110 protein-coding genes, 1 pseudogene and 1 riboswitch (1 of these 112 cut by a window edge) are annotated in these 109,291 nt (G+C 68.2%); of the genes and pseudogenes, 56 read left to right on the top strand and 55 right to left on the bottom strand.

All coding sequences use genetic code 11. The annotated features are described in order from the left end of the window. The 3 genes from ACSQ9E_RS00555 to ACSQ9E_RS00545 form a co-directional block, all read left to right on the top strand. A protein-coding gene (locus ACSQ9E_RS00555) for a 3,4-dehydroadipyl-CoA semialdehyde dehydrogenase (protein ID WP_436216565.1) crosses the window boundary here: on the top strand, positions 1–1,191 show its 3' portion. Its footprint begins 360 nt before the window's first position; 1,191 of the gene's 1,551 nt are visible here — the last part of the coding sequence; the start codon falls outside the window, past its left edge; the stop codon is at positions 1,189–1,191. 67 nt (positions 1,192–1,258) lie between these two features. Continuing rightward, positions 1,259–2,806: a benzoate-CoA ligase family protein gene (locus tag ACSQ9E_RS00550; protein ID WP_436216564.1), complete on the top strand. Its 1,548-nt coding sequence runs from the start codon at positions 1,259–1,261 to the stop codon at positions 2,804–2,806. Next, complete coding sequence (locus ACSQ9E_RS00545; protein WP_436216563.1) at positions 2,803–3,609, top strand: alpha/beta fold hydrolase; 807 nt, start codon at positions 2,803–2,805, stop codon at positions 3,607–3,609. The genes ACSQ9E_RS00550 and ACSQ9E_RS00545 overlap by 4 nt, the downstream gene beginning before the upstream one ends. On the opposite strand, the gene ACSQ9E_RS00540 is transcribed toward ACSQ9E_RS00545, so the two are convergent. Next, positions 3,590–4,282 carry a Crp/Fnr family transcriptional regulator gene (locus ACSQ9E_RS00540; RefSeq protein WP_436216562.1) on the bottom strand — a complete coding sequence of 231 codons (693 nt, stop codon included), beginning with the start codon at positions 4,280–4,282 and terminating at the stop codon, positions 3,590–3,592. The genes ACSQ9E_RS00545 and ACSQ9E_RS00540 overlap by 20 nt on opposite strands. Before the next feature lie 130 nt (positions 4,283–4,412). Between ACSQ9E_RS00540 and ACSQ9E_RS00535 the strand changes: the two genes are divergently transcribed. The 4 genes from ACSQ9E_RS00535 (at position 4,413) to ACSQ9E_RS00520 (ending at position 9,204) form a co-directional block, all read left to right on the top strand. Next, entirely contained in the window at positions 4,413–5,336 is a 924-nt protein-coding gene (locus ACSQ9E_RS00535) for a 3-keto-5-aminohexanoate cleavage protein (RefSeq protein WP_436179771.1), read from the top strand. A gap of 76 nt (positions 5,337–5,412) precedes the next feature. Further along, the gene (locus ACSQ9E_RS00530; RefSeq protein ID WP_428003777.1) at positions 5,413–6,408 is read left to right on the top strand and encodes a Bug family tripartite tricarboxylate transporter substrate binding protein; all 996 of its coding nucleotides are present in this window, start codon (positions 5,413–5,415) and stop codon (positions 6,406–6,408) included. 14 nt (positions 6,409–6,422) lie between these two features. Continuing rightward, a complete protein-coding gene (locus tag ACSQ9E_RS00525; protein ID WP_428003481.1) occupies positions 6,423–7,364 on the top strand; it encodes a 3-hydroxyacyl-CoA dehydrogenase NAD-binding domain-containing protein in 942 nt (313 codons plus the stop codon). A 28-nt stretch (positions 7,365–7,392) separates the two neighbouring features. Further along, positions 7,393–9,204, top strand: coding sequence for a feruloyl-CoA synthase (locus ACSQ9E_RS00520; protein ID WP_436216561.1), 1,812 nt, complete (start codon positions 7,393–7,395; stop codon positions 9,202–9,204). On the opposite strand, the gene ACSQ9E_RS00515 is transcribed toward ACSQ9E_RS00520, so the two are convergent. Then, on the bottom strand, positions 9,194–10,024 hold the full coding sequence (locus ACSQ9E_RS00515) for a sulfite exporter TauE/SafE family protein (protein ID WP_428003479.1): 831 nt from the start codon (positions 10,022–10,024) through the stop codon (positions 9,194–9,196). The genes ACSQ9E_RS00520 and ACSQ9E_RS00515 overlap by 11 nt on opposite strands. Before the next feature lie 110 nt (positions 10,025–10,134). Here ACSQ9E_RS00515 and ACSQ9E_RS00510 point away from each other — a divergent pair, with 110 nt between their 5' ends. Both ACSQ9E_RS00510 and ACSQ9E_RS00505 read left to right on the top strand, forming a co-directional pair. Continuing rightward, entirely contained in the window at positions 10,135–10,899 is a 765-nt protein-coding gene (locus ACSQ9E_RS00510) for an AraC family transcriptional regulator (RefSeq protein ID WP_057269069.1), read from the top strand. Positions 10,900–11,068: 169 nt separating this feature from the next. Further along, the gene (locus ACSQ9E_RS00505; RefSeq protein ID WP_057269070.1) at positions 11,069–11,569 is read left to right on the top strand and encodes an HU family DNA-binding protein; all 501 of its coding nucleotides are present in this window, start codon (positions 11,069–11,071) and stop codon (positions 11,567–11,569) included. Positions 11,570–11,672: 103 nt separating this feature from the next. Here ACSQ9E_RS00505 and ACSQ9E_RS00500 read toward each other — a convergent pair whose 3' ends face one another. Further along, positions 11,673–12,560 (bottom strand): LysR family transcriptional regulator, encoded by an 888-nt coding sequence (locus ACSQ9E_RS00500; RefSeq protein WP_428003478.1) that lies wholly within the window; start codon positions 12,558–12,560, stop codon positions 11,673–11,675. 109 nt (positions 12,561–12,669) lie between these two features. On the opposite strand from ACSQ9E_RS00500, the gene argC reads away from it, so the two are divergent. Continuing rightward, positions 12,670–13,611, top strand: a complete 942-nt coding sequence (gene argC / locus ACSQ9E_RS00495) for an N-acetyl-gamma-glutamyl-phosphate reductase (RefSeq protein ID WP_436216560.1) — start codon at positions 12,670–12,672, stop codon at positions 13,609–13,611. Positions 13,612–13,715: 104 nt separating this feature from the next. Next, positions 13,716–14,699 carry a 2-dehydropantoate 2-reductase gene (locus tag ACSQ9E_RS00490; RefSeq protein ID WP_436216559.1) on the top strand — a complete coding sequence of 328 codons (984 nt, stop codon included), beginning with the start codon at positions 13,716–13,718 and terminating at the stop codon, positions 14,697–14,699. Here ACSQ9E_RS00490 and ACSQ9E_RS00485 read toward each other — a convergent pair. Continuing rightward, positions 14,684–15,604, bottom strand: coding sequence for a LysR substrate-binding domain-containing protein (locus ACSQ9E_RS00485; protein ID WP_057201659.1), 921 nt, complete (start codon positions 15,602–15,604; stop codon positions 14,684–14,686). The genes ACSQ9E_RS00490 and ACSQ9E_RS00485 overlap by 16 nt on opposite strands. A 132-nt stretch (positions 15,605–15,736) precedes the next feature. On the opposite strand from ACSQ9E_RS00485, the gene ACSQ9E_RS00480 reads away from it, so the two are divergent. From ACSQ9E_RS00480 to ACSQ9E_RS00455, 6 genes are all read left to right on the top strand, one after another. Then, complete coding sequence (locus ACSQ9E_RS00480) at positions 15,737–16,690, top strand: hydroxymethylglutaryl-CoA lyase (RefSeq protein WP_436216558.1); 954 nt, start codon at positions 15,737–15,739, stop codon at positions 16,688–16,690. Between the two features lie 25 nt (positions 16,691–16,715). After that, entirely contained in the window at positions 16,716–17,873 is a 1,158-nt protein-coding gene (locus tag ACSQ9E_RS00475; RefSeq protein WP_057201657.1) for a CaiB/BaiF CoA transferase family protein, read from the top strand. A gap of 44 nt (positions 17,874–17,917) precedes the next feature. Further along, positions 17,918–18,910: a tripartite tricarboxylate transporter substrate binding protein gene (locus ACSQ9E_RS00470; protein WP_057201656.1), complete on the top strand. Its 993-nt coding sequence runs from the start codon at positions 17,918–17,920 to the stop codon at positions 18,908–18,910. Positions 18,911–19,061: 151 nt separating this feature from the next. Next, positions 19,062–20,357, top strand: a complete 1,296-nt coding sequence (hmgA, locus tag ACSQ9E_RS00465; RefSeq protein ID WP_436179778.1) for a homogentisate 1,2-dioxygenase — start codon at positions 19,062–19,064, stop codon at positions 20,355–20,357. Beyond that, positions 20,341–20,826: an Ldh family oxidoreductase gene (locus ACSQ9E_RS00460; protein WP_436179779.1), complete on the top strand. Its 486-nt coding sequence runs from the start codon at positions 20,341–20,343 to the stop codon at positions 20,824–20,826. Before hmgA ends, ACSQ9E_RS00460 begins: the two co-directional genes overlap by 17 nt. Then, a complete protein-coding gene (locus ACSQ9E_RS00455; protein WP_436220167.1) occupies positions 20,730–21,395 on the top strand; it encodes an Ldh family oxidoreductase in 666 nt (221 codons plus the stop codon). Before ACSQ9E_RS00460 ends, ACSQ9E_RS00455 begins: the two co-directional genes overlap by 97 nt. Here the strand turns inward: ACSQ9E_RS00455 and ACSQ9E_RS00450 are convergent, their stop codons facing one another. After that, a complete protein-coding gene (locus ACSQ9E_RS00450) occupies positions 21,396–22,316 on the bottom strand; it encodes an AraC family transcriptional regulator (protein WP_436179780.1) in 921 nt (306 codons plus the stop codon). It abuts the gene before it with no gap. 129 nt (positions 22,317–22,445) lie between these two features. Here ACSQ9E_RS00450 and ACSQ9E_RS00445 point away from each other — a divergent pair, with 129 nt between their 5' ends. Both ACSQ9E_RS00445 and ACSQ9E_RS00440 read left to right on the top strand, forming a co-directional pair. Then, positions 22,446–23,237: a fumarylacetoacetate hydrolase family protein gene (locus tag ACSQ9E_RS00445; RefSeq protein ID WP_436216557.1), complete on the top strand. Its 792-nt coding sequence runs from the start codon at positions 22,446–22,448 to the stop codon at positions 23,235–23,237. A 30-nt stretch (positions 23,238–23,267) separates the two neighbouring features. Then, positions 23,268–23,693 carry a hypothetical protein gene (locus ACSQ9E_RS00440; protein WP_436216556.1) on the top strand — a complete coding sequence of 142 codons (426 nt, stop codon included), beginning with the start codon at positions 23,268–23,270 and terminating at the stop codon, positions 23,691–23,693. A gap of 18 nt (positions 23,694–23,711) precedes the next feature. On the opposite strand, the gene ACSQ9E_RS00435 is transcribed toward ACSQ9E_RS00440, so the two are convergent. Together ACSQ9E_RS00435 and ACSQ9E_RS00430 are read right to left on the bottom strand one after the other, a co-directional pair. Then, positions 23,712–24,395, bottom strand: a complete 684-nt coding sequence (locus ACSQ9E_RS00435; protein ID WP_436216555.1) for a hypothetical protein — start codon at positions 24,393–24,395, stop codon at positions 23,712–23,714. 9 nt (positions 24,396–24,404) lie between these two features. Next, positions 24,405–25,433, bottom strand: coding sequence for a TRAP transporter substrate-binding protein (locus ACSQ9E_RS00430; RefSeq protein WP_436216554.1), 1,029 nt, complete (start codon positions 25,431–25,433; stop codon positions 24,405–24,407). A 178-nt stretch (positions 25,434–25,611) separates the two neighbouring features. Between ACSQ9E_RS00430 and ACSQ9E_RS00425 the strand changes: the two genes are divergently transcribed. Next, positions 25,612–26,430, top strand: coding sequence for an IclR family transcriptional regulator (locus ACSQ9E_RS00425; protein ID WP_436216553.1), 819 nt, complete (start codon positions 25,612–25,614; stop codon positions 26,428–26,430). Between the two features lie 154 nt (positions 26,431–26,584). Here ACSQ9E_RS00425 and ACSQ9E_RS00420 read toward each other — a convergent pair whose 3' ends face one another. After that, positions 26,585–27,511, bottom strand: a complete 927-nt coding sequence (locus tag ACSQ9E_RS00420; RefSeq protein WP_436216552.1) for a LysR family transcriptional regulator — start codon at positions 27,509–27,511, stop codon at positions 26,585–26,587. 145 nt (positions 27,512–27,656) lie between these two features. Between ACSQ9E_RS00420 and ACSQ9E_RS00415 the strand changes: the two genes are divergently transcribed. Genes ACSQ9E_RS00415 through maiA form a run of 6 tightly spaced genes read left to right on the top strand, consistent with a single transcriptional unit; the run spans position 27,657 to position 32,539 of the window. Next, entirely contained in the window at positions 27,657–28,652 is a 996-nt protein-coding gene (locus tag ACSQ9E_RS00415; protein WP_436216551.1) for a 2Fe-2S iron-sulfur cluster-binding protein, read from the top strand. 17 nt (positions 28,653–28,669) lie between these two features. Further along, positions 28,670–29,722, top strand: coding sequence for a gentisate 1,2-dioxygenase (gene gtdA / locus ACSQ9E_RS00410; RefSeq protein ID WP_436216550.1), 1,053 nt, complete (start codon positions 28,670–28,672; stop codon positions 29,720–29,722). Positions 29,723–29,762: 40 nt separating this feature from the next. Next, positions 29,763–31,055, top strand: coding sequence for an aromatic ring-hydroxylating dioxygenase subunit alpha (locus ACSQ9E_RS00405; RefSeq protein WP_436216549.1), 1,293 nt, complete (start codon positions 29,763–29,765; stop codon positions 31,053–31,055). A 1-nt stretch (position 31,056) separates the two neighbouring features. Continuing rightward, positions 31,057–31,527 (top strand): aromatic-ring-hydroxylating dioxygenase subunit beta, encoded by a 471-nt coding sequence (locus tag ACSQ9E_RS00400; protein WP_436216548.1) that lies wholly within the window; start codon positions 31,057–31,059, stop codon positions 31,525–31,527. Positions 31,528–31,537: 10 nt separating this feature from the next. Then, positions 31,538–31,864 carry a non-heme iron oxygenase ferredoxin subunit gene (locus ACSQ9E_RS00395; protein WP_436216547.1) on the top strand — a complete coding sequence of 109 codons (327 nt, stop codon included), beginning with the start codon at positions 31,538–31,540 and terminating at the stop codon, positions 31,862–31,864. Between the two features lie 24 nt (positions 31,865–31,888). Beyond that, a complete protein-coding gene (gene maiA / locus ACSQ9E_RS00390; protein ID WP_436216546.1) occupies positions 31,889–32,539 on the top strand; it encodes a maleylacetoacetate isomerase in 651 nt (216 codons plus the stop codon). An 8-nt stretch (positions 32,540–32,547) separates the two neighbouring features. On the opposite strand, the gene ACSQ9E_RS00385 is transcribed toward maiA, so the two are convergent. Next, positions 32,548–33,711: a pyridoxal phosphate-dependent aminotransferase gene (locus ACSQ9E_RS00385; RefSeq protein ID WP_436216545.1), complete on the bottom strand. Its 1,164-nt coding sequence runs from the start codon at positions 33,709–33,711 to the stop codon at positions 32,548–32,550. A 72-nt stretch (positions 33,712–33,783) separates the two neighbouring features. Further along, a complete protein-coding gene (locus ACSQ9E_RS00380) occupies positions 33,784–34,707 on the bottom strand; it encodes a LysR substrate-binding domain-containing protein (protein WP_436216544.1) in 924 nt (307 codons plus the stop codon). 143 nt (positions 34,708–34,850) lie between these two features. On the opposite strand from ACSQ9E_RS00380, the gene gcl reads away from it, so the two are divergent. The 7 genes from gcl to ACSQ9E_RS00345 all read left to right on the top strand — a co-directional run bounded on the left by gcl (position 34,851) and on the right by ACSQ9E_RS00345 (position 42,096). Next, entirely contained in the window at positions 34,851–36,647 is a 1,797-nt protein-coding gene (gene gcl / locus ACSQ9E_RS00375) for a glyoxylate carboligase (protein WP_436216543.1), read from the top strand. 23 nt (positions 36,648–36,670) lie between these two features. Then, positions 36,671–37,453: a hydroxypyruvate isomerase gene (gene hyi, locus ACSQ9E_RS00370; RefSeq protein ID WP_436216542.1), complete on the top strand. Its 783-nt coding sequence runs from the start codon at positions 36,671–36,673 to the stop codon at positions 37,451–37,453. A 19-nt stretch (positions 37,454–37,472) separates the two neighbouring features. Then, positions 37,473–38,381, top strand: a complete 909-nt coding sequence (gene glxR / locus ACSQ9E_RS00365) for a 2-hydroxy-3-oxopropionate reductase (protein ID WP_436216541.1) — start codon at positions 37,473–37,475, stop codon at positions 38,379–38,381. Next, positions 38,381–39,661 carry a glycerate kinase type-2 family protein gene (locus tag ACSQ9E_RS00360; RefSeq protein ID WP_436216540.1) on the top strand — a complete coding sequence of 427 codons (1,281 nt, stop codon included), beginning with the start codon at positions 38,381–38,383 and terminating at the stop codon, positions 39,659–39,661. The genes glxR and ACSQ9E_RS00360 overlap by 1 nt, the downstream gene beginning before the upstream one ends. A 160-nt stretch (positions 39,662–39,821) precedes the next feature. Beyond that, a complete protein-coding gene (locus ACSQ9E_RS00355; RefSeq protein WP_322596321.1) occupies positions 39,822–40,736 on the top strand; it encodes an EamA family transporter in 915 nt (304 codons plus the stop codon). Positions 40,737–40,901: 165 nt separating this feature from the next. Beyond that, positions 40,902–41,573 (top strand): alternative oxidase, encoded by a 672-nt coding sequence (locus tag ACSQ9E_RS00350; protein ID WP_436216539.1) that lies wholly within the window; start codon positions 40,902–40,904, stop codon positions 41,571–41,573. Between the two features lie 34 nt (positions 41,574–41,607). Further along, on the top strand, positions 41,608–42,096 hold the full coding sequence (locus ACSQ9E_RS00345; RefSeq protein ID WP_436216538.1) for an RrF2 family transcriptional regulator: 489 nt from the start codon (positions 41,608–41,610) through the stop codon (positions 42,094–42,096). An 11-nt stretch (positions 42,097–42,107) separates the two neighbouring features. On the opposite strand, the gene ACSQ9E_RS00340 is transcribed toward ACSQ9E_RS00345, so the two are convergent. The 4 genes from ACSQ9E_RS00340 to ACSQ9E_RS00325 are packed head-to-tail and all read right to left on the bottom strand — an operon-like array spanning position 42,108 to position 45,402. Continuing rightward, on the bottom strand, positions 42,108–43,097 hold the full coding sequence (locus tag ACSQ9E_RS00340) for a Bug family tripartite tricarboxylate transporter substrate binding protein (protein WP_057201632.1): 990 nt from the start codon (positions 43,095–43,097) through the stop codon (positions 42,108–42,110). A gap of 27 nt (positions 43,098–43,124) precedes the next feature. Then, the gene (locus ACSQ9E_RS00335) at positions 43,125–44,207 is read right to left on the bottom strand and encodes a maleylacetate reductase (protein ID WP_436216537.1); all 1,083 of its coding nucleotides are present in this window, start codon (positions 44,205–44,207) and stop codon (positions 43,125–43,127) included. A 23-nt stretch (positions 44,208–44,230) separates the two neighbouring features. After that, positions 44,231–44,560 (bottom strand): Dabb family protein, encoded by a 330-nt coding sequence (locus ACSQ9E_RS00330; RefSeq protein WP_436179800.1) that lies wholly within the window; start codon positions 44,558–44,560, stop codon positions 44,231–44,233. Further along, a complete protein-coding gene (locus ACSQ9E_RS00325) occupies positions 44,557–45,402 on the bottom strand; it encodes an intradiol ring-cleavage dioxygenase (protein WP_436216536.1) in 846 nt (281 codons plus the stop codon). The genes ACSQ9E_RS00330 and ACSQ9E_RS00325 overlap by 4 nt, the downstream gene beginning before the upstream one ends. Before the next feature lie 109 nt (positions 45,403–45,511). Between ACSQ9E_RS00325 and ACSQ9E_RS00320 the strand changes: the two genes are divergently transcribed. Next, positions 45,512–46,441, top strand: a complete 930-nt coding sequence (locus ACSQ9E_RS00320) for a LysR family transcriptional regulator (RefSeq protein WP_436216535.1) — start codon at positions 45,512–45,514, stop codon at positions 46,439–46,441. Between the two features lie 7 nt (positions 46,442–46,448). On the opposite strand, the gene ACSQ9E_RS00315 is transcribed toward ACSQ9E_RS00320, so the two are convergent. Next, positions 46,449–47,318 (bottom strand): LysR substrate-binding domain-containing protein, encoded by an 870-nt coding sequence (locus ACSQ9E_RS00315; protein ID WP_436220166.1) that lies wholly within the window; start codon positions 47,316–47,318, stop codon positions 46,449–46,451. Between the two features lie 165 nt (positions 47,319–47,483). Between ACSQ9E_RS00315 and ACSQ9E_RS00310 the strand changes: the two genes are divergently transcribed. Continuing rightward, positions 47,484–47,882 carry a RidA family protein gene (locus tag ACSQ9E_RS00310; protein WP_436179804.1) on the top strand — a complete coding sequence of 133 codons (399 nt, stop codon included), beginning with the start codon at positions 47,484–47,486 and terminating at the stop codon, positions 47,880–47,882. Next, on the top strand, positions 47,879–48,235 hold the full coding sequence (locus tag ACSQ9E_RS00305) for a hypothetical protein (protein ID WP_436216534.1): 357 nt from the start codon (positions 47,879–47,881) through the stop codon (positions 48,233–48,235). The genes ACSQ9E_RS00310 and ACSQ9E_RS00305 overlap by 4 nt, the downstream gene beginning before the upstream one ends. 19 nt (positions 48,236–48,254) lie before the next feature. Here the strand turns inward: ACSQ9E_RS00305 and ACSQ9E_RS00300 are convergent, their stop codons facing one another. From ACSQ9E_RS00300 to ACSQ9E_RS00285, 4 genes are all read right to left on the bottom strand, one after another. After that, positions 48,255–49,250, bottom strand: a complete 996-nt coding sequence (locus tag ACSQ9E_RS00300; RefSeq protein ID WP_436216533.1) for a Bug family tripartite tricarboxylate transporter substrate binding protein — start codon at positions 49,248–49,250, stop codon at positions 48,255–48,257. Positions 49,251–49,258: 8 nt separating this feature from the next. Then, on the bottom strand, positions 49,259–50,242 hold the full coding sequence (locus ACSQ9E_RS00295; protein ID WP_436179805.1) for a Bug family tripartite tricarboxylate transporter substrate binding protein: 984 nt from the start codon (positions 50,240–50,242) through the stop codon (positions 49,259–49,261). 250 nt (positions 50,243–50,492) lie between these two features. Continuing rightward, positions 50,493–52,226, bottom strand: coding sequence for a diguanylate cyclase (locus ACSQ9E_RS00290; protein ID WP_436179806.1), 1,734 nt, complete (start codon positions 52,224–52,226; stop codon positions 50,493–50,495). Positions 52,227–52,834: 608 nt separating this feature from the next. Beyond that, entirely contained in the window at positions 52,835–53,824 is a 990-nt protein-coding gene (locus tag ACSQ9E_RS00285) for a LysR family transcriptional regulator (protein WP_057269108.1), read from the bottom strand. An 80-nt stretch (positions 53,825–53,904) separates the two neighbouring features. Here ACSQ9E_RS00285 and ACSQ9E_RS00280 point away from each other — a divergent pair, with 80 nt between their 5' ends. The 4 genes from ACSQ9E_RS00280 to ACSQ9E_RS00265 are packed head-to-tail and all read left to right on the top strand — an operon-like array spanning position 53,905 to position 59,232. Next, positions 53,905–55,143, top strand: coding sequence for a CaiB/BaiF CoA transferase family protein (locus ACSQ9E_RS00280; protein ID WP_436179807.1), 1,239 nt, complete (start codon positions 53,905–53,907; stop codon positions 55,141–55,143). Beyond that, positions 55,140–56,423 carry a DUF1254 domain-containing protein gene (locus ACSQ9E_RS00275; RefSeq protein ID WP_428003441.1) on the top strand — a complete coding sequence of 428 codons (1,284 nt, stop codon included), beginning with the start codon at positions 55,140–55,142 and terminating at the stop codon, positions 56,421–56,423. The genes ACSQ9E_RS00280 and ACSQ9E_RS00275 overlap by 4 nt, the downstream gene beginning before the upstream one ends. A gap of 39 nt (positions 56,424–56,462) precedes the next feature. Further along, positions 56,463–57,482 carry a Bug family tripartite tricarboxylate transporter substrate binding protein gene (locus ACSQ9E_RS00270; protein WP_057201621.1) on the top strand — a complete coding sequence of 340 codons (1,020 nt, stop codon included), beginning with the start codon at positions 56,463–56,465 and terminating at the stop codon, positions 57,480–57,482. 4 nt (positions 57,483–57,486) lie between these two features. Beyond that, positions 57,487–59,232, top strand: coding sequence for a carboxylesterase/lipase family protein (locus ACSQ9E_RS00265; protein WP_436216532.1), 1,746 nt, complete (start codon positions 57,487–57,489; stop codon positions 59,230–59,232). Positions 59,233–59,383: 151 nt separating this feature from the next. Here ACSQ9E_RS00265 and glmS read toward each other — a convergent pair whose 3' ends face one another. After that, positions 59,384–61,291: a glutamine--fructose-6-phosphate transaminase (isomerizing) gene (glmS, locus tag ACSQ9E_RS00260; RefSeq protein WP_057201620.1), complete on the bottom strand. Its 1,908-nt coding sequence runs from the start codon at positions 61,289–61,291 to the stop codon at positions 59,384–59,386. A 128-nt stretch (positions 61,292–61,419) separates the two neighbouring features. Between glmS and ACSQ9E_RS00255 the strand changes: the two genes are divergently transcribed. Together ACSQ9E_RS00255 and ACSQ9E_RS00250 are read left to right on the top strand one after the other, a co-directional pair. Further along, positions 61,420–61,917 carry an Lrp/AsnC family transcriptional regulator gene (locus tag ACSQ9E_RS00255; RefSeq protein ID WP_436216531.1) on the top strand — a complete coding sequence of 166 codons (498 nt, stop codon included), beginning with the start codon at positions 61,420–61,422 and terminating at the stop codon, positions 61,915–61,917. A 154-nt stretch (positions 61,918–62,071) separates the two neighbouring features. Further along, on the top strand, positions 62,072–63,148 hold the full coding sequence (locus ACSQ9E_RS00250) for a diguanylate cyclase (protein ID WP_436216530.1): 1,077 nt from the start codon (positions 62,072–62,074) through the stop codon (positions 63,146–63,148). On the opposite strand, the gene cobF is transcribed toward ACSQ9E_RS00250, so the two are convergent. From cobF to cbiE, 4 genes are read right to left on the bottom strand one after another with little or no spacing between them, the layout of a single operon-like run. Further along, positions 63,137–63,988 carry a precorrin-6A synthase (deacetylating) gene (cobF, locus tag ACSQ9E_RS00245; RefSeq protein WP_436216529.1) on the bottom strand — a complete coding sequence of 284 codons (852 nt, stop codon included), beginning with the start codon at positions 63,986–63,988 and terminating at the stop codon, positions 63,137–63,139. The two genes, ACSQ9E_RS00250 and cobF, sit on opposite strands and share 12 nt — an antisense overlap. Further along, positions 63,985–64,830, bottom strand: coding sequence for a precorrin-4 C(11)-methyltransferase (gene cobM / locus ACSQ9E_RS00240; RefSeq protein WP_057201616.1), 846 nt, complete (start codon positions 64,828–64,830; stop codon positions 63,985–63,987). The genes cobF and cobM overlap by 4 nt, the downstream gene beginning before the upstream one ends. Then, on the bottom strand, positions 64,827–65,327 hold the full coding sequence (locus ACSQ9E_RS00235) for a cobalamin biosynthesis protein (RefSeq protein WP_436216528.1): 501 nt from the start codon (positions 65,325–65,327) through the stop codon (positions 64,827–64,829). The genes cobM and ACSQ9E_RS00235 overlap by 4 nt, the downstream gene beginning before the upstream one ends. Further along, entirely contained in the window at positions 65,324–66,517 is a 1,194-nt protein-coding gene (cbiE, locus tag ACSQ9E_RS00230) for a precorrin-6y C5,15-methyltransferase (decarboxylating) subunit CbiE (RefSeq protein ID WP_436216527.1), read from the bottom strand. The genes ACSQ9E_RS00235 and cbiE overlap by 4 nt, the downstream gene beginning before the upstream one ends. On the opposite strand from cbiE, the gene ACSQ9E_RS00225 reads away from it, so the two are divergent. Then, entirely contained in the window at positions 66,516–67,292 is a 777-nt protein-coding gene (locus ACSQ9E_RS00225) for a cobalt-precorrin-6A reductase (protein WP_436216526.1), read from the top strand. The two genes, cbiE and ACSQ9E_RS00225, sit on opposite strands and share 2 nt — an antisense overlap. On the opposite strand, the gene cobJ is transcribed toward ACSQ9E_RS00225, so the two are convergent. The 7 genes from cobJ to ACSQ9E_RS00190 form a co-directional block, all read right to left on the bottom strand. Next, positions 67,244–68,068 carry a precorrin-3B C(17)-methyltransferase gene (gene cobJ / locus ACSQ9E_RS00220; RefSeq protein ID WP_436216525.1) on the bottom strand — a complete coding sequence of 275 codons (825 nt, stop codon included), beginning with the start codon at positions 68,066–68,068 and terminating at the stop codon, positions 67,244–67,246. The genes ACSQ9E_RS00225 and cobJ overlap by 49 nt on opposite strands. Next, a complete protein-coding gene (gene cobI / locus ACSQ9E_RS00215; RefSeq protein ID WP_436216524.1) occupies positions 68,065–68,835 on the bottom strand; it encodes a precorrin-2 C(20)-methyltransferase in 771 nt (256 codons plus the stop codon). The genes cobJ and cobI overlap by 4 nt, the downstream gene beginning before the upstream one ends. Then, positions 68,825–69,454, bottom strand: coding sequence for a precorrin-8X methylmutase (locus ACSQ9E_RS00210; RefSeq protein WP_436216523.1), 630 nt, complete (start codon positions 69,452–69,454; stop codon positions 68,825–68,827). The genes cobI and ACSQ9E_RS00210 overlap by 11 nt, the downstream gene beginning before the upstream one ends. Next, entirely contained in the window at positions 69,454–70,797 is a 1,344-nt protein-coding gene (gene cobG / locus ACSQ9E_RS00205; RefSeq protein ID WP_428003433.1) for a precorrin-3B synthase, read from the bottom strand. The genes ACSQ9E_RS00210 and cobG overlap by 1 nt, the downstream gene beginning before the upstream one ends. Before the next feature lie 11 nt (positions 70,798–70,808). Further along, entirely contained in the window at positions 70,809–71,591 is a 783-nt protein-coding gene (locus ACSQ9E_RS00200) for a sensor histidine kinase (RefSeq protein ID WP_436216522.1), read from the bottom strand. Between the two features lie 21 nt (positions 71,592–71,612). Then, the gene (gene glmU, locus ACSQ9E_RS00195; RefSeq protein ID WP_436216521.1) at positions 71,613–73,043 is read right to left on the bottom strand and encodes a bifunctional UDP-N-acetylglucosamine diphosphorylase/glucosamine-1-phosphate N-acetyltransferase GlmU; all 1,431 of its coding nucleotides are present in this window, start codon (positions 73,041–73,043) and stop codon (positions 71,613–71,615) included. Positions 73,044–73,298: 255 nt separating this feature from the next. Continuing rightward, positions 73,299–74,057, bottom strand: coding sequence for a Crp/Fnr family transcriptional regulator (locus ACSQ9E_RS00190; RefSeq protein WP_436179821.1), 759 nt, complete (start codon positions 74,055–74,057; stop codon positions 73,299–73,301). Between the two features lie 170 nt (positions 74,058–74,227). Between ACSQ9E_RS00190 and ACSQ9E_RS00185 the strand changes: the two genes are divergently transcribed. Next, complete coding sequence (locus tag ACSQ9E_RS00185) at positions 74,228–74,626, top strand: BLUF domain-containing protein (protein WP_436216520.1); 399 nt, start codon at positions 74,228–74,230, stop codon at positions 74,624–74,626. 29 nt (positions 74,627–74,655) lie between these two features. On the opposite strand, the gene ACSQ9E_RS00180 is transcribed toward ACSQ9E_RS00185, so the two are convergent. From ACSQ9E_RS00180 to ACSQ9E_RS00170, 3 genes are all read right to left on the bottom strand, one after another. Beyond that, positions 74,656–75,930, bottom strand: a complete 1,275-nt coding sequence (locus ACSQ9E_RS00180) for a glycosyltransferase (protein ID WP_436216519.1) — start codon at positions 75,928–75,930, stop codon at positions 74,656–74,658. A 231-nt stretch (positions 75,931–76,161) separates the two neighbouring features. Continuing rightward, complete coding sequence (locus tag ACSQ9E_RS00175; protein ID WP_436216518.1) at positions 76,162–76,551, bottom strand: DUF2917 domain-containing protein; 390 nt, start codon at positions 76,549–76,551, stop codon at positions 76,162–76,164. Positions 76,552–76,691: 140 nt separating this feature from the next. Further along, the gene (locus ACSQ9E_RS00170; protein WP_436216517.1) at positions 76,692–77,225 is read right to left on the bottom strand and encodes a DUF2917 domain-containing protein; all 534 of its coding nucleotides are present in this window, start codon (positions 77,223–77,225) and stop codon (positions 76,692–76,694) included. Between the two features lie 129 nt (positions 77,226–77,354). Between ACSQ9E_RS00170 and ACSQ9E_RS00165 the strand changes: the two genes are divergently transcribed. Continuing rightward, positions 77,355–78,350, top strand: a complete 996-nt coding sequence (locus ACSQ9E_RS00165) for a LysR substrate-binding domain-containing protein (RefSeq protein WP_436220165.1) — start codon at positions 77,355–77,357, stop codon at positions 78,348–78,350. A gap of 77 nt (positions 78,351–78,427) precedes the next feature. Here ACSQ9E_RS00165 and ACSQ9E_RS00160 read toward each other — a convergent pair whose 3' ends face one another. Genes ACSQ9E_RS00160 through ACSQ9E_RS00135 form a run of 6 tightly spaced genes read right to left on the bottom strand, consistent with a single transcriptional unit; the run spans position 78,428 to position 84,544 of the window. After that, entirely contained in the window at positions 78,428–79,567 is a 1,140-nt protein-coding gene (locus ACSQ9E_RS00160; RefSeq protein ID WP_057201602.1) for a DUF5624 domain-containing protein, read from the bottom strand. 39 nt (positions 79,568–79,606) lie between these two features. Then, on the bottom strand, positions 79,607–80,719 hold the full coding sequence (locus ACSQ9E_RS00155; protein WP_057201601.1) for a hypothetical protein: 1,113 nt from the start codon (positions 80,717–80,719) through the stop codon (positions 79,607–79,609). Beyond that, positions 80,719–81,603 (bottom strand): amidohydrolase family protein, encoded by an 885-nt coding sequence (locus ACSQ9E_RS00150; RefSeq protein WP_436216516.1) that lies wholly within the window; start codon positions 81,601–81,603, stop codon positions 80,719–80,721. Before ACSQ9E_RS00150 ends, ACSQ9E_RS00155 begins: the two co-directional genes overlap by 1 nt. A gap of 17 nt (positions 81,604–81,620) precedes the next feature. Further along, positions 81,621–82,439 (bottom strand): HpcH/HpaI aldolase family protein, encoded by an 819-nt coding sequence (locus ACSQ9E_RS00145; RefSeq protein ID WP_436216515.1) that lies wholly within the window; start codon positions 82,437–82,439, stop codon positions 81,621–81,623. A 22-nt stretch (positions 82,440–82,461) separates the two neighbouring features. Continuing rightward, positions 82,462–83,436, bottom strand: a complete 975-nt coding sequence (locus ACSQ9E_RS00140) for a Bug family tripartite tricarboxylate transporter substrate binding protein (RefSeq protein WP_057201598.1) — start codon at positions 83,434–83,436, stop codon at positions 82,462–82,464. A gap of 22 nt (positions 83,437–83,458) precedes the next feature. After that, the gene (locus ACSQ9E_RS00135; protein WP_436216514.1) at positions 83,459–84,544 is read right to left on the bottom strand and encodes a porin; all 1,086 of its coding nucleotides are present in this window, start codon (positions 84,542–84,544) and stop codon (positions 83,459–83,461) included. A gap of 161 nt (positions 84,545–84,705) precedes the next feature. Between ACSQ9E_RS00135 and ACSQ9E_RS00130 the strand changes: the two genes are divergently transcribed. Beyond that, positions 84,706–85,602: a LysR substrate-binding domain-containing protein gene (locus ACSQ9E_RS00130; protein WP_057201596.1), complete on the top strand. Its 897-nt coding sequence runs from the start codon at positions 84,706–84,708 to the stop codon at positions 85,600–85,602. A gap of 55 nt (positions 85,603–85,657) precedes the next feature. Here the strand turns inward: ACSQ9E_RS00130 and tyrS are convergent, their stop codons facing one another. Then, the gene (gene tyrS, locus ACSQ9E_RS00125) at positions 85,658–86,890 is read right to left on the bottom strand and encodes a tyrosine--tRNA ligase (RefSeq protein WP_436216513.1); all 1,233 of its coding nucleotides are present in this window, start codon (positions 86,888–86,890) and stop codon (positions 85,658–85,660) included. 201 nt (positions 86,891–87,091) lie between these two features. Here tyrS and ACSQ9E_RS00120 point away from each other — a divergent pair, with 201 nt between their 5' ends. Together ACSQ9E_RS00120 and ACSQ9E_RS00115 are read left to right on the top strand one after the other, a co-directional pair. Next, entirely contained in the window at positions 87,092–88,450 is a 1,359-nt protein-coding gene (locus tag ACSQ9E_RS00120; RefSeq protein WP_436216512.1) for a peptidoglycan DD-metalloendopeptidase family protein, read from the top strand. A gap of 27 nt (positions 88,451–88,477) precedes the next feature. Then, positions 88,478–89,587 carry an anhydro-N-acetylmuramic acid kinase gene (locus ACSQ9E_RS00115; RefSeq protein WP_436216511.1) on the top strand — a complete coding sequence of 370 codons (1,110 nt, stop codon included), beginning with the start codon at positions 88,478–88,480 and terminating at the stop codon, positions 89,585–89,587. A gap of 11 nt (positions 89,588–89,598) precedes the next feature. Here ACSQ9E_RS00115 and mdtD read toward each other — a convergent pair whose 3' ends face one another. The 7 genes from mdtD to ACSQ9E_RS00080 all read right to left on the bottom strand — a co-directional run bounded on the left by mdtD (position 89,599) and on the right by ACSQ9E_RS00080 (position 95,819). Next, entirely contained in the window at positions 89,599–91,020 is a 1,422-nt protein-coding gene (mdtD, locus tag ACSQ9E_RS00110; RefSeq protein ID WP_436216510.1) for a multidrug transporter subunit MdtD, read from the bottom strand. Positions 91,021–91,118: 98 nt separating this feature from the next. Next, positions 91,119–91,484 carry an iron-sulfur cluster insertion protein ErpA gene (gene erpA / locus ACSQ9E_RS00105; protein ID WP_007856958.1) on the bottom strand — a complete coding sequence of 122 codons (366 nt, stop codon included), beginning with the start codon at positions 91,482–91,484 and terminating at the stop codon, positions 91,119–91,121. Between the two features lie 34 nt (positions 91,485–91,518). Continuing rightward, on the bottom strand, positions 91,519–91,944 hold the full coding sequence (locus tag ACSQ9E_RS00100; RefSeq protein ID WP_057201591.1) for a bactofilin family protein: 426 nt from the start codon (positions 91,942–91,944) through the stop codon (positions 91,519–91,521). Between the two features lie 138 nt (positions 91,945–92,082). Then, positions 92,083–92,796, bottom strand: coding sequence for a DUF6776 family protein (locus ACSQ9E_RS00095; protein WP_428003419.1), 714 nt, complete (start codon positions 92,794–92,796; stop codon positions 92,083–92,085). A gap of 92 nt (positions 92,797–92,888) precedes the next feature. After that, positions 92,889–93,281: a 30S ribosomal protein S9 gene (gene rpsI, locus ACSQ9E_RS00090; protein WP_007856955.1), complete on the bottom strand. Its 393-nt coding sequence runs from the start codon at positions 93,279–93,281 to the stop codon at positions 92,889–92,891. 11 nt (positions 93,282–93,292) lie between these two features. Then, positions 93,293–93,724, bottom strand: a complete 432-nt coding sequence (rplM, locus tag ACSQ9E_RS00085; protein ID WP_056414298.1) for a 50S ribosomal protein L13 — start codon at positions 93,722–93,724, stop codon at positions 93,293–93,295. A 205-nt stretch (positions 93,725–93,929) separates the two neighbouring features. Beyond that, the gene (locus ACSQ9E_RS00080; RefSeq protein ID WP_057269131.1) at positions 93,930–95,819 is read right to left on the bottom strand and encodes a serine/threonine protein kinase; all 1,890 of its coding nucleotides are present in this window, start codon (positions 95,817–95,819) and stop codon (positions 93,930–93,932) included. Between the two features lie 275 nt (positions 95,820–96,094). On the opposite strand from ACSQ9E_RS00080, the gene ACSQ9E_RS00075 reads away from it, so the two are divergent. After that, positions 96,095–96,982 (top strand): 23S rRNA (adenine(2030)-N(6))-methyltransferase RlmJ, encoded by an 888-nt coding sequence (locus ACSQ9E_RS00075; RefSeq protein WP_057201588.1) that lies wholly within the window; start codon positions 96,095–96,097, stop codon positions 96,980–96,982. Between the two features lie 34 nt (positions 96,983–97,016). Here ACSQ9E_RS00075 and ACSQ9E_RS00070 read toward each other — a convergent pair whose 3' ends face one another. From ACSQ9E_RS00070 to ACSQ9E_RS00045, 6 genes are all read right to left on the bottom strand, one after another. Continuing rightward, on the bottom strand, positions 97,017–97,496 hold the full coding sequence (locus tag ACSQ9E_RS00070) for a septal ring lytic transglycosylase RlpA family protein (RefSeq protein WP_082604121.1): 480 nt from the start codon (positions 97,494–97,496) through the stop codon (positions 97,017–97,019). Between the two features lie 199 nt (positions 97,497–97,695). After that, on the bottom strand, positions 97,696–98,307 hold the full coding sequence (locus tag ACSQ9E_RS00065; RefSeq protein ID WP_436216509.1) for a hypothetical protein: 612 nt from the start codon (positions 98,305–98,307) through the stop codon (positions 97,696–97,698). Positions 98,308–98,359: 52 nt separating this feature from the next. Then, positions 98,360–99,211, bottom strand: a complete 852-nt coding sequence (gene metF, locus ACSQ9E_RS00060; RefSeq protein WP_057201586.1) for a methylenetetrahydrofolate reductase [NAD(P)H] — start codon at positions 99,209–99,211, stop codon at positions 98,360–98,362. Further along, complete coding sequence (locus ACSQ9E_RS00055; protein WP_428003416.1) at positions 99,208–100,200, bottom strand: TlyA family RNA methyltransferase; 993 nt, start codon at positions 100,198–100,200, stop codon at positions 99,208–99,210. Before ACSQ9E_RS00055 ends, metF begins: the two co-directional genes overlap by 4 nt. A gap of 109 nt (positions 100,201–100,309) precedes the next feature. After that, positions 100,310–101,743, bottom strand: a complete 1,434-nt coding sequence (ahcY, locus tag ACSQ9E_RS00050; protein WP_436216508.1) for an adenosylhomocysteinase — start codon at positions 101,741–101,743, stop codon at positions 100,310–100,312. Between the two features lie 73 nt (positions 101,744–101,816). Next, positions 101,817–101,894: riboswitch (S-adenosyl-L-homocysteine riboswitch) on the bottom strand. Positions 101,895–101,945: 51 nt separating this feature from the next. Further along, positions 101,946–103,037 carry a DUF2855 family protein gene (locus ACSQ9E_RS00045; RefSeq protein WP_436216507.1) on the bottom strand — a complete coding sequence of 364 codons (1,092 nt, stop codon included), beginning with the start codon at positions 103,035–103,037 and terminating at the stop codon, positions 101,946–101,948. Positions 103,038–103,115: 78 nt separating this feature from the next. Here ACSQ9E_RS00045 and ACSQ9E_RS00040 point away from each other — a divergent pair, with 78 nt between their 5' ends. The 7 genes from ACSQ9E_RS00040 (at position 103,116) to ACSQ9E_RS00010 (ending at position 109,198) form a co-directional block, all read left to right on the top strand. Next, on the top strand, positions 103,116–103,304 hold the full coding sequence (locus ACSQ9E_RS00040) for a hypothetical protein (protein WP_436216506.1): 189 nt from the start codon (positions 103,116–103,118) through the stop codon (positions 103,302–103,304). A gap of 39 nt (positions 103,305–103,343) precedes the next feature. Then, on the top strand, positions 103,344–103,766 hold the full coding sequence (locus ACSQ9E_RS00035; RefSeq protein WP_436216505.1) for a hypothetical protein: 423 nt from the start codon (positions 103,344–103,346) through the stop codon (positions 103,764–103,766). A gap of 74 nt (positions 103,767–103,840) precedes the next feature. Further along, positions 103,841–104,617, top strand: a complete 777-nt coding sequence (locus tag ACSQ9E_RS00030) for an SDR family oxidoreductase (protein WP_057202440.1) — start codon at positions 103,841–103,843, stop codon at positions 104,615–104,617. 121 nt (positions 104,618–104,738) lie between these two features. Further along, complete coding sequence (locus ACSQ9E_RS00025; protein ID WP_057269135.1) at positions 104,739–106,367, top strand: peptide chain release factor 3; 1,629 nt, start codon at positions 104,739–104,741, stop codon at positions 106,365–106,367. 113 nt (positions 106,368–106,480) lie between these two features. Continuing rightward, complete coding sequence (locus ACSQ9E_RS00020) at positions 106,481–107,848, top strand: hypothetical protein (RefSeq protein WP_436216504.1); 1,368 nt, start codon at positions 106,481–106,483, stop codon at positions 107,846–107,848. A gap of 37 nt (positions 107,849–107,885) precedes the next feature. Beyond that, complete coding sequence (locus tag ACSQ9E_RS00015) at positions 107,886–108,695, top strand: HAD-IIB family hydrolase (protein ID WP_436216503.1); 810 nt, start codon at positions 107,886–107,888, stop codon at positions 108,693–108,695. A 20-nt stretch (positions 108,696–108,715) separates the two neighbouring features. Further along, on the top strand, positions 108,716–109,198 hold the full coding sequence (locus ACSQ9E_RS00010) for a DUF1566 domain-containing protein (RefSeq protein ID WP_436216502.1): 483 nt from the start codon (positions 108,716–108,718) through the stop codon (positions 109,196–109,198). A gap of 5 nt (positions 109,199–109,203) precedes the next feature. Here ACSQ9E_RS00010 and ACSQ9E_RS00005 read toward each other — a convergent pair. Then, positions 109,204–109,291 (bottom strand): annotated as a pseudogene (locus tag ACSQ9E_RS00005) (TorF family putative porin); the annotation flags it as partial.

The following is a 109,291-nucleotide window of genomic DNA, read 5'->3' as shown; positions in this document are numbered from 1 at the left end:
GATGCGCGCGCCCTGCGCGACGGCGATGCGGCGCGGCTGGGCAAGGACCCGGCCTTCCAGTCGCAGCACCTGTCGGTGCCCACACAGGGCGTGGCGCTGTTCATCAACGCCTTCAACTTTCCGTCCTGGGGGCTGTGGGAAAAGGCCGCACCGGCCCTGCTCTCGGGCGTACCGGTCATCGTCAAGCCGGCCACGGCCACGGCCTGGCTCACCCAGCGCATGGTCAAGGATGTGGTGGATGCAGGGGTGCTGCCGGCAGGCGCGCTGTCGGTCATCGCCGGCAGTTCGGCCGGGCTGATGGACCAGTTGCAGCCCTTCGACGTGGTGTCGTTCACCGGCTCGGCCGAGACGGCGGGAGTGATCCGCTCCCACCCGGCGGTGGCCCAGCGCTCGGTGCGCGCCAACATCGAGGCCGACAGCCTCAACAGCGCCATGCTGCTGCCGGGCGAGGCACCGGGCAGCGAGGCCTTCAACCTGCTGGTGCGTGAGGTGGTGCGCGAGATGACGGTGAAGTCGGGCCAGAAGTGCACCGCCATCCGCCGCATCCTGGTGCCGGCCGAGGTGTACGAGGCCGCGGCCGAAGCCATAGGCGCCAGGCTCGCCGGCATCAGCGTGGGCAACCCGCGCAACGAGGGCGTGCGCATGGGCTCGCTGGTGAGCCGCGCGCAGTTGGCTGCGGTGCGCGAAGGCCTGGCCGCGCTGCAGGCGCAGACCACGGTGCTGCACGACGGGCGCGACCGACCTCTGGTGGATGCCGACCCGGCGGTGGCCGCCTGCATCGGCCCCGTGCTGCTGGGTGCGCGCGATGCAGACGCCGCGCAGCAGGTACACGACGTGGAAGTCTTCGGCCCGGTGGCCACGCTGCTGCCCTACCGCGACAACGCGCATGCCATCGCGCTGGCACACCGCGGCCAGGGTTCGCTGGTCACCTCGCTGTACGGCAGCGACGAGGCCGCGCTGGCGCAAACGGCCCTGGCCGTGGCCGCCAGCCATGGCCGCGTGCATGTGGTCACGCCCGACGTGGCACAGGCCCACAGCGGCCACGGCAACGTGATGCCCATGTCGCAGCATGGCGGCCCGGGCCGCGCGGGCGGTGGCGCCGAGCTGGGCGGCCTGCGCGCGCTCGACTTCTACCACCAGCGCACGGCGGTGCAGGCCAGCCCCGGCGTGCTGGCGGCGCTAGGGCTCTGACACCACAACCGACGCGACAAGAAAAACCACGCGCACCCGGCCCGAGAGGGCCAAAGGAGACAACACCATGGGCCTGCCCCCACGATTCAACTTTGCCGAGCACCTGTTCGGCCTCAACCGGGAGCGTGCCCAGCGCACGGCCTACATCGACGACCGGGGCAGCCTGGCCTACGGCGAACTCGAGGACCGCGCAAGGCGCCTGGCGTCGGCCCTCGCCAGCGCCGGCGTGCGGCGCGAGGAGCGCGTGCTGATGCTCATGCTCGACAGCAGCGACTGGCCCGTGGCCTTTCTTGGTTGCCTGTACGCGGGCGTGGTGCCGGTGGCGGTGAACACGCTGCTCACGGCGGACGACTACGCCTACATGCTGGACCACAGCCGCGCGCAGGCGGCCATCGTCTCGGGTGCACTGCTGGGGGTGCTGCAGGACGCCATGGGCCGCGCGCCGCACGAGGTGCGCACCCTGCTCGTCTCCCAGCCCACCGGGCCGCTGCCAGAAGGTGCCCGGGACTTCGAGGACACCCTGGCGCAGGCCAAGCCGCTCGCAGCCCCGGTGAACACCGCCGCGGACGACCCAGGCTTCTGGCTCTATTCCTCGGGCTCCACCGGCAAGCCCAAGGGCACGGTGCACACCCACGCCAACCTGTGGTGGACGGCCGAGCTCTACGGCAAGCCCGTGCTCGGCCTGACCGAGGACGACGTGTGCTTCTCTGCCGCCAAGATGTATTTTGCCTATGGCCTGGGCAATGCGCTGACCTTCCCGCTCTCGGTGGGCGCCACCGTGGTGCTGATGGCCGAGCGGCCCACGCCCGATGCCACCTTCCGCCGCTGGACGCAGCACCGGCCCACGGTGTTCTTCGGCGCGCCCACGGGCTTTGCCGGCATGCTGGCCTCACCCGCGCTGCCGGCGCGCGAGGCGGTGGCGCTGCGCATGTGCTCGTCGGCCGGCGAGGCGCTGCCGGGCGAGATCGCACAGCGCTTCAAGGCGCACTTCGGCTGCGAGATCATCGATGGCATCGGCTCCACCGAGATGCTGCACATCTTCATCTCCAACCGACCGGGCGACGTGCGCTACGGCACCACCGGCAAGCCGGTGGAGGGCTACGAGGTGGAGCTGCGCGGCGAGGACGGCCGCCCGGTGCCCGATGGCGAGGTGGGCGACCTGTACATCCGCGGCCCGAGCGCGGCGCTGATGTACTGGGCCAACCGCGAGAAGTCGCGCGAGACCTTTCAGGGCGGCTGGACCAAGAGCGGCGACAAGTACACGCGCGACGCCGACGGCTACTACACCTACGCCGGCCGCAGCGACGACATGCTCAAGGTCAGCGGCATCTATGTCTCGCCCTTCGAGGTCGAGGCCACGCTGATGCAGCACCCCGCCGTGCTCGAATCGGCCGTGATCGGCGTGCAGGACGGCGAGGGCTTGACCAAGACCAAGGCCTACGTGGTGCTCAAGCAAGGCCAACACGTCGACGCGCAGGCCCTGCAGGCTTTCGTCAAGGAACGGCTGGCGGCCTACAAGTACCCGCGCTTCATCGAGTTCATCGACGAGCTGCCCAAGACCGCCACCGGCAAGATCCAGCGCTTTCGCCTGCGCGAGAAGGAGGCCCGCGCGTGACGCAAGCGAGCACCACCCAGTTCGCCAGCATCACCTGGCGTGGCCGCACCGTGCAGATCGAGCACCAGTGGATTGGCGTGGAGCGCAGCGCTGCCCCGCTGATCGTCTTTCTGCACGAGGGCCTGGGCTCGGTGGCGATGTGGAAGGATTTCCCCGAGCGCCTGTGCGCCGCCGCCGGCGTGCGCGGCCTGGTGTTCTCGCGCCCGGCCTATGGCCGCTCGACCCCGCGCGAGGCCGATGAGACCTGGGACGTGGACTTCATGCACCGCCAGGCGCACGAGGTGCTGCCCGCATTCTTCGAAGCACTAGGGATCACCGAAGGGCCCTGGCTGCTGGGCCACAGCGATGGCGGCTCGATCGCCCTGCTCTACGCGGCGCGCTTCCCCGAAGCCGTGCGCGGCCTGGTGCTGATGGCGCCGCACATCTTCGTCGAGGATGTGACCATCACCAACATCGAGATCGCCCGGGATGCCTACCGCAGCACCGACCTGCCTGCCAAGCTTGGCCGCTACCACGACGACGCCGACTCTGCCTTCTGGGGCTGGAACCGCATCTGGCTGCACCCGCCGTTCCGGCAATGGAACATCGAGGCCGAGATCGGCGCGATTCGGGCACCGGTCCTGGCTATCCAGGGCGTGGATGACGAGTACGGTACGCTGGAGCAGATCCGCGGCATCGCGCGCCGGGTGCCGGGCACGCAGCTGCTGGAACTGCCGGCGTGCGGGCATTCACCGCACCGCGACCAGCCGGAGGCGGTGATCGCGGTGGCCACAGATTTCATATCTATTCCACGTAGCGCCTGAGCCCCGGCAGGTCGAGCACGGTGATGCCGCCGTACTCGATCTGCAAAATGCCCGACTCCTGCAGGCGCTTCAAGGCCGCATTGCAGCGCTGGCGTGAGACGCCCGTGAGGTTGGCGATCTCCTCCTGCGAGATCTGCAGGTGCCGGTCCATGCCGGGGTAGAGAAACGGGTGGAACAGGCCGGCCAGCGCGCGCGCCACCTGGCTGTCGGTGTCGAGCAGGTGGTGGGCCGTGAAGTTGCCCAGGAACCAGTGCATGCGCTCGTTGATCTGGCGCAGCAAAAAGTGGTCGAAGCTGCGCTCTGTGGCGTGCAGCCACGCAAAGGTCTCCACCGGCAGCAGCGCCACGCGGCTAGGGCGCAGGGCGATGATGTCGGCCGTGCGCGGCAGGGCGCGCAGCAGTGTGCCTTCGCCGAACCAGCTGCCGGCCGACAGGCCACCCAGGGTCACGGCGCGGCCATCGGGCGAGGTCACGGACCACTTGAGCAGCCCCTCGATGGCGCCGTACCAGTGCAGGGGCACATCGCCGCGGCGGCACAGTGCGCCGCCTGCCGGCACATTCACCTCGCGCGCATCGTCGAGCACGCGCTGCTGCGCCGGGGCATCGAGCAGAGGGAACCAGGCCGACGCGGCCAGCAGGCTGATGGTGGACGGCCGTGTCGCAGGGGGTGACAAAGTGGGGTTCTCCCGGAAGAAGATACTGGCCCCGCGTATACCCTGCCCTCAAATGTCATCGCGATGACTGAGTGGAAAGGTGCCCAAAAAAATAATGCGGAGCACCCCGCAATTCTCCACCAGGACCACGATGAGCAAGCGCAAAGTCATAGTCACCATCGCCCCCACGGGCGGCATGGCCCACAAGTCGCAAAACCCCCACCTGCCCACCCAGCCCGCCGAGATCGCCGATGACGTGGAGCGCTGCTGGAACGCCGGGGCCAGCGTGGTCGCCATCCATGCGCGCCGGCCCGACGACGGCGCCACCTGCAACCCCGACGTCTACCGCGACATCAACAGCCGCATCCGCGCCAAGGGCTGCGATATCGTCCTCAACAACTCCACCGGCGGCGGCGTGCACGGCGACATGGTCAAGCCCCTGCCCGGCGGCCGCTGGGAGATTGCGTGGGAGGAGCGCATCAAGGGCATGGACGCAGGCGCCGAGATGTGCACGCTGGATGCCACCACACTGAACCTGAGCTTCGATGGCCGCGAGATCCTGATGGACACGCCGCTGAGCCGGGGCCGCGAGCTGGCCGCAGGCATGAAGGCACGCGGCATCAAGCCCGAATGGGAGGTGTTCAGCCCCACGCACATCCTGCAGGACACCACCACGCTCATTGAGGAGGGGCACGACGACGAGGGCCCGCACTTCATCAACCTGGTGATGAACGTGCACCGCGCCTTCCAGAACGCCATGCCCTACTCGCCGCGCTTTCTGCAGATGATGGTGGACACGCTGCCGAAGAACAGCCTGTTCTGCGTGAGCGGCATCGGCCCCTCGCAGCTCGAAGCCAACGTCGCCGCCCTGCTGCTGGGCGGGCATGCGCGCGTGGGGCTGGAGGACAACCTGTACTTTCGCCACGGCGAGCTGGCCACCAACGTGCAGCTCACCGAACGCATCGTGCGCATCATCCGCGAGCTGGACATGGAGCCCGCCACGCCGGCCGAAGCGCGCGCGCTGATGGGCCTGCCGCGCGTGGGCGGCCCGCGCCCCGCGTTTGCCCCAGCTTGACCGCAGCGATTCCCGCTCCACCATACCCCGACTTTCCCACCCCATCGAGGAGACAGAGATGAGCAACATGATGACGATGACGAACACCCGCCGCCAGTTCCTGGGCCACATGGGCGCCGCAGCCGCGCTGGGCACGCTGTCGCCCCTGGCAGCGCTGGCGCAGACCATCGAACAGGTCAAAATCTTCTACGGCTTTCCGGCCGGCAGCTCGGGCGACAGCGTAGCCCGCCGCGTGGGCGAAAAGCTCGCAGGGTCGGCCTACACGCGCAATGCGGCGGTGGTGGAAAACAAGCCCGGCGCTGGCGGGCGCATCGCGCTGGAGTCGCTCAAGGGTGCCGCCGCCGACGGCAGCGTGCTCACGCTGTCGCCGTTCTCGTGCACCTCGATCTACCCGCACATCTACAGCAAGCTCAGCTACGACCCGGTCAAGGACTTCGTGCCGGTGTCCATCGCGGCCATCATGCACCATGGCCTGGCCGTGGGGCCGCTGGTGCCGGCGTCGGTGAAGAACGTGAAGGATTTCCTGGCCTGGGCCAAGGCCAACCCCGGCCAGGCCAACTACGGCTCGCCCGCCGCAGGCTCGACGCCGCACTTCATCGGCGCGCTGCTGGGCCTGAACAACGGCGTGGACTTGAAGCACGTGCCCTACCGCGGTTCCATCCCCGGGGTCACGGACGTGGTGGGCGGGCAGATCGCCTCGATGGTGACCCCGAGCGGCGACTTCATCCCCAACCACAAGGCGGGCAAGCTGCGGCTGATCGCCACCTCGGGCAAGGCGCGCTCGCCGTTCTCGCCCGAGGTCGCGACCTTTGCCGAACAGGGCTTTCCTGAACTGACCACGGAGGAATGGTTCGGCTTCTACGCGCCGGCCAGGACGCCGGCTGCTGCGGTGGCCGCCGCCAATGCCGCCATCAACGCAGCCATCAAGGAAAAGTCGGTCATCGACAGCCTGGCCGTGGTCGGGCTCATCGCCCAGGGCTCCACCGCAGCAGAAATGGCGGCCTCCCAGCATTCCGAGTTCGAACGCTGGGGACCGCTCGTGAAAAAGATCGGCTTCACGGCAGAGTCTTGAGAGGAACGCACCCCATGGATTCAAGCGTAAAGCGCGTTGCTGTGGTCGCCACGGGCGTGATCGGCGCCAGTTGGGCCGCCTATTTCCTGGCGCGCGGGCTGGACGTGGACGCCACCGACCCCTCGCCCGGTGCTGAAGATCGGCTGCGCGAGACCGTGGCCGCGCACTGGCCCACGCTGGAGCGCCAGGGGCTGGCGCCAGGCGCCAGCCTGGCACGCCTGGCCTTCCATGCACGGCTGGAGGACGCGGTGGCCACGGCCGACTTCGTGCAGGAAAGCGGGCCGGAGCGCATCGACTTCAAGGCCGAGCTGTTCCGTCAGATCGATGCCGCTGCACCGGCGCATGCCATCCTGGCGTCGAGTTCATCGGGCCTGTCGGTCACGGACATGCAGCAATCCTGCGCGCGGCCCGAGCGCGTGGTGCTGGGCCACCCGTTCAACCCGCCGCACATGATTCCGCTGGTGGAGGTCGGGGGTGGTGAAAAGACCTCGCCCGAGACCATCGAACGCGCCATGGCCTTCTACACCGCCATCGGCAAGCGCCCCATCCACGTGCGCCGCGAGATCAAGGGCCACATTGCCAACCGGCTGCAGGCCGCGCTGTGGCGCGAAGCCTTCCACCTGGTGAACGAAGGCGTGGCCACGGTCGCCGACATCGACACCGCCATCGCCCAGGGGCCCGGCCTGCGCTGGGCGCTGATGGGCCCGTTCATGAACCTGCACCTCTCGGGCGGCGCAGGCGGCGTGGCCCATGTACTGGACCACCTGGGCGGCCCCATCGAGAGCTGGTGGCAGGACCTGGGCACGCCTGCGATGACCGAGGCCTTGAAGCAGCAGGTGGCGCAGGGCGTGGCCGAGGAGCTGGGCGAGAGCAGCACCGAGGACCTGGCGCGCACGCGCGATGCCCTGCTGCTGGACCTGATCCGGGCCAAGCAGTCGTCTGGCCACCTGGACTGAACACAAGAACGACACCAGAGACAACACGATGCACCCCGATTTCGTCGATGACCCCGCCGAACTGGCACCACCCCGCACCGTGCTCACGCACCTGGCCGACGGCGCCTTCACCCTGCAATCGCCCGAGCCGCTGGGCCCTTACGCGCGCTGCGTGGGCGAGTGGCTGGAGCGCTGGGCACGCGAGACACCCGACGCCCTGGCGCTTGCCGAGCGCGACGACAGCGGCGACGACTGGCGCCGCCTGACCTATGCCCAGTTGCGCCAGGCCGTGGGTGCCGTGGCCCAGTCGCTGCTGGACATGGACCTGCCCGCGGGGAAGCCGGTCGCCCTCCTCTCGGACAACGCGGTGGACCATGCCGTGCTGATGCTGGCCACCATGCACATCGGCCGCACGCCGTGCTCGCTGTCGAGCGCCTACGCACGCTCCCGCGACCCGGAGCGCCTGCACAGCATGCTGGCGGCGCTGGGGCCGTGCGTGGTCTATGCGTCGGATGCCCGCGCCTATGCGCCGGCCCTGGCGGGCTACTCCGGCAACGCCGTGCGGGTCTTCAGCCGCCATGCACAGGAATGCCCCGGCGCCCTCGATTTTGCGCAGTTGCTCGCTGCACGGGAAACACCGGCCGTGGCGCAGGCCTTCGAGGTGATCGCGCCCGATGACCACGCCAAGTACCTGCTGACCTCGGGCTCCACCGGGCGGCCCAAGGTGGTGATCAACACCCACCGCATGCTCTGCGCCAACCAGCAGATGGTGGCGCAGACCTGGCGCTTTCTCGGCCACGAGAAACCCGTGCTGGTGGACTGGCTGCCCTGGAGCCACACCTTCGGCGGCAACCACAACCTGAACATGGTGCTGTGCCACGGCGGCGCGCTCTACATCGACGAAGGGCGGCCCGCACCCGGCCTGATCGAGAAGACCGTGCGCAACCTGCGCGAGGTGCGGCCCACGCTGCTGTTCAACGTGCCGCGCGGCTTCGACATGCTGCTGCCCTACCTGGAGGCCGACGAGGCCCTGGCTGCCGAGGTGCTCTCGCGCCTGCGCCTGGCCTTCTATGCGGCGGCGGCGCTCGCGCCCTCCACCTGGCAGCGGCTCGAAGCCGTGGCCGCGCGCGCCCGGCCCGCGCGGCCGCTGTGGCTCACCACCTCGTGGGGTGCGACCGAGACTTCCCCGGCCATCACCACGGCGCACTGGCGCCTGCAGGGCGCGGGCTGCATAGGCGCGCCGCTGCCCGGTCTCACGCTCAAGCTGGTGCCCAATGGCGGCAAGCTGGAGATGCGGGTCAAGGGCGTGTCGGTGTTCCCGGGCTACCGCAATGCGCCGCGCGAGACGGCGGCAGCCTTCGACGAAGACGGCTTCTACCGCATCGGCGATGCGGGCACCCTCGCCGACACCGAACGGCCCGAGCGTGGCGTGGTATTCAACGGCCGCGTGGCCGAGGACTTCAAGCTGTCCACCGGCAGCTGGGTCTCGGTGGGCACGCTGCGCGTGGAACTGGTCTCGCAGCTGGCGCCGCTGGTGCAGGACATCGTGCTCACCGGGCATGACCGCGACGAGGTCGGCATGCTGGTCTTCCCGTCGGCCGCCGGCGCAAGCGACTCCCCACGGCTGGAGCAGGCCCTGCGCGCCGTGATGCAGGCCCGGCGCGATGCGGGCGCGGGCTCGTCGCAGTGCCCCACGCGGGCGCTGGTGATGCGCACGCCGCCCGATGCGGACGCGGGCGAAATCACCGACAAGGGCTACATCAACCAGGGCGCGGTGCTCGCCCACCGCGAGGAGGACGTGCATGCCCTGCATGCCCTGCATGCCGCACCGCGACGCGCGGACGTGATCGTCAGCGCATGAGCATGGCCAGCAGCACCACCGCGAGCAGCGCCAGGTAGACCTTGGCGTGCAGCCCGTCGGGCAGGCGACCCACGAATCGCCCGCCCAGGCGGATGCCCAGCCAGGAGCCGGCCACCAGCACCGCGAAGGCCCGCAGGTCCACGAAGCCCGCATGCCAGGCACCCAGCGGGGCGGCCTGCTCCCAGGCCAGCAACACGTAGGTGGCGGTGCCCGCCAGTGCCACCGGCAGCGACAGCGGGTTGGCCGCCGCCGTGGCCTGCACCATCGGCGCGCCACGCCGGCGCATGAGCGGCACCGTCATCACGCTGCCGCCCACACCGAGGAACGACGCCACCGCACCGATGGCCAACCCCAGCAAGGCCGTGACCGGGCCCGAGGGCCGCGTCCCGTCCTGCGGCGTCGCCACCGCGGCACGCGGCCGGATGAAGCCCGGGCGCAGCAGCCCGTCGAGGATGGTGAGCGCCAGGTAGGCCACGAAGGTCCAGCGCACCCAGTCGCTGCGCAGCACCGTGGCGGCAGCCGCCCCCGCCATCGCGCCCACGGCGATGAAAGCCAGCAGCGGCCGCACCTGCGCCCAATCCACGTTGCCCGCCCGCTGGTGGCGCCGCGTGGCCAGGCCCGCACCGACGATCATCACGCAGGTGGAGGTGGCCACCGCCACCTGCATGGCCGATTGGCCCAGTGGGCTGTCGGCACCGTGCATGTGCAGCAGCGTGCGGTACAGCACGGGCACGACGACGAATCCGCCACCGAAGCCGAAGAGCACGGTGGTGACTCCGGCCAGGGTGCCGAACACGGCCAGGACAAGGTAGAACTCCATGCGCGCATTCCATTGCAAAAAAACACCATGCCAGCTTAGGCTGCGGTGGCCTGGCCGGCTTTCGCCGCCAGGTCAATAATGTTTGCATTTCAGCCAAAGCACCCTGGAGCATGCGCAATACGCCCCTGCACACCGTCGATGCCGTGGACCGCCCTGTCCTGGCCATTGCCACCGACTACCCCGCAGGAACCCTGCTCGACACGCACAGCCACCGGCGTGCGCAGTTCCTCTACGGCGCCACGGGCATCATGGAAGTCGGCACGGACGATGGCGCCTGGGTCGTGCCGACCAGCAGCGGCGTGTGGATACCGGCGGGCAAGCCGCACCGCGTGCGCATGGTGGGCGTGAGCACCTGCAGCCTCTACATCGAGCCGCAGGCCGTTCCCCGAACCACCTCGCAATGCGAGGTGCTGCAGGTCTCGCCGCTGCTGCGCCAGCTGCTGCTGGACTCGGCCGAGCTGCCGGCGCAGTATGAATTGAGCGGGCGCGATGGCGCCCTGGCGCAGCTGATGCTGCATGAGTTGCAGCGCGCACCGACCCTGCCCTTCTTCGCTCCCATGCCGCGAGAGGCTGCGCTGGCGGCACTGTGCGCAGCCTTTCTGCACAACCCGCAGGTCCACGCAGCGCCCGATGCCTGGGCGCGGCAGTTGCACAAGAGCGAGCGCAGCTTCACGCGCTTCTTTCGACTGCAGACCGGCATGTCGTTCGGCGCGTGGCGCCAGCAGGCCTGCCTGCTGGCAGCGCTGTCGCGCCTGTCGCGCGGCGATGCCGTGACCGCCGTCGCGCTGGACCTCGGTTATGAAAGCCCCGGTGCCTTTTCCACCATGTTCCGCAAGCGACTGGGGCGCCCGCCATCGGAGTTCCTGCCCGCTTGAAGGCGTGCAGCGGAGCGCTGCAGCCGTTGTAAAAATCACGCTATCCAAAGGCCGCTGAGGTTCTGCGGTCTTGTCCTATAGCGCTTGTGGGCGCAGTGCTTCTAAAATCGCGCACCTCCCCGCACATGCAGGGGGGCACCTTGCAACTTTGAAACGAAGAACAAACATCATGGCAACTGCAAAGAAAACCACCGCTGTCGCGAAGGCAGCACCCGCAGCGAAGAAGGCTGCAGCGCCCGTGGCCAAGAAGGTCGCAGCACCTGTCGCCAAGAAGGCAGCGCCCGCTGCCAAGAAGGCCGCAGCCCCCGCAGCGAAGAAGGCTGCACCCGCCGCCGCAGCAACGCCTGCAGCGCTCAAGCCCATCAAGACCGCCTTCAACAAGACGACCCTGGTGGCCCACCTGGCCGAGCAGTCGGGCGTGGAACCCAAGGCCACCAAGGCCGTGCTGGCAGCGCTCGAAGCCGCCATCCTGGGCTCCGTGCACAAGAAGGGCTCCGGCGAATTCACGCTGCCTGGCGTGCTGAAGATCGGCCTGCAGCAAGTGCCCGCCAAGAAGAAGCGCTTCGGCAAGGACCCTTTCACCGGTGCCGAGCGCTGGTTCCCCGCCAAGCCCGCTGCCGTGAAGATCAAGACCCGCGCGCTCAAGAAGCTCAAGGACGCAACGGCCTGATCGGCCCTTCCTGGAGCAGTCTTTCCAGGTTTCGGATCGGAAGCCCAGGCGATGCAGATGCAGCGCCTGGGCTTTTTTCATTTCACTTTCCCGCCTCTTTCGATCACGCCTGGCGCTGCTGCCAGAGCACGTCCAGCACATGCTGCGTGGCCTTCTCCATCGCGCCGGCGCGGTGCGCCAGGCCCAGGGGTCGCCACAGCGCCGGGCGCAGGGCCAGCATGCGGATGCGCGGGTCGGGCGGCGTGGCAACCGCAGCCTCGTGCGGCAGCAGCGTGGCGCCATAGCCGGCGGCCACCAGGCTCTTGATCGCATCGTTGTAGTTGAGCTCTATGCGTGCCCTGGGCTGCTCGCCGGCCAACGCGAACCACTCGCCGGTCAGGCGCGAGAGGCTGGTGCCCTCGTCGTTGAGGATCAGCGGCTGGCCCGCCAGCCAGTGCGGCGTGGCCCGCGTGGGCGCCGGCCATTGCGCCGGCACGAAGGCCATGACCGGGTCGCGCCGCCAGGGCTCCACCTGCACGCCGGGAACCGGCGGCTGGGGCAGCGCCACCAGGCCCACATCGAGCGTGCCGCCGGCCAGGCGGGCCATGGTGTCGTGCGATGTCAGCACCGCCACCTGCACGTCGATGTCCGGGTGCTGCTGGCCCAGCACCTCCAGCGCCTGCGGCAGCAGGTGGGCGATGGCGCCGGTGGAGGCCCCCAGCCGCACGCTGCCGGCCAGGCCCTGCACCTGGCGCTGCACCATGGCCAGGGTGTCATCGGCATCGGCCAGTAGACGCCGGGCACGCTCGACCAGGGCCTCGCCCACGCCGGTGGCGCGCACCTCGCCGCGCTTGCGCAGCAGCAGCGGCGCGCCCACCTGCGCCTCCAGGTCAGCCATGTGCAGGCTCACCGTGGGCGCCGCCAGGTGCAGCACGCGCGCGGCTTCGGCAAACGATCCCAGGTCGGCGATGGTGACGAGGGTACGCAATCGGTCGAGGTTCAGTTCACGCATGTCGTTCAGAAATCCTGATGCTGATGGTTGTGAAATTCAACTTTTCAAATTTTACGCAGCGGCTGAAGATCACGCATCCCCCATTTGGCACACACCAGGAGCACCCCGCATGAGCAACACCACACCGCTTGTCTTCATCGATGGCGACCAGGGCACCACCGGCCTGCAGATCCATGAGCGCCTGCAGGGCCGCACCGATCTGCTGTTGCTGACCCTGCCCGAGCAAGACCGCAAGGACCCGGCGCGCCGCGCCCAGGCCATCAACGCCTGCGACATCGCCGTGCTGTGCCTGCCCGACGGGCCCGCGCGCGAAGCCGCCGCCTCGGTCACCAACCCGGCCGTGCGCGTGATCGACGCGAGCTCGGCCCACCGCACAGATGCCGGCTGGGTCTACGGCTTTCCCGAGATGGATGCCGGCCAGGCCGAACGCATCGCCAGTGCAACACGCGTGACCAACCCCGGCTGCTACCCCACGGGCGCCATCGCGCTGCTGCGCCCGCTGGTGCAGGCCGGCCTGGTGCCTGCGGACCACCCCCTGTCGATACACGCCGTGTCGGGCTACTCCGGCGGTGGGCGAGCGCGCGTGCAGGAGCACGAGGCCCCGGGCGCGCAGGCGCCGGCTTTCCAGGTCTATGGCCTGCGCCTGGCGCACAAGCACACGCCAGAAATCGAACGGTATGCGGGCCTGTCGGCGCGGCCCTTCTTTCTGCCGGCCTATGGCGCCTTCCGCCAGGGCATCGTGCTGACCATCCCTCTGCATCTGCGCAGCTTGCCCGCAGGCACTACCGCCGAGAAGATCCACCACGCCCTGGCGCAGCACTATGCCGGCCAGCGCCATGTGGAGGTGACGGGGCTGGCCGAGGCCGAATCCACCGAGCACCTGGACCCCGAGGCGCTGAACGGCAGCAACCAGCTGCGCCTGTCCATGTTTGCCAACCCGCAGCACGGGCAGGTGCTGCTTGCTGCCGTGTTCGACAACCTGGGCAAGGGAGCCTCGGGCGCGGCCGTGCAGAACCTGGACCTGATGCTGGAACGCATGGCCCAGGGTTGACTACTGTTCAGCGGCGCTAATCAATCCCTCAGAAATCATTGATTGTGTGGTGCCCGATAGCCGGGCAGACTCGCGCGCCTCATCCACTACCAGAGGCAGCATCCATGAAGGTTTGCATCATCGGCGCAGGCGCCATCGGCGGATTCATCGGCACCCGGCTGGCAGCGGCCGGCGGTGCCCAGGTGAGTGCCGTGGCGCGCGGCGCCACGCTGGCCGCGCTCAAGGACCACGGCTGGCGCCTGCAGACCGCAGACGGGCTGGTGCAGGCGCCAGCGCACGCCACGGACCGGCCGACCGACCTGGGCGTGCAGGACCTGGTGGTCATCGCCGTCAAGGGCCCGGCGCTGGCCAGCGTGGCACAGGGCATTGCGCCGCTGCTGGGACCTGAGACGCTGGTGCTGCCGGCCATGAACGGCGTGCCCTGGTGGTTCTGCCAGGGCGTGGCGGGCTGGGGCGGCGAACCGCTGGCCAGCGTGGACCCCGGCGGCGGCATTGCCAGCGCCATTCCCCTGCACCATGTGGTGGGCTGCGTCGTGCACGCCGCCACCTCCACACCCGGGCCCGGGCTGGTGCAGCACAAGATGGGCCGGGGCCTGGTCATCGGCGAGCCCGCAGGCGGGCGCAGCGAGCGCGTGCAGCGCGTGGCCGACCTGCTGAACCACGCAGGCTTCGAGGCCACGCACTCGGCCGACGTGCGCTACGACATCTGGTACAAGCTGTGGGGCAACATGACCATGAACCCGGTCTCGGCCATCACCGGTGCCACGGTAGACCGCCTGCTCGACGACGACCTGGTGCGCGGCTTCTGCACGGCTGCCATGCAGGAGGCCGGCCGCATCGGCGCACGCATCGGCTGCCCGATTGCGCAAAGCCCCGAAGAGCGCCATGCGCTCACGCGCAAGCTCGGCGCCTTCAAGACCTCGATGCTGCAGGACGTGGAGGCCGGCCGTGCACTGGAGATCGACGCCATCATCGCGGTGGTGCAGGAGATCGGCCAGCGGGTGGCCGAACCCTCGCCGAATATCGATGCCCTGCTGGGCCTGGTGCGCCTCTTCGGCCGGGTGCGCGGCCTCTATCCTGCGGCCTGAGCCTCGTCATGGGCCACCTGGTGCAGGTGTTCCACCAGCATGCGCGCGGCCGGTGAGAGCCGCTTTTCATCGTTGAAGCAGATGGCGAAGCGCCGCTGCGCCCAGTCGTCCGTGAGCGGCAGCACGCGGATGCCCAGGGTCGCAGCCACCGGCTCGGCCACCTCGCGCGGCACCACGGCGATGCCCAGGCCGGCGCGCACGCAGCGCATCGACGCGTCAAAGGTGCTGACCACCGCCCGGTAGTTGATGGGCCGCCCGATGATGGCCGCGGCCCGCGCCAGCATGGTGTGCACAGCCGTCGATGCGGGCAGGCCCACCTGGTCGAAGCCCAGCGTGTCCTCGAACGCGCAGCGTCTGCGCCGGGCCAGTGGGTGCGACAGCGGGGCGACGATGGCCAGGTGGTCACGCCGGTAGCTGCGCGTCTGCAGGCCTGCCAGGTCCGCCGCATCCCAGCACACGCCCACGGGCACCGCCCCTTCGCGCAGGCCGCGCACCAGTTCGCTGCTGACCGCTTCCTCGATGTCGATGCGGATGTCGCGGTGCGCGGGCACCTGCAGGAAAGAGGCAATGTCGTCGGGCAAAAACTCCGCGATCGACGACACCGTGGCCAGGATGCGCACCTGCCCCGTGATGCCGTTGCCGTAGGCCGCCATGTCGCGCCCCACGCGGTCGGCCGCTGCCAGCATGGCCCGGGCATGCTCCAGCAGGATCTCGCCGGCCCCCGTGGGCACCACGCCGCGGCGGCGCCGCTCGATCAGCGTATTGCCCACGGTCTGCTCCAGCAGCGCCAGGCGCTTGCTGATGGCCGAGGGCACGATGTGGTGCAGCTGGGCAGCGCGGGCGATGTTGCGCGCCTCGCAGACGGCCACGAAAAGCCGCAGAGTGGTCAGATCCAGATCGCGCATGGGATGGGTTGCTCCTGCCGTTCCCAACGGGAACGCTATTGCTTCCAGAATACCGCTTTATCAATGCATCGGGAATGCCTACAGTTCCATCCGAGAGCCCACATTGCAGTGCGCCCCACCCTGGAGACACCCATGCCCCCCACGAGCGAGCGCCTGCCGCGCACTGCCGTCATCCGCGAAGTCGGCCTGCGCGATGGCTTGCAGAGCATTGCCACCATCCTGCCCACCGAGCACAAGCGCGCATGGATACGCGCTGCCCACGCAGCCGGCCAGCGCGAGATCGAGGTGGGCTCGTTCGTGCCCGCCCGGCTGCTGCCGCAGCTGGCCGACACGGCCGAGCTGCTGGCCTTCGCCAAGACCCTGCCGGGGCTGTTCGCCTCGGTGCTGGTGCCCAACCTGCGCGGTGCCGAAAGCGCCATCGCGGGCGGTGCCGACCTGATGATCGTGCCGCTGTCGGCCAGCCATGCCCACAGCCTGGCCAACCTGCGCAAGACGCCCGACGAGGTGGTGGCCGAGGTGGCGCGCATCCGCGCCGCGCGCGACGCCGCCGGCTCGCGCACGCTGATCGAAGGCGGCGTGGGCACGGCCTTCGGCTGCACGCTGCAAGGCCATGTCGCCAAGAGCGAGGTGCTGCGCCTGATGCAGGCCCTGCTCGACGCCGGTGCCGACCGCGTGAGCCTGGCCGACACCGTGGGCTATGCCGACCCGGCCATGGTGCGCGACCTGTTCGAGGACGCCGTGCGCCTGGCGGGCGACCGATTCTGGTGCGGGCACTTCCACGACACGCGCGGCCTGGGCCTGGCCAACGTGGCTGCGGCGCTGGAGGTGGGCGTGGCCCGCTTCGACGCCTGCCTGGCTGGCATCGGCGGCTGCCCGCACGCGCCGGGCGCCAGCGGCAACGTATCGACCGAAGACCTGGCCTACATGCTCGGCAGCATGGGCATTGCCACCGGCATCGATATTGCCGCGCTGTTGGCGCTGCGCGGCCAGGTGGCGCAATGGCTGGCCGGCGAGACGCTGCACGGCACCCTGTGGCGCGCGGGCTTGCCCAAGACCTTTCCCCACCAGGCGGCCATTGCCGCCTGAATTGCACCGCCCCAAGGAACCCGCCATGAGCCCCACCCCAGAACCGCGCCTGCCCCTCACGGGCATCCGCGTCCTCGAATTCACCCACATGGTCATGGGCCCCACCTGCGGCATGGTGCTGGCCGACCTGGGCGCCGAGGTCATCAAGGTCGAGCCGCCCGGTGGCGACAAGACGCGCGAGCTGCCGGGCCTGGGGATCGGCTTTTTCCGCTCGTTCAACCGCAACAAGAAGAGTGTGGTGATCGACATCGGCACCGAAGACGGCCGTGCCACTGCAGCCGAGCTGGCGGGCGAGTGCGACGTGGTGCTGGAGAATTTCCGCCCCGGGCTGATGGCCGGCTTCGGGCTGGACTACGAGACGCTGTCCCAGCGCTTTCCGCGCCTGATCTACGTGACGCACAAGGGCTTCATGCCCGGCCCCTACGAAAACCGGCTGGCGCTGGACGAGGTGGTGCAGATGATGGGCGGGCTGTCGTACATGACCGGCCCCGTGGGCCGGCCGCTGCGCGCGGGTACCTCGGTCAACGACATCATGGGCGGCATGTTCGGCGCCATCGGCGTGCTGGCCGCGCTGCGCGAGCGTGAGTTCACCGGCCGGGGCCAGGAGATCCAGAGCGCACTGTTCGAGAACTGCGTGTTCCTGTCGTCCCAGCACATGCAGCAGTTCGCCATGACCGGCGAGGCGCCGCCGCCCATGCCCTCGCGCGTGTCGGCCTGGAGCGTGTACGACGTGTTCACGCTGGCCGATGGCGAGCAGCTCTTCATCGGCGCTGTCAGCGACAAGCAGTTCCTCACGCTGTGCCGCGTGATCGAGGCGCCCGAACTCGCGGCCGACCCAGCCCTGGCCACCAACACCCTGCGCGTGGGCGTGCGCCCGGCCCTGCTGGAGAAGCTCGGCGCCATCCTGCAGCACCACCGCGTGCAGGACCTCGCACCCCGGCTGGAGGCGGCCGGCATACCCTATGCACCCATCGTGCGGCCCGACCAGTTGATGGACGACCCGCACCTCAAGGCCAGCGGCGGCCTGGTGCCCATGCAGACCGACGACGGCGGCACCACCGACGTGGTGCTGCTGCCCCTGCGCATGGACGGGCGCCGCCCTGGCGTGCGCCGCCCGCTGCCCAAGGTGGGCGAGCACACCGAGGAAATCCTCGCCGGCCTGCCCAGCCGCGTGCCGGCCTGACCCCCTTTTTCGCAAACCGACAAGAACCAAAGGAGACAAGCACCATGCAAGCCACCGCCATTTCCTTCCAGCCCCACCGCCGCGCCGCCCTCTGGCTGGCCGGCCTGGCCCTGTGCGGCGCCGCCGCCACCACCGTGCGCGCCAACGACAAGCCCATCCGCATGGTGCTGCCCGTGGGCGCCGGCTCTGGGGTGGACACCATCATGCGCGCGGCCGCCCCGCAGTTGATCAAGGCGCTGGGCGGCCAGAGCGTGGTGATCGAGAACCTGCCCGGCGCAGGCGGCATCACCGGCGCCTCGGTCATCGTGCGTGCGCCGGCCGACGGGCTCACGCTGGGCGTGGTGTCGAACAACCATGTGGTCAACCCCAGCGTGTTCAAGAAGATGCCGTTCGATGCCATCGGCGACATCACGCCGATCACGGTGGTGGGTGCCACGCCCTTCGTGCTGGTGGTCAACCCCAAGATTCCGGCGAAGAACGCCAAGGAGCTGCAGGCCCTGCTCAAGGCCAAGCCCGATGGCTACAACTACGCCTCCTCGGGCAACGGCACCATCATCCACCTGGCGGGCGCCATGTTCATGGAGGCAGCGGGCGTAGACGTGCGCCACATCCCCTACAAGGGCGTGGGCCCCATGGTCACGGACATGGTGAGCGGCCAGGTCGAGATCGGCGTGGTGGCGCTGCCCGCCGTGCAGGGCCAGCTCAAGAGCGGCGCCCTGCGCGCCATCGGCATCATGGGCACGCAGCGCGTGGCCTCGTTGCCCGACCTGCCGACCATTGCCGAGCAGGGCTTCCCGGACGTGGACGTGGCCGGCTGGTTCGCCGTGGTCGGCCCGGCCAAGCTGCCGCCTGCCGAGGTCAAGCGCCTGCATGCCGCCGTGGTGGCGGCCTTCGCCATGCCGGAAACCAAAGAAGCCATGGCCAAGCAGGAGAACATCATCAACCCCATGACACCCGAAGCCTCGCTGCAGTTCTTCAAGACCGAGCAGGAGCGCTATGCCCGGCTGGTGAAAAAGGCGGGCGTGACGGTCGAGTGAGTTCGCCGAGCGCCGGGCATTGACCCGCCCGCCAGGGCCGGTATGCCGGGCACGCAGGAAACCTGCGCGCGACCCGCTCCACAATGGCCTGCGAGGCGCCTCCATCGGGGATGGCGCAGCCCCACCTTGCCCACCCTGCACGCCACACACCATGAGCACCCCCTACCAGTCCGGCTTTGGAAATGAATTCGCCACCGAGGCGCTTGCAGGCGCCCTGCCCGTGGGCCGCAACTCGCCCCAGCGCTGCCCCTACGGCCTGTATGCCGAGCAGTTGAGCGGCACTGCCTTCACGGCGCTGCGTGCGGACAACCGCCGCTCCTGGCTCTACCGCATCCGCCCGTCGGCCATGCACACGCCGTTCGAGCGCATCGATGACGGCCGCATCGTGAGCGCGTTCGATGCAGTGCCCACGCCCCCCAACCAGCTGCGCTGGAGCCCGCTGCCCATGCCCACGGAGCCCACCGACTTCGTGCAGGGCATCGTCACCATGGCCGGCAACGGCGACCCGCACGCCCAGAACGGCGCGGCCATGCACCTGTACGCGGCCAACCGGTCGATGCAGCGGCGTGTGTTCTACAACGCCGATGGCGAAATGCTCATCGTGCCGCAGCAAGGCCGCCAGCGCTTCGTGACGGAGCTGGGCGTGATCGACGCCGAGCCGCAGGAGATCGTGGTGATACCGCGCGGCGTGCGCTTTCGCGTGGAACTGCCGGACGGCGATGCGCGCGGCTACATCTGCGAGAACTATGGCGCCAACTTTCGCCTGCCCGACCTGGGCCCCATCGGATCCAACGGCCTGGCCAACCCGCGCGACTTCCTCACGCCGCATGCGGCCTACGAGGACATCGACGCGCCGCACGAACTGGTGGCCAAGTTCATGGGCCACCTGTGGTCGGCGAAGATGGAGCATTCGCCCATCGACGTGGTGGCCTGGCATGGCAACTACGCGCCGTACAAGTACGACCTCCGGCGCTTCAACGCCATCGGATCGATCAGCTACGACCACCCGGACCCGTCGATCTTCCTGGTGCTGCACAGCGCCTCGGACACGCCTGGCGTGAGCAACATCGACTTCGTGGTCTTCCCGCCGCGCACGCTGGTGATGCAGGACACCTTCCGTCCGCCCTGGTTCCACCGCAACATCGCCAGCGAGTTCATGGGCCTGGTGCACGGCGTCTACGACGCCAAGGCCGAGGGCTTTCTGCCCGGCGGCGCCAGCCTGCACAACAGCATGACGGGCCACGGGCCGGATGCGGAGACCTTCGAGAAGGCCAGCAACGCCGATCTTTCGGTGCCGCACGCCATCAAGGACACCATGGCCTTCATGTTCGAGACCCGCTGCGTGCAGCGCCCGACCGCGCAGGCGCTGCAGTCGGCGCAGCTGCAGGACGACTACTACCGCTGCTGGCAGGGCCTGCGCAAGCATTTCGATGCCAGCAAGCCCTGACGCCGCCAACACCCTGGACAGCGGCACGCTGCAGGCCTGGTCCACGCGGGTGCTTATGGGCTTCGGGGTGGCCGAGGAGCCTGCCGCCCTCACCGCCGGTCTGCTGCTGCGCACCAGCCTGCGCGGCATCGATACCCATGGCATTGCGCGCCTGCCGGGCTATGTGGACAAGCTCGCAAGCGGCGAGGTGAATGCCCGCGCCGTGCCCCGCATCGATGCCGATGCCACCAGTTGGCTGCGCTGCGATGGCGACGGCGGCCTGGGCCAGGTGGTGGCCAGCTTCGCGCTGGAGCAGGCCATGGCCCTGGCGCGCCACCAGCCCCTGTGGTGGCCTGCCACATCCGGGCCACAGGCCACCTGGCAGCGCTGGCGGTGTATGTGGCGGCTGCGGCGGAGCAGGGGTTCTTCGCCTTTCTGTGCCAGCGCACGCCGCCGGTCATGGCCCTGCCGGGCGCCAGCGGCCCGGTGATCGGCAACAACCCCCTGGCCTTTGCCCTGCCGCTGGCGGGCTGCGCGCCCCTGGTGTTCGACATGGCCAACAGTGTGGTGGCGCGCGGCAACGTGGCCCAGGCCGTGCGCGAGGGCCAGGACACTATCCCGCCCGAATGGGCGCTCGGCCCCGACGGGCAGCCCACCACCGATCCGGTGCTGGCGCTGCAAGGCGCCATGCAGCCCATTGCCGGCCACAAGGGCCTGGGGCTGGCGATGCTGGTCGAGTGCCTGGCAGCGAGCATGGGCGGCATCGTATCGGCGCCGGACACTGCCGTCGGCACGGCCGGATCCGCCGCCAACGCCAGCGCCTTTGCGCTGGTGATCAACCCCGCGCTGACCACCGGGCGCGAGGCCTTCGATGCCAGCGTGTCCGCCTGGATGCAGACCTGCCTGCAGGCCGGCGGCCCCGGCGCCCGCTACCCGGGCCAGCGCCAGGCGGAATGCGAACAGCAGCGCCGCCGCCACGGGGTGCCATTGCCCGCCGGCCTGCTGGCCGAGTTGCGCGCGCTGGGTGAGCGCACAGGCTGCGCGTTTCCCGCCGGATGATTACCCCTGCAGGCGGGCCTGCTGGCGGAATTGGCGCGGCGTGAGCCCGGCCTCCTGCCGGAAGCGGCGGCTGAAATACGCTTCGTCGTGGAAGCCGCTCTGGTGCGCGATCTCGCGGATCAGCGTATCGGAGCCGGCCAGCAGCTCGCGCGCATGTTCCAGGCGCCGCTCGGTGAGCAGCTCGGTGAAGGTGCGCCCGGTCTGCTTCTTGAGCAGGTGCGCCAGGTAGTTGGGTGACAGCGCCACGGCCGTGGCCGTGTCGGTGAGCGCAATGTCCTCGTGCGAATGCGCGCGCAGGTGGCGCAGCGCGCGCTGCAGGGCGTCGTGCTGCACGCCGCCTTGGCGGTGGTGGCGCGCGGCCTGCGCATGCAGCTCGCTGGAAAAGCGCGCGCAGGCCAGGCCCAGCAACTGCAGCAGGATGCCGCGGATGCTGGCCGCCGAGCCCAGCGTACGCGGCTGGTTGTACGCCACCAGGGCATCGAGCCAATGGCGAATCTGCGCGAAATCCTCGGGCCCGAAGGCGAAGTCCAGGGACTCCTGGAACAGGAAGGGTGCCAGCTCCGGGTGCTGCGCCATGCCCACGTCCTCCAGGTCCAGGGCGGGCACGTCGAGCTCGGGCCAGAGGAAGCGCTGGTCGAAGTTGATGATGGCGTAGCGCGCGCCTGCAGGGTGAGGCACCACGTGCATGCGGTAGGGCAGCACAAAGCTCAGCGTGCCCGCGCCAAAGGGCCGCGTGGCCGTGCCCACCACCTGCCGATCGCCCCCTTCGAGGCTCACCTGGATCTGGAAATACTCGTGCCGGTGCGGGCGGCTGAGCACGTCGCGCGCCCCCTGGAAGCGGATGTCGAAATCCAGGTGCTCGGCGCGCTCCTGCATTCCGTACAGGCGTGCATGGGCGTTCGGTCGGGACGGGGCGGGCATGCGCAAATGGTATCCGCTCGCGCAGTGGTGGCCCTGTCCGGTTTGGGCGTAGATGCGTGCAAGTTGCCTGTGATGGCCGCACCAACAATCGCTGCGAGCCCCTACAAAAACCGACAGGAGACAACTTTCATGGACCAACCCCGCCGCAATATCTTGACCCACTCCGCCCTCATCGCCACCGGCGCCGTGGCCGGCTGCGCCCTGCCCGCAGGCGCCAGCAAAACGGCCCCCACCCCCTTCGACCTGCCGCAGACCACGATCCCCATTGTGGGCAGCGACCAGGTGTTCCCCGTGCGCCGCGTCTACTGCATCGGCCGCAATTACGCGGCACACGCGCGTGAGATGGGCTCAGACCCCACGCGCGAACCGCCCTTCTTCTTCCAGAAGCCGGCCGACGCGATCCAGTTCGTGAAGCCTGGCGTGGTGGCCGACCATGCCTACCCCAGCCTCACCAAGAACTACCACTATGAGGTGGAACTGGTGGTGGCCCTGGCCAAGGGCGGCAAGGACATTCCGGTGGAAAGCGCGCTGGACCACGTGTTCGGCTACTCGCTGGGCCTGGACATGACGCGCCGCGACCTGCAGCGTGAAATGGGCGACCAGAAGAAGCCGTGGGAGATCGGCAAGGCGTTCGACCAGTCCGCCCCCGTGGGGCCGCTGTACCCGGTGAGCCAGGTGGGCCACATCAAGGACGGCGACATCTGGCTCAAGGTCAACGGCACCGTCAAGCAGAGTGCCACGCTGCAGCACATGATCTGGTCGGTGGCCGAGCAGATCAGCCGCCTGTCGCGCGCCTTCGAGCTCAGGCCCGGCGACATCATCTACTCGGGCACGCCCGAAAACGTGGGCCCGGTGGTCAAGGGCGACGAGATCGAGATCCATATCGACCGCTTCCCCAACCTGAAGCTGCGCATCGTCTGAGCCCTCACCGGGAGGGGCTATGCTGGCGCGGTGAAGACCCTGACCTTCTACCGCATTGCCCTGGGCCTCCCCCTGGCCGTGCCCTTGCTGATCTTCCCGCTGGACCGCAGCGCGCTGGGCGGCGTGCTGCTCATGTCCGTGGTGTTCGGCGGCGGGCAGTACCTGCTGTTCGCGCTCACCCTTGGGGCATGGCTGGGCCGGCTGCAGGCGCCCGCAGCCATCGAGCGCGCGCTCTGGCGTACGCCCCTGCTGTTCCAGCCGGTGCAGGCCATTGGCTGGCTGTTGTTCTTCGCCGTGCAGGGCGAGCCAGGTGCCATCTGCGGCGCCCTGTGGATGCTGCTGCCTCTGGCCATCTGGTGTCTGGTGCTGGGCTATGCCTATGTGGGCCTGGCCCGGCTGGCATGCGGTGTTCTGCGGCGGCTGGGGCGGGTGCGCGACCCGCGCCACCAACCCTGAAGCCCTGGCCGACGGCGGCTAACCCACGTCAAGCGCCGTGTTGGAGTGCGACAGCCCGTAGAGGCCCCGCAAAGCACCGGCCTGCGCGCCGGCAACCACCAGCGCGGCATCCGACAGTTCGGTGCCTGCCAACACCTCCAGCGCCGAGCGGTCGTACCCGCAGGCGATGAAGACCCAGTCGGCCGCAGGATCGGGCCCACCGCGGATCTGCTGCTCGGTGGTGGTGGCGATCGTGGGGGTCTGGTTCTGCAACAGGTGGCCCGCCGTGGTACCAGGGCGCGATGACAGTGAACCCGCCAGTGCGCCCAGGTGGGCACGCAGTCGTTGCGCGGCGCCATCGGCTGGAGAGAAGCGCACCGTGAGCGCATGCCGGGACAGCGCCCCTCCCCGGCTTTCCAGCACGCGGCACTGGCTGCGCACCATGTGGCGGTGGTGCGGCATCATCTCTGTGGACCAGGGCGAGGGCGCGTTCAGGCGCGCCAGGTAGGCATCGGAAACCAGGGTTTCGTACGCCGCCAGCTCGTACAGCACGAAAAAGCCTTCGCCGCCATCCGCCGCAGACCAGCGCGAGCCCCGGTGGAAGCCGGGGATGCCCATGCGCTCAGGGAAGTGTTCGTGCGTATGCCAGTCCTCGAACTCGGCGCGGTGGGCGGGCGCGATGTCCCACCACATGGCAAGGGCAGCCTTTCCCAACAAGGCCATGGCCGCCCCTCACTTGCTGCCGCCGCGCAGGCGCGCGAGCTCGGCGTTGACCTGGGTCATCAGCGGCTCGCCGACTTCCTTGGCGAACTTGTCGACCACGGGCTGCACCTTCTGGCGCAGGCGGACAAGCTCTGCCGGGGCCACGTCGTTGACCTGCATCGTCTTGCGCAGGTTGGTGATCGACTCGGCCTCCTTGGCCTGGGCGATGCGGCGCTCTTCCTGCTTTGCTTCATTGGCGGCGTCGGTGATGAGCTTGCGCTCGGCTTCGGACATGCCGTCCCAGGTCTTCTTGCTCATGAGCACAGGCATGCCGGTGTAGACATGGCGCGTGAGCGAGAGGTATTTCTGCACCTCGGCGAACTTGGCCGATTCGATCACGCCCACCGGGTTGTCCTGGCCGTCGATGGCTCTGGACTCGAGCGCACCGTAGACCTCGCCGAAGGTCATGGGCACGGGGTTGGCGCCCAGGGTGTTGAACATGTCCAGGTAGATCGGCGAGGCGATCACGCGCAGCTTGAGGCCTTGCAGGTCCTCATGCCGGGCAATGGGCCGCTTGCTGTTGGTCATGTTGCGAAAGCCCAGGTCCCAGATGCCCAGGCCGACAATGCCGTGCGCTGCCAGGCCCGCCTGCAGCCTCGTGCCCACCGGGCCGTCGGCCAGGCCATAGGCCTCCTGAGGGCTGTCGAACAGGAAGGGGAAGTCGAACACCATGAACTGCTTGTCGATGCCGGCCAGCAGACCCGTGGCCATGGACGCGAAATCGAGCGTGCCGCCGCGCACGGCCGACAGGTTCTGCGTGTCGCTGCCGAGCACGGCATTGGCGAACAGCGTCACCTTGATCTTGCCGCCGCTCTTTTGCCCGACCAGGTCGGCGAACTTCTGCGCGCCCTGCCCGAGGGGATGGTCCTTGGCCAGGCTGAAGGCGAACTTGAGGTTGCGCTCCTTGATTTCCTGGGCCAGCACCGAGGGAATGGCCGAAGCGAAGGCAACGGCACCGATGGCCGCCAGTGCCGCGCGGCGCAGGGTGGATGTGGTCATGCTTGTCTCTTCCTTTCATTCTTGGGAGGTGATCGCTGCGGCACGCCTTCAGCGGTGCGTGCTTCGCGGTGCGACGGCGCATGTTATTCGCATTTTCTGAACACCATTCAACATTTACAACTCATTCAAATTCTGAAAGCCTGCGTATGATCGCGCCCATGAACCCGAAGGAGTCCCCATGAGCGGAGCGCTCGAGAAATCACTGGCCATCCTGGAGTACCTGGTCGCGCACCCCGATGGCGTGGCGCTGGCGCGCATCTCCACCGACCTCAACATGCTGCGCAGCGGCTGCCACCGCACGCTGCACGAGTTGATCGGCTATGGCTACGTGCGCCAGATGCCGCACAAGGGCGACTACGCGCTCACCACCAAGATGGCGTCGATGGGGCTGAGCTTTCTGAGCCGCTCGGGCGTGGTCGACATCGCCCAGCCGGTGATCGACCGGCTCGCGCGCACCACCGAGGAACTGGTGCGCCTGGCCATCGTCGACGGTGAGCGGCTAACGCTGGTGGCCAAGGCGCAGGGCGCCAAGTCGGGCCTGCTGTACGACCCTGATATGGGCATCGACCTGCGCCTGTCGTGCAGCGCTGCGGGCCATGCCTGGCTCATGACCCTGTCCGAGGACGAGGCCGCCGCGCGCGTCTCCAGGCAGGGCCTGGGCAGCCCGCGCCAGTTCGGCCCCAACGCGCCAACCTCGCTCAAGGCACTGCAGACCGCCCTGCGCACGCATGCCAAGCGCGGCTACAGCCTGATCCAGGACGGCTATGCGCCCGGCATGAGTTCCATGGCTGCCCCTGTGCGCCGCAAGGGCGAACCTACCACAGGCGTGGTGGTCATCGCCGGCCCCTCGGCCCGGCTCACGGCCAAGAGCATGACCCGCTTCGGCCCCGAGCTCATGGCGGCGGCGGACGAACTGGCCATGGCGGGCCAGGCATCGCCGCTTCTCAGGTCCGCCAACGTGGGCACCTGGGGCAACCGTATTGACCACACCCCCTGAGTCGCTTCGCGCCTTCCCCCTCTCTCTCCTCGCTACGCGAGTCGGGAGGGGGACGCCCCCAGCGCGGCGGGGCGGCCCTTGCGCGGGGGCACTGGCTTCGGCCGCGCCGGTTTCATGGGATGCGGGCGGCTCTTGGCGTTGCGAGTAACGGAGCTCAGGCAGGCGCCTGCCCCGCAAAATCCGAGTGCAGATCGAAGACCAGCGTGCGCAGCCACTGGCTGGCGGGGTCCTTGTGGTACTTGGCGTGCCAGAAGAGGTTGATGGCGATGCGCGGCAGCTTGACCGGGTGCGGACGCGCCACCAGACCGAAGGGCTCCACCATGCGCCCAGCCAGCCGCTCGGGCACGGTGGCGATCAGGTCGGTGGACTGCAGGATGTGGCCGATGGCCACGAAGTGCGGAACCTTGAGCTTCACGCGCCGCTCGGGTGAGTGCCTGTCCAGGATTTCGTCGACCTGGCCATGGCCGGTGCCGGCCGAGACCACGGCCACATGTTCGGCCGCGAAGAAGTCCGCTGCGCGCAACTGCCTGCGCTGCGCGAGCCGGTGGCCCTGGCGCAGCAGCACCACATAGTCCTGCTCGAACAGCCGGCGCTGGAAGAAACCCGCCTTGAGCTGCGGCAGCAGGCCGATGGCCAGGTCCACCTGGCCGGCCTCCATCGCGTCCTTGAGGTTGACCGCTGTGTTGCGCACCGTGCTGATCACCACGCCCGGCGCCACCTCGCCAATGCGCTGCATGAGCTGCGGCAGGAAATAGATCTCCCCGATGTCTGTCATGCCCACGGTGAAGCTGCGCTGGCTGCTGGCAGGGTCGAACGCGTTGCGCGCATTCACCGCGCCATGGATCATGCCCAGCGCATAGCCCACCGACTCGGCCAGTTGCTCGGCGAACGGCGTGGGCTGCATGCCGCTGGCCGTGCGCAGGAACAAGGGGTCGTCGAACTGCCGGCGCAGGCGCGCCAGGGCATTGCTCACGGCCGGCTGGCCCAGGCCCAAGTTCTCGGCCACCTTGGAAACCTTGCGCTCGGTGAGCAACTGGTTGAAGACCACCAGCAGGTTGAGGTCGATGTCCTTGAGTTCCATGGCCTGCTCCGATGAATATTGATTTCAATGATATTCAACATTGATCCCATCGCGTTGACTGATTTTCAGGTGGACCGGATCATCGCCGCCATGACTCCCCCAGGGAGCGCTGCGAGCCCGAAGAAAGACAAAGAGACAACGCACGATGGAAATCCATGTCCGCCCACTGCGGCGCACCCTGCACGTTGCTGCGGGCGTGAACCTGCTCGACGCGCTGCGCACCAACGACGTGCCCGTGTCCTACAGCTGCATGGCCGGGCGCTGCGGCACCTGCCGCTGCAGGGTGGTGCAGGGCGAGGTGCTGGAATCGGGCCGCGAGACCCAGCGCCCTCTGGGCGCTGCCACCGATGGCGACGGCGGCTATGTGCTGGCCTGCCAAACCTTCGTGACCGAGCCCTGCACGGTGGAGATCGCCGAACCCGACGAAGTGGTGGTGCACACCGCACGCAACGTCAAGGCCACCGTCGTCGCCATCGAGGATGCGACCCACGACATCAGGCGCCTGCGCCTGCAGCCGGCCAAGCCCCTCGACTTTTCTCCGGGCCAGTACGCGCAGCTGCAGTTCACGCCCGCGCATGCGCGCCCCTATTCCATGGCGGGCCTGGCCGGTGATGGCGAGCTGGAGTTCCATGTGCGGCTGGTGCCCGGGGGGCGCGTGACGGGGTACATCGCGCAGGAGCTGAAGGTGGGCGACGCGGTGCGCTTGAGCGGGCCGCTGGGCTCGGCCTACCTGCGGCGCCAGCACACCGGCCCCATGCTCTGCGTGGCCGGTGGCACGGGCCTCGCGCCCATCCTGTCCATCGTGCGCGGCGCGCTCGCGGCCGGCATGCGCAACCCGGTGCACCTGTACTTCGGCGTGCGCTCCGAGCGCGACGTCTATGGTCTGGAATGGTTGGCCGCGCTGCAATGCGAGCACCCCGCCCTCAGCGTGCACACGGTGCTGGCCTCGGGCCGGGCGGCGGGTTGCCGCACGGGCCTGGTCACCGATGCCATTGCGCAGGACTGGCCGAGCCTGGCCGGGTTTCGCGCCTACCTTTGCGGCGCACCGCCGATGGTGGAGGCCACCTCGCTGCTGGTGCGCCGCATGGGCGTGCTGCCCGAGCACGTGTATGCCGATGCCTTTTACGCGAGTGGCACTTGACCGCACAAGGAAGCCCCATGGAACAGCCCCGCAACCATTCCGAAGAGAGCCAGGCCGCGCGCAGGGCCTACTACGAGCGCATCGGCAGCGACAGCATGACCCCGCTGTGGGAGGTGCTAGGCGCGCTGGTGCCACCCCGGCCACGCTCGCCCGCCGTGCCGCACCGCTGGTCCTACGCGGCGGTGCGCGACCAGGTGATGCAGGCGGGCCGGCTGATCAGCGCAGAGGAAGCCGATCGCCGCGTGCTCATCCTCGAGAACCCAGGCCTGCGCGGGCAGTCGTGCATCACGCAGTCGCTGTATGCGGGGCTGCAGCTCATCCTGCCGGGCGAGGTGGCGCCCGCGCACCGCCACACGCAGTCCGCCCTGCGACTGGTGCTCGATGGCGAGGGGGCCTACACATCGGTGAACGGCGAGCGCGTGACCATGCGCCGGGGCGACTTCATCATCACTCCGGCCTGGACCTGGCACGACCATGGCAACCTGGGCAGCGAGCCCGTGGTCTGGCTCGATGGTCTCGACATTCCGTTGGTGCGCTTTCTGGACGCCGGTTTTGCCGAAAAGTCCCTGGAGCGGTCGCAGGGCGTGGAGCGACCGGAGGGCGACGCCCTGGCGCGCTACGGCGCCAACATGCTGCCCATGGACGAGCCACCACCGCAGCCAGGCGATCCCACCCGCTTGTTCGTCTACCCCTACGCGCAAACGCGGGCCGCGCTGCTCGCCCTGTCCCAGGGCGCGCCCGATCCGCACCTGGGCTTCAAGCAGCGCTTCGTGAACCCGGCCACCGGGGCGTCGCCCATGCCCACCCTGGGCACCTTCGCCCAGCGCCTGCCAGCCAGCTTTTCCACCCGCCCGCACCGCTGCACTGACGGCACGGTGTATGTCTGCCTGGAGGGCGGCGGCGAGGCGGAGATCGAAGGCCAGACCTGTGCCTTCGAGGAACGCGACGTGTTCGTCGTGCCGTCCTGGCACACGCTGGCCCTGCGCGCCCGGGCCGACACCATCCTCTTTTCGTACTCGGACCGCCCGATGCAGAAGGCCCTGGGCCTGTGGCGCGAGGAGCGGCTGTGATGCCGCGGCACCGCCCACCACAAGAAACAAGGAGACAGCCGTGAGCAGCGAACCCCACACCATCTTCCCGGCGCAGGCCCGGTGGGAGGGCCCGGGCACGAGCCGCATACCCTTCAAGGTCTACACCGACGAAGCGCTGCACCGCAAGGAGCTCGAACGCTTTTTCTACCAGAAGCACTGGTGCTATGTGGGCCTGGAGGCCGAGATCCCGAACGCGGGCGACTTCAAACGCACGGCGATCGGCGAACGCTCGGTGGTCATGGTGCGCGATGCCGGGGGCGGCATCAACGTGATCGAGAACGTCTGCGCGCACCGGGGCATGCAGTTCTGCCGCGAGCGCTCGGGCAACCGCAAGGAGCTGGTCTGCCCCTACCACCAGTGGAACTACAGCTTGAAGGGCGAGCTGCAGGGCGTGCCGTTCCGCCGCGGCGTGAAGCAGGACGGCAAGGTCCACGGCGGCATGCCGGCGGACTTCGACCCGGCCGAGCACAGCCTCAACAAGCTGAAAGTCGCCACGCGCGGCGGCGTAGTGTTCGCCTCGTTCGACCATGGCGTGGAACCGTTCGAGGACTTTCTCGGCCCCGAAATCCTGGCCTACTTCGACCGGCTGTTCGATGGCCGCAAGCTCACCCTGCTGGGCTACAACCGCCAGCGCATTCCGGGCAACTGGAAGCTGATGCAGGAGAACATCAAGGACCCCTACCACCCCGGCCTGCTGCACACCTGGTTCGTGACCTTCGGGCTCTGGCGCGCGGACAACAAGAGCGAGCTCACCATGGACGCCCGCCACCGCCACGCGGCCATGGTGTCCACGCGCGGCCAGGCGGGCAAGGCCGGCCAGGTCACGCAGGTGTCCAGCTTCAAGGAAAGCATGCAGCTCGAAGACCCGCGCTTTCTGGACATCGTGCCCGAGCCCTGGTGGGGCGGGCCCACGGCGGTGATGATGACCTTGTTCCCGAGCGTGATCCTGCAGCAGCAGGTCAACAGCGTTTCCACGCGCCACATCCAGCCCGCAGGCCATGGCGCCTTCGACTTCGTGTGGACGCACTTCGGTTTCGCGGACGACACAGAGGAGATGACGCAGCGCCGGCTGCGCCAGGCCAACCTGTTCGGCCCCGCGGGTTTCGTCTCGGCCGACGATGGAGAGGTGATCGAGTTCTCGCAGCAGGGCTTCGAGCAAAAGCCTTTTCACCGCGCGTTGGCCGAACTGGGCGGGCGCGAGGTGGGCAACACCGACCACATGGTGACCGAGACCTTGATCCGCGGCATGTACCAATACTGGCGTGAGGTCATGGAGCACGGCGACGCCCCCCAGGACAAGGCTGGGGGCTGAGATGGACTTCACGACCTACTACGCCCTCACCCAGCTTTACGCCGACTACGCCAGCGCCGTCGATTCGGGCGACTGGGACCTGTGGCCCGGCTTCTTCACCGACGACTGCAGCTACCGCCTGCAGCCGCGCGAAAACCACGAGCGCGGGTTTCCGCTGGCCACGCTGTCGTTCGAGAGCAAGGGCATGCTGCGGGACAGGGTCTACGGCATCAAGGAGACCCTGTTCCACGACCCCTACTACCAGCGCCACATCATCGGCGCGCCGGTGGTGCGCCAGCTCGATGGCGAGCGCATCCACTGCGAGGCCAACTACGCCGTGCTGCGCACCAAGCTGTCGCAGATGTCCACGGTGTTCAACGCGGGCCGCTACATCGACGAGGTGGTGCGCACGCCCGATGGCCTCAAGTTCGCCCGCAAGCTCGTCGTCTACGACAGCGAAATGATCCCCAACTCGATCATCTACCCCATCTAGGAACCATGCCATGAGCGAAACCACCACCCTGCAATGGACCGATGCGGCCGCGTTCGACGACGTGCCGCAGGACGACGTGATCGGCCTGGCCGTGGACGGCCGCGACATCGCGCTCTATGGCGTGGAGGGCGCGGTCTACGCCACCGACAACCTGTGCACCCACGGCCACGCGCGCCTGTGCGACGGGTTTCTGGAAGGGCACGAGATCGAGTGTCCGCTGCACCAGGGCCGGTTCGACGTGCGCAGCGGCGCGCCCACCTGCCAGCCCGTGACCGATGCGGTGCGCACCTACCCCGTGCGCATCGAGGGTGGCCGGGTGTATCTCGCACTGGGCTGAGCCGGCCCCCACTATCATTCCCCCATGGACCGCATTCTCTACACCTACTTCCGCAGCTCGGCCGCCTACCGGGTGCGCATCGCGCTCAACCTCAAGGGCCTCGAAGCCACCCACATCCCCGTGCACCTGGTGCGCGATGGCGGCGAGCACCTCAAACCCGAGTACAAGGCCATCAACCCGCAGGGCCTGGTGCCCGTGTTCGGAGAGGACGGCATGCGCGTGAGCCAGTCACTGGCCATCCTCGAATACCTGGAAGAAAAATACCCAGCCACGCCGCTGCTGCCCAGCGCCCTGGCCGACCGTGCCTACGTGCGGCAACTGGCGCTGGTGATCGCCTGCGAGATCCACCCGATCAACAACCTGCGCGTGCTCAAGTACCTAACGGGCACCCTGGGTGTGGCCGATGCGGCCAAGAGCGACTGGATCAAGCACTGGATCGCCCAGGGCTTCGAGGCGCTGGAGGCCGAGATCCAGGCCGCAGGCCACAGCGGCGGCTTCTGCTTTGGCGAAACGCCCACCCTGGCCGACTGCTGCCTGGTGCCGCAGATCTTCAACGCGCGGCGCTTTGAGGTGGACCTGTCGCCCTACCCGACGCTGGTGGCCATCGACGAGCGCTGCGCTGCGCTGCCGGCCTTCCAGCAGGCGCACCCCTCGACCCAGGCCGACGCCCAGTAAGAATTCTCTCAGCGCGGGTTGGCCTCCAGCCAGGCCCGCAGCCGCCGCACGCCTTCGACCAGGCGCGCCGGGTCCTTGGACGCAAAGCACCAGCGCAACCAGCCCTGGGCTTCGGCGCCAAAGGCATTGCCCGGTGCCAGGCCCAGGCCGGCCTCGGTCACCAGGCGCTTGGCCAGGGTGAGAGAGTCATTGAAGCCTTCGATCTGGAAGAAGGCGTACATGCCGCCGTGCGCTGCCGTCACCTTGACACCCGGCACCTGGGCCAGCAGCGGCACCAGCGTGTCGCGGCACGATTGCAGGTGGGCCACCACGCGCGGCGTAATCTCCTCGCTGTGCTCCAGCGCCGCCAGAGCCGCGCGTTGCGTGAACACGCTGGCGCACGAGGTGTTGAACTCGATGACCTTGGCGATGCCGTCCACCAGCGCGGGCGGCAGCACCAGCCAGCCCAGGCGCCAGCCGGTCATGAGAAAGCTCTTGGAGAAGCTGTGCGCCACCACCAGCCGGTCGTCGGTGCCGGCAATGTCCAGAAAGCTCGGTGCGCAGCGGTTCTCGGTGGGCTCGTAGTAGAGGCGCTCGTAGACCTCGTCGGCCAGGATCCAGGTGCCCGTGCTGCGACAGTGGTCCAGGATGCGCTGCTGCTCTGCGCGCGTGAGCGTCCAGCCCGTGGGGTTGTTGGGCGCGTTGACGATGAGCAGGCGGGTGTCCACGGTCACGGCGCGGCACAGGGCCTCGATGTCGAGGGTCCATTGCCCGTCCGCCGCCGTGAGCGGCAAGGTGCGCACGCGCGCGCCCAGGATCACCGGCTGCGCCACCAGGTTGGGCCACACGGGCGTGACCACCACCACCTCGTCGCCCGCATCCACCAGGGTCTGCACGGCCAGCATCAGCGCGCTGACCCCGCCGGACGTGATGGCGATGCGGCCCGCGTCCACCGCCGGATGCAGGGCGCTGGTGTAGCGCGCCACGGCCTCGCGCAGCGCGGGCAGGCCCAGGTGGTGGCTGTAGAAGGTCTCGCCGCGCTGCAGCGACTCGATGGCGGCGTTGCGCACCACCTCGGGCGTGACCTCATCGCTCTCGCCGAACCAGAAGGCCAGCACGTCGTCGCGCCCCAGGCCGGCGTTGGCGACCTCGCGGATCATGGAGGGTTCGAGGGTCTGGATGGTCTCGCGCATGGTCGGAAAACGGCGGTGGCCCGCAGCAAATCGGTGAAGGGACTGCAAGCGTAGCGCTTTTTCCAGGGCCCTTCAGGGCGATTGATCGCCGCCCTGCACAGCCCACCAGCGCTCGCCCATCTGCAGCTGCAGCCATTCGATGAAGCTCACCACCTTGGCAGGCACCATGCGCGGCGAAGGGTAGACGGCATGGATCTCCTGCGGCGGCAGTGTCCAGCCGGGCAGCAGCGACACGACGGCGCCGCTTTCCAGCGAGCCGTGCGCCACGTAGGTCGGCAGCGCCGCAATGCCCATTCCCCCGCGCGCGGCGGCCAGCAGGGCCGAGAGGTTGTTGGAGCGCAGCGGCCCGGCCACCGGCACCGTGAGCGCCGCACCCGAGCCGTTGCCCAGGTGCCAGCGCGCATCGCCCTGTGCAGTGCTGTAGACCAGCGCGTCGTGACGCGCCAGGTCGGCCGGCTCGGCGGGCGTGCCGCGCTGCGCCAGGTACCCGGGCGAGGCCACCAGCACCCAGGGGTTGAGCCCCAGGTAGCGCGCGCCCAGCGTGGAATCGGCAAGGCGCCCCATGCGAATGGCGACGTCGATGCCCTGCTCGACCAGGTTCACATAGCGGTCCTCGAAGACCAGCTCGATCTGCAGGCGCGGGTTCTCGCGCATGAAGCGCATCACCAGCGGCACCAGCACGCGCCGCCCGAAGGCCACCGAGGTGCTGATGCGCAGCCCGCCCTGCACCTGGGACTGCAGCAGCGCGGCCACGGTCTCGGCCTCTTCGACATGGTGGGTGATGAGCTTGCACTTCGCGTAGTACAGGCGGCCGATCTCGGTGGGCGACACGCCGCGCGTGCTGCGGTGCAGCAGGCGCGACCCCAGCTGCTTTTCGAGCTGGGCCACGAGCTTGGTGGCCGAGGGCTGGCCCACGCCCATTTCGGCGGCGGCCTTGCTGAACGAGCCCAGGTCGACCACGCGCACGAACAGTTTGACTCCGAGAAGGCGATCCATGGAAACGATTATCGGCAGCGCCTGGCGGCCGATTGCATTCCAAAAGGGAATAACGCTAATGCCCTGGATGCGGGTTCCGGGCTTTGGCCAATGCGGGGAGCATCCAGTCCATCAGTTTTCAAACCCCTTGACAGGAGACCCCGATGGCAACAATGAAGGCCGCCATGGCCGCCGTGTTGGTGATGGAGAAGGAGGGCATCACGCAGCTGTTCGGCGTGCCCGGCGCTGCGATCAACCCGTTCTATGCGGCGGTGCGCGAGCGCCAGTCGCTCACCCACATCCTGGCCCGCCACGTGGAGGCCGCCTCGCACATGGCCGAGGGTTACACCCGGGCCCGGGCCGGCAACATCGGCGTGTGCGTGGGCACCAGCGGGCCGGCCGGCACCGACATGATCACCGGGCTGTACTCGGCCATCGCCGACAGCATTCCCATCCTGTGCATCACCGGCCAGGCGCCGCGTGCCCGGCTGTACAAGGAGGACTTCCAGGCGGTGGACATCGAGTCCATCTCCAAGCCGGTGACCAAGTGGAGCGTGACGGTGCGCGAGCCGGCCCTGGTGCCGCGCGCCTTCCAGCAGGCCTTTCACCTGATGCGCTCGGGCCGGCCAGGGCCGGTGCTGATCGACCTGCCCTTCGACGTGCAGATGGCCGAGATCGAGTTCGACATCGATACCTACGAGCCGCTGCCGGTCTACAAGCCCGCCGCCACGCGCAGGCAGGTGGAAAAGGCGTTGGACATGCTCGAAGCCGCCGAGCGCCCGCTCATCGTGGCCGGTGGCGGCATCATCAACGCCGATGCCTCGAACCTGCTGGTGGAGTTTGCCGAGCTGACCGGCGTGCCCGTGATCCCCACGCTGATGGGCTGGGGCACCCTGCCCGACGACCACCCGCTGATGGCCGGCATGTGCGGCCTGCAGACCAGCCACCGCTACGGCAACGCCACCTTGCTGGCCAGCGACTTCGTGATGGGCATCGGCAACCGCTGGGCCAACCGGCACACCGGCTCGCCCGAGGTGTACTGCAAGGGGCGCACGTTCGTACACATCGATATCGAGCCCACGCAGATCGGCCGGGTCTTCAACCCCGACTTCGGCATCGTGAGCGATGCGCGCGCCGCGCTGCAGCTGCTGGTGCAGGTGGCGCGCGAGCGCAAGGAGGCCCGGGGCCTGCCCGACCGCAGCGACTGGGCCGGCCGCTGCGCCGAGCGCAAGTCGCTGATGCACCGCAAGTCGCACTTCACCGAGACCCCGATCAAGCCCATGCGCGTGTACGAGGAGATGAACGCCGTGCTGCCGCGCGACACCATCTACGTGAGCACCATCGGCCTGAGCCAGATCGCGGGCGCGCAGTTCCTGCACGTCTACGGCCCGCGCCAGTGGATCAACTGCGGCCAGGCCGGCCCGCTGGGCTGGACCATTCCGGCCGCGCTGGGTGTGGTGGCGTCTGACCCCACGCGCACGGTCGTCGGCCTCTCGGGCGACTACGACTTCCAGTTCCTGATGGAAGAACTGGCCGTGGGCGCGCAGTTCAACCTGCCCTATGTGCAGGTGCTGGTCAACAACAGCTACCTGGGCCTGATCCGCCAGGCCCAGCGCGGCTTCGCCATGGACTACTGCGTGCAGCTGGCCTTCGAGAACCAGAACGTGGCGCCGGGCGAGGGCGACCTGCGCAGCTACGGCGTGGACCACCAGGCCGTGGTGCAGGGCCTGGGCTGCCGCTCGCTGCGCGTGACCGACCCCGAGAAGATCGCCAGCGCCCTCACCGAGGCCCTGGCCCTGGCGCGCGAGCACCGGGTGCCGGTGGTGGTGGAGGTGATCCTGGAGAAGGTCACCAACATCGCCATGGGCACCGAGATCGACAAGGTCAACGAGTTCGAGGCCATCGACTGCCGCCACCCCGGCGGCCGCGCCGGCCTGGAACTCGCCGGATTGCTCGACTGAACAACATTCAAGGAGACACCCGCATGCCCCGCTTTGCCGCCAACCTGACCATGCTCTTCACCGAGCTGCCTTTCATCGACCGCTTTGGTGCCGCCGCGCGCGCCGGCTTCACGGCCGTCGAGTTCCTCTTCCCCTACGCCTGGCCGGCCGAGGAGATCCGGGCCCAGCTCGACGCCCATGGCCTGCAGCTGGTGCTGCACAACCTGCCCGCAGGCGACTGGGGCGCGGGCGAGCGCGGCATCGCCTGCCTGCCGGGGCGCGAGGCCGAGTTCCGTGCTGGCGTGGCGCAGGCCATTGCCTATGCCCAGGCCCTGGGGGTGGGCCAGCTCAACTGCCTGGCCGGCAAGGCGCCCGAGGGCGTGCTGCCAGAGCTGCTGCACCGCACGCTGGTGGAGAACCTGCGCTTTGCCGCGCAGGAACTGCGCCAGGCCGGGCTGCGCCTGCTGGTCGAGCCCATCAACACCCATGACATCCCGGGCTTCTTCGTGAACACCACGGCGCAGGCGCTCAGCCTGCTCGACGAGGTGGACGCGAGCAATGCCTTCGTGCAGTACGACATCTACCACGCGCAGCGCATGGAGGGCGAGCTGGCCGCCACGTTAGCCAAGCACCTGGCGCGCATAGGCCACATCCAGCTGGCCGACAACCCGGGCCGCAACGAGCCGGGCACCGGGGAGATCCACTACGCCTGGCTGTTCCGGCACATCGACGCCATCGGCTACGCCGGCTGGATCGGCTGCGAATACAAGCCCGCCACCACCACCGAGGCTGGCCTGGGCTGGCGCGAAGCCCTTACCCAACCATGATTTGCAAGGACATCTCCCAATGACCACCACTTCCCTCAAGATCGGCTTCATCGGCCTGGGCACCATGGGCGCGCCCATGGCGCAGCACCTGATCCAGGCCGGCCACCAGCTCTTCGTGCACACCCGCGGGCGCGTGCCGCCGGCCATTGCCGAAAGCCGAGCCACGCAGTGCGTCACCGCGCGTGGCGTGGCCGAACGTGCCGACATCATTTTCACCATGGTGCCCGACACCCCGCATGTCGAGGACGCGCTGTTCAGCGAGAGCGGCGTGGCCGCCGGCCTCAGCAAGGGCAAGACCGTGGTGGACATGAGCTCGATCTCACCCATCGCCACCAAGGACTTCGCGCAGCGCATCAACGCCCTGGGCTGCGACTACCTCGACGCACCGGTCTCGGGCGGCGAGGTGGGGGCGAAGAACGCCACGCTGTCCATCATGGTCGGCGGCCCGGATGCAGCGTTCGAGCGCGTGCGGCCGCTGTTCGAGCTGATGGGCAAGAACATCACCCTGGTGGGCGGCAATGGCGACGGGCAGACCGCCAAGGTGGCCAACCAGATCATCGTGGCGCTGAACATCGAGGCCGTGGCCGAGGCCCTGGTGTTCGCCGCCAAGGCCGGTGCCGACCCGGCGCGCGTGCGCCAGGCGCTGATGGGCGGCTTCGCCTCCTCGAAGATCCTCGAAGTGCATGGCGAGCGCATGCTGCGCCGCACCTTCGACCCCGGCTTTCGCATCGAGCTGCACCAGAAGGACCTGAACCTGGCCCTGGCCAGTGCGCGCGCCCTGGGCGTGGCCCTGCCCAACACCGCCACCGCGCAGGAGCTGTTCAACACCTGCGTGGCACATGGCGGGGCGGCCTGGGACCACTCGGCCCTGGTGCGTGCGCTCGAAGCCATGGCGAATTTCGAGATCGGCCAGGCGCCGGCCCGCTGATGGCGACCGCACCCCAGCAGCAGTTGCTGCGCCGCATGTTCGACGCGGCCATCGCCAGCGCCCAGCCGGCCCTGTGCGTGCCGCCGCACCTGCCCTCCCCTGCGTCGCTGGGCACGGGGCGCCTGGTCGTCATGGGCGCGGGCAAGGCCTCGGCCGCCATGGCGCGGGCGGTGGAGGACCACTGGGATGGACCGCTTTCGGGCTTGGTCGTCACGCGCTATGGGTACGCCGCTTCCTGCCGCCACATCGAGATCGTGGAGGCCGCCCACCCCGTGCCCGACGCGGCCGGCATGGCGGCCGCGCAGCGCATGCTCGACTGCGTGGCCGGCCTGCGCGCAGACGATTTGGTGGTGTGCCTCATCTCGGGCGGCGGCTCGGCGCTACTGCCCCTGCCGCTGCCGGGCATCACCCTGGCCATGAAGCAGGAGGTGAACCGCGCGCTGCTGCAGTCGGGAGCCACCATCAGCGAGATGAACTGCCTGCGCCGCCACCTCTCGGCCATCAAGGGCGGGCGGCTGGCGCTGGCCTGCCACCCGGCGCGTGTGCTGACCCTGCTGCTGTCGGACGTGCCGGGCGACTCGCCCGCCGACATCGCCTCCGGCCCCACCGTGGGCGACGTCACGACCTGTGCCGATGCGCTGGACATCGTGCGCCGCTACGGCATCGCGCTGCCACCGGCGGCGCGCGAGCTGCTGGAGTCGGGCCGGGGCGAATCGCCCAAGCCTGGGCACCCCCACCTGGCCCGCAGCGAGGTGCGCATGATGGCCACGCCCCAAATGGCCCTGGAGGCCGCGGCCGAGGTGGCGCGCCAGGCCGGCTACACCCCGTACATCCTGGGCGATGCGCTGGAGGGCGAGGCGCGTGATGTGGGCCGGGTGCTGGGCGGCATGGCACTGCAGGTGGCGCAGCGCCAGCAGCCGTTTGCCGCACCGTGCGTGCTGCTCTCTGGCGGCGAGACCACGGTCACCGTGCGCGGCAACGGGCGCGGTGGGCGCAATGTGGAATGCCTGCTGTCCATGGCGCTGGCGCTGCAGGGGCATCCGCGCATCCACGCCCTCGCGGGCGATACCGACGGCGTGGACGGCCAGGAGGAGATCGCGGGCGCGCAGCTCACGCCCACCACGCTGCAGCGCGCGCAGGCCCTGGGCATCCGGCCCGCCGATGCTCTGGCACGCAACGACGGCCATGGATTCTTCGGCGCGCTCGGCGACGCGGTGGTGACCGGGCCTACGCTGACCAATGTGAACGACTTCCGGGCCATCGTGATCGACGCGCCCTGAAAGCGCGGGCACCAAGCGGTGCTGGAATGTCCGATTCTGATACCCGGTTGTCCCCCGCGTGCATGGAGCCGAACACGCGCAAGGCCTAAGATTCGGGGATGCACTGCCGAATCCGCCCCCTGCCCCGTCTCCTCGTTTTTGCCAACCCAAGGTCCGCCCCATGAGCGCGCCCGCCGCCCTGCGCCCGCGCGACCTGGTGCTCGCGCTGCTCGTGATCCTCGTCTGGGGTGTCAACTTCGCCGTGATCAAGGTCGGGCTGGTCGGCGTGCCGCCGCTGCTGCTGGGGGCGCTGCGCTTCATGCTCGCCGCCTTCCCAGCGCTGCTGTTCTTCAAGGCGCCGAAGGTGCCCCTGCGCCTGTACCTGGCCTTCGGGCTGACCATGTCGGTGGGCCAGTTCGCTTTTCTGTTCAGCGCGATCCACGTGGGCATGCCCTCGGGCCTGGCCTCGCTGGTGCTGCAGTCGCAGTCGTTCTTCACGCTGGTGCTCACGGCCCTGTGGCTGCGCGAGCGCTGGCAGGGCAACCAGCTGGCGGGCCTGCTGCTGGCGGCCGGGGGGCTGGTGCTGATCGGCAGCGCGCATGGCGCCTCGATGCCGCTGCTGGGGTTTCTGCTCACGGTGGCCGCCGCCGCCATGTGGGCCTGCGGCAATATCGTGAGCCGGGCCGTGGGCCGGCACGGGCCCATGAACCAGTTGGCCTTCGTGGTCTGGGCCAGCCTGGTGCCACCGCTGCCGCTGCTGGCGCTCTCGCTCCTGATCGAGGGGCCTGCCGCCATCTCTGCGGCGCTGCAGGGCTTCGGCCTGGCGTCCTTCGCCTCGGTGGCCTACCTCGCCTGGGCGGCCACGCTGTTCGGCTATGGGGTGTGGACCTTCCTGCTATCGCGCTATCCCATCAACCGCGTGGCGCCCTTTACGCTGCTGGTGCCCCTGGTCGGCCTGACCACGGGCTGGCTGGCCTTTGGCGAGACCTTGCAGCCAGTGCACTTCATCGGCGGAGCCTTGCTGATGGTCGGCCTGTTCGTGAATCTCTTTGGGGCCCCGCTGCTGGCTCGCCTGCGGCTGCAGTGGAAAGCCTGATCCCGGCACGCCCGTAACGCGGGGCACTGTCACCGTGAGGGGGCGAGGCCCTTGACGCCTGGCGCTTAAAGATATACATTAAATCAATGTTTACGCGACGCGGTAGACAGCAAGCCATCCAGGACCCCGGCCATCCGATCCCAGCGCCTTTACTGGAATGCACCCATGACCACCGACACCTACGACACCCAAGCCCCCCACACCGACCACAGCCTCGATGCGCACCACCCCGCCGCCGGCTTCTCCGACCGCGTGGCCCTGTCCATCACCCTCGCGCTGCGCTTTTTCGCCGATACCTTCTTTGCCAAGCGCTACGGCAACCGCGCCATCGTCCTCGAGACGGTGGCAGCCGTCCCCGGCATGGTGGGCGGCATGCTCGTGCACCTGCGCTGCCTGCGCTGGATGGTGGACGACGAAGGCTGGATCCGCACACTGCTCGACGAGGCAGAAAACGAGCGCATGCACCTCATGACCTTCATCGAGATCGCCCGGCCCAACTGGTTCGAGCGTGCGGTGATCCTGTTCACCCAGGCCGTTTTCTTCGTGTGCTTCTTCGCGCTGTACCTGGTCACTTCGCGCACGGCACACCGCCTGGTGGGCTACTTCGAAGAGCAGGCCGTGGTCAGCTACACGCTGTACCTGGCAGAGATCGACGCAGGCCGGGTCGAGAACGGGCCGGCACCCGCCATCGCCATCGGCTACTGGAAGCTGCCCGCCGATGCCCGCCTGCGCGACGTGGTGCTGGCCGTGCGTGCCGACGAGGCGGGCCACCGCGACGTGAACCACGGCTTTGCCGATGCGTTGGCCGGCTTGGCCACCGCACAACACGCCAGCTGAGACAATCCAGCGCAACGCCCTCCTGCCCAGCTCCATGCGCCTGACCCTGTTCACCGACTACTCCCTGCGCGTTCTGCTGGTACTGGCCTCGCGCACCGAGGCCCTGGTCACCATTGCCGACATCACCGAGGCCTTCGACATCTCGCAGGCCCACCTGATGAAGGTCACCCATGCGCTGGGCAAGACAGGCTGGGTGGACACGGTGCGCGGCCGCAATGGCGGCATGCGCCTGGCGGTGGACCCGCGCAGGCTCTCGCTTGGCGAGGTGGTGCGCCGGCTGGAGGCCGACTTCGCACTGGTGGAATGCATGGGCGAGGACAACCACTGCGTGCTGACCGGCGGCTGCGGCCTGGAGGCGGCGCTGCGGCAGGCCACCGAGGTCTTCCTGCGCGAACTCGACCGCTATACGATCGCCGACCTGGTCAACACCAGCCCGGCGCTGGCGCAGTTGGCGCTGTGGCAGCCCGTCACCTGGAAGGGGCTGGCACAGCGTCCGGCCGCAGCGGACCGCAGCCACGCCTGAGCAAGCCCCCCTCAGTCCAGGGTGATGTTGTTGCCCTTGATGACGTTGACCCAGCGCTTGCTGTCCACCTGCAGCACACTGGCAAAGGCCTCGGGCGTGCCGCCGATGGGCACCAGGCCCATGCTGCCCAGGTACTTTTTGTACTCGTCGGAGGCCACGATCTTCTGCGACGCGGCGGCCACCATGTCGATGGCGGCCTGCGGCGTGCCCTTCAGGGCAAAGATGCCATGCCAGGAGTCGCCCTCGAAGCCCGGGAAGGTCTCGGCCACGGTGGGCACCTGGGGCAGGGATTCGAGGCGCTGGCGGCTCGACACGGCCAGCGCCCGCACCCGGCCCGTGCGGATGAACTGCAGCACGTCGGCGATGGGGCTGAACGCCGTGTCCACCGTGCCGCCCACGATGTCATTGAGCCCGCCATCCTTGTAGGGCACGTGGTTCATCGAGACGTTGGCGCTGTTGGCGAAATGCGCCATGGACACGTGCGGCGCCGTCGCCACGCCGTAGGACGCATAGCTCACCTTGCCCGGCTTGTCTTTGGCCTCATTGATGAGGTCGGGCAGGGTCTTGAAGGGCGAGCTGCTGGCCACGGTGATCACCAGCGGGATCGACAGGGTCTGGATCACCGGTACCAGGTCGCCGACCTGGTAGGGCAGCTTCTTGTAGACGTAGGGGTTGATCGAGATCGTGCCGCTGGCGGTGTACAGGAAGGTGTAGCCGTCGGCCGGCGCAGCCACGAACTGCTGCGTGCCGACGATGGTGCTGGCGCCCGGCCGGTTGTCGACGATGACGCCCTGGCCCACGGCCTTGGACAGACGCTCGGCCCAGAAGCGCGCCATCACGTCGGGCGCCGTGCCGGCCGGGAAGGGCACGATCACCTTGATGGGGCGGCTCGGGTACTTGTCCTGCGCCAGTGCCGGCACTGCCAGGCAGGGTGCCAGGGCGAGCAGCGCCAAGCCCATGAGGCGGCGGCGGGGGGATGGTTGGGTTGCTTTCGTTGTCATGCTTGTCTCCTTTGGAATGGTTGTTCGTTACGGCGATGGCGCAGCAGTGGGTCTTCGCCCCTCGTAGGCCATCTGCAGCAGATGGCGCACAGCGCTCTTCTCCAGCGGCCGGGGGTTGGGGTACTGCTGGGTCAGGGCCAGGTCGCATGCGGTGTCGAGGTCGGCCTCGCGCAGGCCCAGGTCACGCAAGGCCACGGGCGCGCCCGCGGCCTGCGCCAGGTCGAACAGCGCGCCAGCCACGTCGCCCGGGTCCACGCCCCCCAGGGCGCGCGCGATGCGCTGCGCGGCACCGGGCACATGGCCCAGGTTGAAGGCCAGCGCATGCGGCAGCACCACGGTGTGGGTCTCGGCATGGGGCAGGTTGAAGCTGCCGCCCAGGGTGTGGCACAGCTTGTGGTGCAGGGCCACGCTGACATTGCCCAGCACGCTGCCGCACAGCCAGGCGCCGTACAGGGCATCGCTGCGCGCCTGCACATTGCCCCCATCGCGGTGCAGGGCCGGCAGCGCCCGGGCCAGCGCGCGGATGCCCTCTTCGGCCATCAGCTCCATGACAGGGTTGCTGTCCTGCGCGTACAGGCCCTCCACCGCATGCGCGATGGCATTGATGCCGCTGGTGATGCTCAGCGGCACGGGCAGCGACAGCGTGAGCTCGGGATCGTAGATCACCGTGCGCGGCATCACCCGGGCATCGCGGCCGGTGGTCTTGAGGCCGGCTTCGGTGATGCCGTAGATCGGCGTCATCTCGCTGCCCGCGTAGGTGGTCGGTATGGCCAGGATGGGCAGGCCCGAGTCGAGCGCGATGGCCTTGCCCAGGCCGATGGTGGAGCCGCCGCCGATGGCGACGGCGCAGTCGGCGCCCAGCCGGCGCGCCTCGTCACGCGCCGCACGTGCGGCCTCTATGGGCACGTGCATCTCGGCCCGGGCAAAGACGCCGGCTGCGCGTGCCCCCAGGCGGTCTGCTACCTGCCGGGCCTGCGCCACCTGCCCGGGCGTGCACAGCACGAGGGCGCGCCGCGCGCCCAGCAGGTCGATCTCGCGTTCGAGGTGGGCCAGCGCCCCAGCGCCGAACACGGTGCGCGGCGACTGGTGGCGGTAGATGAAGTCGTGCATGGGGTGGTTCTCCGGCGGCGCACTCATGCCGCGGCGACCGGGTAGTCCACCTGGTAGCGCGCAGTGCGCATCGCCCCCAGCTCCGCGCGCACCCGCAGGTGCTCGGGGTGCTCGGCATAGGCGGCCAGGGCCTCGGGCGAATCGAACTCGCTGTAGAGCACCACGTCGCAGGCGTAGCCGGTGCGGCTCACGTCCACGCCGATCTCCAGGTGCCGCAGCCCAGGGATGCGCCCCTTGAGACTGCCGAAGCTGGCGCACAGGCGCTCGATGTTGTGCTGCCGCTCGGCGGGTGTGTCGCCCTGCACATTCCACATCACGATGTGGCGGATGGCGCTGGGGGTGGTGTGGCTCATGCAGGGCCTCCCGCCTTGGCAGGGTTGAGCACGAAGTCGTACGCGAGCAGGTAGCTGCCATCGGGCTGCACGGCCCAGTCGCAGACCAGGGACTGGCGCACACCGAACACCGCGTCGGAATCGAGGTAGTCGCTGTCCTGCCGGAAGACGTGGGTGATCAGCGTCTCGTAGCCCGGCGCCTTCACCATGAAGTGCAGGTGCGCCGGGCGCCAGGGGTGGCGGCCGGTGGCCTGCAGCATGGCGCCCACGGGCCCGTCGTGCGGAATGGCGTAGGGCACGGCGACGATGGAGCGAAAGTGGTAGCGGCCCTCGCCGTCGGCACGCAGCTGCCCGCGCGCCTGCGCCTGCTCCAGCGCCTCGTGCTGCACGTCGTACAGGCCGTCGTCGTCGGACTGCCAGACATCGAGCGTGGCGCCGGCAATGGCCTCGCCCTGCGTGCCACGCACCGTGCCGCGCACCTGGCAGGGCGTGCCCTTGGCACCGTTGGCAATGTCGGCGCCCAGTTCGTACTGCGGCGCGTCCTTCACGTAGAAGGGGCCGAACACCGTGGCCTCGGTGCAGCCCTCGGGCTTGTGGTTGTTCATGGCCACGGTGAGCATGGACAGGCCCAGCACGTCCGACAGCAGGATGAACTCCTGCCGCTTGTCGTCGGTGATGTGGCCGCAGCGGGTGAGGAATTCAACGCCCTTGAACCACTCGTCCTCGGTCAGTTCCACCTCGCGGGCGAAGGCATGCAGGTGCTGCACCAGGCTGATGAGGATTTGCTTCAGGCTCGGGTCGGCAGTGCCCGCAAAGCTGGCGATGACCGCCTGGGTGATGTTGTCCTGGTCGAGGTTGCGCATGGTTCCTGTCTCCGCCGTGGTGTTCGCTGGCTGTGAGACCGGACTTTATGATTTCCACAAAACAATATAAACAAGTCAAAATGGAATGAAGATTTCCAATTAATGAAATATGGACCGCCTTACCGAGCTGGAGTTGTTCATCAAGGTCGCCGAAGTGGGCAGCATGGGCGGTGCGGCCGAGGCACTGGGGCTGTCCAACCCCGCAGCCAGCCGCCACCTGGCATCGCTTGAAGGCCGGCTCAAGGCGCGGCTGGTGGAGCGCAACACCCGGCGGCTGTACCTGACGAGCGAGGGCCAGGAGTTCTACGAGCGCGCACGCGCCGTGCTCGCCGAACTGCAGGACGCGGAGACGGCCATCAACTCCAGCACGCTCAAGCCTTCGGGGGTGCTGCGCGTCAGCGCGTCGCTGTCGTTCTCGATGCAATTGATCGCCCCGCGCCTGGCGCATTACCACCGCCTGTACCCGCAGGTGCGCGTGCACATCGAGGCGGCCAACCGCTACCTGGACATGATCGAGAACGGCATCGACGTGGCGATCCGCAACCGCGAGTTCGAGCCCGACAGCAGCATCACCATCCGCAAGCTGGCCTCCACCCGCCGGGTGCTGTGCGCATCGCCGGCCTACCTGGCGTCGCGCGGCATGCCCCAGTCGCCGGACGAACTCACGGCGCATGATTTTTTGATCTACGTCTACGCCAACCATGCGCACGAACTGCGCCTGACCCGCGACGCGGACAGCTGCGTCGTGGCCATCCAGGGCCTGCTCGAATCGAACGATGGCCAGGTGCTGCGCGCCGCGGCGCTGAGCGGCCTGGGCATTCTGGTGCAGCCGAGCTACATCGTCTACGACGACATCGTGGCCGGGCGGCTGGTGCCGGTGCTCAACGACTGGGACCTGCCGCGCATTCAGATCAACATCGCCTACCCGAGCCGCAAGCACCTCTCGGCCAAGGTGCGCTCCTTCATCGACTTCATGGCCGACGAGTTCGAGAAGAACAACTACGAGCGCAAGTGGACCAGCTACATGGGGCTACGCTGAAAACCTGTCAAGACAGGTTGCCGAACTGGGAATGGACCCACTCGCGCAGCACCTGCGTGGCCCGCCGGTCGGCCGCGCGCGGGCTGTAGACCAGGTCGTAGCGGTAGCTGTCCGCCGCGAGATCGAAGGGCTGGACCAGCACGCCCGAGCGCAGTTCGTCTGCCACCAGCGTCAGGCTGAGCAGGCCCACGCCCTGGCCCGCCACAGTGGCCTGCACGGCATGCATCTCCTCGGTGAACGAGAGCCCGGCATCCGGGGGCACACCGGTCAGCCCTGCTCGCTGCAGCCAGGTGCGCCAGACCGGCGCGAGGGATTCGTCGCGCGGCGACTGGCCCCATTCGAAATGGACCAACGGCACGGCACCCAGGTCGCGCAGCGCCAGCGCCGCCAGGGTGGGTGTGCACACGGGGGCAAAGCGGTCCTGGAACAAGGGCTCCACCACCATGTCGGCATAGCGCCCGCTGCCGTAGCGGATGGCAGCGTCGGCCTCGGTGTCGAGGTCCACCACCCGGTGGCTGGCGTCAAGGCGCAAGGCCCAGCCCGGGTGCTGTGCGCTGAACGAGCCGACGCGCGGCGCCAACACCTTGGCCATGAAGGCCACGGTCGATGACAGCGTGGCCGTCTGTGCCTGGCCCTCGGTGCGGCGCACGCGCTCGACCGCGCGCTCGAAGTTGTCCAGCCCATCGCGCAGCACCGGAAACAGCTGGTGCCCTGCAGCCGTCAGCGACACCTGGCGCGTGCCGCGCTCGAACAGGCGCACGGCCAGGTGCTCCTCCAGCAGCTTGATCTGGTGGCTCACGGCCGTGGGGGTGACATGCAGCTCGTCGGCCGCGTCCTTGAAGCTCAGCCGCCGCGCCGCGGCCTCGAACACCCGCATGGCACCCAAGGGGGAAGTCTGCGCATAGTGACAGTTTAGTTCTACTCATCTGTCACCTGAAAAATCAACCTTTGTCGAGTGCCACTCCTTTGAAGAAACTGGCGGCATGTCATCGCCTTCGGGCGGCACATGACCCAACCCTGTTCATCCATCAAGGAAACCACCATGCCACTCACGCAAGTCCACACCCAGCCCGACCCCTATGCCCCTTTCCTGCTGTCCCAGGCCATTGCGCTGGGCAACCTGGTCTTCGTCTCGGGCCAGGCGGCCATCGGCGACGACGGCGCCATCGTCGGCAAGGGCGACTTCGATGCCCAGGCCGAACAGGCCTTCCAAAACCTCGACCGCGTTCTCAAGGCCGCCGGCACGGACCTGCGCCATGTGGCCAAGGTCACGATCTTCCTGACCTCCATGGCGCACTTTCCGAAGATCGTGGAGCTGCGCCGCCAATGGTTCAGCGCGCCCTACCCGGCCGACACCATCGTCGAGGTCTCGGGCCTGTACTCGCCCGAGGCGATGATCGAGATCGAGGCCATCGCCACCCTCCCTGGAGCGCAGGCATGACGCGGGTGCTGTCGCCCACCCGCATCGGGCCCCTCGCATTGCCCAACCGGCTGGCCGTCGCGCCCATGACGCGCGTCAGCGCCACGGCCGAAGGCCATGCCACCGAGCGCATGGCGCGCTACTACGCACGCTTTGCAGAGCGCGGCTTCGGCCTGGTGATCACCGAGGGCATCTACACCGACCAGGGCTATGCCCACCAGCCAAGGCTGAGCGACCGGGCCCAGGCCCTGGCCTGGCGCCCCGCAGCGCCTGCGCGCGATGGACTGGCGCCGCGCGCGTTCGATCCGGCCCTGCTGTCGCCGCTGGGCGACCTCAAGGCAGCGGAGTTCGAGACCGCGGACGCAAGCGGGTGATCCGGAGAGCTGCGCGACCCTACTCGACCTTCACCCCGGCGGCCTTGACCACGGATTCCCAGCGGGCCTTTTCCCTGGCGATCAGGGCGCCGAACGCCGGGGCCGTGGCCGGTGTCGGCTCGGCCCCTTCGCTGCCCAGGCGCTGGGCCACGGCCGACGCACCCAGAGCGTCATTGGTGCGTGCGTTGAGCCGCTGCACCACCTCGACCGGCGTGCGCGCAGGGGCGACCAGTCCGTACCACTGGTCGGCCTCGAAGCCCTGTGTGCCCGGCACACCGGACTGTCCGACCGTGGGAACCTCGGGCAACTGTGACAGGCGCTGGCGGCCCGACACGGCCACGGGCCGGATCTTGCCGGCCTTGATATGGGGCAGCAACGCCGGCACGCCGGTGAACAGCATCTGCACCTGGCCGGCGAGCAGATCGTTCACCGAGGGTGCCGTGCCCTTGTAGGGCACGTGCAAGGCCTTCAACCCGGTCTGCAGCTTGAGCAGCTCCATCGCCAGGTGGGCCGCACTGCCATTGCCACCCGACCCATAGGCCAGCCGGTCGGGGTGCGACTGCGAGTAAGCCACCAGCTCGGCCAGGCTGCCGGCCGGCACCGAAGGGTGGAGCACCAGCACGTTGGGCACCCGGGCCACCAGCGCCACGGGCGCGAACGCCTTGAGCGGATCGAAGCCGAGCTGCGGGTACAGCCAGGGGTTGACCGCCAGCGTGCCGGTGTGGCCCATGAAGAGGGTGTGGCCGTCGGGCGGCGAGCGCAGGGCACGCTCGGAGCCCAAGGTTCCACCCGCGCCCGGAACGTTCTCCACGATGACAGGCTGACCCAGCGACTGACCCAGTTCCAGCCCCACGGCCCGTGCCAGGATGTCGCTGGAGCCCCCGGGCGTGAAGGGCACGATGATGCGCACGGGCCGCGAGGGAAAGTCGGCCGCCGCATGCGCACGCCGCGCCATGGCGAGCAAGGGCAGACCCAGCAGGGGCAGGAATCGGCGCCGGGGCAGGAAGTCAGCCATGGGCTTGTTCAGTCCGGCTTGATGCCGGTTTCCTTGACCAGCTTTTCGTAGCGCTGGCGTTCGGAGCGCACCAGCGCGGCAAACTGCGCGCTGCTGCCGGGCGTGACCTCGCCGCCCACGCCGGTCATGCGCGCCTTGACCTCAGGCTGCCCGAGTGCCTTCTGCACTTCGGCATGCAGTCTGTCGGTGATGGCCTTGGGTGTGCCTGCAGGCGCGACCAGGCCGTACCAGACCGAGGCTTCGAAGCCGGGGTAGCCGGACTCGGCAATGGTCGGCACGTCCGGGAAGATGCTGGTGCGGTTGGCGCTCAGCGCGGCCAGCACCTTGAGTTTGCCGCTCTTCACATGCGGCAGGGCCTCCAGCGCATTGACTGCGACCAGCGGCACCTGGCCGCCGATTGTGTCGGTGATGGCCGGTCCGCCGCCGCGGTAGGGCACGTGCTGCAGTTCAATGCCGGCCGCCTTGGCGAACAGCTCCACCGCCATGTGCGGCGTGGCGCCGTTGCCCGGGCTGGCGAAGGCGATGCCATCGGGCTTGGCCTTGGCCGCCGCGATAAGCTGTGCCACGGTGTTGTACGGCACCGTTGGGTTCGCGGCAATGACCACAGGCACCCGGCCCACCTGCGAGATCAGCACCAGGTCCTTTTCGGCATCGAACGGCGCCGGCTGGTACAGCGCCATGTTGGCCGCCAGTGCGTTGGCCGCGAGCATCAGCGTGTAGCCGTCAGGCGCCGCGCTGACCACGGACTTCACCGCGATGTTGGTGCCGGCGCCGGGCTTGTTCTCGATGACGATGGGCTGGCCCATGCTGACGGACATGGCCTGGCCCACCGTGCGCGCGACGATGTCCACCGCGCCGCCGGCCGGGTAGCCCACCACCAGCTTGATGGGCCTGTCGGGATAGGCCGGCGCCTGGGCCCAGGCGCCGGGCAGTGCCAGCACGGTGAGCAGGGCCAGCGCCGATCGGCGTGCGAGGGGGAAGGCAAGGCGCATTTGGTCTCCTGGTGTTGTCGTTGTTCTGTCGTGTCGCGGGCGGCCCCAAGGGCTCCGTCTCCATTTTGAACGGCGGATGCCCCGCCCGCTACGCCAGATGCTGCCTAGCAGATAGGCCTGTCTTCAATACCGGCACGCCCCTGCGATTGCACGCGCGCAGGCCGTGTGGCAGGCCAGCTGTTGCAGCGTTCAACAGCGGGCTCCGCGGGCTGTCTTGCCTGGGCATGCGGATCGCGTGGATCCACCCACCTCATTCCCCCTGCAATCGGTTGCGCCCTTCGCGCTTGGCCGTGTACATCCATTGGTCGGCACGCCGCAGAAGTTGGGCCGCATCGTCCAGGGGCTGGGCACAGGTCAGCCCCATGCTGACAGTCACATCCCGCCCCGGCACGAACCGGGACCAGTCATGCGCCTGAACCTGCTGCCTAAGCCGTTCGCACACCAGGGAGGCATCCGCCAATGCCTGCCCCCACAGCAGAATGACGAACTCCTCGCCGCCAATGCGCGCCACGAAGTCGCCACCCCTCACACCGCTGGTCAGCAACTTGGCGATCTCGCGCAGCACAGCGTCTCCGACGTCGTGGCCCCAGCCATCGTTGATCTGCTTGAAGTGGTCAATGTCGATGATGGCCAGCGAAAAGCCCTCCGCCTGCCCATGCCGCATCGGCAGAACGGCCATCAGGCGGGCGTCCAGTGCCCGCCGGTTGGCCAGTCCGGTGAGCGGGTCGAGCAGGGATTTCTGCGTCGCCACATCGGCACGCTCGCGCAGTTCTTCGGCTTCGAGCCGCAATTGCGCGAGTTCCTGCTGGGCGATTTCCATCCTCACCTCGCCCAACAGCACGCGCGCCTGGGCGTTCAGGCTGAGTTCACGGTCGCGGCGCACCTGGACCACCATGGACTCCAGTGCCGCCAGTGCCTGCGCATCGGAGCCAGCGGCCTTGAAGGCACGGTACCTGGATCTCCACCACCACCGGCGGCATCCTTCGTTTCTCTGGGCCGCGGCCGCATCCACCCGGTGGTCCAGCGCTTCGCAGGCCTCGACCGCACGCCCGCTGGCCAACAGCCAGTCCGCGTTGAGGAGTTCGTTTTCTGCTCGGGCATCCGGGGCCTTCGCCTCTATGGCGAATGCCCGGTGCCGATCGACTGCGGCGCGCATCTCCTGCAGCCGCCCCAGGGCCTCAAGGGCAAGGCATTCGATCTCGGCGCAGACCATTTCCCAACGGACATGCCCCCGCGCGAGCGCCGTCGCCCGCTGCACCACGGCCAGGGCCTCGCGCAGATCCTCGGCCTGCGCCGGGGTCGGCGCCAGCGGGCCCGGCAGATGGGCGAGCTTGCGCCCGGACCGGCACAGTGCGCCCGCGAGATTCACGACGGCGGCGAATTGCGCCACCTTGTCACCGTCGCGCTGGGCCTCTTCATCCGCCTTGTGCAGCAGGGTGATCGCATGCGGATGGTCGCCCAGCAGCTCCACCACGCCAGCCAGGCTGGAGAGGCTGCGCGATACCTGCCCGGGCGCACCCAGCGTGCGCGCCCGCCCCAGCGCTTGCATTGCCTCGGGCAGCGCTTCATCAGCCCGACCGAGTTGGCACCAGGCTCGGGTCAAGGTGTTGCGCAGCTTGATCCCGACCCCATGCAGCCCGAGCGCGTCGGCATCCGCCAGGGCGGCAAAGGCGCTCTCGGCCGCCTTTTCGCTCTCGCCCCGGCGCAGTTGGTGCTCGGCCAGCCAGGCTGCCGCCAATGCGGCTTCGGGCTGCAGCCCGCACTCCCTGGCGGCTCGCAAGGCACGCACCGCCATCTCGACCCCCACGTCGTGGGCACCCACGAGACTTGCGGCTTCGCATTCCTTCAGGTCGGCCAGGAGTTGGTCTGTGCGTTCCATGGTCTGTGGCGCCAGGTGCTGCGGGGTTGGCTGTTTCCAGAACGGGGTCCCGTGAATATCGCACAGAGACCGGGCCCCGGCCATTCGCGTTGCAAAAAGCCGCATGGAAGGCTGCCACCGGCGGGGCCAGCTCGCCGCTGATGGGGGTACTGGGAATCCTATAAATAGAAGATGTCGGAATCTCTATAGACAGGCCGAACTTTTGACAATGTGTCAAAACGCCTTGTCGCAAGACTGGCCGGGTAACGCCGAAAAACAAAATGTGTCAACGGCGCATCTTGTGCATTCGGGCCCGTTGATAGTCGGCGGTCCGCTCAAGGTGATACCGCTCGCTGTCTGTGAGTCCAAGCGGCGACAGGCAGCACCAATCGTGGGCCTGCGACATCACCTATGTTTATATGTACCCGCGGCAGCTGGTGTACCTAAATGTTGTGCCGAATCTGTACTCGCGCAGTGTAGGAAATTGACAATCGCCCCAAGCTTGGAGCATGCGGACAGAAACAGGCTCTCGGTGAAGGTGTTGGCGCCGCGCATGGGGGTCAGGGTCAAGCTATCTAGGAGGGACCAGTGAGCTTACCGGGGTTGGGCTGCTGGGCTGGCTGGGAGGTATTTCTTCAGCCTGCCAGGACGGTGCGGCGGTGTAGATTGCCTTCACCCCGCCGTGAACGGTGTTACCAAAGTGCGACGGCTGACCGCGCAATACCTGCGATGGATCATCCAGACTTTCTTTTATTGGCCGTGCCTGGTGGTTTCTGTATGTTGACACGGGTGCTCACCGAGCGAATTGCATCTGCAAAAGCCTGCACGACCGCGGGAGGTCCTTCTGCAGCTTGCCGCGTGTAAAGACCTAGCGACGGAAGCAGCACCGGCGGTGTGATGGGCAGACGAACGATGCCACCGCGCGCCAGTTCATCTCGTGCCTGTTCAAAGCGCACTGCGCCGAGCATGTTCTCATCAAGGCGCAAAACGCTGCCGAGGGTGACAGACGAGAGCACTTCAATCGCGGGCTCTGGCGGCTTCAGGCCTGCGTTGAGAAACGCGGTCATCAATGCCTGTCGAACCAGCGTGTCCTTTGGGGGGGCGACCCACGGCTGGAAGTGAACATCGCGCCAGGTCAATCGGCGCTTGCGCGACAGAGAGTGTCCTTGCGCGCACAGCACGCACAGTTCGTCAGCCACCAGCAACTCCGGCTTGAGCAGCGAGAGTTGTGCGCTGGTGAGCAGCTCGGGGGTGACGGCGCCGAACACGCAGTCGAGCTCGCTGTTCAAGAGTCGCTGGATCAGCTCGCGGACCCTGCCTTCGTGCACTTGTACTTTGGCAAGCGGTAGTCGCCTGCGTAGTTCGATCACCGCTTGAGGCACGGTGGCGGTCACGGAGAGGGTGCCCAATCGCAGCAAACCCTCTGCGCCGTCTCGCACCGCATCCACTTCGTCCTTGCTGCGCGAAAGCTCGCCCAGGATGACCCGGGCACGGTAGATCGCTGCGTTTCCCGCAGCGTTGGCTACCAGTCCATGCGCTGTGCGCTCGAAAAGACGGGCATCGAATCCCGCTTCGATCTCGCCCAGCATCTTGCTTAGCGCTGGCTGGCTCAAGTTCAAATGGGTTGCGGCGGCGCGCATTGAGCCCGCATCGACAAGGGCCACCAGCAGTTCCAGATGGCGCATGCGCAGACGCCGCACCAGGTAGTCGGATGGTAAAGACATGAAGCGCCCCCGCGAATGGCTGCCAATGGATAGTGATCACCCAAAGTGATCACGCAATCAGGATTATGGATTTTTCAGGAATGTCGACCACGACTATGGTTGTGGCCATGACTTATTCCCGAGAAAACACTTCGACGTCACCCGCAGCGCCCTTGGCCGGGGTCTCCGTCATTGATCTGGGCCAATACATTGCAGGCCCCGGTGCCGCGATGGCGCTGGCGGATTTGGGGGCCACGGTGATCAAGGTCGAGCCGATGACGGGCGATCAGGCACGCCATGTGGGGAGATATGGCGAGGCCATGGTGAGGGCTTACAACCGGGGCAAACGGTCCATCGCGCTGGACCTCAAGAGCGAGTCGGGCCGGGAAGTTGCTTGGCGTCTCATCGCCCAATGCGACGTGGTCGTGCAAAACCTGCGCCCGGGCGCAGTCGAGAAGCTCGGCCTGGGCCCTACGCAGGTGCATGCTCGTTATCCTCGGGTTATCTACCTGTCGATCTCGGGTTTTGGCAGCGAGGGGCCGTCGAGCGAACGCCCCGGTTACGACATTGCGGCGCAGGCGGAGAGCGGCCTTATGTCCGTCACGGGTGAGGCCGATCGCCCGCCGCAAAAGGTGGGTGTGCCGATCATCGATGCTGCTGCAGCGGACCTGGGGGCCCAGGCCGTCCTGGCGGCCCTCTATGGACGCGAACGCAGCGGCGTGGGCGAGACGCTGGAGGTGTCGCTGCTGGAGACTGCCCTCCATCTTCAGGCGGCCACCTGGTGCGAATACCTGGGTGGCGGGCCAGAGCCCACCCGCATCGGACATGGTCAGCCCAACAACGCGCCCGCAGCCGAGGTCGTGGCCACGCGAGATGGCCACATCGTGCTTTCCGCCTACGTTGAGGATCATTGGAAGCGCTTTTGCCGGGCCTTGGACCGGGAAGAACTGGTCCAAGACCCGCGCTTCTCCAGCAACGAGCAACGCGTTGCCCACCGCGCCGAATTGCGTCACGTGCTCGATGAATGCCTCTCGGCCTACACCAGCGACGCGGCCGTCCAGATGCTCAGCCAGCACCAGATTGTTGCTGGGGCAGTGCGGCCTTACCGCGATGTACTGACCAACGCGGACGTGATGGCTACCGGTATCTTCGTGGACTCCGCGTCGAGCGACGGCGAAGGGTATCGGGCCTTGGGACGGCCGTATCGCATGGGCAGCGGTCCACGGCCCACACCCGCCGCGGCGCCAGATTGCGGGGCGGACAGTGCGGAACTGCTCGCCGAGTTAGGTTACTCGGCGCACGACATTGCCACATTCCGTGAATCCGGGGTGGTGGCATGAACATGACTCCTGCCTTCTCCACTACCGAGACGCCATCGCATGGCAACGCACGTGCTGCGGTGCAGCAGACTTTGCCGCTGTTCGAGATGATGCGCATGCGCGCTGCAACCACGGCGCGCCGCCATCCCGTTCAGGGTTTCGCGAGCGACAACCGTGCTTCGCACATGCGCTGGATGAACCATTTCACCCACACCCACCGCCGAATCGGGCCGGAAGACCGCGAAGTGGTCAGTCCCAACAACGACACCGTCTTCAGCAATGCGTGGCTGGATCTGTCCCGAGGGCCCGTGCTCATTGACACGCCAGACATGGGTGAGCGTTACTGGACATTGGGCTTGCTCGACGCATGGACCAACCCGTTTGCTTACGTAGGGCGCCGCACCACCGGGAACCGGCGCCAGCGCACGCTGGTGCATGGCCCTGCCTGGCATGGCCCGGTGCCCGACGGCGTGGACAACGTGATCGCCGCGCCGGGCGAGGATGTCTGGGTGATCGGACGCCTCCTGGTGGACGATCGTCCCGATGACCTGGAACAGGCTGCCGCGCTGCAACGCGGGATCTCCACGCACCGGCTGGACGGCGGGGAGGCCGCCTTTCGGGTGGACACGGGTCTCGATGGCCGCGCGGGGCACCCGCCGGATGCCGCGCTCTACCGCGCCACGATCGACGAGGCCCTGGCCCGCAACCCGGTGCCGATGGGGGAGAGCCTGTGTTGGCCAGTGGATGAGGGAGCTCTTGCGGACGCACTGCCACTGGTGTACGAGGAGCTTCGCCAGAAGGCCCAGCCGCACGCTCTTGGGGGTGGCTGGGCGCTGCCCGTCGCGGTGCGAACGCACTGGGGCGCAGACGTGGCGATGCGCGCGCGCGTCGCGCGCAACTTCATCGGTGCACTGGGCATCGAGGAGGCTATGTACCCAACGGCGGAGGTGGACGCCGATGGCGCGCTGCTCAACGGGTCGCACGCCTACGAGCTGCACTTCGAGCCACGCGCTGTGCCGGAGGTGGACGCCTTCTGGTCGCTGACGCTGTACCGGCGAAGCGACTGCCTGCTGGTGGCCAACCCAGCGCACCGCTATTCGGTTGGCGATCGCCTGCCTGGTCTGCTGAGGGGTGCGGACGGAAGCCTTTCCATCCGAATTCAGGCAGAGGACCCGGGCCCGGCGCACAACTGGCTGCCCGCCCCACCCGGAGAGGAGTTCTTCCTGGTCCTTCGTCTCTATCAGCCCAGACTTCGACACCGAGAGTTCCGGTTTCCATACCCGCCCTTGCGCCGTCTGTAGCACGGCAGCCCTTCGACACAACCACAACAGGAGACAGACATGACCTTGCACCATCGGGCTTTGAACACCCTTGCATCAACGCGGCTCCAGCGCCGCACCGTGCTCGCCACGATGGCCGCCGGCTTGGCGTCGGGCACCGGCCTGCTAGCGCATGCGCAGGCGGACTGGCCCACGCGGCCGGTCAAGTTGATCTCGCCTTACGCAGCGGGCGGGGCCAGTGACCTCTCGGCCCGAGTGCTGGGCGAGTACCTGGCCAAGGTCCTGGGCCAGCAGTTTGTCGTCGAAAACAAGCCTGGGGCGGGCACTCGGCTGGGGACCGAGTTCGTGGCGCGCGCGCCCGCCGATGGCTACACCGTTCTCTATGTGGCGGCGCCCTATGCAACGGCCGAGGCGCTTTACGGAAAGGGCCTGAGCTACCAGCGCGAGCAACTGCGCCCCATCGCGATGGCCATGCACGCGCCCTTGTTCCTGATCGTCAATGCGCAGACTCAGATAAAGGGCGTGCGCGATCTGGTCGCGTTCGCCAAGACCCGCCCGGGGGGCATCAACATTGGCACGCCTGGCGCGGGGTCGCAGCCCCACCTGGCTGGCGAACTGCTTTTGCGTGAAGCCGGCATTGAGGGCATCAACGTCCACATGAAAGGGGATTCCGTCGCCTACTCGGAGTTATTGGGGGGGCGCCTCGATGCCACCCTGACGGCGATCAGTACGGCGCTGCCCCACATCGCGGCCGGCAAGTTGCGGGTGCTGGGCGTGGCCTCCGAAAAACGCAGTGCGCTATATCCGGCAGCCCCTACGATTCGCGAACAGGGCTTTCAGGGGGTGGTCGCGTCCGGGTGGTACGGCTTCATGGTGCCAGCCGCCACGCCAGGGGATGTGGTGGCGAAGCTGCAAGCGGCCATCTTGCGGGCACTGGACGACTCCACCATTAAACAGAAGCTGCTCGACATGGGCCTGGAGGCCAGCGGCGCGCCCGGAGCCAAGTTCGCGACGTACATCGACGACCAGACACGCAAGTGGACCGGTGTGATCCGTGATGCCAACATCAAGATCGATTGAGCGCATGATGAAATCCTCCTCGACTTGCTGGGCTCTCGCCATTGGCGCACTGTTGACGCTCAACGCCTGCACCCACACGCCCGCCGTGAACACGGGCCTACAGCGACCCACGGCCTTTGGTCCGGTGGTCGGCGCCGAGGATGCATCGGTCGGTGGCGTCCACAGCTGGAAAGGTATTCCCTATGCGGCAGCGCCAGTGGGGCAGCGCCGCTGGCGAGCACCTGAGGATCCGCCCGCATGGACGCAACCACGTGCGGCGACGTCGTTTGCGAACGCATGCGTGCAGACAGGCCGACTGTATGGGCCGGGCTTGAACAATCGATACGACGCCACCATCGGCAGCACGCTGGGCCAGACATTGGGCTCGGAGGACTGCCTCTACCTCAACATCTGGGCGCCCACCGCTTCCGCGTCGACCCCGAGGCCCGTCATCGTTTGGGTCCACGGCGGCAGCAATATCACCGGCTACACCGCGGACCCGGTGTACGACGGTGCCGCGCTGGCACGTGCTACCGGCTCGGTCGTGGTGTCGGTCGCCTACCGGCTTGGCGTCTTCGGGTTCCTGGACCTTGCACCGTTGAAGACGGGTGAGGCCGCCACCGACTCAGGCAACTTCGCGCTGCTCGACATCGTGAAGTCGCTGGAATTCGTCCAGCACAATATCGGCGGCTTTGGCGGCGACCCTGGCCGGGTCGCGTTGATGGGTGAGTCCGCCGGGGCGGTCAACGTGTACGCGCTACTCACCTCGCCCATGGTGGTCTCCAGGCCCACGCCCTTGTTTCACCGGTTGGTGGCGCTCAGCGGGGGTATTTCATCGGCAGCCACGCTGCCGCCGGGCTCCTTTGCAACCATCCTTCCCCGCAGCGTGTGGGCGACGCGAGGAAACGCCTTACTGACTCATTCCCTGTTGGCCGACGGTGTAGCCGCTGATCGGCCTGCAGCAGAGGCACACATTGCTTCGCGCACGCCCCAGCAGCTGGCTGCCTACCTACGCGGGCTATCACCCGACGCCATCTTGACCACCGTGCTCAGGCGGCTTGCACCGCTGGGACTTTCGGCTGCCAACCCGATCCCCGACGGATACGTCGTGCCTGCGGATCCCATAGCTGCAATCCGCGCCGGCCGTTACGTCAAGGTGCCGGTATTGGCGGGGAATACGCGCGACGAAAGCAAACTATTTCCTGCCTTGCTGGCAACTCGGCCAGCCTTTGGCGGCACCAGCGGCCGCCTGCTCGATGACGCCGCGGTGTTCAAGCGGGTCCATGGCTACCAGCCTGACGCCCCACCCGCCAGCCGTATCGAGGATTGGGTGCCTGCGCAATACCTGCCGGTGGACGCGCCGACGACAGGGCTGAACGCACGCATCGCAGAGCTCGACCGCAACTGGTTCTTTGCATTTCGGGATGATGTGCTCAATGCGCTCAAATCTCCCCAACCCGATGTTTGGCACTACCGCTTTGACTGGGATGAACTGCCGCCGCCTTTTGACAAGGTCTATGGCGCGGCACACAGTTTTGACCTGCCGTTCATCTTCGGCAATTTCGGGACATCGCTCTATTCGAGCATCTCGTTCAATCGGGCGAACAAGGCGGGCCGGCTCGACTTGTCGGCAAAGATGATTCAGAGTATCGGCAGCTTTGCGCAGGACGGGGACCCCAACAGCCCAAGTCTGGGCTCCGCCTGGCCTGCGTGGCCCCGTTCACTGGTTTTTGATTCAAGCCTCGAAGCGGCCCGGTTGGGGGTGGAATGAGACTGGGTGTTCTCGAACGGACTTCATGGCCTCGCTCGGAGACAAGGAGCTCCGCTGATTTTCACAATGCAGGACATGCCCGACGGACCGTCCTTTCATCCGACGGACATTATTTGTTGTAGTCAGGGGGGCGGCCGCGACAGGCGCGCCGTTACTCCACTGTCACACTCTTGGCCAGGTTGCGTGGCTTGTCCACGTCGGTGCCGCGCGCACAGGCCGTGTGGTAGGCCAGGAGCTGCAGCGGCACCACGTGCAGTAGCGGGCTCAGCGGGCCGTAGTGCTCGGGCATGCGGATCACGTGGATGCCTTCGCTGCTCTCGATTCGGGTGTCGGCATCGGCCAGCACGTAGAGCACGCCGGCGCGGGCGCGCACTTCCTGCATGTTGCTTTTGAGCTTTTCCAGCAGCGCATCGTTGGGCGCCACGGTGACCACGGGCATGGCGCTGGTGACCAGGGCCAGGGGGCCGTGCTTGAGCTCCCCGGCGGGGTAGGCCTCAGCGTGGATGTAGCTGATCTCCTTGAGCTTGAGTGCACCTTCGAGGGCGATGGGGTAGTGCAGGCCCCGGCCCAGGAACAGCGCGTTCTCCATGCGCGCGAAGTCCTCGGACCAGCTGATGACCTGGGGTTCGAGCGCGAGCACGGCCTGCAGCGCCACGGGCAGGTGGCGCATGGCCTTGAGGTGGGCGGCCTCCTGCTCGGCCGTGAGGCGGCCCTTGGACTGCGCCAGCGCCAGCGTGAGCAAAAACAGCCCGGCCAGTTGGGTGGTGAAGGCCTTGGTGCTGGCCACGCCGATCTCCACCCCGGCGCGGGTGATGTAGGCCAGCTTGCACTCGCGCACCATGGCGCTGGTGGCCACGTTGCAGATGGTCAGCGTGTGCTGCATGCCCAGGCTCTGCGCATGGCGCAGCGCGGCCAGGGTGTCGGCCGTCTCGCCCGACTGGGTGATGGTGACCACCAGGCTGCGCGGGTTGGGCACGCTGGTGCGGTAGCGGTACTCGCTTGCCACTTCCACCTGGGTGGGGATGCCGGCGATCTCTTCGAGCCAGTACTTGGCGGCGCAGCCGCTGTAGTAGCTGGTGCCGCAGGCCAGGATGAGGACGCTGTCGATCTCCTTGAACACGCGCCAGGCGGCCGTGCCGTCGGCGCCGTCGAAGAGCTCGGGCACGATGCCTTCCAGGCCCTCGAGCGTGTCGGCAATGGCGCGCGGCTGCTCGAAGATTTCCTTTTGCATGTAGTGGCGGTAGGGGCCGAGCTCGGCCGCGCCGCTGTGCGCCTGCACGGTGCGCACGGGGCGCTGCGCAGGGGTGAGCGCCTCGCGGCCCTTGCCCATGATCCAGTAGCGGCCCAGTTGCAAGTCCACCAGGTCGCCTTCTTCCAGGTACACGATCTGGTCGGTCACGCCGGCCAGGGCCATGGCGTCGCTGGCTAGGAAGTGCTCGCCCGCCACCGAACTGCCGGTGCCCGAGCCCACACCCAGGATCAGCGGCGAGCCTGCCCGCGCGCCCACCACGCGGTGCGGCTCGTCCTTGTGCATGACGGCGATGGCATAGGCGCCATGCAGCTGGGCCACGGCGGCCTGCACGGCCTCGCACAGGTCGCCGCTGTAGTGGCTGTCCACCAGGTGGGCGATGACTTCGGTATCGGTCTGGCTGGCGAACACATAGCCGCGGGCCTGCAGGGCGGCGCGCAGTTCCTCGTGGTTCTCGATGATGCCGTTGTGCACCAGCGCCACGCGACCCGGCGTGCCGGCTGCATCGCCCGTGCCGTGGCTGAAATGGGGGTGGGCGTTGTGCACCGCAGGCGCGCCGTGCGTGGCCCAGCGGGTGTGGGCAATGCCGGTGGCACCATCGACATGGTCGGTCTGCACCTGCTCCAGCAGTTCGGCCACGCGGGCCGTGCTGCGGGCGCGCTGCAAACCGGCCGGGCGCGTGGCGTCCAGGCTGGAGGCATGCACGGCCACGCCACACGAGTCATAACCGCGGTATTCGAGCCGCTGCAGGCCCTGCACGAGGATGGGAACGATGTTGCGCGTGGAGACCGCGCCGACGATGCCGCACATGGATTGTTGCTCCTGTTGGATAAGTGGCGCAATGGTAGGCAGCGCCCATTGGAATTAGTGATTGATATTCATATAAAAATGAACTTAAATTTCACCAATTTCATTAAATGAAATAAAATTCCAAAACAATGGAAATTTCGGAATCAATCACACTGGACCACACTGATCTGCAGTTGCTGAACCTGCTGCAGGCCGACGCCAGCCAGAGCAACCAGGCCCTGGCCGAGCAGGTGCATGTGTCCCCGCCCACCTGCCTTCGCCGGGTCAAGCGGCTGCACGACGTGGGTCTGATCGAGCGGCAGGTGGCCCTGCTGCAGCCGGACCGCCTGGCCGCCGTGCAGGGCCATGGCCTGGCCTGCATCGTCGAAGTGTCGCTGGATCGGCAGGACGCGCAGGCGCTGGACGCCTTCGAGGCACGCGCGGTGGCGCACCCGGCCGTGCAGCAGTGCTGGCGCGTGTCGCCCGGCCCGGACTTCATCCTGGTAGCGCACACGCGCGACATGCCGGGCTACTTGGCGCTGTCGCAGCAGCTGTTCACGGGCGACGCCAATGTGCGCAACGTGAAGGCATTCTTCAGCACCAAACGCGCCAAGTTCAGCACGGCCATCCCGGTGCAGGCGCGGTAGCGGCCGCACCGGCCGAAGGGCAAGGGGCCAACCGGGCCACCAACCGGGCCATAAAAGCACGCCATTTCCCGCTGGCCTCTACCGCCGGGTAAAGGTAAGCTCTCCGTGCACTCCTCATATAGCGGCCCAACCGCCTGCGCCAGCATTTCCATCCATGGCCACCTACGAACAACAGATGCCCCGGCGCGTTTACCCCCTGCGCGTGCTCGGCATGGGCCTGGGCGGTGTGGTGGTGGCGGTGGTGCTGTGGCAGCGCCAGGCATCCCTCCTCGCCTGGCTGGGCATGGTGTTGCCGTGCTTCGTATGGCCCCACCTGGCCTACCAGCTGGCACGGCGCAGCGCCGACCCGTACCGCGCCGAGATCCGCAACCTGCTCGCCGACTCGGCCCTGGCGGCGGCCCTGGTGCCGCTGATGCATTTCAGCCTGCTGCCCAGCGTGCTGCTGTGCACGCTGACCCTGGTGGACAAGATCACCACCGGCATTCGGGGCCTGTGGGCGCGGTCGATTCCGGCCATGCTCGCAGGGGGAGCAGCCAGCGCGGTGCTCACGGGCGTGCACTGGGCACCCGAGAGCCCCCTGCCCATCATCCTGGCCTGCCTGCCCGTCATGGCATTGCACACCCTTTCGGTCAGCATGGTCAGCTACCGGCTGATCCGCAAGGTGTCGCAGCAGAACCTGCTGCTCGACGAGCTGCGCCGCGTGGACACGCTGACCGGCCTGTACGGCCGTGGCCACTGGCAGGAGCAGGCCGAGGCCGCGCTGCGCCGCCACCACACGGGCCGGGACGCGGCCTGCATGCTGATGATGGACATCGACAATTTCAAGCAGATCAACGACCAGCACGGCCACACCGTGGGCGACGAGGTGATCCGCGCGGTGGCCCATGTGGTGCGCGGCAATGTGCGCGCAACGGACTGCGCGGGCCGCTATGGTGGCGATGAGTTCGCCATTCTCCTGGCCGGCATGGAGACGGCAGAGGCGGTGGCCGTGGCCGAACGCATCCGCGCGCAGACCGAGGCCATTCGCTTGCGCGACATGCCGGCGCTGCGCATGACCGCCAGCATCGGCGTGGCAGCCGCGCATACCCGGCACGGTGCGCTGCGCGCCTGGATGGATGCGGCCGATGCCGCGCTCTACGTGGCCAAGAACGCCGGGCGCAACCGCGTCACGGACAGCTCGGCCGAGGCGGGCTCCGCTGCGGCGCCACAACCGGCCACCTCAGACCGCTGATACCGGTGGGCCTTCGGTGGCCGGCAGCCCAGATGCTCGCCGCAACAGGTAGATATCCATGAGCCAGCCATGCTGGGCGCGCGCTGCGGCGCGCGTGCGTTCGATGCGCGGGCCGGCCTCGTCCAGTGGCCCGCTGTCCAGCAGTTGCTGGGGCATGCCCAGGTAGGCGCCCCACCAGATGTGCAGGCCTTCGGGGGGCAATACCGTGAAGCTGCACTGCCCGTCGAGCATCACCACGGCCGTGTCCACGCCTGCAGGCCAGCCCTGCTCGCGCAGTTGCCGGCCGGTGGTCACCACGAAGGGCTGGCCAATGTCGTTGAGCGGCACCGTATGGGCGGCGGCCAGCGCCTGCACCGAGGTGATGCCGGCCACCACGTCCACACGCACCGGGGCGGGCTGCATGCGCGCCGCAATGCGCAGCGTGCTGTCGTACAAGGCCGGGTCTCCCCACACCAGCAGGGCGACGCGCAGGACCTTGGGCGCAGGCGCGTCGCCGGCAGCGGGCGCGCCCAGTGCCTGGCCAATGGCGGCATGCCAGCAGCGGGCGATGGCGGCATGCCATTCGTCGACCTGGGCCAGGTAGTCGTCGCCCTGGCTGCGGCGCAGCGGCATGTCGAAACCGGCGATGCGCGGTGCGGGCGCCACCAGCACCTCGTCGCACAGCGACTGGCGCAGTGCTGCGAGTTCGGCCTTGTCCTCGCCCTTGTGCGGCAGCAGGATCAGGTCGGCCGCGTTCATGGCCGTGGTGGCCTGGCGGGTGAGGTGGTCGGGGTTGCCCGTGCCGATGCCGATCAGCGTCAGCGCCACCGGCGGCAGACCTTGGAACGGACTGGTGCTCATGCCTTGGAGGCCTGGTCCAGCGGCTGGTCCCGGGCCGTGTCCAGCGCGGCGCCGGCAGGCATATCCACAGCCGGAAAACGCGGCGCCGTGCCCAGGGGCCGGTAGCGGCGGTCGTAGTCGGCGGCGTAGAGCCGGCTTTCGGCGAATGCCTCGGCTTGAAGACTGCGGCCCACCAGGATCAGCGCCGTGCGCTCCATGCTGGCGGCCACCGCCTGGGCCAGCCCGCCCACGGTGGTACGCACGACGGTTTCGTCGGGCCAGCTGGCGCGCCAGACGATGGCGGCCGGGCAGTCGGCGCCATAGTGCGGCAGCAGCTCGGCCTGCACCTTGTCGGCCAGGTGGATGGACAGATGGATGGCCAGCACCGCGCCCGTGGCGGCAAAGGCGGTCAGGTTCTCACCCTCTGGCATGGCAGTGGCCCGGCCCGAAGTGCGTGTCAGCACCACCGACTGGCACAGGCCGGGCAGCGTGAGCTCCGCGCCCAGCGCAGCGGCAGCGGCGGCAAAAGAGGGCACGCCCGGCGTCACGGTGTAGTCGATGCCTGCGGCGCGCAGGCGCCGCAGCTGCTCGCCCATGGCGGACCAGACCGACAGGTCGCCCGAGTGCAGGCGGGCCACGTCCTGGCCGCGCGCGTGGGCGGCGGATATCTCGGCCATGATGGCATCGAGGTCCATGGCCGCAGTGTTGACGATGTGCGCGCCTGGCGGGCAGTGCGCGAGCAGCTCGCGCGGGATCAGCGAGCCGGCGTACAGACAGACCGGGCAGCGGCCCATGAGGTCGCGCCCCCGCACGGTGATGAGGTCGGCGGCGCCAGGGCCGGCGCCGATGAAATGCACGGTCATGCCGTAGCTCCTTGGGTCAATGCAGCGGCACGGCCAGAGCCTGCCGCTGCCACACAACAATCGAGGGGGCCCGGGCGGCGCCGTGCCACAGCCAGTGTGGCGCTGCCATCCTCGGCCACCAGGCGGGGCACAAGCAACTGCGCCTGTGGCCCAGCGGCGGCCAGCGCAGCGGCTTCCGCCACGCTGCCCGTGCCATAGCGGGCCTGCAGGCGCGGCGACTGCGTGACCACGGGCTGGTGGCGCATGGGCTCCACCGGTACCGCAAGCACCGGGGCGGACGCAAGGCCCAGCCAGTCTGCCAGTGCCGGATGCGTGGCCTTGCCCTGCAGCACGGCCACGGCGCAAAAGCAGTCCGCTTGTCCGGGCAACAGGGCTTGCGCCCGCAGCCACAGCGCCTGCAAGGCGGCAGGCGTGGCCTGGGCCCGCAGGCCCACTCCGACCACCAGGCAGGCATGCACGGGGGCGGCAATACCCCCTTGGGGTTGCAGCGCCGTCACGGCTGCCAGCTCCATTGCACCAGCGGGCGCGCGGCCTTCCAGCTGCGCATGCGCCCCAGCGGTTCGGCGCTCGACAGCTCCAGCCGCAGCAACTGGCCACCATGGTCCGCCTGCAACTGCACCAGCAGGGCCTCGGTCTCCAGGGTCACGGCATTGACCACCAGCCGGCAGCCGGTGGGCATCAAGGCCCGCAAGGCGGCAAACAGGGCGGCATCAAAGCCGCCGCCGACGAACACCGCCTGGGGCGCCGCCAACCCCTGCAGCGCATCGGGTGCCAGGCCGTGCACCACCTGCAATGCTTGCTGCAGGCCGAACCGCGCCGCATTGCTGCGGATGTTGTCCACCCGCGCCGCATGCTGCTCCACGCTGGTGGCCAGGCCGCCAGCCAGGCACCACTCCACCGCCACGGAGCCCGAGCCCCCGCCGATGTCCCACAGCCGCTCGCCGCGCCGGGGCGCCAGGGCGGCCAGCGTCAGCGCCCGGGCCGGGGCCTTGGTGATCTGGCCGTCGTGCGCATACCAGTCGTCGGCACGCCCGGGCACCTGGGGCAAGGCGGGGCCGCCAGCGGCCCGCAGGGCGACAGCCACCGGGGCCTGGGCAGGGTCGGCTGCCAGCACGGCCTCGGCCTCGTGCGCCCGCAGTGTGCGGCAGCGCTCGCGCGGCCCCCCCACGGACTCCATCACCCACAGCGTGCTCGCGCCCCAGCCCTCTTGCGTGAGCCAGCCCGCCAGCTCGGCCACGGCGGAGCCATCGCGCAGCAGCACGATGCACTGCCCACCCGGCGCCAGGCGCGGCAGCAACTGCTGCAGCGGGCTGGCGTGCAGGCCCAGGCAGTCGGTAGCCTCCAGGCGCCAGCCCAGGCGGGCCGCCACCAGCGAGAATGTCGAGGGTTGCGCGTGGCAGCACCACTCGTGCGGTGCAAGGTGCGCCGCCAGACTGCCGCCCGCACCGAACCAGAACGGGTCGCCCGAGGCGAGCACCACCACGCGCTGCCCGCGCAGGGCAAGCACCGGTGCGGTGTCGAACGGCACAGGCCAGGGGCGACCGCGATCGCCGGCCTGCGCCAGGGCCAGGTGGCGCGGGCCGCCGACAATCACCTGGGCCTGGTCGATGGCCCGGCGCGCGACCGGTGCCAACCCGTCCAGACCCTCCTCGTTCAGGCCCACCAATGTCAACCACGGATCAGCCATGACGCATGTTCTCCTGCTGGGCGGTACCAGCGGCGCCAGCCAATTGGCGCAGGCCCTGCAACAGGCGCGGATACCCGCCGTGTTTTCCTATGCAGGTGCCACGCAGGCCCCCGTGGCGCAGCCCGTGCCCACGCGCTGCGGCGGGTTTGGCGGTGCAGAGGGGCTGGTGCAGTTCATTCGCGGCCAGGGCATCACCCACGTGGTGGATGCCACCCACCCCTTTGCCGCACAGATGAGCCGCAACGCCTGTGCGGCCTGCGAAGCCACCGGAACGCCGTTGCTGGCACTGGAGCGTGCGCCCTGGCAGGCCGAGGCCGCAGACCGCTGGGTGGAGGTGCCCGACATGGCGGTGGCCGCCCAGTCGCTGCCCGAGGCGCCTGCCCGGGTATTTCTCGCCATAGGGCGCAAGCAGCTGGATGCCTTTGCCGGCCAAGCCCGGCACCATTACCTGCTGCGCCTGGTGGACGCACCTGCTCCGGGCAGCCTGCCGCTGGCCGACACCACGGTGGTGCTGGGCCGTGGCCCCTTCAGCGCCGAGCACGACCAGGCGCTGCTGCAGGCCCATGGCATCACCTGGCTGGTGGCCAAGAACGCCGGGGGCGAGGCCACGCGCGGCAAGCTGCTGGCTGCGCGCGCGCTGGGGCTGCCGGTGGTGATGGTGCAGCGCCCGCCGCTGCCGCCGCGACCGCGCACCGAGGAGGTGGACGCCGTGCCGCACTGGATCGCTCATGGCATGCTGCCCGGGGCGCATGGCGCGGCGGCCTCCAGCCCATAGAAGCGCGGGGTGTAGACCCAGCGCCCCACCTGCCGCGTGGTGCTGTTGCCCACCAGCACCACGGTGCGCATGTCGGCCATGCCGGGCATGGCCTCGGCCAGCGTGCACACGTGCAGCGCCTCGTCGGGGGTGGACACGGCGCGCGCAAAGACCATCAACCGCGTGGACTCGCAGTGCGCGCGCAGCAAGGCCAGCAGGCGCACGAAGCCCTCGGGCCGGCTGCGCGAACGCGGGTTGTAGAACGCCATGGCGAAGTCGGCCTCGGCCGCCAGTTGCACGCGCCGGGCGATCACTGGCCAGGGCTTGAGGTTGTCCGACAGGTTGATGCAGCAAAAGTCATGGCCCAGCGGCGCACCGGCGCGCGCCGCTGCGGCCAGCATGGCGGTGATGCCGGGCAGCACCTGCACATCCAGCGCCTGCCAGGCGGCGGCCTGCGCGGGCGGCGCCTGCTCGATGGCCTCGAACACTGCGGCGGCCATGGCGAACACCCCCGGGTCGCCGGAGGACACGACCACCACCTGCCGCCCCTGCGCGGCCAGCGCCAGTGCCTGGCGGGCCCGGTCCAGCTCCACCCGGTTGTCCGATGCATGCCAGGCCACGGCATGGGTGGCACCTTGCTGCTGCAAGAGGGACTGCGCGCGCGTCACATAGGGCAGATAGCCCACCACGTCGGTCGCCGCCTGCAGGGCGGCGGCCACTTCAGGGGTGATCTGCTCCAAGGCCCCGGGCCCGAGGCCCGCCACGGTCAGCCGGCCCGCGTTCGGCGGCGGGCTCACCAGGCGGCCTCCGGCCGGCGGCCCTGGCCATGCACCAGCACGATGGCGAAGTAGGGGCAGGCCTCGTCGCTCACCTCGGTCAATTTGGCCACCTGCTGGCTGGCCGTGGTGCCGTTCTGCACCAGCCAGGCGGCACCGAGCCGGCCTGTGCGTTGCAGGGCCCGGCGGATGCGCGGCAGATTGCGCCCCACCTTCATCACCACCAGGGCGTCAGCGGTCTGCATGCGCCGCACCAGCTCGTCTTCCGGCAGGGTACCGGTCATCACGCTGAGCACATCGTCGCCCCAGGTGATGGGCTCGCCCGTGGCATGCCAGCAGCCCACCATGCCGGGAATGCCGGGCACCACCTCCAGGCGCACGGCGGCGCGCTCGCGCAGCCGGGTGTACAGGTGCATGAACGAGCCGTAAAGGAAGGGGTCGCCTTCGCAGAGCACCACCACCTGATCGGTGCGGGCCAGCGTTTCCAGGCGGGTGCACCAGTCGTCGTAGAACGCCGCGAGCCGGGCCACGTACTCCGGGCTGTCCACGGGCAGCTCGGTGGTCACGGGGTACTCCATGGGGTATTCGGTGGCCGCCGGTGCCAGCAGGCCGTCCACAACCTGGCGGGCCTTGCCGGGGCGCCCCTTCTTGCGGAAGAAGGCCACGTGGCGTGCGCCGCGCACCAGCCGGTCCGCCTTGACCGACATCAGCTCCGGATCACCGGGCCCCAGGCCCACGCAGACGACGCCGGGCGCGGCCTGCCCCGCCTCCATGGCCTCACTCGGCATGGCTGGCCAGGGCGTTGATGGCGGCCACGGTCATGGCCGAGCCCCCCAGGCGGCCGCGCACGACCATGCAGGGCACGGGCAGGTCCTGCATCAGCGCTTCCTTGGACTCCCGGGCGCCGACGAAACCCACCGGGCAACCGATGATGGCCGCCGGGCGCGGGCAGCCGGGTTGCTGCAGCATGTTGAGCAGGTGGAACAGTGCCGTGGGTGCATTGCCGATGGCCACGATGGCGCCCGCCAGGTCGGGCCGCCACAGCTCCACCGCGGCTGCGCTGCGGGTGGTGCCCATTTCCTGGGCCAGCGCCGCCACGCGTTCATCCTGCAGCGTGCAGAGCACCCGGTTGTGCGCGGGCAGGCGCTTGCGGGTGATGCCCTCGCTGACCATGCGCACATCGCACAGCACCGGGGCACCATCGCGCAGCGCCTGCTCGGCCGCCTCGGCCATGCCGGGCGAAAATTCCACATGCGGCGCCAGTTCGACCATGCCAGCGGCATGGACCATGCGCACCACGATGCGCTCTTCGGTGGGGGTAAAGCGGTCCAGGGACGCCTCGCGGCGGATGGTGGCAAAAGACTGCCGATAGATCTCGGCGCCATCGGTTTCGTAGCGGTGAACCATTAATTTTTTTCAAACAACAGGCCGGGATTGTCCTGCAGTGCGGACAGCCCCACGCGGTCGAGCGCCTCGCCGGCGGCATACCCTTGCCGCACCACGGCGAAAACCGGTTCGCCCAGAGTGGGCTCAGCGCGCAGCGTCACCGTGGCCGAGGCCTGGCGCGCGCAGCCCTTGGCGCAGCCCGACACGTGCAGATGGGCCTGCGGCGGCACCTGCGGCGCCAGCGCCAGGGCCAGCGCCTGGGTGGGTGCCTGGGCCTGGGGGCACCCAGGGGCGCCCGTGCACGCCGAAACGCGCAACCGCGCATCCTCGGGGTCGGTCACCCAATCGGCGACCGTGTCCAGGCCGGCGGCATGCCAGAAGCCCGGCAGCCCCTTGGCCTGTGCGCCGGATTCGATCAACAGCATGCGCCAGGGGGTCACCCGCAACCCGGACGCATGACCACGCAGGGCCCCCACCAGCCGGGCCAGTGCCGGTGCCGGCAACCGGCCCAAAGGGGCCCCCACCAAGGCGCCGATACCGGGCAGCAGGCAGGGCGCCGGGCCGGGCCGGTTTGGGTCTGCGTGGTGGCGGGCGGTGGCCGGGACCCAGCCCACGCCTGGGGGCAGGCCCGGTGGCCAGGGGGCTGTCGGTGTGGCGACAGCCAGCAGGCGCTCCAGTTCGCCGGCATGTGCCGCCAGGCGCCCCGGCCGCTCCCCGGCTGTGCGCTGCCCGAGGCAATGCGAGGCAAACCACCGCGCCAGCGCGAGCCCCGCAGCGGCGGCATCCACGGGGCCCGCTGCGGCCAGGGCCCAGGGCAGGCCATCAGGCTGAACCCGCCAGGCAGGGGGGTGGGCACCCGGCACCCTTTGCATGCGGATGTCGGCGGACACCGTCTGCAGCCAGGGGGAATGGCCACCATCGATGGCCCAGCCGAATTTGGCGGGCAGCGCACCCAGGTCGTCCGCCTCTTCCAGCCCTAGCAGCAGCGCCGTAGCCAGCGCCTGCACGCCATCTCCAGGCTGATGCAGCGGATCCACCACCACATTGCGCAAGCGCTCACGCTGCATGTCGGCGTCCAGCAAACCGCAGCCCGCCAAGGCCCGGAGCACGGCCACATGCCGCGCAGGGTCCACGCCACGCACCTGCACATTGGCGCGGCTGGAAAGCTCCAGGATGCCCGCCCCGTGCGTGCGGGCCAGCCGGGCCAGCCGCCACGCCTGGTGCAGGGTCAGCCGCCCCATGGGCGGGCGCACACGCACCACCAGCCCATCGCCCGAGACCATGGGTTGCCAGGCACCGGGGCACCAGCCCTGGACTTGCGGGGTGTGCAGGGCTTTGCGGGCGCCGGAGTCCTGGTTCGGCATGCCTGGGACGGTCAAGGCAGCGGCCATTCCAGGCGAACCTGGCAGCCCTCGCCCGGCGTACCGGCGGCCGTGATCTGCGCTCCGTGGCGCTGCGCGATCACGCGGCACAGGGCCAGGCCCGTGCCCACGCCCTCGAACTCCGTCTCGCGGTGCAGGCGCTGGAACACGCCAAACAGCGATCCCGCGCGCGCAGGGTCGAAACCCACGCCGTTGTCGCGCACGCTCACGGCCACGCGGCCACCCGCCAGCGGCTCGGCACCGATGTGGATGTGCGCCACCGCCCGGCCGCGCGTGAATTTGAGCGCATTGCCCAGCACCTGCACCAGCAGTTCCCGCAGCAGCCCGGCGTCGGCATCGAGGACGGGCAGATCGGGCGCAAGGTGCCACTGCACGTCGCGCCCGGCCTCAGCCACGGCCAAATCCGTGCGTGCCTGGGCCACGGCATCGGCCAGCGCAATGGTGGCGCAGTGCAGCGGCGCGCGCGTGGCCCGCGTGATGGCCAGCAGGCCGTCGATCATGAGCCCCATGCGCCGGGCCGACTGGTCCATGATGGCCAGAAAGCCCAGGGCCTCCTGCAACTCGGGCGCCTGCGCCACGTCGGCCGGCAGATCCCCCAGCACCTCGCGCACCAGGGTACCGTAGGAGGTCACGTGGCGCAGCGGCGCGCGCAGGTCGTGCGAGACGGCGCGCAGAAACTCCTCCTGCGCGGCGGACATGTCGGCCACCTGCTGCTGGCTGCGGGCCAGCTCGGCGCGCAGGGCCTCCACGGTCTGGCGGGTGTCGTCGTCGCTCATGGCCCGGGCCTCCTGCTCAGCTCATGTCTTGGGCTGCTTCGTGGGGCGATGCCAGTTGGCGATCGCCACCTGCTTGCCACGCGCCACGCCCAGCGAACCGGGCGGCACGTCCTTGGTGATGGTGGAGCCGCCACCCACCGTGGCACCTGCGCCGATGGTGACGGGCGCCACCAGCACGCAATTGCTGCCGATGTGCACGTCGGCTTCGATCACCGTGCGGTGCTTGTTGGCGCCATCGTAGTTGGCGGTGATGGCGCCAGCGCCGTAGTTCACGCGCGCTCCCACCGTGGCATCGCCCAGGTAGGCCAGGTGGTTGGCCTTGGCGCCATCGGCCAGGGTGGAGTTCTTCACCTCCACGAAGTTGCCGATGTGCACCTCGCGGCCCAGTTGCGCACCTGGGCGCAGGCGCGCGAAGGGGCCGATGAGTGCGCCCTCGCCCACGCTGGCGCCGAGTTTCTCGCCATCGATGTGGGTGTAGGGGTGGATCACCGCGCCTGCGGCAATGCGCGCATTGGCAATGCAGCAGTTGGCGCCGATCTGCACGCCCTCGCCCAGTTCCACACGGCCGGTGAAGAGGCAGTTGGCGTCAATCTCAACGTCCTGCCCGCACACCAGTTCGCCGCGCACGCCGGTGCGCACGTCGTCGCGCAGGTCGAAGCGGGCCGGGTCGGCCAAGCGCACGCCCTGCTCCAGCAGAGCCCGGGCCTGGCGTTGCTGGTGGGCGCGCTCGAGCTCGGCCAGTTGCAGCGGGCTGTTCACGCCGGCCACCTGCAGGGCATCGGTGATGCGGTGGGCCACCACGGGCACGCCATCGGCCACGGCCATGGCGACGATGTCGGTCAGGTAGTACTCGCCCTGGGCGTTGTCGTTGGTCAGGCGTGCCAGCCACGGGGCCAGCCGCCGCGCGGGAACGGCCATGATGCCGCTGTAGACCTCGGAGATGGCGCGCTGTGCCTCGCTCGCGTCCTTGTGCTCGACGATGCCCTGCACGGAGCCGGAGCCGGAGCCGTTGCGCACGATGCGGCCATAGCCCGTGGGGTCGGGCAAGGTGACGGTGAGCAGTGCCAGTTTTTCGCCGCCGCCGGCCGCCACCAGCGCGCGCAAGGTGTCGGCCTGGGTCAGCGGCACGTCGCCCGAGAGCACCACCACCGTGCCATCGTCGCGCAGATGCGGCACGGCCTGCTGCACGGCATGGCCGGTGCCCAGCTGCGGCTCCTGCCGCACGAATACCAGCTTTGCGCCACCTGCAGCGGCCTGGTGGGTAGCGGCCTCCACCTCGGCAGCGCCGTGGCCGGTGATCACGGTGGCGCTGCGCGCCTGCAGGTGGGCCGCCTGGTCCAGCACATGGTGCAGCAGCGGGCGCCCGCCCAGGCGCTGCAGCACCTTGGGGAGGCGGCTTTTCATGCGCGTGCCCTTGCCGGCCGCCATGATGAGAATGTCGAGTTGCGTCATGGAAATGCGAAATGGGGGTGCCCACACCGGGCGGCGCAGAACACGGAACAGCGATTATCGGCTGCGCAGTGGCTACGCCCCTTGCCGGGCCCAGGAGCCTGTCGGACTTGGAGCGTCGAAAGCGAAAATCGGCCTCAGCGAGGACAGTTTTTGCCGGATTTGCAGCCCCATAGCCAGGCTATGGGGCAAAAAGACGGTGAAAAATGGACCGCTGCGGCCGATTTGCAGCCGACGATTTCCAAGTGCGACAGGCTCCTACAGCAGAGGCAGCAGGCGCGGCGGCGTGTCGTAATACTCGGCGATGCGTTCAAGCGCACGGGTATTGAGCAGGCGCAACCGCCCATTCTTGAGCTCGTGCAGGCCGAGCAGCGCGAGCCGGCGCAGGGTCTTGTTGGTGTGCACCAGCGACAGGCCCAGTGCATCGGCAATGTGCTGCTGGTTGAGCGGGAAGGCCACCGTGCCTGCGGCATCGACCAGGCCCACACGGTCAAGCCGACGGTACAGGTGCATGAGCAGCATGGCCACGCGCTCGGTGGCATTGCGCCGGCCGTTGGTCAGAAGGTTGTCGTCCATATGGCTCTCCTCGTGGGCGGCCAGCCAGGTGACGTCGTAACCCAGGCGCGGGTGCTCGGCGAACACCGCCCACAGGCTGTCGTTCTGGAAAACGCACAGTGCGCAGTCCGTGAGCGCCTCGACGCCATGCGCCGACAGGTCGCCGAACTCCTGCTGCAGACCCACCAGATCTCCAGGCAGCAGAAAGTTCAGGATCTGGCGGCGCCCATCGCTCAGCGTCTTGTAGCGAAATGCCCAGCCCGAGTAGAGCGTGAACAGGCGGGCGTTGACCTGTCCCTCGTGCACCAGGGCACCGCCGGCCGGCACCGACAGCGTGGCAGAGCGAAAGCTTTCGATGAAATCCAGCACCTGCGGCTCCACGGGCGTGAAGGCGCCGGTCTTGCGCAGGCGGCATTCATGGCAACTGGGCGGGCATGCCTGGGGCGACAGGGTGGCATTCATCGTGGCGCCATTTTAGGTAGCCGGCCGCCACCTGGGGCGCCTGCCGGCATGCATTTTTTGAGGATGTTGGACCCGCACCATGGTCCCTGCAGCCCTTGCAGGGTGGCGGATTTTGCTATGTCTTTTGACATTGCGCGTCTGTCGGCGGCGCCCTACATTGCGCCGCACCTATGACACCAGCCCACAGCCTGTACGAAGCCCTGTACGTGAGTACCCTGGCACCCGATCAACCCCTGAGCGTGGTCGCAGAGATTGCCGGCCATGCCCGCGCTAAGAATGCCCGCCTGGGCATCACCGGCCTGCTGGTCTTCGACGGCATGCGTTTTTGCCAGCAACTGGAAGGCACACAGAAGGAAGTGCTCAAGCTCACCGAGCGCATCCGCAACGATCCGCGCCACACCGGGGTGGAGGTTCTGCACCATGGGCTGCTGTCCGAGCGGCGGTTTCACCAGTTCAGCCTGGCCTTCACGTCGGTGGACGATGCCGAGGCGCTGGCGCGGCTGGAACGAATGGATGGCGAAGCGGCCCTGGCCGCCTTCGAAGCCCTGCGCAGCGAACTGGAGCTGTAGCCAACCCGGCCGCTTCTTCTGGCCAGCGGTCAGCTGCGCAGCGGGCTGCCCGCGATGCCGTGAAGCCAGTGCAGTTGCCGGGGCAGGCACACCTTGCGCAGATCAAAGTTACCCTGAGCGAACAACCGGGCATTCCCGCCCAGACGCGCTCGCGCGCCCGCGTCGTCCAATAGCGCGCACACCTCCTGGGCCAATTGCCCAGGGTCAAAGAAATCGACGAGCCGCCCGGTCTCGTCGTGCACCACCGCCTCCCGGACCGGGGCGGTATCACTGGCAACGATGGCACAGCCCACACTCATCGCCTCCAGCAGACTCCAGCTGAGCACGTAGGGGTAGGTGAGGTAGACATGCACGCTGCTGATCTGGAGCACCGACACGAAATCCGCATGGGACAGGCGCCCCAGGAAATGGACGCGCGCCATGCCCTGCGGCCCCAGGGTGTCGCGGACCTCGTCCAGGAAAATCTGCTTCCAGCTGCGCCCCCCGTACCGGGCAGGATCGGGCTTGGGACCGTAGCTGACGCCATCACCGCCGACGACAAGAACACGCGCGTGCGGCCGGCGCTGCAGGATCTCCGGCAGGGCCCGCATGAACCGGTGGTAGCCGCGCAATGGCTCCAGATCGCGGCTGACGAATGTGATGACCTCATCGGTCTTTCGGATGGTCACCTTTTCAGAGGGCGTGGAGAACGCCAGGGCGACCGCCGGATTCGGCACCAGCAGGTCCGTGTCGATGCCATCGTGAATGACGGCAATGCGATCTCTCATGGGCGAGGGAAACCCGTCCGCTTGCCACCGGGTCGGCGAGATACCGGCGTCCGCCAGATCCACGTGCAGCAGGTTGTTGAAATTCTTTGCGCGCATGCGGGCACGGGGAAACGGCCCATCGGGAAACTCCGGGTCAAACCCGACATCTGCGCCATGCGCCTGGTAGAAAAATTCGCAATAGATCGCCAGCCTGGCATCGGGCCAGACCTCCTTGACGAACAGGCTCTCGCCCCAACCCGGATGGGCGATGACCACATCGGGGTGGAACCCCTGGCGCTGCAATTCCAGGCAGGCCCGGAAAGCGGCCTCGCCACGCACGAGTTTCGTTTCCGTGTCGACCAGCCAAGGATGGATGCCGGGTGTCGACTGGCGCGACGGCATGTAGGGAACCATCCTCACCCCATTCCACGACGCCCGCCCTCCCGTGGCAGCCGGCGTCATGGTCAGGGCCAGCACCTCGTGCCCCTGCGATGCCAGGGCAGGTGCCAGGTGCTGGAACTGTCCGGGAAAATTCTGGTGAATGAAGAGGATCTTCATCAGGGGGAGTGGGCGAGTGCCAAGTGTTTCATCTCAACTGCATACGGCAGCTTTTCATTCAGGCAATGTAGATCAGAAATAAAAAGCCCCCGCACTTCTCGCAAAGAGCGGGGGCCCAGGAACCCGGCAGGTTGCGCCAACAAAAAAAGAGCCGCAGCGCCTGTGAACCAGGCAGCAGCAGCTCTCTCTTCTGCGTCGCACCACCACCTGCGTGGTGGTCACCAACACCCATCAGGCGCAGCAGGGGGCTCCATCCGACGATGGCATGCTGGCCACGCCCAGTGCACGGCGCCACCAGGCAGGTACGGAGCGGGGGGCCAGGCCGGTCCAGCGGTACTGCAGGCGCTGGCGGCCCAGCGTCTCCACCACGGCGTGCTGGCCGGCGGCCACCCACAGCGTCTGGCCGGCCTGCAGGAAGACGTCTCCGGCCGCCTCGCGGCTGGCACCGTGCGGGCCGTCGTCCAGCGTCACCCAGGCCTGGCCTTCGGTGATGCGCAGGGCCCGGGGCGTGCCGGGCGTGAAGCTGATGGCGGCGCCAGGCTTGAGCGTGCAGACGTCCTTGGCCGCAACGCGGCCCGAGGCGCTGGAAGCTTGCAATTGCAGAACATTCGATGCGGTCATGGTTTTCTCCTGGTAAACCCTATAGGCCTCTATGGTGCACCTGTGCTGGGGGTGCGTCCAATGAATTGCAAGGCCCTGATTGATTCAACTTCGGCATCAATCGACAAAACGGCCAGATACCGGTGGCGGCCAAATCCTTCTCAAGCAGGCACGCGCACACGCTGGGGCACTACCCGATGCAGAGCAAACCGCACCAGGCCAGAGACCAGCCGGCCGCTGGCGCCCAGGGTGGCGGCCACTGCCGACCCCACGGCCCGCCCGCCCTGGCCAAGCGCGCAGACCAGGTCACGCAGCGGTTGCGCCACGCCAAGCTCCCAGTCCAATGCCGGATCAGCAGCTGGGCTGGTGGCAGGCACGCTGTCCCAGCAGAAGGCCACGGCACCGGGGGCGCCCCCACGCAGGTACCAGGACTCCATCACCACCTGCTGGCCAGATTCGATGACCAGGGACTGGCCCTGGACCAGAACCATGTCCTGTGTGCCCTGATCCGTGTGGCCGGGCCTTGCGCCCACCGCAAGCCACACCCGGCCCTGCGAAATTTCAAGCACACTGCGCTCACGCGGGTTCAATGTGATGGCGCGGCCCGCGTCCAGCTTCCAGCTTCCGGCCAACACGCGGCCGGCCGTGGGGGCGATGGCGGATTGTTGCGATTCCAGAACGGTGCGGGACGACATGGTGAGCTCCTTGGTGCTTGAAAAAACGTTGTAGAGCCTGGATGATCCGCCTGTAGCGGTCTTCGGTCCAATGAAAACGCGGTACGCTATTGATGCCACCAACGCATGAATGAACATTCACCCCCACGCATGCAGAACGCCGAGAACACCCCCGCCCTTTCGCGCACCCGCCCAGTGGCTGTCGGCCACTGGCGGGCTTTTCTGGCCGTGGCCCGGCACCTGAACTTCCGCGCCGCGGCCGATGAACTCGCCCTGACCCAATCGGCCGTGAGCCGCCAGATCCAGTCACTGGAGGACGAAGTGGGCGTGCCCCTGTTCCTGCGCCACACGCGCGCGGTGGAGCTGACCAGCGCCGGCGCCCAGTTGCAGCGCGCGGTGGCGCCTGCGCTTGAGCGCATGGATGCCTCGGTGCGCCTGGTGCGCCAGACGGCCGGGCGCAAGAGCGTGGCCATCAGCACCTGGGCCAGCTTCGCATCGATGTGGCTGATTCCGCGCATGGAAGAGTTCCAGCGCGACAACCCAGGCATCGACATCCGCATCGACGCCACCGATGTGCCTGTGGACCTGGAAACCTCCGACGTGGACCTGGCGCTGCGCTACAGCCTGCCCGGAACGCTGCCGCCCGGCGCGGTGCGCCTGTGCGGCGAGCAACTGGCCATCGTGGCCAGCCCCTGGCTCATCAAAAGCAACCCGCCGGTGCGTACACCCGCCGACGTGGCCCGCTTCACCCTGATCGAGGCGGGCGACGCTCACCGCAGCCAGCACCTCGAATGGCTCAGCTGGCAGCGCTGGTTCGAGAACCAGGGCCACCCCAAGCTGCAGCCCCAGCGCTGGCTGTACTTCAACTACGCCCACCAGATCGTGCAGGCGGCCCTGAGCGGTCAGGGCCTGGCGCTGGCGCGCATGCCGCTGATTGCCGATGCCCTGGCCACGGGCGACCTGGTGGAGCTGCTGCCCAACCACCGGCTGGACTCGCCCCTGGCCTACTGGCTGCTGGTCGGGCCGCGCAGCGCGCAGCGCCCGGAGATCAAGGCCTTTTGCGCCTGGCTGGAGATACAGGCGCAGGCCACCCGCGAGGCCGTGGGCGAAGTTCCCGACCCGGACACGCAGGACGACCTGGACTGATCCAGTTTCCGGCAGGCCCTGCCCCGCTGGCAACCATCACCAGGCAGGGTTGCCAACAGGGCAAGGCACACCGGAAATCAGGCCAGTGTGCTGAAGTCCACGTTGGTGAAGCCGGGGATGGCCACCTCGCCGGGCCGGTTGCCATTGCGCTGCAGCGCCTCGATCACATAGTCGGCCACGCAGTTCACCAGCAGTTGCTGCGGGTCTTCCATGATGCGGCGCAGGCGCGCCACGCAGGCGGCCTGGTCATCGAGGCCATGGATGGGCGGCATGTCCTGCGCCGTGGCTGGCGAGAACACATAGGCGGGGTGGTTGGCGAACATCTGGCGAGACACTTCCACGCTGGTGCGGGTGTGCATCCAGAGCTTGCGGTAGCTCACCTCCAGGCTGGCCAGCGCAGCCGTGTCGTTGAACTGGTCCACCGAGAACCCTGGCGCGTGCGGCGCCACGTAGAGGCGGTCGGCCGGCATCTGGCCGTCGCTCACCCGCCAGACCAGGTTGCACATGCTGTTGGACGACCAGGTCACTCCGGCCGTGGGCCGGCCCGACTGGCCGCTGACCAGCACCATCACCCGCGCCCAATCGATGCCGCTGCCGCGCAGCCAGGCGCCGATGCGGTAGGCGATGTCGACATAGGCCAGCCCGAAGGTGGCGAACATGATGGCGTTCATCGACACGGGCGACACCGCAGCCGGCGGGTCGAGGTACTGCACCACGAGCGCATCAAAGTCCATCAGCGAGGCATCGGCCAGCGCGCGCTGGATGTAGGCCTCGGTGGTGGAAAGCGTGTAATGCACCATGGCCACGATCTTCGCCTCCTGGCCCGCGAAGGCGTCCAGGTTCACATGCTGGCGCCACATGCCCTCGGTGTTGGCCGCCCGCACCCGGGCGATGTGCGGCAGCAGGCCTTGCAGCTGTGTGCGCCATGCCAGATCATCGGGCGCCAGCTCGCGGCGGCGCGCCACGTAGGCCAAGGCCAGCGGCAGGTGGGAGACCGCCGTGAGTTCGATGAAGCCGCGCGTGGACTTGCGAAAGCTCTCCAGGCGCGGCGCAGCGCCGCGCCCCGGAAACAGGGCGATGTCCGACGCGGCGGAGACGAGAAGCGGGCTGTCGGCGCGCTGCTCAAGCATCATCGCGGTGAGTTGTGGGCCAATGGCATCGGGCCCACCGGTGAAGGCATGGAACAGGCCCGCAAAGTCGGATTGGGGTTGGTACATGGTGGCTTGTCGTGGTGGTACGGACTGGTGAACCTGCTGTCACGTATGCAGAATTTGGTAGATGCGGCTGTCGGTGCGAAAGTGCAGCGAGCCGCTCAGGCTGTTGGCCACGGCCAGGTACGGAACACCGCCCACCGTGAAGGCCGCCGCATCGGTTCCGCCCGAGGTATCGAACGAATGCACGGGCGCCAGCCCATCGCCCTGCCAGCGGTAGATGACCGACTGCAACTCGGGGATCGGGGCCTCGCGGCTACCGTGGATGAAGTTGACCTGCACCAGGTGGCCGCCATCGGCACCGGCCCGGGCGGGCAACCACGCGAACTCGCGCCCGCCCGGCCCGCTCAGGTGCTGGTAGGCCGCAAACTGCGCGCCGTTCCAGCGCAGCAGCCAGGTTTCGCCCAGCAGGTTGGCAAACACCAGCCAGTCGGCACCCGACGCATGGAAGTGGCAGAAGGCCCGGCCACTGGTGCCTTCGAGCACCTGCAGCGTCTCGAACGCCGTGCCGCTCCAGGCCAGCAGGCGCGAGGGCGCGATGTGGTCGGCATACGCCAGCAGCGTGCGGCCCTGCACCTCGAACGCCAGCCAGTTGTAGCCCCAGGCCGATTCCACGGTCTGGAACGGTACGAAGCGCTCGCCATCCCATTCGAAGAGGATGGACTGCGCCGCCCCGTCCACGGGCGCTCCATGCCCGGCTGCCCCTTGCGCCAGCGCCAGGAAATGCCGCCCCTGCACGCCAAAGAAGTGCCACTGCTTGGCCGCCGTGCCCACGATCTGCTGGAAGGGCTCGAAACGGCCGTTCACGAATTCGTAGATCACCGAAGGCGGCGACATGTCGTAGGGCCCATGGCCGCTGCGCAGACTGGCCGTGGCCAGGAAGTGGCGACCGTCCAGCGTGAAGAATTCGGCGTCCTCGCCGCCTGGCACGGGCAGGCGCTGGAACTCGGTGAAGCCCGTGGCCTCCCAGCGGTAGACCCACAGATCAACGTCGCTGTCGCCCGCGCCCATTCCGGGGGCGGTGCCAGGTATGTCCTCGGACAGCTGGGCAACCGCCAGGTACTGCACGCCATGGATGGTGAAGGGCTCGACGGCGCGCGCGGCGCTGGTGGGCAGGCGCTGGATTTCGCGCAGGGCGATGGCGGAGGACGGGTTCATCATGGCTGGAAATCGTAAAGGCGGGCAGGGTTGTCGCTCAGGAGGCGGTTGCGGCGTGCTTCGTCGGGCACCCACTCGCCCAGCAGATTGAGCAGGGCGCCGGTGTCCATCTGCCCATTCGGTATGTGGGGCCAGTCGCTGCCCCAGATGGTGCGCTCGGGAAGCGCATCGACGATGGCCTGGGCGTAGGGCAAGAGGCGCGCATAGTTGCCGTCCTTGGCGATGCGGTAAGGACCCGAGAGCTTCATCCAGCCGCGGCCACCGGCCACGGCGGCGATCAGGCGATCAAAGTCGGTGCGGGTGAGGCCATCGCTCTCCAGCATGTAGCCCATGTGGTCGATCACGAAATTGCAGGCAATGTCCGGCATCGCCGGGATCAGGTCGCGCACCACATACCCGGGCGTGTAGAACTGCAGATGCCAGCCCCAGGGCCGCACGCGCTCTGCACTGCGCTGGATGTAGTCGACGATGCGCGCGATGGGCCACTGCGCGCGCAGGAACAGATCGAGCCGCAGTGCGCGCACACCGCGCTGGTGCATGGCGTCGAGCGCACCGTCGTCCACGCCGTCCTCCACCATGGCCACGCCGCGGGCGCGGCCACCCAGCTCATCAAGGGCATCGAGCATGCATGCGTTGTCGGTGCCGTAGAAGCTCGGCTGCACGATGGCGAAGCGATCCAGGCCCAGGCCGCGCGTCATGCGGTCGAGCAGGGGGGCCGGGCCGTCGGGCAGGGTGTAGTGGGGCTGCGCCACATGCAGGTAGCGGTCCACCGGGCCGAAGACGTGCACGTGGCTGTCGCAGGCACCGGCAGGCATGGCAAAGGCCGGGCGCGACAAGGTGTCCGCATCGCGGGTGGGGGTGGGAACGAGGATCTCGGAAGCCATGAATCGGAACCATTCAGTCAGGAGAGGGTTGCAAAAGCCTGTGCCGCACGGGCCTGCGCTGCGGCCAGAAGAAGGTCGGTGTCGATGCCGGTCATGAGCAGCGGCGCCGCCCCCATGCGCACCAGCTCTGCGCTGTAGGCCGCGTCGCTGATGCCGCCGATGGCCAGGGGCTTGCCGGCCGCGCGGCAGGCCTCCAGGGCCGACTCGTGCGCGGCGCGCACGGCCGGGTCGCGGAAGTCGCCGGGCACGCCCAGCTCGGCGCTCAGGTCGTTGGTGCCGATGGCCAGCAGGCCCACGCCAGGCACGGCCGCGATCTCGGCCATATTGCGGATGCCCAGCGGGCTCTCGACCAGCACCTTGACCAGCGTGGCCTGGTCGGCTGCGCGGTACAGGGTGTCGGCAGGCATGCGGCGGTACTGCACCAGGGGCAGCGTACCGATGGCCGAGCGGTGGCCGTGGGGCGCAAAGCGGCAGGCGGCCACAATGTCCGCCGCCTGCGCAGCCGTTTCCACGCGGGGCGCAATGATGCCCATGGCCCCCGCATCGAGCAGGCGCCCGATCACGCCGTACTCGCGCTCGGGCACGCGCACCAGCGGCATGATGCCGATGTCCAGCGCGCAGGCGCAGATCTGCCCGGCCACGTCGATGGGCATGGTGCTGTGCTCCAGGTCCACCCAGATCACTTCATGGCCACTGGCCTTGGCCAGTCGGGCGATCTCGGGCGTGCGCGCGCCACGCACACCAAAGGCGGCCACAGGGTGGCCGTTGGTGAGCCGGTCGATCAGCCAGGGAGCGCCCGCAACAGGGGTCAGGGGGGGAAGGGGGTGGGCGGACATGGGCGCGGGTTCTCTCTGGCGTTCAGTTGATGACGATCTTCTTGGCCTTGATCAGGCGCTCCATCGACTGCGACTCGCGCGCGATGTTGGCCTGCATCTGCGCGGGGGTGAGGGTCAGCACCTCGTTGCCGGTCTCGTGCAGGGCATTGACGATCTGCGGGTCCTTGGAAGCGGCCTCCAGCGCCTTGCGCATGCGCTCGATGACCCCTGGGGGCGTGCCAGCCGGCGCCCAGATGCCGATCCAGGTGAACAGCTCCAGGCCTGGGTAGAGCTCGGACAGCGTGGGCACGTCAGGTTGGGTGGCGCTGCGCTTGTCGCCCGTGTAGGCCAGCGCGCGCAGCTTGCCCGAGCGGATGTTGGGCAGGGCCGACGAGGCCGGCTCCCAGCCCACGTCGAGCTGGCCGCTCATCAGGTCGGGCATGGCGCTTTGCTTGTAGGCGATCTGCACCATGTCGATGCCTGCCGCATCCTGCAAGAGCTCCATCCCCAGGTTGGCCGTGCTCGCCGGCCCGTAGGTGGCGTAGTTGAGGCTGCCGGGCTTCTGCCTGGCAATGGCGACCAGGTCGCGCAGCGACTTGCCGGTGAACGACTGGCTGGCCACCACGAAGGAGCCCCCGCGGAACAGCGCCGCCACGGGTACCAGGTCCTTCTCGGCGTTGTAGGGCAGCTTGGCCATCAGGTGCGGCACCGTGGTGATGGGCAGGCTGGTGGAAAACAGGAAGGTCTGACCGTTGGGCGCGGCCTTGGCCACCGCATCGGTGCCCAGCGTGCTGGAAGCGCCCGGGCGGTTCTCGACCACCACGGCGGCCGAGAGCAGCTTGGACAGGCGGTCGGCATACAGGCGCGCAAAGGCGTCGGACCCGACCCCCACCGGGGTGGGCGTGACCAGGCGCACCGGCCCAGTGGGCCAGTCCGGCGTGGATTGGGCATGCGCCTGACCCGTGCAGGCCAGGGCGGCAGCGGCGACGATGCCAAGAAGAGCGTTGCGCTTGTGCATGGTGTGAAGCTCCTTTGCCAGGTCAGAAGTTGTGCGAGATGCCGAACTGCAGGCCCGAGGCATTGCCGCCCGGCGCCGCCTCGGGGGCCTCGCTGATCATGAAGGCCGCGTTGCCCCGGTTCTGGATGCGCGAGTACGCACCGTAAAGTGCCGTGCGCTTGCTCAGCGCATGCACGTAGCCCACGGCGATCTGGCGCGCGCCATCGCCCGCCACCGCAGCGCCGCGCGCCTTGGCCTCGGCCACCGACAAGCGCACGGTACCCACCTCCCCCACAGGCACCGTAGCGCCCAGCAGCCAGTTCGCGTGCTTGGTACCCTGGGCGCGCTGGTCCAGCCAGTAGCCCATGAGCTTGACCATGCCGAAGTTGTACGAGCCGCCGATGTTGGCCACCTTGCTGGTCTGCCCCTTGGCCGGAGTTTCGCCGTAGGCCACGGCCACGTCCACCGGACCGGAGGCATAGCCCAGACGGGCACCGGCATACCGTGCGCCATCGGCCCCTTCGGCCGCAGCCACCATGGCCTGGCCATAGACGCCACCCAGGTTGCGCGGCAGCAGGTAGCCGAGCGAGTTGGCCGAGCGCACGAAGGTGCGCGCCCCACCGGTGCCGAAGGGCCAGCCCTCGATGATGTTGGCCGAGCCGCCGACGCCCACGGTGCCGAAGGGCGCGAACTGGGAAACGTTCCAGAACGTGGGCGCATAGTCGCGCCCCAAACGCACCTCACCCCAGGTGGTGCTGGACAGGCTCACGGTGGAGCGGCGGTGGAACAGGGCCGAGCCCTCGAGCGCGCCGGAGTCGGGCAGCAATTGGGCTTCGAGCCAGAAGTGGGCCGCCAGCCCGCCACCGAGGTCTTCCTTGCCGCGAAACCCCAGCCGACTGGGCACCAGGTTGCCGCCCGAGGACATGGACGTCACCGATGCCCCGCCCGCCTTGGCATGGGTCACGTTGAGGTCCAGGGTGCCGAAGATGGTCACACCGCTCTGGGCATGGGCGGAGCCCAGCGCGCAGGCCGCAAGGCAGGTGACGCCTGCGAGGCGGAGGAACGATGGGGTGGTGCGGGCCGGATGAACATGGCTCGCCTTCCGGGCGGATGGCTTTGGGGGGTTCAACTTTGTCTCCTGGTTATAGGTGTCCGCATCGCATGGCGGCTACGGCAGGAGGAATGCTAAGTTTGGCGATCAATATCTGGAAATACTGTTTTTGAATTGATATCAATATCTACTAGGTATAAATTCCAGCATCCCCCCTTTGCCCATTGCAGGAGTTCCCCATGGAAATGCGCCATCTGCGCTACTTCGTGGCCGTTGCCGAAGAGCTGAACTTCACGCGTGCAGCCCTGCGCTTGCACATGGCCCAGCCCCCGCTGAGCACCCAGATCCGCGCACTGGAGGAGGAGATCGGTGCCGAACTCTTCGTGCGCGACACGCGGCGGGTCTACCTCACCCAGGCCGGCAAGGAGTTGCTGGTGCGGGCCCGTGCCATCCTGGCCGCCGCACAGGAGGCCACCGAGGCGGCTCGCAGTGCCTCGGCCGGCATCTTCGGGCGCATTGCGCTCGGTGTCACAGCCTCGGCCATGTTCACCGAGCGCCTGCCGCGTGCGCTGCGCGGCTTTGGCCAGAGCCACGGGCACGTGGAGATCGACCTGCAGGAGATGGCCTCCGTGGCCCAGTTGGCGGCGCTGTACGAGCGCGAACTGGACGTGGGCATCCTGCGCAAGCCCGACGCACGCCCGCCGGACGGCGTGCATCTGGAGCAGTGGTACCGCGCGCCCCTGGTGGCGGCCATTCCCCGGGGCCACGCGCTCACCCGGCAAGACACCGTGGGCATGGTCGACCTGCGCCACGAGGCCTTGATCACCTATCCGCGCGACGCCGGCATCGGCCTGTACTGGCCGGTGATGCAGCTGTGCGCCCAGGCGGGCTTCCGCCCCCGCGTGGTGCGCGAGGCGCGCGAGCCGGCGTTCATGATCGGCCTAGTCGCCGCCGGCCTGGGCATTGCCATCGTGCCGCAGGACACCCGCTGCATCGGCCTCGAAGGGGTGGACTACAAGCCCATCACGGAGCGCGATGCAGCGTCCACCCTGTACCTGGCCTACCGCACGGCAGAAACCGACCCGCACACCCTGGCCATGCTGGCCACGCTGCGCACGGTGGCCAGCGCCCCATGAAAAACGCCCCGCCGACGTGAGCCGGCAGGGCGTTGGGGATGCAGGGCAGGAGCGTTCAGCCCAGGGTTACCCGTGCAAACTTGCGCTTGCCTACCTGCACCACGTAGGTGCCCGCTTCGAGCTTGAGGCCCCTGTCGCTGATGACGCTGCCGTCCACGCGCACGCCACCGCCATCGATCAAGCGACCGGCCTCGGTGCTGGAAGGGGCCAGGTTGGCGCTCTTGAGCAGTGCGCCGATACCGAGCGGTGCACCGAACAGGCTGAGTTCGGGGATTTCGTCGGGCACACCGCCCTTGCTGCGGTTGTGGAAATCCTGCTCGGCCGCCTCAGCCGCCGCTGCACTGTGAAAGCGCGTGGTGATCTCCTTGGCCAGCATGACCTTGGCGTCCTTGGGGTTGCGCCCGCCCGCCACCTCGGCCTTGAGCGCGGCGATCTGCGCCAGCGACTGGAAGGACAGCAGGGTGAACCAGTCCCACATCAGCGTGTCGGAGATCGACAGCACCTTGGCGAACATGGTGTTCGGCTCTTCGGCAATGCCGATGTAGTTGTTCTTGGACTTGGACATCTTGTCCACGCCGTCCAGGCCCACCAGCAGCGGCATGGTGAGCACACACTGCGGCTCCTGGCCATATTCCTGCTGCAGATGGCGGCCCATGAGCAGGTTGAACTTCTGGTCCGTTCCGCCGAGCTCCAGGTCGCTCTTCAAGGCCACGGAGTCGTAGCCCTGCATCAGCGGGTACAGGAACTCATGCACCGCAATGGACTGCCCGGTGGTGAAGCGCTTGTGGAAATCGTCGCGTTCCATCATGCGCGCCACCGTGTACCTGGCGGCCAGTTGGATCATGCCGCTGGCGCCCAGGGGCTCGCTCCACTCGCTGTTGTAGCGGATCTCGGTGCGTGCCGGGTCCAGCACCATGCTGGCCTGGCGGTAATAGGTCTCGGCGTTGGCCTTGATCTGTTCGGGTGTGAGCGGCGGGCGGGTGCTGTTGCGACCCGAGGGGTCGCCGATCAGGCTGGTGAAATCTCCGATCAGGAAGATCACCTGGTGGCCCAGATCTTGCAATTGCCGCATCTTGTTGAGCACCACCGTGTGGCCGATATGGATGTCGGGCGCCGTGGGATCCAGGCCCAGCTTGATGCGCAAGGGCGTCCCCGTGGCCTCCGAGCGCGCCAGCTTCTTGACCCATTCGTCCTGCGGCAGCAGTTCCTGCACGCCGCGCAGCGAGATTTCAAGCGCCCGTCCTACACCATCGGAAACCGGCATCGTTGTAACAGCAGATTGATTCATAAGGGTTTTTTGGGATGTCTATACAGCGCGCACCGCTATACTCCAGCCCACATTGCAGAGGCGGATTCTAATGGGCCCGCTGTTTCGACCCGTTTCGTACCCTGTCGAATCGCTGCAAACAGACAGTCTGTGCGCCTTGCCTTGCCCCGTATTCACACCGGGGAAGTGCCAGGAGATCACTCTCACACTGGGGATAGACCTTTGATTCACGGCTTGACCACCGCCAGCGCGGCTTTGCTAGACCGACTGTCCCATAGCATCCAACAACACCCCAAGCACATCACCGCCGCCGTTGCAGCATTGCTGCTCACGGGCGGCGGTGGCGCATTTGCAGTCGCATCGTTCGCACCCGACCCGGCGGACATGCCGGTGCGCATGGTGAGCTACCCGGTGGAATCACTGGCCGAGAACCTGGTGCTCGGCCAGCTTGATGCACCCGGTTTCTCGCTGTTCCGCTCCGAACAGGTGCGCAGCAGCGACACCCCCGAATCGCTTCTGCAGCGCCTGGGCGTGGCCGACCCGGCCGCAGCTGCCTTCCTGCGCGGCGACAACACGGTGCGCCAGAACATGCTGGGCCGCACCGGCCGCGTCGTGTCGGCCGAAACCACCGACGACCACCGCCTGGTGCGCCTGACGGCCCGCTGGGTGCCCGACGACAGCGGCAACTTCCGCCGCCTGATCGTGGAGCGTACGGGCGAGAAATTCGGCGCGCGCGTCGAGACCGCCAAGCTCACGACCAACAGCCGCCTGGCGGGCGGCGTGATCAACAGCTCGCTGTTCGCCGCGACCGACGCCTCCAACATCCCCGACGCCGTAGCGGTGCAGATGGCCGAGCTGTTCTCGGGCAACATCGACTTTCGCCGTTCGCTGCGCAAGGGTGACCGCTTCTCGGTGGTCTATGAAACCCTGGAAGCCGACGGCGAGCCACTGAGCAGCGGCCGCGTGCTGAGCGCCGAGTTCGTCAACAACAGCAAGACCCACCAAGCCATCTGGTTCCAGGAATCGGGTGCCTCCAAAGGCGCCTACTACACGCTGGACGGTGAAAGCATGCGCCGCGCCTACCTGACCTCCCCCGTGGAGTTCTCGCGCGTGACCAGCGGCTTCAAGATGCGCATGCACCCCATCCTGAAAACCTGGCGCGCCCACCTGGGCACCGATTTCGCCGCCCCCACGGGCACGCCCGTGCGCACCGTGGGTGACGGCGTGGTGGAGTTCTCCGGCGTACAGAACGGTTTCGGTAACGTGGTCTTCGTCAAGCACCGCAACCAGCACGTCACCGTCTACGCCCACCTGAGCCGCATCGACGTGCGCCAGGGCCAGTCGGTGGAACAGGGCCAGACCCTGGGCGCCGTGGGCTCCACGGGCTGGGCCACCGGCCCGCACCTGCACTTCGAATTCCGCGTGAACGGCCAGCACCAGGATCCACAGACCATTGTGGCAGCGAGCGAAGCCGCCGCGCCGGTGTCGGCCGCTGGCCGCCCTGCCTTTGAGCGCCTGGCTTCCAACATGCGCATCCAGCTGTCGGCTGCCGCGTTGATCGAACAAGCCAGCGCGGACTGACCTGCGACGCTGACAAGCCACCGGGCCATGTCCGAGCTGTACATCGGCCTGATGTCGGGCACCTCGCTCGACGGCATCGACGGGGTGCTGGCGGATTTCTCCGACTCCCGCATGGTGGTCACCCACCATGCCAGCGCGCCCTTCGCCCCCGACCTGCGGGCCGAATTGCTCGCCCTCAACACCTCTGGCAGCGATGAGCTGCACCGTGCCGCCCTGGCGGGCAACGGGCTGACCCGCGCCTATGCGGGCGTGGTCAAGACGCTGCTGGAGCGCAGCGGGCTGGCATCCAGTGCGATCCGCGCCATCGGAGCCCATGGCCAGACCGTGCGCCACCGCCCGCAGGAGTTCGACGGCACCGGCTACACGCTGCAACTGGGCAACCCCTCCTTGCTGGCCGAACGCACGGGCATTGCCGTGGTGGCCGACTTTCGCAGCCGCGACCTGGCGGCAGGCGGGCAAGGCGCACCCCTGGTGCCCGCATTTCACCAGGGTGTCTTCGGGCGCAACGGCGAAACCATGCTGGTGCTCAACATCGGGGGTATCTCCAACCTGAGCGTGCTGGGCGCGGATGGCCAGGTGCTGGGCTTCGACTGCGGCCCCGGCAATGCGTTGATGGATTACTGGTGCCAACTGCACACCGGCCAGGCATTTGACGCCAGCGGCGCCTGGGCCGCCAGCGGTCAGGTGCTGCCCGAGTTGCTGGTCCTGCTGCGGCAGGAACCCTTCCTGCACAAAGCGCCACCCAAGAGCACGGGGCGCGACCTTTTCAATCCCGGCTGGCTCGCCAACCGCCTGGATGCCTTTCGCAGCGCCGCCCCGCAGGACGTACAGGCCACGCTCACGGAGTTCACGGCGCTTGCCTGCGCCGAAGATGCCCGGCGCCATGGCGCGGGCGCCGCAACCCTGGCGGTATGCGGCGGCGGCGCGCTCAATGACCACCTGATGGCCCGACTGCAGGCCGCCTGCCCTGCCCTGCAGGTCGTCGCCACCGATGCGCTGGGCCTGCCCGCGCTGCAGGTGGAAGCCGCGGCCTTTGCCTGGCTGGCGCGCCAGGCGCTGAGTGGCCAGCCGGGCAACCTGCCCAGCGTTACCGGCGCCGCAGGGGGCCGCGTGCTGGGCGCCATCTACCCGGCCTGAGCGGTGGGTGGTCAGCCGTGGTCTGTCGCGTCGGCCGTGGTTGCCGCCTTGCTTCTGGCCCTGTCCTCTGGCGACAATTGCCAGAAGATGCCGGCCGAAGCCACCGTGATCAACCCCATGCAGGCAAACGTGGCCTGAAAAGCCCAGAGCGTGTGGCCCGCAGCAGAGGGCTGGAAAAAGGCCGTGAAGGCTGCCAGCACCGCGCCCGCCGCCGCCACGCCCATGCCCATGGCAACCATCTGCACCATGGACAACAGGCTGTTGCCGCTGCTCGCATTGGCATGGTCCAGGTCCTTGAGGGTCACCGTGTTCATGGCCGTGAACTGCAGGGAGTTCACCGCACCAAACGCGGCCAGCTGCAGCACGTGCACCCACAGCGGCTGGGTGGGCGTGGCCAGCCCGAAGCTGGCCATGGTCACCCCCACCAGCAGGGTATTGCCCACCAGCACCTGCCGGTAGCCGAAGCGCGTGATCAGCGGCGTGGTGAAGCGCTTCATCGACATGCCCGCAATCGCCACGGGCAGCATCATCATGCCGGCCTGCATGGGCGAGTAGCCCATGGTGACCTGCAGCAGCAGCGGGATCAGGAAGGGCATGCAGGAACTGCCCAGGCGAGAGAACAGGTTGCCCAGCAGGCCGATGCGCAGGGTGTCGACCGAAAACAGCCGGGGTGAGAACAACGGATCGGCGCGGCGTGCCGCATGCAGCCAGTAGGCCACCAGACTGGCCAGGCCGAAGACCATCAGCACCAGCACGCTGGCCTGGCGCAGGCCCATGCTCGCCAGGCCGTCGAGCGCCAGCGAGAGCGACACCATGCCGAAGGCGAGCATCAGGTAGCCCGCCAGGTCAAAGCGGGGCACGAAGGTCACCGGCTCGCCGGGCATGAAGCGCAGCGTGGCGATGCAGCCCACCAGCCCCACAGGCAGGTTGATCAGGAAGATCCAGTGCCAGGAGGCGGCCTCCACCAGCCAGCCGCCCAGCGTGGGGCCGATCAGCGGACCGATCAGGCCCGGAACAGCCACGAAACTCATGGCCTGCAGGAACTGCTCGCGCGGAAATGTGCGCAGCACCACCAGCCGGCCCACTGGCAGCAGTAGCGCGCCACCGAGGCCCTGCACCACGCGCGCCACGACCAACTGGGTGAGGTTCTGCGCCATGGCGCAGCACACCGAGCCCATCACGAACAGCACGATGGCCGAGAGAAAGACGCGGCGCGACCCGAACCGATCGGCCAGCCAGCCCGAGGCCGGGATCAGCATGGCCATGGCCAGCGAGTAAGCCACCACCACCGACTGCATCTGCAACGGGCTTTCGCCCAGGCTGCGCGCCATGGCAGGCAACGCGGTGTTGACGATGGTGGCGTCCAGCGTCTGCATGAAGAAGCCGATGGCCACCAGCCACAGGAGGACTTTGCGGGATTGTTCTTGCTGCATGCAGTGCCAGACTAAGAGGGAATCAGGAGCCCCAAATGAAAAGCCGCCCGAAGGCGGCTTGCTGCGAAGTGCGGTGCCGTGGGCACGGCCCCGCGTCCTCAGGCAGAGAAGCTGGAGCCGCAGCCGCAGGTGGTCGTGGCGTTGGGGTTCTTGATCACGAACTGGGCGCCCTGCAGGTCTTCCTTGTAGTCGATCTCGGCACCCACCAGGTACTGGTAGCTCATGGCGTCGATCAGCAGCGACACGCCATTCTTGGTCATGGTTGTGTCATCGTCGTTCGTGATTTCATCGAACGTGAAGCCATACTGGAAGCCCGAGCAGCCGCCACCCTGCACGAAAACGCGCAGCTTGAGGTCCGGATTGCCTTCTTCCGCGATCAGGTCCGCCACCTTTGCTGCTGCACTGTCGGTGAACAGGATGGGGGCCGGCATTTCGGTCTGGATGTTTTCGGCAACTGCGCTCATGGGGGAACTCCGATTTTCAGGTTTGGAGCCAATACTACTGCAAAGCAGTCGGGGATTCAGGGGCCGCCGGCTTTGACGACAACTGCAGTGGGGGCTTTTCATCGGCCACTGCGGCCAGGGGGCACATCTGGCCGGTGATCATGGCGCCCTGGTGCATCTCCAGCGCCTTGTAGTGCACGTTGCCGGTGATGCGCGCCTTGGGCTGCAGCTCCAGCAGCTCGGCCGCATGCACCGGCCCGGTCACCGAGCCGTTGACGATCACATGGTCGGCATGCACCGCGCCTTCGACCCGGGCCGACTCTGAAATTACCAGAATGCTGGGCTGCTCGGTGCCCGAGCGGATGTCGCCCACCACCTCGCCATCGATGCGCATGCCCTCGCCGAACAGCACATTGCCGTCGATGCGGGTGCCGTGGGCCACCAGGCTCTTGATCGGGGGCTGCTTTTTTCGGGAAAACATGGGCAAAACTCCTGGGTCAGGGACGGCGGCCCGCACGCGCCAAAGGCGCCGGCAGGCGGTCCATCCGCATCAAAAAGAAAGGCAAGGCCCTGGCATCCTGTGCTCACGCAGCAACAACGCGGCGGCGGCTGGCGGCGGCTATTCGGCCGCCAGGGCCATGGTCTGGGAGGTGCGCACAGTGCTGCCATCCAGCACCCGCGCGGTCACGGTTTTTACCACGGCATCGGGCGGCAGCGTCAACATGCCCTCCAGTCGCCGGTACTGGCGCAGTTGCAGGGCCGCGCTCTGGGGGAAGGCCTGGCTCCAGGGCTTGCCGTCCTGGGTGCCGGCCAGGATCAGCTCCAGCTTGCCATTGAACTCGGGGGCATTGCGCGCGGCCTGGATCACCAGCACCTGCCAGCGCAACTGCATGCCGCCCACGATTTCGGCATGCAGGCCGCGGATGGCCACGCCTTCGGTGCCGCCAGCGGGAATGAGGCGCTCGAAGAAGCCCAGGTCCTCGCGCAGCGTGCGGTTCTCGGCCTCGAGTTGCCGCACCTGTGTCATCAGAGTCTGCAAGGTGGCCCGGTCGGCCGTGAGGATGCTCTCGGCCGTCTGCGAGACGGCATGCTGGCGCTGGGTCTCTTCCACCAGCCGTACCACTTCGCCGCGCAGCCGCACCAGTTCCTCGCGAGCACCGGATTCAAGCCCCGCAATGGATTTGCCGAACTCGAAGGCCCACAGCGCCACGGCGGCGCACAGCCCGAAGACCACCGCCAGCAACAGCCAGCGTACGGGCCAGGGCATGGCGCTGCGAATGGCCACCCGAGGGGCGCTGATGGTCAGCCGGCGGCGAAGAAGGCGAAAACGCATGGGGGGGGTCGGAAACAGGTGCTCGAAAACGAAGAGCGCACCTTAAACGAAAAAACCGCCCGAAGGCGGTTTTTTTGCAGGGCAGACCAGGCTTAACGCTTGGAGAACTGCTTGGCGCGGCGTGCAGAGTGCAGACCGACCTTCTTGCGTTCCACTTCGCGGGCATCGCGCGTCACGAAGCCGGCTTGGCTCAGTGCGGGCTTGAGCGTCGCGTCGTAGTCGATCAGGGCGCGGGTGATGCCGTGGCGGGCAGCGCCGGCCTGGCCGGACTCACCACCACCGTGCACATTGATCTGGATGTCGAAGGTTTCGACATGGTTGGTCAGTGCGAGCGGCTGCTTGGCGATCATGATCGAGGTTTCGCGGCCGAAATAGGACTGGATGTCCTTGCCGTTCACCGTGATCTTGCCAGTGCCTTTTTTCAGAAACACGCGGGCGACGCTGGACTTGCGACGGCCGGTGCCATTGTTCCATTCACCAATCATCTCAAGGCTCCTTAGATTTCCAGAGCCTTGGGCTGCTGGGCGGTGTGGGGATGCTCTGCACCGCCATACACCTTGAGTTTCTTGATCATTGCGTAGCCAAGGGGACCCTTGGGCAGCATGCCCTTGACAGCCTTTTCCAGCGCACGGCCAGGGTGCTTGGCTTGCATGTCGCGGAAGTTCGTGGCCGTGATACCGCCGGGGTAACCCGAGTGGCGGTAGTACACCTTGTCCAGGGACTTGGTGCCGGTGACCTTGAGCTGGGCGGCGTTGATGATGACGATGAAGTCACCGGTGTCGACGTGAGGCGTGTAAATGGCCTTGTGTTTGCCGCGCAAACGGAGAGCAACTTCGCTGGCTACTCGTCCGAGGACCTTGTCGGTCGCGTCAATCACAAACCACTCGTGCACGACCTCAGCGGGCTTGGCGCTGAAAGTAGTAGTCATGAGTTTTCTCTTCAAAAGAGGGTTTGGCGGGTCCTTTTCCACGGTCGGTGCTTCTCTGAAGGAAGCCTCTTAGGTGGCATGTAATTCCTCGCCGCGGGACCACAAAAGCGCTGCGAAGCCCTCGATTATACGAATTACCGGGCATGCGGCGCAAGCCATGCCTGGCGAAATCAACGCAAGGCCCGCAATTGCGCACCAAGCCGGCTCAGGGCGACTGGCGGCGGCGCGCCTCTTCGGCATCGTAGCGGCGCTTGTTCTCCACACAAATGGCGGAATTCGCCTGGGAGGGCTTCTGGCATTCGTTGTGAATGCACATGGGCCGCGTCAGGAAGCTGGCGTCTGCGCACGCTTCCTGGGGCGATGGCACGCGCACCGGCGCCGGACGGGGGCGCTCCACCGGAGGCGGTGGTGGTGGCGGTGGTGGCGGCTCCTCGTGGGCCACGACGGGCGCAGGCGCCGGCTCGGAGGCCACAGCGCGCTTGGGCTTGGGCGCGGGCTTGGCCACCGCCGCCGCCGAGGCGGCATCGGCAGCGCCGGGCGCGGCGTCCGCAGGCGCGCTGGCCACCACGAGCGCAGGTTCCGAGGCCGGCACCAGAACGGCCGCCGCCTCGGACGCAGCGGGCGCCGGCTCGGCCATCTCGGTGATGATGTCGTCTGCGGGTGCGGCCTTCGGGCCGCGGCCTTGCGACCACCAGACCCCGGCGGCGGCCACGGCCAACCCGGCTGCGCCGAGTACCAGCCACACCGGCATCCGGCCCGGCCGGCGGTCGGCACGTGCCGCCAGGGCTGCAGCGGCCCGCTCGGACTCCGTCAGTGCCGCACGCACCCGGCCTGCGGCACCACTGGCCTCGCCGCGGCCGTGGCGCGTTGCCTTGCGGTCATGGTCGGCCGTCACCAGGACCTCTGTGTCCGCAGGGTCCATGAAGACAGTGTCGGCCCCGCCCCGCTGGACGGTATCGGGGTACCCATCGGCAGCAGCGTCTTCGCCCGCAGCCTCCATCGCCTTGTTCGCCTGGGCTGCGATTTCGGCCACGATGGCGGGGGCGGCCGTCACATCTACCGTCGGGGTGAGGAGGCCAGGGCCGGGCTGGTCGGCGGGCTCCACCCAGATGTCGCCCAGGTCGGCTCGAAAATCGAAATGGTCCACGCCTTCCGGGGGCGCGGTCATTTCCATGAGCTGCAGGAAGGCATCGATGCTCTGCGGCCGGTCTTCCGGCTTGAGCGACAGCGCCTGCGAGACCGCGGCCACGAAGGCGGGCGAATATTCGACGCCCAGTTGCTTCTTGACGGTCTTGGCCACCCGCGAGAACGGCACCATGCGGTCCTTGATGGAGCGCAGGGTGGCTGGCAGGGGCGTGTCGTTGCACAGGCAGCCATGCACCACCGCACCCAGCGAATACAGGTCGCTCCAGGGGCCCTGGCGCAAATCCTCGTCGCCTTCGGAATACTGCTCGATAGGCGCGTAGTTCACCTTGAGCACGGCCGTGTGCTTGTGGTCCTTGTCGTTGATCGCATGGCGCGCTGCGCCCAGGTCCAGCAGCACCGGTGGGCCGCTGTCCTGCAGGAAGATGTTGTCGGGCGAGATGTCGCGGTGCAGGGTCTTGCCGTCGTGCAGCACGCGCAGCGCCCCCAGCACCGACCACAGCAGTTTGCGCAGCCATTCCTCGGTGGGCGGCGTGCGCATCTGGGCGCGTGCCTGCTTGAAGGTCATGCCCGAATACAGCGGCATGACCATGTAGGCGGTGTTGTTGGCCTCCCAGAAGCGGAACACCTTGACCAGCGAGGGGTGGTCGAACTGCGCCAGCAGGCGGGCCTCGCCCACGAACGATTCGAGGCCGGCGTGGAAGGTCTGCTGGTCCGATGACGAGCGCACCCACAGCGATTGCCCCTGCGCACGCCCGGCCAGTGCCGACGGCATGTATTCCTTGATGGCCACCGCGCGGTGCAGGGAATGGTCGAACGCCTTGTAGACCATGCCAAAACCGCCCACGCCCAGCAGCGCTAGGATTTCGAACTCGGCCAGCCGCGTCCCAGGCGGCAGCGCATCGACATGGCTGACGGCACTGGCAGGAGCAGGAGCAGAGGTTTCGATCATTGTGCGAAAAAGCTGGGCGGAAAGGCGGCCGGGACGGGGGTCAGGGAACTGCTGCGAGGGGCCGCCCCGCGGCACCAGCGATCATGATGCATGACAGCCGGGGCATTGAAACAAAAAGCCACCCATCTGCCAAAAACGTCACGCAGGAGCCTCCCAGCACGCAATTCTGCCCTGTCCTGCATTGTCCGTGCCACCCTGTGGCGGCTGAAAGCCCCGATTGACGGATCCGCCGCCGAAATATCAGCCCGGGGGCTGACACTCGTTACCATTGGGGGATGTTCAGTTACCGCCACGCCTTCCATGCAGGCAACCACGCCGACGTGCTCAAGCACACGGTGCTGATTGCTGCCTTGCAACACCTTGTCGAGAAAGATGCGGCCCTGACCGTGCTGGACACCCATGCCGGCGCAGGCCTGTACCGGCTGGACGGCGACTATGCCAACACCAGCGCCGAATCGGCCGACGGCATCGCCCGGCTGATCGCTCCGGGCGTTCCCGCGCTCCAGCCTGCCCTGCAGGCCTATCTGGACATGGTACGCGCCTTCAACCAGGGGGCGGCCACGCGGGTCTACCCCGGCTCGCCCTTCATCATCCAGCGCCTGCTGCGCGAGCGTGACAAGCTCAAGCTGTTCGAGCTGCACCCGACCGACCTGCGCGCGCTGGCAGGCAACGTGGCCCAGTTGGAGGCTGGCCGCCAGGTGGCCGTGCTGCACGAGGACGGGTTCGAGGGCATCAAGAAATTCCTGCCCCCGCCTGCGCGGCGCGCGCTGGTGCTGTGCGACCCCAGCTACGAGATGAAAAGCGACTACGGCAAGGTGCTCGACATGGCGGCGGATTCGCTCAAGCGCTTTGCCACCGGCACCTATGCGTTCTGGTACCCGATCATCCCGCGCCCGGAAGCCCATGACCTGCCACGCCGCTTGAAGACCCTGGCCACCAAGGCGGGCAAAAGCTGGTTGCATGCCACGCTGACCGTCAAGTCCAGCAAGATCACCGAAAACGCCGCCGGCGACGTCAAGCGCCCCGGCCTGCCGGCCAGCGGCATGTTCCTGATCAACCCCCCCTTCACGCTCAAGGCCGCGCTCAAGGAAGCCCTGCCCCAGATGACCGAGCTGCTGGCGCAGGACAGGAACGCCACCCACACGCTGGAATCCGGCGGATAAAGAGAACGGCCGCGCTTCGCGCGGCAGCGCTCGCTCAGGGAGAACGCCGCAAGCGCGGCGGCACGGCACGTGTGCGACGACCGTTGTTGGCAACTGGTGCGCCCGCCTCATCGACCTCCGGTGGGGCCAAACGCTGCAAGAGGTTGTCCAGGGGAGCGGGCGGGCAGGTGACCGCATCTGCGCTCAGGGGGAAGACGTCCACGGCCTTGAGCCCCAGGCTTTGCACCCCCAGTGCCATCGCCGCGCCACGGCTCAGGTCCACGATGCGGTTGGCCACGTGCGGACCCCGGTCGTTGACCCGCACCACCACGCCCTTGCCCGTCTCCCGGCTGCGAACGCAGATGCGGGTACCGAATGCCAGCGTGCGGTGCGCCGCCGTCATGGCGTTCATGTCGAACAGCTCGCCGCTGGCCGTGCGCCGCCGGTGAAAGCGCTGGCCATACCAGGAGGCCAGCCCCGTTTCGAGGGGGCTCTCGTCCACTTCGGGGGAGTCGTCGTCGTCTTCGTCGTTCATTTCCGCCGTATCAGACGGCAGGGTGGGATAGGAAGGCACGGCAGTTCCGTTGCGAAGCGGCAATACCTCTGCAGCGTCGGCTGGCACCTTGAGGCCGCTGCCTGTTGCACCATCCAGGCGCAAACCCGCCTCTTCGCCCCATGCGGATGGCCACCACAGCAGGCAGGCCACCAGCGCGCAGGCGATTCCTCGCAAAAGATCAGCGCTTGCAGCGCGCAAGAAACGCCTCTTCAAAGCGCTTCAGGTCGCCCCGCTCGCCCTCGGTGAGGTCGGTCCGGGCGCGCTTGACGTTCAGGATGCGCTGCGATTCCGCACACTGCTGGACCTGGCGGGCATCCTGCTGGCGCGCCGCGTCGGCTGCCGCCTGGGCAGACTGTTCCTCGTCGCGGCGCTGGCGGTCGCCGGAGCGCCGCTCATCGTACATGCGGCGCGACGCATCGCGCTCTTCCTCGCTGCAGTCGCGGCGGTACTCGCGCTGCATGCCCTGCACCACGTCGGGCGCGATCTTGCGCGAATAGGCGTTGCGGATGTTTTCGTCCAGCGAGCGGCAGCGCCCGCTCATGTAGCTGTAGTGATCCGGCACGTCGGGCGCGGTGCGCACCACCGTGGGACGGGAGGGCTGGCTGTACGAATAAGAAGACGGAGCAGGTCCGGCCTCCACCGTCCGGGTGGTGCTGCCACTCGGGCACGGGCGCGACAGGCTGTAGTCATTGCCATTGCCATCCCGGCAGTGGTAGCGCGTCTGCGCTCCCACGTTGGACACACCAAGCCCGCCCAAAAGGGCCAGCATCACCGCAAATACAACCTTCATGGCGCACCAGAAAAATGAAACAAAGGGTACGGATATTACCGTTTCGGCCCGGTTACAGCACCAGCCGACGGCAAATTTCGAGCGTGGCGGCACTCTGGTTCATGGTGTAGAAGTGCAGCGCCGGCACGCCCTCACTGCGCAATTTGTCGCACAGATCCGTCACCACGTCGAGGCCAAAGGCCTTGATGCTGGCCGTGTCGTCGCCGAAGGCCTGCAGACGCAAGCGAATCCATCGCGGGATCTCGGCGCCGCAGGCATCTGAGAAGCGCATGAGCTGGGTGGAACTGGTGATCGGCATGATGCCGGGCACCACCGGAATGCTGGCCCCCAGGCGCTGCACGTCGTCCACGAAGCGAAAATAGGCATCCGCGTTGTAGAAATACTGGGTAATGGCCGCGTCGGCACCCGCCTGCACCTTGGCCAGGTAGGCCTTGAGGTCGGCTTCCGGCGAGCGCGCCTGGGGGTGCACCTCGGGGTAGGCGGCCACTTCGATGTGAAAGTCGCGCCCCGTCTCGGCCCGGATGAAGGCCACGAGGTCGCTGGCATACTGGAACTCGCCACCCGCGCCATAGCCGCTGGGCAGGTCGCCGCGCAGCGCCACCAGGCGCTTGACGCCCATGGCCTTGAGTTGGGCCAGCTCTTGGCGCACCGATTCGCGCGTGGCGCCGATGCACGAGAAATGCGATGCCGCAGGCACGCCTTCGGCCAGGATCTCGCGCACGGCACCGAAGGTGCCTTCCTGGGTGGAGCCGCCCGCACCGTAGGTGACGGAGCAGAACTCGGGGCTCAGCGCATACAACTGCTGGCGCTCGGCGCGCAGCTTGTCAGCGCCTGCCTGCGTCTTGGTGGGAAAGAATTCGAGACTTACCGGAAACCCGGTGGCCTGCGCCTTGGCAGCATTCATGCGGCCCTCCTGGCAAAAACAAAGAATTCACGGTTGCCATCACCCCCGCTGATGGGGCTGTCCAGCCAGGCCTGCACCGAGAGACCCAGGCCGGCACAGCAGTCGCGGATGCGCTGCTCGACCACCGCGTACAGGGATTCATCGCGCACGATGCCGCCCTTTCCCACCTGGCCGGGCTGCAGTTCGAACTGCGGTTTGACCAGCATCAGCAACTGACCATCCGGCGCGAGCAGTGGCACCAGCGCGGGCAGCACCAGCGTGAGCGAGATGAACGACAGGTCGCCCACCACCAGGCTGAAGCTGGGGGAGGTGTCCACCTGCTCGTAACCCGCACGGCGGCGCAGCCCGGATCGGGGCGTGGGCTCCTGGCCTGCCGGAGCAGCACCCTTGGCAGCGTCCGCCTCGATATCGTCGTCGCTCACATCGTCGCTGTCGTCGTAGTCGGTGACCTCGCCATCGCCCGACATCCAGCGGTACGGGTTTTCGGGCTGCACATCGTCGTCTGCCACCGCGCCGCCCACCGGGTCCGAGATCGCCTGCTCGCAGGCCTCCTTGAGCACCTGCGCGGTGATCGATCGCGCGTTCAGCCCTTCCACACAGACCACGCGCACGTCGCTGCGCAGGCTCTCGTGCAACTGGGCCTGGCCCACGTCCACGCCGATCACCTGCACCGCGCCCTGCTGCAGCAGACAGTCGGTGAAACCGCCGGTGCTCTGGCCCACGTCCAGGCAGCGCAGCCCCTTGGGGGACAGGCCCACCGCCTTGAGCGCGCCTTCGAGCTTGAGCCCGCCGCGCGAGATGTATTTCACCTCCGCGTCATCAAGCAGCCGCAACTCGGCCACCGATGGAATCTCGTCACCGTTCTTGGCCACCTTCTGCCAGGGCGACAGCGGCGACAGGCGCCACTCCACCCCTGCAGTGATCAGGCGCTGTGCCTGCGACCGTGTGGTCGCATGGCCGGATTCCACCAAAAAAACATCTGCGCGCATGCGTCACTCTCTCACCCGAGGGCAATGGATTTCAGGGCCTCGAGGGCAGGAAGTCGTTCGCCGCCGGCGCCCCTCCCTTGAGAAGAAGAGCGCCAGCGGCAGCAACCGATCAGTAGCGGTAGGTGTCAGGCTTGTAAGGGCCTTGCTTGGACACGCCGATGTAGGCGGCCTGCTCGTCGGACAGCTCGGTCAGCATGGCGCCGACCTTCTTCAGGTGCAGGCGGGCCACCTTTTCGTCGAGGTGCTTGGGCAGCACGTAGACCTGGCCGTTTTCGTAGCGGTCCTTGTGCATGAACAGCTCGATCTGGGCGATGGTCTGGTTGGCAAACGAGCTGGACATCACGAAGCTCGGGTGGCCCGTGCCGCAGCCCAGGTTCACCAGGCGACCCTTGGCCAGCAGGATGATGCGCTTGCCGTCCGGGAAGATCACGTGGTCCACCTGGGGCTTGATCTCTTCCCACTCGTACTGTTCGAGCGACGCGACCTGGATCTCGTTGTCGAAGTGACCGATGTTGCAGACAATGGCCTGGTCCTTCATGGCCTTCATGTGGTCATGGGTGATCACGTCCTTGTTGCCGGTGGTGGTGACGAAGATATCGGCCTTGTCAGCGGCGTACTCCATGGTCACGACCTTGTAGCCTTCCATCGCGGCCTGCAGGGCGTTGATGGGGTCGATCTCGGTCACCCAGACCTGGGCCGACAGGGCACGCAGGGCCTGGGCGCTGCCCTTGCCCACGTCGCCGTAGCCGGCCACGCAGGCCACCTTGCCGGCGATCATCACGTCGGTGGCGCGCTTGATGCCGTCCACCAGCGACTCACGGCAGCCGTACAGGTTGTCGAACTTGCTCTTGGTCACCGAGTCGTTGACGTTGATCGCGCGGAACAGCAGCGTGCCCTTGGCCGACATTTCCTTCAGGCGGTGCACGCCCGTGGTGGTCTCTTCGGTCACGCCGATGATCTGGGCGCTCTTGCGGGTGTACCAGGTCGGGTCCACGGCCAGCTTGGCCTTGATGGAGGCGTACAGGCAGGTTTCTTCTTCGCTGGTGGGGTTGTCCAGCAGCGAGGCATCCTTCTCGGCGCGCTGGCCCAGGTGCATCAGCAGCGTGGCGTCGCCGCCGTCGTCCAGAATCAGGTTGGGGCCTTCGCCTTCGCTGCCGGCAGGCCCGAAGTCGAAGATGCGGTGGGTGTAGTCCCAGTATTCGGCCAGGGTTTCGCCCTTGATGGCAAACACCGGCGTGCCGTTGGCGGCAATCGCGGCGGCGGCATGGTCCTGTGTGGAGAAGATGTTGCACGATGCCCAGCGCACATCGGCGCCCAGGGCCTGCAGGGTTTCGATCAGCACGGCGGTCTGGATCGTCATGTGCAGGCTGCCGGTGATGCGGGCCCCCTTGAGCGCCTGCTGGGCGGCGAATTCCTCGCGGATGGCCATCAGGCCAGGCATCTCCGTTTCGGCGATGCGGATCTCTTTGCGGCCCCAGGCGGCCAGGCCGATGTCGGCAATGATGCAGTCGGTGTTGACCGGGGCGTTGACGCGTGCGTTCATGATGGTGTGCTCCAAAGCATGTTTGAAAGACCACGTTCAGCGCGGGGAGAGACGGAAGGCTCACCACACGAGAAGTGGATGAGCGTCGTTGCTAGATGACTCCGAGCCTCACGCCCCGCCAGTGCTGGGGACGCTGCAACGCTCCTCGGATGCGCGCATTATAGGGAAAACCGCCCGGCCCCGGCTTTCCGGCTGCACACGCCTACAGAATCACCACGTGGCCCAGTCGCGGGTCGATGCGGCCGGCATGCAGGTCTTGCACCAGCGCCTGCGCCGCCGCAAAACCCTGGTGCTCCTGCACCTGCATCCAGGGTTGGCGGGCATCGCTGATGCAGTCGATGAAGGCGCGCTGCGCGGCGTTGAACTTCTGGTTCACCAGCTCCGGGCCCCAGTCGGCATTGCGCTTTCGGATCTGCACCGGAGCGAAGTAGAACGCCGGGGCCGGCCCGGGCAGCGCGGTATCGCGCAGGAAATGCGTGTTCTGGGCCGAGCCGGCATAGCAGTCGTAGACCAGCGCATCGCCCAGGTGGTGGTGCACCCGCGCGCGCAGGTCTTCGCCACCCGAAAAGTCCACATACAGCGTGGGCACGGCCGTATCCAGCGCCTCCAGTTCGCCATAGGCCACGGTGCGGTCGTAGCACCCCAGGCCCTGCACAAAGGCGCTGTTGCGTGGCGAGGTGAGTGCCACCCGCTCGATGCCCTCCAGACCCTGCAGGCAGAACGCGGTGCCGAAGGCCGTCTTGCTCGACGCGCTGGAAAAGACCAGCCGCTGCGCGCCGAAGAACGCGCGGTCCGCGAGGAAATCCGCCAGCATGAACGAGGTGATGAACAGCGGCCGCACCAGCATCTGCCAGTTCTCGTCGGCGGCCCGGTAGGCCGGATCGGCGCTGGTGCGCGTGTACTGGTTGTAGGCCGAGGTCAGGCCCTGGCGGTGCTCCGCGCCGTCGTAGAAGCCCCGCGCCGTCACGCGCACGGGCTGCATGCGCAGGTGGCTGGCAATCGACCAGTAGCCGTAGAAGCGTTCGCCCACGGCCACGCCCTCGACGTCGGAAGCCACCACCTCGGCAAAACCCCAGACCGGCATGTGGCCCCAGCCCTCCTCACCCGTGGGAAAGAAATCCCAGTACTTCATGGCATCGCCGAAGGCGGCGTAGGTGATGTTGTTCGTCGTCACGGCCACGCGGTCCACGCGCAGCAGGGCCTCGCCGGGCTGCAGTGGCACCAGGGGCGCTTGCACGGCGCGGGTGTGATTCAATGCATTCTTGTCGGTCAACAGGCGGGTCTGCATGGTCATGGTGTGTCTCCGGGTCGGGTGTGAAAATGCGCTGCGGTCACTGTATGGCGCCCTGCCCTGCAGCGGGTTCGGAAACCGATGAAGGCCCCTCCCGCCCGCCCCGCAGCGGCTGCCAGGCCGTTGAAAAGGCCGCGCCAGGCCCGCGCCCGCTTCACCGTGCAGGCCATCTACGACGCCTTTGTTCGGATTTGGCAGCGCGATGGCTGGGACAGGCTCACCACGCGCAACGTGGCGCTGGAGACCGGCATCGCCGTGGGCACGCTCTAAGACTACTTCCCCAACAAGACCGCCCTGCTCTCGGGCTATGTGCGCCACTGCCTCGAAGCCCTGCTCGCGGCCATCGACCGCGAGGCCGTGCAGCCCGCCGGCCTGCGCTGGGAGGAACGCATCCACCACCTGGTGCGCCTGGTTTGCGGCGTGGATGCGCCCGAGCTGCCCACCTTCCACCCCGACATGCTGGCACTGGAAGCCGCCATGGCCGAGCCGCACCACCACCGCCGCGCCCACGAAGAGCTGGCTGCGGCCTGGGGCCATGTGTTCGCCGCCTGCACCGACCTGCCCCACCCACCGGGCCCCGACCTCCAGCAGGCCCTGCACCTGTCGGCCTGGGGCGGGCGCCGCTATGTGCTGCTGCTCCAGCTCGATCCTGCAGCCATGCGGCAATGGGCCGATGGCGTGGAGCAGTTGTGCTGCGCAGCCATCCTGCAGGCCGCGAATCCGCCGCGCTGAACCTGTCACCTGCGCGGCTGCTGCGCTTGCCGTGGCACTCCACACTGGCGCCCTCACAGAAGAAGGAGCACCCCATGGACCCGAAGGACAAGGTCATCATCGTCACCGGCGGCGCCAGCGGCATCGGCCGCAGCATCGCGCGGCGCTTTGCACAGGAAGGCGCCCGCGCCGTGGTCGTGGCCGACCTGCACCTGGACCCAGCCCAGGCCGTGGCCGACGAGATCGGTGGCCTGGCCGTGCGCTGCGACGTTGCGCGCGAAGCCGACATCCAGGCCCTGGTGGCCGCCACGCGCGAGCGCTACGGCCGCGTCGACGCCTACATCTCCAACGCCGGCATTCTGGGCCGCCCGGGCGGCATCGAGCTCGAAGACCCGCTGTGGGACGCCATGTGGAACATCCACGGCATGGCCCATGTCTGGGCGGCCCGCGCCGTGGTGCCCGAGATGGTGGAGCGCGGCGAGGGCTTCTTCCTCATCACGGCCTCGGCGGCCGGGCTGCTGACCATCGTTGAATCCGCCCCCTATGCCGTCACCAAGCATGCGGCCGTGGCCTTTGCCGAGTGGCTGCGCATCGCCTACGGCCGCAAGGGCGTGGGCGTCGCCTGCCTGTGCCCGCAGTCGGTACAGACCGCGATGGTCACGGGCGATGGCGGCTCGGCCTCGCACGACGGCATCCTGCCGCCCGAGCAGGTGGCGGGCGACGTGCTGGCCGCCATGCAGGACGGGCGCTTCCTGGTGCTGCCCCACCCCGAGGTGGCGCAGTACTTCCGCAACAAGGGCCAGGACTACGAGCGCTGGCTGGGCGGCATGCAGAAGATGTATGCGCGCCACACCCAGGCACAAGTGGCCTGAGGGGCTGCCGCAGGGGGACGGGGCGCCGGCCCGGTAAAATCGGCAGATCCGGGCGCCCCATGGGCAGCCCCACCGATTGCCGCAGCGTGCGTGCTGCCCACCCCTCTCCTGGAATTCCCCTGTGTCCTACGCCCCCGAAACCCGGCGCCGCCGCACCTTTGCCATCATTTCCCACCCCGACGCGGGCAAGACCACGCTGACCGAAAAGCTGCTGCTGTTCTCGGGCGCGATCCAGATCGCCGGTGCCGTCAAGGGCCGCAAGGCCAGCCGCCACGCCACGTCGGACTGGATGGAAATCGAAAAGCAGCGCGGCATCTCGGTGGCCTCCTCGGTCATGCAGATGCTGTACCGCGAGCACGTGATCAACCTGCTCGACACCCCCGGCCACAAGGACTTCTCGGAAGACACCTACCGCGTGCTCACGGCCGTGGACTCGGCGCTGATGGTGATCGATGCGGCCAACGGTGTGGAAGCGCAGACGCGCCGCCTGATCGAGGTCTGCCGCCAGCGCGACACGCCCATCATCACCTTCGTGAACAAGATGGACCGCGAAGTGCGCGACCCGCTGGACATCATGGACGAAGTCGAGCGCGAACTGGGCATGCCCTGCTGCCCCATGACCTGGCCCGTGGGCCAGGGCAAGGCCTTCGGCGGCATCATCAACCTGCGCACCAAGACCATGACGGTGTTCGAGTCCGGCAGCGAGCGCCGCCCGCAGGACTTCGAGGCCATCCCGTTGTCGGACGAGACGAACCTGCGCGCGCGCTTCGGCGCCGAGTTCGACGCTGCGCTCGAAAGCATGGAGCTGGCCGTGGGCGCCTCGCCCGCGTGGGACCACGAGGCCTTCCTGGCCGGCAAGCTGACGCCCGTGTTCTTCGGCTCCGGGGTGAACAACTTCGGGGTGATGGAGGTGCTCGACGCCCTGGTGGACATGGCGCCGCCCCCCGGCCCGCGCGTGAGCACGCTGCAGGTGAACAAGCAGCCCGTGGTCAAGACCATCCAGCCTGAGGACGAGGGCTTTGCCGGCGTGGTGTTCAAGGTGCAGGCCAACATGGACGCCAACCACCGCGACCGCATCGCCTTCGTGCGCGTGGCCTCGGGCCGGTACACCCCGGGCATGAAGCTCAAGGTGCAGCGCACCGCCAAGGAGCTGCGCCCGACCTCGGTCGTGACCTTCATGTCTCAGCGCCGCGAGGCGGTGGAAGAGGCCTACGCGGGCGACATCATCGGCTTCACCACGCACGGAGGCGTGCAGCTCGGGGACACCATCACCGATGGCGCCAACCTGCAGTTCACCGGCCTGCCGTTCTTCGCGCCCGAGCTGTTCATGACCGTGATCCTCAAGAACCCGCTGCGCACCAAGCAGCTCCAGCAGGGCCTGGCCCAGTTGGGTGAGGAAGGCGCCATCCAGGTCTTCAAGCCCGACGTGGGCGGCCCCATGCTGCTGGGCGCCGTGGGCCAGCTGCAGTTCGAAGTGGTGCAGCACCGCCTGCGCGCCGAGTACGACGCCGATGTGCGCCTGGAAGGCTGCCAGTACACCGGCGCCCGCTGGATCACCGCCGACAGCCCGGCCGACCTGCGCGCCTTCACCGACGCCTACCCCATGCGCCTGTCGCACGACGCGGCCAATGCCCTGGCCTACCTGTGCACCTCGCCCTACGACGTGCGGCTGGCGCAGGAGCGTTTTCCCAAGATCCACTTCCACCCGCTGCGCGAACACGCCGGGCTGAGCCTGGGCAGCGCGGGCTGAACCTCATCCTCCCAGCCATCTCCCGGCCATCGTCCCTCCCCATGCGGCACGCCCAGCCCCCGATAGCACGGCCTGCGCTCCAGGGCAGGGCGGCAGGCCTGCTGCGGCGGTTCATGCTCCTGGTCGCACTGGGACTGGGCGGCACCATCGCCGTGGCAGACCCGCCCCGCAGCGGCGCCAGGCAGCCCGCCGCGCCACGCGCGGAAATCCCGGTTGTCCAGGACATTCTGAACATGCCGGTCGGCGACCCGCCCGTCGAGTCCATGCACTGGCCCCAGGCGCTGGAGGCTTTGGGCCGTCCCCGCGAGGCCGCCGCTCTGCGCCAGGCACTGCTGCTGCGCTGGCTGGCCAGCCTGCAGCCGACAGGCAACTTCGCCCCAGCGACCGAAACCCTGGGCCAGGCCATCGCGTCCGTCGGTTCGCCGGAAGGCACGGCCCGCGCTCGCGACGCCAAGGCCTGGTGGAACGCCCTGCTGGCCCGCCAGTTGCGCATCGCACTGCCCGAGGCCAGCGTGCCCTTGCCTGACGAGATCGGCAGCCTGCGGGAACGTCTGGTGAACCTGCGTCCGGGCGTCTGGGCACTGCGCGAAAACGCCAGGGCACCCACTGCCAGCCCGACCCCGGGCGTACCGCCCGCACCAGGCGTCTTCGCCCTGGTGGAACTGCGCAACACCGGCAGCAGGGCGCTGGCCCTGGGCCCGTTCGAACTCGAACTGCTGCCGGAGCGTGCTGCGGCCCAAGCCGTCACACCCGCCTGGTCAATGGCCTGCGAGACTCCCCGCTACCAGGCCAAAGCCGCCCTGGCGCCCGACCAGGCCCTGCCCTACCTGTGCCGCGGTCCGGCGCTGCAAGCTGCCGCAGGGGATGCGGGGGCGGTGCTCCTCGCCGCCCAGCAGCAGGGGCGGCTGCGCATCCGGTCCGACGCGCTAGACCGGGAATCCGAGCGCGACGCGCTCGTTACCGCGCTCGCGCAGCCCCGGCAGGACGCGCTGCGCAGCTTTCTGGCGGCCAATGCGTCGTGCGAGCAACGCGGAACCTGCGCCGCACAAGCCCGCGAGACCCGGGCGGGCGCGGCCAAGGCGGCCTCTGCAAGCCAGGCCCGCGAGCGCGATCACTGGGCCGCCCTGAAATGGTGGGGGGCCCTCCTCGCCGGTGCTGCGGTGTATGTCGCCATGGCCCGCTACATCAGCGTAGCGGCCGCCTCGGTCGCCCTGTTCATTGCGCTGGCCATCCCGGCCTACCATGTCTTCCAGTCGGCGCGCACCATGAACACGGCCGACAACTGGGCCGGTTTTGTCGTGATCCCGATGATGGGCCTGGCCATCCTGGTTCCTATCGTGGTGCCGCCCATTGCAGCCTGGATCTACCGCACCGCCACCAACCGCCAGGAGCGCCGCCGGACCCTTCTGTCTATCGGCTACTTTGTGGTCACGGTCCTCGGCTTCGCCTTGATCAACCGCATCCTGAACCTGCTGTTCTGACCCGGCTAAGCCGGTCCCATTTTTTGCTCCCGCCTTCATGCATCCCCTGACCCACTGGCACATCGCAGCCACCCCGCCCCTGTTCGGTGTCTTCACCGACATCGACGACACCCTGACCACCGATGGCGCCATCACGCCCGATGCGCTGGAGGCGCTGGGCGCGCTGCGCGCCGCAGGCCTGCACGTCATCCCCATCACCGGGCGCCCCGTGGGGTGGAGCGAACCCTTTGCGCTGAGCTGGCCCGTCGATGCCATCGTGGCCGAAAACGGTGCCGTGGCGCTGCGCCGCGGGGAGGGACTGCACGGCCCGGAATTGGCCAAGGCCTACCAGCAGGACGCGCCCACCCGCAAGGCCAATTGCGCACGCATGCAGGAGGTGCTGGCGCAGATCGAGCGCGAGGTACCGGGTGCAGGCCGCGCCACCGACTCCCCGGGCCGCGAGACCGACATCGCCATCGATCACAGCGAGTTCACCCAGCTGCCACAGGGCGCCATCGACGCCGCCGTGCAGCGCATGCGCGCTGCCGGCATGAACGCGACGGTAAGCAGCATCCACATCAATGGCTGGTTTGGCGCACACAACAAGCTCGAAGGCGCCCGCTGGATCGTGCGCGAACTGTTCGGCCGCGACCTTGATGCCGAGATGGACCGCTGGGTCTACGTGGGCGATTCGACCAATGACCAGCTCATGTTCCAGCACTTTGCGCACAGCGTGGGCGTGGCCAATATCGCGCGCTTCGTGCCGCAGTTGGCCCACCTGCCGCGCTACGTGACGGAGGGCGAGCGTGGTGCCGGCTTTGCCGAGGTGGCGCAACGCATCCTCACGCGGATGGCGGCCACCGCCTGACGGGCCAGGCCGCTGCGCACATGTCCCGGCGCAACACCTTCGCTTTGGCATGGCTCGCCATGGGAGTCGGCGCCTTGGGCGTCTACCTGCTCACGACGCAGTACACGCCGGCCCGCTTTTCCGTGCGCGCGGGCGGCCAGGAAGTGCACGACCGCAGCACCGGCCTGACCTGGCGCCGCTGCGCCGAGGGCATGGCATGGACCGGTGCAGGCTGCGCAGGCGAGCCCCTGGCCCTCACCCAGATCGAAGCGGCGGAACACGCCGCTCAACAGGCAGGCTGGCGCCTGCCCACGGTGCGTGAACTGCACACGCTGGTGGACGAGGCGCGCAGCCACCCCGCCATCGACACCGAGGCGTTTCCCGACACGCCCCCCACATGGTTCTGGAGCGCAAGCCAGGCCAACAGCCGCATCACCCACGCCTGGCTGGTGCACTTCGGCGAAGGCCGGGCCAACATGGCGCTTAAGCTGAACCACATGCCGGCACGCCTCGTGCGCCCCTGAAAGATTTACAGGGTTTTGCTCAGCGTGACGATCACGCGCGATTGGTTGACGGGACCGAAGTAGTCCTTTTTGTTGGCGCCGACCACGGCAGCG

This window comes from Acidovorax sp. LjRoot118, assembly GCF_964253575.1.
In the GTDB taxonomy this organism is placed as follows: Bacteria; Pseudomonadota; Gammaproteobacteria; order Burkholderiales; family Burkholderiaceae_C; genus Acidovorax.
The sequence above is the reverse complement of the archived record's forward strand: the minus strand, read 5'-3'. Positions and strand labels throughout refer to the sequence as shown.

Coding starts and splice junctions, on each gene's coding strand:
- ACSQ9E_RS00550 (WP_436216564.1), top strand. CDS start 1,259: ATGGGCCTGCCCCCACGATTCAACTTTGCCGAGCACCTGTTCGGCCTC.
- ACSQ9E_RS00535 (WP_436179771.1), top strand. CDS start 4,413: ATGAGCAAGCGCAAAGTCATAGTCACCATCGCCCCCACGGGCGGCATG.
- ACSQ9E_RS00530 (WP_428003777.1), top strand. CDS start 5,413: ATGACGAACACCCGCCGCCAGTTCCTGGGCCACATGGGCGCCGCAGCC.
- ACSQ9E_RS00525 (WP_428003481.1), top strand. CDS start 6,423: ATGGATTCAAGCGTAAAGCGCGTTGCTGTGGTCGCCACGGGCGTGATC.
- ACSQ9E_RS00520 (WP_436216561.1), top strand. CDS start 7,393: ATGCACCCCGATTTCGTCGATGACCCCGCCGAACTGGCACCACCCCGC.
- ACSQ9E_RS00515 (WP_428003479.1), bottom strand. CDS start 10,024: ATGGAGTTCTACCTTGTCCTGGCCGTGTTCGGCACCCTGGCCGGAGTC.
- ACSQ9E_RS00510 (WP_057269069.1), top strand. CDS start 10,135: ATGCGCAATACGCCCCTGCACACCGTCGATGCCGTGGACCGCCCTGTC.
- ACSQ9E_RS00505 (WP_057269070.1), top strand. CDS start 11,069: ATGGCAACTGCAAAGAAAACCACCGCTGTCGCGAAGGCAGCACCCGCA.
- ACSQ9E_RS00500 (WP_428003478.1), bottom strand. CDS start 12,560: ATGCGTGAACTGAACCTCGACCGATTGCGTACCCTCGTCACCATCGCC.
- argC (WP_436216560.1), top strand. CDS start 12,670: ATGAGCAACACCACACCGCTTGTCTTCATCGATGGCGACCAGGGCACC.
- ACSQ9E_RS00490 (WP_436216559.1), top strand. CDS start 13,716: ATGAAGGTTTGCATCATCGGCGCAGGCGCCATCGGCGGATTCATCGGC.
- ACSQ9E_RS00485 (WP_057201659.1), bottom strand. CDS start 15,604: ATGCGCGATCTGGATCTGACCACTCTGCGGCTTTTCGTGGCCGTCTGC.
- ACSQ9E_RS00480 (WP_436216558.1), top strand. CDS start 15,737: ATGCCCCCCACGAGCGAGCGCCTGCCGCGCACTGCCGTCATCCGCGAA.
- ACSQ9E_RS00475 (WP_057201657.1), top strand. CDS start 16,716: ATGAGCCCCACCCCAGAACCGCGCCTGCCCCTCACGGGCATCCGCGTC.
- ACSQ9E_RS00470 (WP_057201656.1), top strand. CDS start 17,918: ATGCAAGCCACCGCCATTTCCTTCCAGCCCCACCGCCGCGCCGCCCTC.
- hmgA (WP_436179778.1), top strand. CDS start 19,062: ATGAGCACCCCCTACCAGTCCGGCTTTGGAAATGAATTCGCCACCGAG.
- ACSQ9E_RS00460 (WP_436179779.1), top strand. CDS start 20,341: ATGCCAGCAAGCCCTGACGCCGCCAACACCCTGGACAGCGGCACGCTG.
- ACSQ9E_RS00450 (WP_436179780.1), bottom strand. CDS start 22,316: ATGCCCGCCCCGTCCCGACCGAACGCCCATGCACGCCTGTACGGAATG.
- ACSQ9E_RS00445 (WP_436216557.1), top strand. CDS start 22,446: ATGGACCAACCCCGCCGCAATATCTTGACCCACTCCGCCCTCATCGCC.
- ACSQ9E_RS00435 (WP_436216555.1), bottom strand. CDS start 24,395: ATGGCCTTGTTGGGAAAGGCTGCCCTTGCCATGTGGTGGGACATCGCG.
- ACSQ9E_RS00430 (WP_436216554.1), bottom strand. CDS start 25,433: ATGACCACATCCACCCTGCGCCGCGCGGCACTGGCGGCCATCGGTGCC.
- ACSQ9E_RS00425 (WP_436216553.1), top strand. CDS start 25,612: ATGAGCGGAGCGCTCGAGAAATCACTGGCCATCCTGGAGTACCTGGTC.
- ACSQ9E_RS00420 (WP_436216552.1), bottom strand. CDS start 27,511: ATGGAACTCAAGGACATCGACCTCAACCTGCTGGTGGTCTTCAACCAG.
- ACSQ9E_RS00415 (WP_436216551.1), top strand. CDS start 27,657: ATGGAAATCCATGTCCGCCCACTGCGGCGCACCCTGCACGTTGCTGCG.
- gtdA (WP_436216550.1), top strand. CDS start 28,670: ATGGAACAGCCCCGCAACCATTCCGAAGAGAGCCAGGCCGCGCGCAGG.
- ACSQ9E_RS00400 (WP_436216548.1), top strand. CDS start 31,057: ATGGACTTCACGACCTACTACGCCCTCACCCAGCTTTACGCCGACTAC.
- ACSQ9E_RS00395 (WP_436216547.1), top strand. CDS start 31,538: ATGAGCGAAACCACCACCCTGCAATGGACCGATGCGGCCGCGTTCGAC.
- maiA (WP_436216546.1), top strand. CDS start 31,889: ATGGACCGCATTCTCTACACCTACTTCCGCAGCTCGGCCGCCTACCGG.
- ACSQ9E_RS00385 (WP_436216545.1), bottom strand. CDS start 33,711: ATGCGCGAGACCATCCAGACCCTCGAACCCTCCATGATCCGCGAGGTC.
- ACSQ9E_RS00380 (WP_436216544.1), bottom strand. CDS start 34,707: ATGGATCGCCTTCTCGGAGTCAAACTGTTCGTGCGCGTGGTCGACCTG.
- gcl (WP_436216543.1), top strand. CDS start 34,851: ATGGCAACAATGAAGGCCGCCATGGCCGCCGTGTTGGTGATGGAGAAG.
- hyi (WP_436216542.1), top strand. CDS start 36,671: ATGCCCCGCTTTGCCGCCAACCTGACCATGCTCTTCACCGAGCTGCCT.
- glxR (WP_436216541.1), top strand. CDS start 37,473: ATGACCACCACTTCCCTCAAGATCGGCTTCATCGGCCTGGGCACCATG.
- ACSQ9E_RS00360 (WP_436216540.1), top strand. CDS start 38,381: ATGGCGACCGCACCCCAGCAGCAGTTGCTGCGCCGCATGTTCGACGCG.
- ACSQ9E_RS00355 (WP_322596321.1), top strand. CDS start 39,822: ATGAGCGCGCCCGCCGCCCTGCGCCCGCGCGACCTGGTGCTCGCGCTG.
- ACSQ9E_RS00350 (WP_436216539.1), top strand. CDS start 40,902: ATGACCACCGACACCTACGACACCCAAGCCCCCCACACCGACCACAGC.
- ACSQ9E_RS00345 (WP_436216538.1), top strand. CDS start 41,608: ATGCGCCTGACCCTGTTCACCGACTACTCCCTGCGCGTTCTGCTGGTA.
- ACSQ9E_RS00340 (WP_057201632.1), bottom strand. CDS start 43,097: ATGACAACGAAAGCAACCCAACCATCCCCCCGCCGCCGCCTCATGGGC.
- ACSQ9E_RS00335 (WP_436216537.1), bottom strand. CDS start 44,207: ATGCACGACTTCATCTACCGCCACCAGTCGCCGCGCACCGTGTTCGGC.
- ACSQ9E_RS00330 (WP_436179800.1), bottom strand. CDS start 44,560: ATGAGCCACACCACCCCCAGCGCCATCCGCCACATCGTGATGTGGAAT.
- ACSQ9E_RS00325 (WP_436216536.1), bottom strand. CDS start 45,402: ATGCGCAACCTCGACCAGGACAACATCACCCAGGCGGTCATCGCCAGC.
- ACSQ9E_RS00320 (WP_436216535.1), top strand. CDS start 45,512: ATGGACCGCCTTACCGAGCTGGAGTTGTTCATCAAGGTCGCCGAAGTG.
- ACSQ9E_RS00315 (WP_436220166.1), bottom strand. CDS start 47,318: ATGCGGGTGTTCGAGGCCGCGGCGCGGCGGCTGAGCTTCAAGGACGCG.
- ACSQ9E_RS00310 (WP_436179804.1), top strand. CDS start 47,484: ATGCCACTCACGCAAGTCCACACCCAGCCCGACCCCTATGCCCCTTTC.
- ACSQ9E_RS00305 (WP_436216534.1), top strand. CDS start 47,879: ATGACGCGGGTGCTGTCGCCCACCCGCATCGGGCCCCTCGCATTGCCC.
- ACSQ9E_RS00300 (WP_436216533.1), bottom strand. CDS start 49,250: ATGGCTGACTTCCTGCCCCGGCGCCGATTCCTGCCCCTGCTGGGTCTG.
- ACSQ9E_RS00295 (WP_436179805.1), bottom strand. CDS start 50,242: ATGCGCCTTGCCTTCCCCCTCGCACGCCGATCGGCGCTGGCCCTGCTC.
- ACSQ9E_RS00290 (WP_436179806.1), bottom strand. CDS start 52,226: ATGCGGCTTTTTGCAACGCGAATGGCCGGGGCCCGGTCTCTGTGCGAT.
- ACSQ9E_RS00285 (WP_057269108.1), bottom strand. CDS start 53,824: ATGTCTTTACCATCCGACTACCTGGTGCGGCGTCTGCGCATGCGCCAT.
- ACSQ9E_RS00280 (WP_436179807.1), top strand. CDS start 53,905: ATGTCGACCACGACTATGGTTGTGGCCATGACTTATTCCCGAGAAAAC.
- ACSQ9E_RS00275 (WP_428003441.1), top strand. CDS start 55,140: ATGAACATGACTCCTGCCTTCTCCACTACCGAGACGCCATCGCATGGC.
- ACSQ9E_RS00270 (WP_057201621.1), top strand. CDS start 56,463: ATGACCTTGCACCATCGGGCTTTGAACACCCTTGCATCAACGCGGCTC.
- ACSQ9E_RS00265 (WP_436216532.1), top strand. CDS start 57,487: ATGATGAAATCCTCCTCGACTTGCTGGGCTCTCGCCATTGGCGCACTG.
- glmS (WP_057201620.1), bottom strand. CDS start 61,291: ATGTGCGGCATCGTCGGCGCGGTCTCCACGCGCAACATCGTTCCCATC.
- ACSQ9E_RS00255 (WP_436216531.1), top strand. CDS start 61,420: ATGGAAATTTCGGAATCAATCACACTGGACCACACTGATCTGCAGTTG.
- ACSQ9E_RS00250 (WP_436216530.1), top strand. CDS start 62,072: ATGGCCACCTACGAACAACAGATGCCCCGGCGCGTTTACCCCCTGCGC.
- cobF (WP_436216529.1), bottom strand. CDS start 63,988: ATGAGCACCAGTCCGTTCCAAGGTCTGCCGCCGGTGGCGCTGACGCTG.
- cobM (WP_057201616.1), bottom strand. CDS start 64,830: ATGACCGTGCATTTCATCGGCGCCGGCCCTGGCGCCGCCGACCTCATC.
- ACSQ9E_RS00225 (WP_436216526.1), top strand. CDS start 66,516: ATGACGCATGTTCTCCTGCTGGGCGGTACCAGCGGCGCCAGCCAATTG.
- cbiE (WP_436216527.1), bottom strand. CDS start 66,517: ATGGCTGATCCGTGGTTGACATTGGTGGGCCTGAACGAGGAGGGTCTG.
- cobI (WP_436216524.1), bottom strand. CDS start 68,835: ATGCCGAGTGAGGCCATGGAGGCGGGGCAGGCCGCGCCCGGCGTCGTC.
- ACSQ9E_RS00210 (WP_436216523.1), bottom strand. CDS start 69,454: ATGGTTCACCGCTACGAAACCGATGGCGCCGAGATCTATCGGCAGTCT.
- cobG (WP_428003433.1), bottom strand. CDS start 70,797: ATGCCGAACCAGGACTCCGGCGCCCGCAAAGCCCTGCACACCCCGCAA.
- ACSQ9E_RS00200 (WP_436216522.1), bottom strand. CDS start 71,591: ATGAGCGACGACGACACCCGCCAGACCGTGGAGGCCCTGCGCGCCGAG.
- glmU (WP_436216521.1), bottom strand. CDS start 73,043: ATGACGCAACTCGACATTCTCATCATGGCGGCCGGCAAGGGCACGCGC.
- ACSQ9E_RS00190 (WP_436179821.1), bottom strand. CDS start 74,057: ATGAATGCCACCCTGTCGCCCCAGGCATGCCCGCCCAGTTGCCATGAA.
- ACSQ9E_RS00185 (WP_436216520.1), top strand. CDS start 74,228: ATGACACCAGCCCACAGCCTGTACGAAGCCCTGTACGTGAGTACCCTG.
- ACSQ9E_RS00180 (WP_436216519.1), bottom strand. CDS start 75,930: ATGAAGATCCTCTTCATTCACCAGAATTTTCCCGGACAGTTCCAGCAC.
- ACSQ9E_RS00175 (WP_436216518.1), bottom strand. CDS start 76,551: ATGACCGCATCGAATGTTCTGCAATTGCAAGCTTCCAGCGCCTCGGGC.
- ACSQ9E_RS00170 (WP_436216517.1), bottom strand. CDS start 77,225: ATGTCGTCCCGCACCGTTCTGGAATCGCAACAATCCGCCATCGCCCCC.
- ACSQ9E_RS00165 (WP_436220165.1), top strand. CDS start 77,355: ATGCAGAACGCCGAGAACACCCCCGCCCTTTCGCGCACCCGCCCAGTG.
- ACSQ9E_RS00160 (WP_057201602.1), bottom strand. CDS start 79,567: ATGTACCAACCCCAATCCGACTTTGCGGGCCTGTTCCATGCCTTCACC.
- ACSQ9E_RS00155 (WP_057201601.1), bottom strand. CDS start 80,719: ATGAACCCGTCCTCCGCCATCGCCCTGCGCGAAATCCAGCGCCTGCCC.
- ACSQ9E_RS00150 (WP_436216516.1), bottom strand. CDS start 81,603: ATGGCTTCCGAGATCCTCGTTCCCACCCCCACCCGCGATGCGGACACC.
- ACSQ9E_RS00145 (WP_436216515.1), bottom strand. CDS start 82,439: ATGTCCGCCCACCCCCTTCCCCCCCTGACCCCTGTTGCGGGCGCTCCC.
- ACSQ9E_RS00140 (WP_057201598.1), bottom strand. CDS start 83,436: ATGCACAAGCGCAACGCTCTTCTTGGCATCGTCGCCGCTGCCGCCCTG.
- ACSQ9E_RS00130 (WP_057201596.1), top strand. CDS start 84,706: ATGGAAATGCGCCATCTGCGCTACTTCGTGGCCGTTGCCGAAGAGCTG.
- tyrS (WP_436216513.1), bottom strand. CDS start 86,890: ATGAATCAATCTGCTGTTACAACGATGCCGGTTTCCGATGGTGTAGGA.
- ACSQ9E_RS00115 (WP_436216511.1), top strand. CDS start 88,478: ATGTCCGAGCTGTACATCGGCCTGATGTCGGGCACCTCGCTCGACGGC.
- mdtD (WP_436216510.1), bottom strand. CDS start 91,020: ATGCAGCAAGAACAATCCCGCAAAGTCCTCCTGTGGCTGGTGGCCATC.
- erpA (WP_007856958.1), bottom strand. CDS start 91,484: ATGAGCGCAGTTGCCGAAAACATCCAGACCGAAATGCCGGCCCCCATC.
- ACSQ9E_RS00100 (WP_057201591.1), bottom strand. CDS start 91,944: ATGTTTTCCCGAAAAAAGCAGCCCCCGATCAAGAGCCTGGTGGCCCAC.
- ACSQ9E_RS00095 (WP_428003419.1), bottom strand. CDS start 92,796: ATGCGTTTTCGCCTTCTTCGCCGCCGGCTGACCATCAGCGCCCCTCGG.
- rpsI (WP_007856955.1), bottom strand. CDS start 93,281: ATGATTGGTGAATGGAACAATGGCACCGGCCGTCGCAAGTCCAGCGTC.
- rplM (WP_056414298.1), bottom strand. CDS start 93,724: ATGACTACTACTTTCAGCGCCAAGCCCGCTGAGGTCGTGCACGAGTGG.
- ACSQ9E_RS00080 (WP_057269131.1), bottom strand. CDS start 95,819: ATGATCGAAACCTCTGCTCCTGCTCCTGCCAGTGCCGTCAGCCATGTC.
- ACSQ9E_RS00075 (WP_057201588.1), top strand. CDS start 96,095: ATGTTCAGTTACCGCCACGCCTTCCATGCAGGCAACCACGCCGACGTG.
- ACSQ9E_RS00070 (WP_082604121.1), bottom strand. CDS start 97,496: ATGAACGACGAAGACGACGACGACTCCCCCGAAGTGGACGAGAGCCCC.
- ACSQ9E_RS00065 (WP_436216509.1), bottom strand. CDS start 98,307: ATGAAGGTTGTATTTGCGGTGATGCTGGCCCTTTTGGGCGGGCTTGGT.
- metF (WP_057201586.1), bottom strand. CDS start 99,211: ATGAATGCTGCCAAGGCGCAGGCCACCGGGTTTCCGGTAAGTCTCGAA.
- ACSQ9E_RS00055 (WP_428003416.1), bottom strand. CDS start 100,200: ATGCGCGCAGATGTTTTTTTGGTGGAATCCGGCCATGCGACCACACGG.
- ahcY (WP_436216508.1), bottom strand. CDS start 101,743: ATGAACGCACGCGTCAACGCCCCGGTCAACACCGACTGCATCATTGCC.
- ACSQ9E_RS00045 (WP_436216507.1), bottom strand. CDS start 103,037: ATGACCATGCAGACCCGCCTGTTGACCGACAAGAATGCATTGAATCAC.
- ACSQ9E_RS00040 (WP_436216506.1), top strand. CDS start 103,116: ATGAAGGCCCCTCCCGCCCGCCCCGCAGCGGCTGCCAGGCCGTTGAAA.
- ACSQ9E_RS00030 (WP_057202440.1), top strand. CDS start 103,841: ATGGACCCGAAGGACAAGGTCATCATCGTCACCGGCGGCGCCAGCGGC.
- ACSQ9E_RS00020 (WP_436216504.1), top strand. CDS start 106,481: ATGCTCCTGGTCGCACTGGGACTGGGCGGCACCATCGCCGTGGCAGAC.
- ACSQ9E_RS00015 (WP_436216503.1), top strand. CDS start 107,886: ATGCATCCCCTGACCCACTGGCACATCGCAGCCACCCCGCCCCTGTTC.
- ACSQ9E_RS00010 (WP_436216502.1), top strand. CDS start 108,716: ATGTCCCGGCGCAACACCTTCGCTTTGGCATGGCTCGCCATGGGAGTC.